This window comes from Azospirillum doebereinerae, from assembly GCF_003989665.1.
In the GTDB taxonomy this organism is placed as follows: domain Bacteria; phylum Pseudomonadota; class Alphaproteobacteria; order Azospirillales; family Azospirillaceae; genus Azospirillum; species Azospirillum doebereinerae.
The window spans coordinates 54,924-169,119 of sequence record NZ_RZIJ01000012.1; the positions used below are offsets into that span (position 1 = coordinate 54,924).

Sequence of the window (114,196 nt, forward strand, 5' to 3'; positions counted from 1 at the left end):
TGTAGGCGGCGCCGTTGGCGCAATCGATGACGATCTTCAACCCGTCCAGCCGCAACCCGCGCGGGAAGGTGTTCTTGACGTATTCGATGTAGCGGCCGGTCGCGTCCTCCATACGGCTGGCGCGGCCGAGATCGGCCGATCCGGCGAGGTCGGGGGCGAAGGGCTGGCCCATCCGCGCCTCGATGGTGGCCTCCACGTCGTCGGACAGCTTGTAGCCGTCCGGACCGAACAGCTTGATGCCGTTGTCCTGGTAGGGGTTGTGCGAGGCCGAGATGACGACGCCCATGTCGGCGCGCAAAGACCGCGTCAGCATGGCGACCGCCGGGGTCGGCAGCGGCCCGACCAGCACCACGTCCATCCCCATCGAGATGAAGCCGGCGGTCAGCGCCGGTTCCAGCAGATAGCCCGACAGGCGCGTGTCCTTGCCGATCACCACGCGGTGGCGGTGGGAGCCGCGCCGGAACTGGAGCGCCGTCGCCATCGCCACGCGCAACGCCGTCTCGGCGGTCATCGGGTCGATGTTGGCGGTCCCGCGGATGCCGTCGGTGCCGAACAGGTGTCGCGTCATGAGAACCTCGGTGATGGAACGTTGCTCGACGGCCCCGCGAAAGGCCAACAGGAAAACCTAAAGTGTTCCTTTTCACTCCTTAGCCCGTGCGCGGTCAAGACCCGCGTCCAGGCCCGGACGAAAGGGTTACAGGGGGTGCAGAGCCTCCCACAGGGCGCGGGCCTGCGCAGTCTCGGCGACGTCGTGGACGCGCAGGATCTGCGCGCCCTGGTTCAGCGTCTCCAGCCCGGCGGCGAGCGAGCCGGCAAGCCGCTCCTTGGGCGGTTCCCCACGCGACAGGCGGCCGATGAAGGCCTTGCGCGACAGCCCGATCAACACGGCGCAGCCCAGCGCGTGGTACAGCGCGGTGTGGCGCAGGATGGCGAGGTTGTGCTCGACCGTCTTGCCGAAACCGATGCCGGGATCGACCGCGATGCGCTCCAGCGGCACCCCGGCGGCGGCGCAAAGCGCCACCCGCTCCTCCAGCCAGTCGAACACGTCGAGCGCGGCGTCGGCGTAATGGGGATCGCGCTGCATGGTGCCGGGTTCCCCCAACATGTGCATCAGCACGACCGGCGTCCCGGATTTGGCGACCACCGGCAGGGCCAGCGGGTCGCTCAAGCCCGCGATGTCGTTGACGATGCGCGCTCCGGCGCCGATGGAGGACGCCATGACGCGGGCATGGCGCGTGTCCACCGACACCACGGCGCCCTTGGCCGCGAAATGGCGGATGACGGGAAGGACGCGCGCCTCCTCCTCCTCCGGGGCGACCGGGGCGGAGCCGGGGCGGGTGGACTCGCCGCCGATGTCGAGGATGTCGGCCCCGGCCGCCAGCAGAGCCTCGCCATGGGCGATGGCGGCGCCGGGGTCGAGGAAGTCGCCGCCGTCGGAAAAGCTGTCGGGCGTGACGTTGACGATGCCCATGATGGCGGGCCGTCCCGGATCCACCCCGCCGAAGGGCGCGCGGGCGCGGGTCAGCGCGCCGAGCCGCCGGTCGAGCGTCTCGGCGACGGCGCGGGAGCGCTCCCAACCCCAGGCGAGAATCTCCGACAACGGCGCGAAGGCGCGCTCGATGCGTTCGCCTTGCCGGCTCCCCTGCCGGACGATCAACTCCGCCGTGGCGAAGGAGAAGCGCCCGCCGGCCAGCGGAACGGCCGCTCCCTTGGCCCAGGCGGCGACCGGCATCAGCCCGACCGGCCGCAGATAGACCCGTACACCCTCCTCCGCCGCCCAGGGGCAGAAGGACGCCAGGGAGCCGGCGGCGGATTTCTGGGCGGGAGTCTTTGGGGCGGGCGGCATGATCGAACCCTGGATGGAAAGCGTCAGGCCCCGTTCGTGGCACGGCAGGGCGCTTGGTGCAAGGCCGTCGGGGGGGGCAGTGCGGGGTCAGAGCGCCGGGACGCTGGCCGGGGGCGCAGCGTCCTCCGCGTGCGTGGAGGCGGCATCCGGCCGGCGGCGGGAGGCGGCGACTTCCGTCAGGGTGCGAAACAGGGCGGCGGACACGATGGGCTTGCTCAGATAGGCGTTCATCCCGGCCGCCAGATACTCCGTCTCGTTGCCGGGCATGGCGTTGCCGGTCAGCGCGACGATGGGGATGCCGCAGGCGGGCTCCGGCATGGCGCGGATGTGGCGGGTCGCGGTGATGCCGTCCATCACCGGCATCTGCACGTCCATCAGCACGATGTCGAAGCTCTCCTCCTCCAGCGCCCGGACGGCCTGCAGGCCGTCCGGCACGGCGATGGGCCGATGGCCGGCCCGGCGCAGCATCGCCACCACGATGTCCCGGTTGATCTCGTTGTCCTCGGCGATCAGCACCCGCAGCCCGTTCACGGAGGGCGCGAGGATGCCGGGCGGGGACGGCGCCATCGACGGCACCTCCTCCGGCGCCGCCGCCGGGTGGCACAGCACGGTGAACCAGAAGGTGCTGCCCTTGCCCTCGATGCTGACGGCACCGATCCGCCCGTTCATCAGCGTGACCAGTTCGCGGCTGATCGCCAACCCCAGCCCGGTGCCGCCGAACTTGCGGGTTATGGAGCCGTCGGCCTGGGTAAAGCGGCGGAACAGGGTGGGCAGCACATCGCCCGGAATGCCGATGCCGGTGTCGACCACCTCGAAGCGCAGCAGGAAGCCGCCATCGGGTTTCGGCGCCTCGTCCAGCCCTGCGCGCAGGGTGACGGCGCCGCGGTGGGTGAACTTCAGCGCGTTGCCGATCAGGTTCACGAGAACCTGACGGATGCGCCGCACGTCGGCCCGCGCGCGCGCCGGCACCCCCGGCGCCACGTCGAGCGAGAAGCCCAGACCGCGCCCCGACGCCGAGGGCTGGAGCAGGGCGACGGTATGCTCCAGCATGGCGCGCAGGTCGAAATCGACCGGTTCGACCTCCACCTTGCCGGCCTCCAGCTTGGACAGGTCGAGGATGTCGTCGAGGATCGTCAGCAGGGCGTTGCCGGACCGCCGGGCGACCTCCAGCAAGCGGCGCTGCTCCTGGTCCAGGTTGGGTCCGTCCACCAGCGTCAGCGCTCCCAGCACGCCGTTCATGGGCGTGCGGATCTCGTGGCTCATGGTCGCCAGGAACTCGCCCTTCATGCGGTTGGCGTGGTCGGCGGCCTCCTTGGCACGTCGCAGGCTGGCCTCGATCTCGCGCTGGGCGGTGATGTCGCGCATCGCGCCGGTGAAATACTGCCGCTCGCCCTCGCGCCAGCCGGCCAGCGTGACCTCGACCGGGAATTCGCTGCCGTCCTTGCGCAAGCCCCGCATCTCGCGCACTCCGGATTTCGGCGGTTCGAGCTTGCCGGTCCGGTAGGCCTCCATGCGGCTGTCGTGGATGTCGGCCAGTTCGGCCGGCATCAGCCGCCGCAGCGTCCCGCCGACGACCTCGGCCGCGCCGAAGCCGAACAGCCGCTCCGCCGCCGGGTTGAAGGCGCCGACGACGCCGTGTTCGTCGATGGTGATGATCGGCTGGGCCACCGCCCCGAACATGGCGCGGTAGCGCGCCTCGCTGGCTTGCAGGCGCTGGGCGGACAGCTCACGCTCGGTGATGTCGGTGGCCGATCCGCGATAGCCGGTGAAGACGCCGTCCCCGTCGAACACCGCGCGGCCGCTGACGCTGACGTAGCGCAGGCCGTTGTCAGTCATCACCTGATAGCGGAAGTTCCGGAAGGGCTCACGACGGTCCAACTGGCGTTGATGCTCCGCCCATTTGGCTTCGTCGCCCGGCTCCCGGAACGCGACCTCGTCACGCCGCATGCCGAGCGGCACGGAGCCCCGGTCGGTCTGCGGCACCAGCGGCCCGATCAGACGCGAGAAGCGCAGATCCGCGTCCGTCTCCCAGAACCAGTCCGATGCCGTCTCCGCCTGATCGCGGAACCGCTGCTCGCTGTCCATCAGGCTGCGGCCGGCGGCGGCGAGTCGGGCGGACTGCCGTGTCGCCAGCAGCGCCAGGCCGAACAGCCCCAGCATGCTGGCCGCCGCGCTCATCATGTACAGCCGTTGATTGTGTTTGGTCTCGACCAGGAAGGCGCGTTCCCCATAGGCGGCGGTGACCAGCAGCGGATAATCCTCCAGCACGCGGAAGGATTGAAGGCGGACGACGCCGTCGATGGCGCTGGTGGTGCGCAGAAAGCCTTCGTTCTGCCGCCGCGACATGACCAGCGTCGCCGACGCGCTGAGGTCGCGGCCGATGATCTTGTCGGTCAGCCCGGAGCGCGCCCGCAGGATCCCGTCCTTGCCGGCGATCGACACCATGCCTTCGGTATCGCCGTCTAGAATATCCAGGGTCCGGCTGAGGTAGAAGGGATCCAGCAGGGCCATCATGACACCGGCGAAGCTTCCATCGGCGCGCGTCAGCCGCCGGGTCAGCGGGATCGCCCACTTGCCCGACATCCGCCCTTCCACCGGCTTGCCGATGAACAGACCGACGTTGGGGTGCTCCATGTGGATGCGGACATGCTCGCGGTCCGCCAGATTCACGATGCGAAAGGGCTCCTCCACCGTGGTGTGCGCCAGATCGCCGTTCTCGTTGACGATGGCGATCTGCATCAGGAGGTTGGAGCGATGGACCGCGCGGCGGAAAAGCCACTCCACATCCTCGCCCAGCATCGGGCCGTGGTCATGGAACTCGTCGGACAGGAACAGCATGATCTGGTCGGCTTCGGCGATGGCGCGCGTGGTGTGTTCGGCGACGACGCGCGCCAGATTGCCGGTGTCCCGCTCGGCCCGCTCCATCGCCTCCTCGCCGTCGTGATGGGCGAGCATCAGGGCGGCCATCCACAGCGCGGCGGTCATGACCAGCGTCGCCATCCAGACGGCGATGGAGAAGTTGCGGTGCTGGCGGCGGGGGATCATCGCGAGCGCTCCGCCGGGGCGAAGGTGGCGACCGCGCGTGTCAGGCCGGCGATGTTCAGCGGACGCGGAAGGAACAGATCGGCCGGCACGGCACCGACATGCGGCTCGCCCGCCGGCTCGCCGCACAGCACGCACGACAACTCGGGGCGCAGCGCCTTCAGCCGGACGATCAGCGCCGGGCCGGTCATCCCGCCGGCCGAGGGGCCGGCGACCACGACGTCGAAGGACTCCGGCTCGTCCATCACGATCTCCAGCGCCTCGCCGCCGCTTTCGCAGACCGCGACCTCGCAGCCCAGCCGCTCCAGGCTGATCGCCAGCCAATCGCCCATCGCCGGGTCGTCGTCGACGACCAGCACATGGCAACGCAGGGCGGCGGGGGGCGCCTCGGGCTTGGGTTCCGGCGGAACCCTGGGGGCCGGATCGGCGGCCAGCGGCACGAAAAGGCGGACCAGCGTGCCCTCGGCGGGGTGCGTCCAGACGACCAGTCCGCCGTCGTGCCAGCGCGCGACGGAGGTGAGCGCGGGCGGCGGCTCCGCGTCGGCCTGGCGAGCCTTGTTGCGGGTGGCGAGCAACGGGTCCAGGGTGGCGCGCAGCGCGGGGATCGGGCGCGGGGCCACGCCGATGCGCAGTTCGAACATCACGTGCGGGCGCCGCCGGGGCAGCAGCGGGGCATGGACCTGCCAACCGGCCGGAGCGACGGCGGGATTGACCGTCCCGTCCCACAGCATGGCCCGCAGCCCCAGCGCGGCGTCCCCCGTTCCCCGGAGTTCCGCACCGAGGAGCGCCAGACCGTGCGCCAGCACCGCCGCGTTGCCCGGAACGGCGGGCAGATCGGGAGCTTCGCGCAGCGACAGGGCGGCGTCCGGCGGCAGCGCGGCGCGCAACTCCGCCGCCGCGCTGCCCAGGACATGGTCGGCGGTGGTCGGCCTCATGTCCACCGGGGCGGCGCGGGATCCCGACAAAGCCCGGCGCAGCAGCGATTTGTTGTGGTCGATGGCGCGCAGGATGCGTGCGGCGTAATCGGCCTGGGGGCTTCCGTCCGGCAGGTCCGTCACCAGGAAGTCGGCGTAGCCGGCGATGGCCCCCAGCGTGTTGTTGACGTCGTGGACGATGGCGCCGGCCAGTTCGGCCATCGCGTCCATGTTTTCAAGCTGCATGGTCCGCAGCCGTTCCCGCAGCGGGTCGCGGCCGACGATCACCGCGCCGCCGCCCGGCAGGGAAAGCCGTTCGAGAACCAGGGCGGCCGGCCAGATTGTTTCGTCGTCCCACCGGATTTCCGGCGCGGCGGCGGCGCCGAGAGCGGCGACGGCGGCCGGGTTCGCGGCCAGCACCCAGCCGTCCGAATCGAGCAGGACCGCCGCATCCTCCAACGCGTGGAGCAGGACGCGCAGGTCGTCGAGGCTGGGAGCGTTCTCCGGCACCGTCTCGCCGCTGTCCAGCGACGCGTCGTCCAGAGAGTCGTCGAGCGACGCGTCGGCGCGCCATGCCGCCAGCGCTTGCGCGCGCCGCTGGTCGCGCTCGCGGCGGCGTAGCGCGCCATGGGCGGTCGCGGCGGCCAGCAGCCCGGCGGCGGCCAGCCCGATCGAAACGGCGACGATCCAGGACAGGGTCTCGCGCCCCACGGCCGCCGGCGCCAACCACAGCGTTCCGGCCCCGACGCCGAGCGCCAGAACCACCGGCGCCACGACGTTCCAGCCCCACAGGCGGACCGGCTTGTCTTCGAGAAGGTCGGGCGGCGGAGTTTGGATCATCGATCACTCGTGGAAGAGGGACAGCGGAAAACATCATCCGCGCCCGGTTCGCGCATCCTAGCGCGCCATGGAGCCGCCCCTTGCCTCAGGATCGACCCGTATGGTTCGTGCCCGTAACTTTTTTTCCCGTCAGGACGAGGCCGGGCTCAGGCCATGGCTCAGGGCGTGGGTCAGCAGGCCGGCCTCCTGCGCGCGGCGGACGGCGTCGGTCCGGTTGCGGGCGCCCAGCTTGCGCAGGATCCGGCGGGTGTGCAGCTTCACCGTCACCTCCTGGAGGCTGAGCTGCCGCCCGATCTCCTTGTTGGTGGAGCCGGTCGCCAGCATCCGCAGCACCTGCCCTTCCCGTTCCGTCAGCGGGGCCGACAGGGTGCCGTCGCCGTCGATGGCGCCATCCGGCGCGTCTTCCGCCTCGTCCGGATCGACCGGCACGTCGCCCAGCGCCAGCAGTTCCAGCACCACCTCGCGGGGCACGCAACTTCCCCCCTCGGCGACCAACCGCAGCGCCTGCGCCAGCGTCCGGCGCGGCGTGGTCTTGGGCAGGAAGGCCTGGGCGCCGCAGCGCAGGACCTCCAGCGCGGTTTCGGGATCCTCGTCGCCGGTGACGACGGCCACCGGCCCCTCGACACCCGCCCGCCGCACATGGGTCAGCGAATTGCCGCCGTCGAGGCCTGGCATCCGCCAGTCGAGCACGATCAGGTCGAAGCGTTCGGGCGTCAGCGTGTCCAGCGACCCGACGCAGACCACTTCCGCGTCGGGCCAAGCCTGACGCACGGACAGCTCGAGCGCGTCCCGGAACAGGGGGTGGTCGTCGGCCACCAGAATCTTCATCCACCGCCTCCGCCCACGGTCTCCGGCCCACCGTCTCCGTCGTGCCGGCATCCGACTTTCGGACCGGTTCGGATGATAGCATTAGACAGGGATACTCACCCTGAAACATTAAATTTCTACGACCACGGCGTTCCGGCCGGCGGGCTTCGTCCCGCATAGGGATAGCTCTCCCCTTATCCGATTTCCCGGCGGACCTATCCCTCGCCACTCCCGCACGCGGTACCACCACCCGCTATACTTACCCCATGGAACGAGGCGTTTCCGGCGGGTCCGGTGACGATGGAAGCATGCAGGTTCCCGGGACGGGGGCACTGCCCAACGTGAAAGACGCGGAGACCGGCGCCATGGAAATGACCCTGTACGAAGTGAGGCCCAAGGCCAAGGCGGGGCACATCCTTCTGGTCGACGACGATCCCGATTTCCGCAACATGGTCGCCACCGCCTTCACCCGCGCCGGCTTCAGCGTGCGGGAGGCGACGAACGGGAAGGCCGCCCTCGCCGCGCTTGGGGAACAACCGGTCGATCTGATCGTGACCGACATCATCATGCCGGAAGCCGATGGTTACGAAGTGATCGTGCGCCTGCAGGCGATGCCGTCGCGCCCGCCGCTGATCGCCATGTCCGGCGGCAGCATCCGGCTGCGCATGGAGCTGCCGAACATGGCCCGCCTGCTGGGGGCCGACGCCGCGTTCGAGAAGCCGCTGAACCTCGCGGCGCTGATCAAGGAAGCCGGGCGCCTGATCGACGAGCACCAGAAAAACAAGCTCGCGTCATGATGGCGTGAGCCCGGTCCCTGGATTCAGGTGACAATTCTCAATTGACGATACGCCACGTGCCGTCGGCCATCAGGCAGGCGGTGCCGAAGCTTGGCTGCGGCCGGCCGCCGATCAGGATCGTGCTCTGGTATTCGCGGCACTGCTGCCCGTTGGCGGATCGGTAGACCGGACCGGTGGGGTCGGCCGCGACGGATGGCGGCGGCGCGTAGACCACGGCGGGCGGCTGCCCGTAGACCACCACCGGCGGGGGCGGCGGCGCGTACATGACCACCGGCGGCGGGCCGTAATGGCGGTGCGGCTCGTAATAGCCATAGGACGGAAAGATCGGCCCTACCCCGATTCCGAACGACACCGACCCGCGCGCGGCGGCGCTGCCCGGAATCGCCAAGGCCATCGCCGCAACGGCCAACGCACCCAGGGCCAAGCCCCGACGCACCGCAGTCATGATCCGTCTCCCGATCGCATCCCGCGATCACACACGTGTACGGGCATCATACACCGGAGCGCGGGGGAGCGACAGGGGGCGGATTCACGTATCCCGGCTCTTCGAACCCGGATGGAGGCCGCTCAGATGTCGAGCGGCAGGTTGTCGGGATCGAAGCCCAACTGCTCGACGATGGCACGGGCCAGCGGCAGGCTGGTCTCGAACCGCCATTCGCGGCGACTGGGCAGGTATTCCGACACGTTGGGACGGCCGTTGGCGAAACGGCGCGGATTCATCTCGTACCAATAGATGTCGCTCAGCGGGACGCCCTGCTCCTGGGCGTAGGCTTCGGCGATGCGTGGCCAGTCGTTCACGGCGGCCTGCGGAGCACCCGGCGTCTTGGCGATGTCGGTCTGTTCCAGGAACGCGACGATGCGCTTTCCCTCACGCTCGAAATCGGCGACGCGGATGGCGGCGGGCGCCTTCCCCTCGCGCTGATAGCTCCATTCACGGTTCTTTTCGACCAAGGCCTTGTCCACGGCTGCTGCTCCAGTTTGCTCCTTCGAAGGCTAGCCGACCGACCGGCCCTCGCCAACTGTTCCGTTGCCCTATCCCGAAAAGTCCTTGAGGACTCGGCAATTTTACGCTTCCGGTATAGACCGGCGGTTACAAAAGCACGAGTGGGATTCTTTGTATACGGGAAATTCCCCCGGCTTGGGCGGGGCCGCTCAATAGCCGGCGGTCATGCCGTCCGGGTTGCGCGGGTCGGAAAAGCCGTACAGCCCGTCGTCGCGGAGCTGAATGGTCTGGGTTCGGCCCATGGTCGGTTTGACCGCGACCTTGTGTCCCTTCTGTTCCAGCAGCTTGACCGTGTCGGGGCTGAGACCCTTTTCCACCCGCAGTTCGTCGGGGGTCCATTGGTGGTGGACGCGCGGCAGGGCGGCGGCCTCGGCCGGGTTCATGGCGAAGTCGATGTGGTCGATCACCGTTTCCAGGGTCGTGGTGATGATCCGGCTGCCGCCGGGGCTGCCGGTGAGCAGCCAGGGCTTGCCGTCCTTCAGCACGATGGTCGGCGACATGGAGCTGAGCGGGCGCTTGAAGGGCTGGACCGCGTTGGCGTCGCCGCCGATCAGCCCGAAGGCGTTGGGGACGCCGGGCTTGGCGGAGAAGTCGTCCATCTCGTTGTTCAGCAGGATGCCGGTCCCCTCGGCGACGATGCCGCTGCCGAAGTTCAGGTTCAGCGTGTAGGTGGTGCTGACCACGTTGCCCTGGGAATCGGCGACCGAGAAATGGGTGGTCTGGTCGCTCTCGTAGGGCGCCGGCTTGCCGGGCTTGATGGTGCTGGCGGGGGTGGCCTTGTCGGGGTCGATCTTCGCCGCCAACTCGTCCGCGTAGGCGCGCGCGGTCAGGCCCTTCACCGGGACCTTGGTGAAGTCCGGGTCGCCCAGATATTCGGAGCGGTCGGCGAAGGCCAGCTTCATCGCCTCGGCCATCAGGTGGATGGTCTGGGCGCTGCCGGCTCCCAGTTCCTTCAACGGGTAGCGTTCCAGGATGTTCAGCATCTGCACGATGTGCACCCCGCCGGAACTGGGCGGCGGCATCGACTTCACCGTGTAGCCCCGGTAGGTCCCGCTGACCGGCTCGCGCTCCACCACCTTGTAGCTTTTGAGGTCGTCGGCGGTGATGAAGCCGTTGTTCTTCGCCATCTCCGCCGCGATCTTCTCGGCGATGGACCCCTCGTAAAAGGCCTTCGCCCCTTGCGCGGCGATCAGTTCCAGCGACTTGGCCAGATCCTCCTGCACCAGCGTCTCGCCGACGCGCAAGGGACGCTCGGCCTTGAAGAAGACCGCGCGGGTGGCGCCCCAGGCTGCCAAGTGGTCGCGCTCGACCTCCAGCAGTCCGGCAAGCTGCGGCGTCACGGCGTAGCCCTCGCGCGCCAGCTTGATCGCGGGGGCGATCACCTCGGCCAGCGGCAGGGTGCCGTATTTTTCCTGGGCGTGGGCTAGGCCGGCGACGGTGCCGGGGATGCCGACCGCCAGATGGGTGTAGAGCGAGCGGTCGGGCACGACCTTGCCCTGCCCGTCCAGATACATGTCGCGGAACGCCTTGGCCGGGGCCATCTCGCGGAAGTCGATGGCGACGTCCCGGCCGCTCTTGGCGTCGTGGACGATCATGAAGCCGCCGCCGCCGAGGTTTCCGGCGTTGGGCAGCACCACCGCCAGCGCGAAGCCGACCGCCACCGCCGCGTCCACCGCGTTGCCGCCGCGCTTGAGCGTGGCGACCCCGACCTCCGTCGCCAGCCGGTGCTCCGACGCGACCATCCCGTTCTGCGCGCGCACGGGATAGAAGATGTCGTAGCCGATGTCGTAGCGGACCGAAGGCTGGGCGGACGCCGTGGGCTGGGCCGGCGCGGACACGGCCTGCGCGAAGCATGGCGCGGACAGGCCGAGCGCCAGCAGGGAGGCCAGCGCGGCGACCGGCAGAAGCCGGGCGGTGGGGGGTGTCATGCCGGGGATCTCCTGAGCGGAACGGGGGACCGGAAACTCAGGATGATACACCCGGCATGGTTGCCGCGCGATTCAACTTCCGCAGAGGGGACACAAGCGCAAAGGGAGAACTCAGCGCAGTTCGGCCATCGGGGCGTAGGCCCTATCGCGCGAGTCCTCTTGGTCGTGATGATCCAGACGGTCCTGGTGGCCGCCGCCCTCCAGTCGTTCCTTCAGCGGGCAATGGCCGCTCATCCCGCGCGCGACCAGCGCCGCGCCGACGAGGCCCATGATCGCGCCGGAAATGCTGGCGCCCTTGCGCAGGCCCCCGGCCGCGACGGCCAGGCCGAGGCCGGTCGAGACGACCCGTTCGCCCATGCCGAGGTTCTGGTTCCCCTGGAAAACGCTGTCGTAGGTGTCACGGATGGTGGATTGGGCGCTCATGGCAACTCCGTTGGTGTGCGTTGCAAACTCGCCTGTTCCAACGGGCGGGCCGCCGTCCGGTTCCATGCCTCTTACGCGCCGAACAGGTCCAACTCCGGATCGGGGGCGCTGTCCGGGTGGGTCAGGTCGGTGCAGCCGATGCCGATCAGGCGAAAGGCACGGCCGTCCGCCTCGCGCTCCAGCAGAGCCATGCCGGCGGCCAGGATGGTCTCGGCCGAACGGGTCGGCTCGACCCGGCGGGAGCGGGTCAGCTGCTGGAAATCCCTGGTCTTCAGCTTCAGCACCACGCTGCGGCCGAGCAGCCCCTCGCGCTCCAGCCGGCGGGCGACCTTCTCGGCCAGCGGGCGGAGTTCCTGGGACAGCGCCGACAGGGTCGTCACGTCCCAGTCGAAGGTCTCCTCCGACGAGACGCTCTTGCTGACCGATTCCGGCTGGACCCGGCGGTTGTCCTCGCCGCGCGAGAAGTTGAACAGCACCCGGCCCATGGCGCCGTAGCGCTTGACCAGCCAATGCTCGTCCTTGTCCTGGAGGTCGCCGACACGGGTGATGCCATCGGTGAACAGCCGGCGTTCCAGCGCCGGGCCGACACCCCACAGGATGGTGACCCGCTTGGGCGCCAGGAAGGCCGCGCCGTCGGCCCGCCCCAGCACCGAGAAGCCGCGCGGCTTGTCGAGATCCGAGGCGATCTTCGCCAGCAGCTTGTTGTAACTGAGGCCGATGGAGGCGGTGATGCGCAGATCCCGCTCGAAACGGTGGACGATTTCGGCCAGGGCCTGGGCCGGGCTGATGCTCAATCGTTCCTCGACGCCGGTCAGGTCGAGATAGGCCTCGTCGATGCTGATCGGCTCGACCAGCGGGGTGAAGGCCTCCATGATGGCGCGGGCTTGGTGGCCGACCTCCTTGTATTTGGCGATGTTGGGCCGGATGATCGTCGCGTCGGGGCAACGGTCCAGCGCCTCGCGGATCGTCATGGCGGAGCGCACCCCCGACATCCGGGCGACGTAGCAGCAGGCGGCGACCACGCCCCGATGGTCGTCGCCGCCGACGATCACCGGCAGGCTCGCCAGTTCGGGCCGGTCGCGCTTCTCCACCGTGGCGTAGAAGCTGTCGCAGTCGATGTGCCCGATGGGCAGGGCGTGCAGTTCCGGATGGCGGAACAGCCGTCGGCTGTCGCATTTCGGGCAGCGCGGCGAATCGCCCCGCACGGCGGCGGCGCAGTCGCGGCAGAGCGCGGATCCGGTCATGACGTGCCGCGCTCCTTTCCCTCCGGCGTTCGGAGCGCAGCCTAGCAAAGCTTGGCTTGGCGGGCCAGCCTTCGGGTACGAAAACGGAACATGGCGGGGCGGTGATGCGGTGGAGGATGGCGTCGAAACAGTGCCCGGCGCTCGCCAGCGGCCCTGCCCCTACGAGGGCGAAAGGAGGGGCTTGGGCGATTTTCGTGGGAAAGCGTCGCGCGCGGCACAATCTGTGGCAAGATGGGGTGTCACGGTCGGCCCGCCAGAAGGGCCGATTCCGACGACGCCTGAAACGGAAGACGGACGCCCAACAGAATGCTGATCGACGCGTATTTGGGATTTCGGGTCGGAGACGTCGTTCTCGACCGCGCGGAGCTCGCGGCAGGATCCGCCACCATCAAGGAAATCCATGTCGTCCCCTGCGACTGGGCGCATGGGCTGACCGGGATCGCCGTGATGGAGAACGGCGCCGAACGCTTCGTGGTTCAGCTCAAGAAGGTCCGCCCGATGGAAGAGGCGGAAACCGAAAGCAACGTCCACCCCCTGCGCCACGGCGTGCGCTGAGGACCGAAATCAGGAGGTCGAAACAGGATTAGCGCCGCGCTCCCCTGTCCGAGGAGTGCGGCGCAAATCTTTGAGTGAGTGCTGAATTCGGTGCTGGATGTCGTCAGTGCGGGGCGGCCCGGCCGGTGTCGACGCGGGCGATGGCCGGCAGGGCGCGCAGGAACGCGGCCCCGGTGTCGGTCGCCTCGAACAACACGTGGCCGCAGCGGTCCTGGCCACGGAAGCGGGCTTCCTTGGCCATGCCGGCGGTGCGCACCGCCTCCGACAGTTCGGAGACGGCCTTCCACACGCGGGCGCGGTGTTCGGCGGCGCTGGCGCAACCCGATCGGTCGGCGACAGCCAGAGTGACGGTGAAGGAATGAAGTTCGATCGCCATGGCGGCACCACAAGAGGATATGTGGATGGGGGGAGTTCTAAGGACTCCCGGATGACTCCGGCCCCTGGGATCGAGAAACTCAGTCGTAACGGGGAAGCTTCGACAGGACAATGTCGCTGATGAGACCGCGCAGCTGGCTGACGGGCAGGTCCTCGACGGGGACCCTTACGGCGCGCGCGTAGGTTTCGCAAACGTGCCAGGCGATGTCCGGTTCCTTCATCATGGACAAGGCCAGATCGTGATCGTCGGCGCTCGCCCGTCCAGGGAGCGTCCTTTCGCAGGCCAGAGCGGTTCGCACCATATCGCTGGCCAGACCGTGCAGATTCATGGATGGCACCTTCCCCGCTGGAGGGGTGATCGTTGGTTACACGAACAACCTAGACGTAGGTGATAGGTTCGGCAACCGGCACCATGGTCGTGGATTGTGACAAAATCCGGAGCCATGGCAAATCTGCCGCACCACTCTGAACCGACCCCCAAGGTCTTTGCGGAAGTGAACATGGGCGCTGCGCGATTATTCCGCCTGTGATTTTTTCGCGGGGCCGGTCCGGCGAATTCGGGAGGACGCGGACGCCCGTCCCCCCTTGATTCACGATGCCGATTCATGACTTCGGCGGCTACGCCTCAGGTCTTGATCAGCCCGCCCGGTTCGGGCGTCGTCGTCGCGGGTGGGTTGGGTGTCGCGGGCGCCGTCGGACGCAAGCCCTCGACCGCGCGTTTCAGCGCGTCCCAACCGGCCCCGGCGGTGCTGCGCGCCTCGTTCGCCGCGCTGGTGATGGCGGCGCACAGCGCGGCGCGGCGCTTGGGATCGTCGCGGCTGGCCTCGACCTCGCGCGCCACGTCGTCGGTCGTCCTGCCGGCTTCGGCATCGGATTGGGACGGCGGCGTTTTGGGATCGATGCCCAGCAGCGGCAGCAGATACTCGCGCCCCTTCTCGCGGGCGACCGCCACGGCGCGGTCGCCGAGCCACGCCGCGGCGGCCATGCCGCTGTCCCAGGTGCCGAGCGCCGCCGACACCGTCGGGCTGCAGTTCCCGGCCGGATCGGCGGCGGTCCCCGGCCCGGCGCCTTGCGCCTTGGCGGCCATCGGCGCCAGGGCAAGCAGAGCGGCGATGGACAAGGCGGCGGTCGTGGTGGCGCGTGCGGTCTTCATGTCTGGCGATCCCTGTTCAACGGCCCCGCACATGTGGGATGGACCCCCGCCCCTGTCCATGGCCCGCCCCGCCCATGGGAAGCCCGCGCGAGACCGCGCCGCCGCGCCGGGCAGCTTTGTGACGAAACGATGACAGCCGCCGCTGCACCGCGGCGCGAAGCGTGCTATGAGCAGCCCGTTCGTTCACGCCCACACAATGAGAAATCGTCCCATGCTGCTCCGCGCATTCCGTTCGCTGATGCCGAAGGAGGAACGCTTCGTCGACCAGTTCGTCGAGCAGGCCCGCCACATCGTGGCCGCCGCCGCCGCGCTGGAAGCGGTCATGGACGCCCCGCCGGACGAGCGCCCGCAACGCGTCGCCGCGCTGAAGAAGGTCGAGAAGGACGCCGACCACATCGCCAAGGACGCCGGGCGCGACCTGCACCGCGCCTTCATCACGCCGTTCGACCGCTCCGACATCCTGTCGCTGATCAACGCGCTGGACGACGCCATCGACCTGATGGACGAGGTTCCGCGCCACGCCGGCCTCTACGGGATCACCGAATTCGACGCGCCGATGCGGAATTTCGTCACGTTGATCCGGCAGCAGGGCGACCTGCTGGTCGAGCTGATGCCGCTGCTGGGCGCCATCGCCCGCAACGCCGACCGCATCGGCCAGCTCTGCGACCGCTTGTCGGAGATCGAGGACCGGGCCGACGACATCCTGCGCAACGCGCTCCAGACGTTGATCGCCGAACGCCCGGACATGATCGCCTTCCTCGGCCGGCGCGAGCTGTACGAGATGCTGGAGGCCGTGACCGACCGCTGCGACGACGTCGGCGATCTGGTCGCGGGCATCACGCTCGATCAGGTCTGAGACCCGCCCGATGGACGCCCTGCAACTCGGCCTGCCGGCGCTCGCCTTCATCATCGTGGTGGCGCTGGCCTTCGACTTCATCAACGGCCTGCACGACGCGGCGAACTCCATCGCCACGGTGGTGTCGACCCGCGTGCTGTCCCCGAAACTGGCCGTCGCCTGGGCGGCCTTCTTCAACTTCATCGCCTTCCTGTTCTTCGGCCTGCACGTCGCCACCACCATCGGCACCGGGCTGGTCCAGCCCTCGGTGATCGACCCGGCGGTGATCCTGGGGGCGCTGACCGGCGCCATCGGTTGGAACGTGTTCACGTGGTGGCTGGGACTGCCGTCCTCCTCCTCCCACGCGCTGGTCGGCGGGCTGGCCGGGGCCGGCATCGCCAAGGCGGGGACCGGCGCCATCGTCGGCAGCGGCTTCTTCAAGACCGCCATCGCCATCGTGCTGTCGCCGACCATCGGCCTGGTGCTGGCGCTGCTGATGGTGCTCATCCTGTCCTGGGCGCTGCGCAAGGCGCCGCCCTTCGCGGTGGACCGCCAGTTCCGCCACTGGCAGTTGGTCTCCGCCGCGCTCTACAGCCTGGGCCATGGCGGCAACGACGCGCAGAAGACGATGGGCATCATCGCCGTTCTGCTGTTCAGCCAGGGCATGCTGGGCGAGACCTTCTACGTTCCCTTCTGGGTCATCCTGGCCTGTCAGGCGGCGATGGGGCTGGGCACGCTGATGGGCGGCTGGCGCATCGTCCGCACCATGGGGTCGCGCATCACCGACCTGAAACCCTATCAGGGCTTCTGCGCGGAGACGGCCGGCGCCATCACGCTGTTCGGCGCCACGTGGCTGGGAATCCCGGTCTCGACCACCCACACCATCACCGGCGCCATCGTCGGAGTCGGGTCCGCCCGCCGCACCTCGGCGGTGCGCTGGGGGCTGGCGGGCCGAATCGTCTGGGCTTGGGTGCTGACGATTCCGGCCTCGGGCGCGGTCGCCTACGTCGCCTACCTCGTCGCGGCGGCGATTCTGCTGTCCTAGAGGATTAAAAACAGGCGTGCGAACGGGTTGGACCGTTCGCACGCAAGCATGGCCTTGACCCGGAGCGGCGGGAACGGCAGAATCACCGGGGTCGAGATAGGACACCGGTCATGCCGCACATCGAGCGCACCGATCAAGGCGAGCAGTATGTTCTTCCGGGCACCGAGCGCCGGACGGCCCCCGGTTTGCCGTACGCCGCCGAGCCCAACGGTCAATTGACCCTGCATTTCTACGCCCCGCCCGGCGAGGAGGAGCGCCGCTCCCGTCCGGTCTCCGCGGCGCCCGCGACCGAAAAGGCGCGCGGCAAATCCGGCACCGCGTCGGCCGCCGGTCTGTTCGGCCGCCGTCTGGCCCATTTCCCGCACGTCTTCGATCCGGTCTGAGCGTCGCCCGCACCAAGGGCTTTGAAACACCGGCCCATGCGTCCTCGGGGATGACGGCCGGAAAGGCCGGCTTCAAAGCCGTCGTCATCGCTTCCGGCGCGACTTTCCAGACCCGAATCCTCAGGCCCCCGGCGCGTGCGCGCCCGCCATCGCCTTCGCCGTTTCCCGCAGCAGACGCTCCCGGTCATAGGGCTTGCCGATGTGGCCGTCCATGCCGGCGCGACGGCAGTCGTCGATCTCCTCCGGCATGTTGCCGGCGGTCAGCGCCAAAATCGGCACGCGGCCACGCGGCGACGGCATTGCCCGGATGATGCGGGTCGCTTCCAGCCCATCCATGCCCGGCATGTGGACGTCCATCAAAACGAGGTCGTAATCGGCCGCGCGCAACGCCTCCACCGCCGCCCGGCCGTCGGCGACGAGGTCCAGGCTGTAGCCGCTCGACCGGAAAATGGCGGCCAGAAGTTCGCGGTTCATGTCCAGATCCTCGGCGATCAGCAGGCGCGGCTTGCGGACCGAAGACGAAGCGGGGGGCGTGGATTCGGTCATCGGCGCGTCCATGATCGTTGCGGCGGGCGCGGTGGAGGATGGAGCGAAAGGCGTGTCGGACGGATGGCGTTCCGCCGCGATGCGGTCCAGATGCCGTTTCAGATCCGCGCTGGCGTAGGGTTTGGCGACCATGGCGATGTCCGCCGCCACATCGTCGCCGGCCCCCACCGCGTGGGCGGCGAAGCCGGAGGTGAGCAGGATCGGCAGGCCCGGACGCAGGCGCCTCGCGTGCTTGGCCAGTTCGGTGCCGGGCATTCCCGGCGGCATCACCACGTCGCTGAACAGCAGATCCAGCGGCTCGGTTCCGCTCAGCACGACCAGCGCCTCGTTGGCGTTGGCGGCGAGCGTCACCCGGTGCCCCCAGGATTGCAGCAGCATGGCCGCGCCTTCGCGGATCGACGGGTCGTCGTCCACCACCAGGATGCGCATCGGTGCGCGCCGCTCGGCGGCTGGCGGCGGGGCGGCCGGGATGTTGGGCGGCAGAACACGCGCGCCGGGCAGCCGGGCCGTCACCGTGGTGCCGACGCCCAGCGTGCTGCGCAGCGCCAGGGTTCCGCCATGCAGTTCGACCAGACGGCGCGTCAGCGGCAGGCCGAGTCCGGTCCCCTCGATCCGGCGGTTCGCCGCCGTGTCGGCCCGCCCGAACGGCTCCATCACCCGGTCGATGTCCTCGGCCGGAATGCCGAGTCCGGTGTCGGTGACGCGGATCTCCAGCGCCCCCGCCTCCATCCCGGCGGTCACGGTGACCGACCCGCCGGACGGCGTGTACTTCACCGCGTTGGCGATCAGGTTCAGCAGGATCTGGCGCAGCCGCCGCTCGTCGGCGCGCAGCGACCGCACGGACGGTGCGACCGACACCGCCAGCGTCACCCCCGCCCGCTCGGCGCGCGGGGTCAACATGCGGACGGCGAAGGTCGCGGCGGCGTCGAGATCGACGGTCGTCTCCTCGATCTTCAGACAGCCGGCCTCGGCCTGCGCGTGGTCGAGGATCTCGTTGATCAGCTCCAGCAAATGCTGCCCCGAATCGCGAACGTTCAAGGCGAAGCGCTTGTAGACCGGCGTGCCGACCGGCCCTTCCGCCTCGCGCGCGATGAGGTCGGAGAAGCCGATCACGGCGTTCAACGGCGTGCGCAACTCGTGGCTCAGCCCGGCGAGGAACTCTCCCTTGCCCCGGTTGGCCGATTCGGCCACCTCCTTGGCGCGTTTCAACTCGGCGGCCAAACGGGTGACCTGGTCGCGTTCGGCGCCAGCCTGCTCGGCCGAGGCCCGCGCCTCGGTCAGTTGGATCTGCGTCCGCCGTTCCCGGTCGAGGTATCGCAGCCCCCAGCCCATGGTCAGCAGGATCACGAGGCTGGCGAGCAGCGCCTCGGCCGCCATGTAGGCCGAGCGGGTGCGCCATTCGGCGAAGGCTTCGGCCTCGTCGATGCCGGTCAGCACGATCAGGCCGTAATCCCGCATCGTCCGGTAGGCGGCGATCCGCGAGGTTCCGTCGAGCACGGAGGGCGAGATGTACAGGCCCTCCGGCGCTTCCTTCAACTTGGTCTTGAACAGCAGCCCGTCGGCGACGCTGCGCCCGACCATCTCGCGCATGTTGGGCCGCCGGGCGACCACGTCGCCGTTGGGCCGGTAGACGCCGATCAGCGGGTTGTAGTCGAAGCCGAGCAGATCATAGAAGTCGGTCAGGTAATCGACGCTGATCCCCGCCGCGACGACGCCGATGAACGTTCCGTCCTGGTCACGCAAGGGGCGCGAGATGGTGAAGATCATCCGCTTCTCGGCGGTGCGGCCGATCACCGCCGGGCCGATGAACAGACGGTCGCTTTCCCGCGAGGCGCGGAAATAGTCGCGGTCGGCGACATCCGCCGAGCGTCCGGGGTAGCTGAGCGACTCCATGACCGAGCGGCCCTCGGCGTCGAAGATCCAGATCGTCTCGCCGCCGTCGACGTGGGCGGCGGCCTCGCGCAGGCGCATCCAATGGTCCATGTCGCGGATGGCGTCGATGCCGCCGGCCTCGGCCACCATCCCCGCCGTCTGGTCGAGCGAAATGGCAGCGCCACGGATCGCGCGGTGGACGTGTTCCTCCACCACTTTCGACATGTCGCGCACCAGGGAGTAGCGCCGCTGCAAGGTATCCTGGTAGTCACGATACGCCATGTGCGCCGCGTTCCCCGCCATCGCGGACAGCACGATCGTCACGACAAAAGCGCCTCGAACGAAGCGACTCACCGCGCCCCCATGTGGATGGTCAACCGGAAACGCGCCGGGATAATTCGGTTCCAAACTATCACAGACGGGCCGGAGGCGCTTGCGCCAAATCCACCGCACCGCAGCATGCAGCCCCTCGCCGGACGCGGCGCCGAACCGGTCGGCCGCTCAGCGGCGGGTTTCCTCGGCCAGCAGATCGAGGAACAGCGCGACCATCGGCTCGGCCTTCGACTCCGGGACCGTCGCCGCCTGGAACAGGGCCTTGGTGCCGAAGAGGTCGGGCCGGATCGCCCGCAGCCGTCCGGCTTGCGCGTCGGGGGCGGCGTAATGGTCGGGCAGATAGCCCAGATAGGCTCCCGACAGGATCAGCCGCGCCGTCGATTCCATGTCGCTGACCACCGCGCGCGGCGCGGCGATGGCGAAGACCTTCAGGTCGCGCAGGCCCCAATAGCTGCGGGCGACGATGCGGTGCTGGCGCACCAGCTCGATGGTGATGCCGGCATCCTCGGCCGCGAACAAGGGGTGTTCCCGCCCGCAATAGAGGTTCTGCTGCTCGGTGTAGAGATCGGTGTAGTCCAGCCCCAGCGCGACGCGCGGGAAGCTGCCGATGGCGATCTGCAACTGGCGGGACACCACGTCGCGCAGCAGCTCGCTGGGCGGCCGGGTGACGATGGAGACGACCACCTCCGGCGCCGCCTCGGCGAAGCGGGCGAAGACGCGCTCCAGCGGCAGGTGGGGGTCGGTGATGGTGTTGTCGACGATGCCCAGCGTCAGCGTCCCCGACATGCGGTTCTGCAAGGCCCGCGCCCGCTGCTCGAAGCGGTCGAGCGCCAGGAACAGGTGGCGCGCCTCCTCGTAGATGGCGTTGCCCTCGGCGGTCAGGGCGAAGCCGGCGCGGCCCCGGCGGCACAGCGTCAGCCCCAGCCGGCCTTCCAGCGCCGCCATGTGGCTGGAGATCGTCGGCAGCGACAGGTTCAGCTCGCTTTGGGCGGCGGCGAATCCGCCGGATTCGGCGATGGTCAGGAAGATGCGCAGCAGGCGCAGGTCGGTGGTGTCCACATGCATCGCGCCACTGTGACGACGCCGCCGGCCGGCTGCAAGCTTGGCCGCGAGGCTTCCGGTTCCTTCGCCCCGCGCCCGGCGCTATCCTGTGCGGCGGAGGATCGGGGATGGCGAAGGGCTTTCACGGGCGGATCGGCGACGTCGATTTGCGGCTGCTGCGGGTGTTCCGCGCGGTGGTGGCGAATGGCGGCTTCGCCGCTGCCCAGGTCGAGCTGAACGTCGGTCGCTCCACCATCAGCAAGCACATGGCCGACCTGGAGGACCGCCTCGGCCTGACCTTGTGCCGCCGGGGCCGCGCCGGTTTCGAACTGACCGAGCACGGCGCCGCCCTCCACGCCCACGCCGAGCAGCTCCTGAAGTCGCTGGACGATTTCCGCGCCCAGGTCAGCGGCCTGCACACCGATCTGGTGGGGGAACTGCGCATCGGGCTGATGGACCACATGGTCGGCGACCCGGCGACTCCGGTGGTGCCGGCCCTGACCCGGCTGGCCGCCCGCGCGCCGGCCGTGACGCTGAACCTGTCGATCCTGGCGCCCGACGCGGTGGAGGCGGCGCTGCTCGACAACCGCCTGCACGTCGGCGTCCTGCCCGAGCGCGAGCGGCGCCAGCCCGGCCTGACCTACCGCCCGCTCTACGCGGAGGATTGCTGCCTCTATTGCGGCCCCGGCCACCCGCTGTTCGAGCGCGCCGCCGACGCGCCGGTGGAGTCGCTGCTGGAGCACGCCTACGCCTCGCTCAGCTATTCGGAGAGCCAGCATCTGGCCGCGCTGTTCGGAACGGGCTGGGCGCCGGTGTCGATCACCGCGACCGCCCGCCAGATCGAGGCCATCGCCTTCCTGCTGCTGACCGGGCGTTATCTGGGGTTCCTGCCGCGCCATGTCGGCGCCGGCTGGGAGCGCGACGGGCGGTTGCGCGCGGTGCGGCCCGACGCGACGACGATCTCCACCGGCATGCTGGCGGCGACCCACGCGACCCGGCCCGACACCGCCGTGCTGCGCGCCTTCCTGGCCGAACTGGGCACCGCCTCCGCGCCGAAAGGTGCACCGGCCTTCACCTGAACGCCGACGAACCGACGTTTTTCCGCCGCGCCGCCCCGCCTACCCTTTGTTCAACGAAACAATCATCGAACAGGGGTCCGGGTCATGAGCATCTTCGGCGCGGTCGATTTCATGGAGCATGAGCAGGTCGTCTTCGTGAACGAACCCTCGGTCGGGCTGAAGGCGATCGTCGCGATCCACAACACCAGCCGTGGTCCCGCCTTCGGCGGCTGCCGCATGCACCCCTACGCCTCGGAGGAGGAGGCGGTGCGCGACGTGCTGCGGCTGTCGCGCGGCATGACCTACAAGGCGGCGATCACCCGCCTGCCCTACGGCGGCGGCAAGTCGGTCATCATCGGCGACCCGGCCCGCGACAAGACCCCGGAGCTGCTGCGCGCCATGGGCCGCGCCGTCGCGACGCTTCAGGGCCGTTACATCATGGCCGACGACGTCGGCACCACCGTGCGCGACATGGAGGTGATCCGCACCGTCACCCCCTACGCCGCCGGCCTGCCCGACGCGTCCGGCGAGCCCTGCCCGGCCACCGCCTATGGCGTGTTCCAGGGCCTCCTCGCCACCGCCGCGCACCGCTTCGGCCGCAGCGATCTTGAGGGGATGAGCGTCGCCGTGCAGGGGTTGGGCAGCGTCGGGTTCCGGCTCTGCCGCTACTTGCACGCGGCCGGCGCCGCGCTGACCGTCAGCGACGTGCGGGAGGACCGCATGGCGGAGGCCGCCGCGCGGTTCGGTGCCCGGACGGTCGCGGCGTCGGAGATCCTGTTCGCCGAGGCCGACGTCCTGTCGCCCAACGCGCTGGGCGCGGTGTTCGACGACGCGACGATCCCCCGCCTGCGCTGCAAGGCGGTGTGCGGCGCGGCGAACAACCAGCTCGCCGACGAGGGGCATGGGCTGGCGCTGCACCGGCGCGGGATTCTCTACGCTCCGGATTTCGTGGTCAGCGCCGGCGGGCTGATCGACGTGGCGCATGAGGGGCCGGGCTACGACCCCGCCACCGTGCTGGCCGATTGCGAGCGCATTCGCGGCATCGCCCTGGACATCTTCCAGCGCGCCGAGCGCGAGAACCAGCCGACCAGCCGCACCGCCCTGCGCATGGCGGAGGAGAACTTCACGGTGGGGGCGGCGCGGCGGGCGGCGTGAGAGGTGGAGGAGGCGTTTTGCCCCCTCCCTATCCCTCCCCCGCTGCGCGGGAGAGGGGACCGGACGCTTGTCGGCGTTCGGCGGAGTTCCCTCTCCCGCCAACGGCGGGGGAGGGTCAGGGAGGGGGCAAGCGCACCCTTGCCGTCAGGCCACCGACCGCAGCCGCACGGCGCTGAGGTCCTCGATGCTGACCACCGGCATGCCGTGCTCCAGCGCAAAGGCCACCAGCTCCGGCAGACGGGCCATGGTTCCGTCCGGATTCATCACCTCGCACAACACGCCGGCCGGCTTGCGCCCGGCCCGCCGCATCAGCTCGATGGTCGCCTCGCTGTGGCCCCGGCGGACCGCCAGCCCGCCCGGATGCGCCCGGATCGGGAAGACGTGGCCGGGACGGCTCAACTCCTCCGGACGGCAATCGTCGGCAATGGCCGTGCGGATGGTCGTAACCCGGTCGGCGGCGGACACCCCGGTCGTCACCCCGTCGCGCGCTTCGATCGACACGGTGAAGGCCGTGCCGAAGCGGGAGCTGTTCGACGCCGCCATCGGCGCCAGTTCCAGCCGCTTGGTCCGCTCGTCGGTCAGGATCAGGCAGACGATGCCCGAGCAGGCGCGGATGAGCAGGGCCATCTGCTCCACCGTGATCCCGTCGGCCGGGTAGATGATGTCGCCCTCGTTCTCGCGGTCCTCGTCATCGACGACGACGACACCTCCGCCTTGGCGGATGGAGTCCACCGCGCGGGCCACGCGCTCGTCCGGCGTGCCGAAACGGGCGAGAAGGCTGTCCTGATTGTGGACCGAAGGCTGGTCCTGGGTCTGGTTGATGATCTGATTCATGACACTCACTCCAGTTATGGGCGAGCCTGAATCAGGGCGCAAAGAGACGACGCGACGGAGACGGAATCCCGGCCGCGTCGGCGCAGGCCATCGCTCTCACCCCCGTGGAACGGGGGATCCCGCGCATGACCGGCTCATTCTCTTTCATCCGGACTGTAACCGTCGGCCCCGGCTTCGCACCGGATCTGCTGACCCCATGGCCGGTGGGCCATGGGCGCTCGCGGGCTCCCCTTCCGTGGAAGGATTACCGCCGGTCGGGATTTTCACCCTGCCCTGAGAACAAGCGATGTGCCGCCGCCCGGCATGGGCGGCGACACACGTCAGCTATCGACAGAAACGGGCGGTTGTCAATGGGCGGACGTGGGGTTTTCCACCGGTTGCCGCGTCAGATGATCACCCCGGCCAGCGCCGGGGTCTGCTCCAGCGCCTCGGCCACCACCGACAGGACCCAGCGGGTCTCGGCGACGTCGGCCGCCGCGCCCAGGCACAGCCGCAGCGCCTCCGGCACCGGATCGCCGACCGCGAAGGTGTCGCCGACCACGGCGGCGATGCCGCGCGTGCGCAGATGGGTGGCGAACTCGCCCCGCGTCCAACTCGGCGGCAGGCGCAGCCAGATGTGGAAGGACTCAGGACCGCCGGCGAAGGAGCCCGGCGGCAGCAATTCGGCGGCCAGGGCTTGGCGCTCCACCGCCTCCTCGCGCACGGCGGCGAGCAGCGCGGCGGCGGCGCCCCCGGCGATCCAGCGGGTGGCGATGGCGCAGGTGATCGGCGAGGCCATCAGCGTCGTCGCCCGCAGCGCACCGGTCACCCGCATGGCCTGCCGCGCGTCGGGTGCCGCCACATAGGCCAGCCGCAAGGCCGGGGAGAGGCATTTCGCCAGCCCGGCGATGTGGAACACCATGTCGGGCGCCAGGGCCGCCAGCGGTGGCGGGCCGTCCGTGACCAACCGGCCGTAGATGTCGTCCTCGACGATGCAGACGCCGAACTCGCGCGCCACGGCGATGACCGCCTCGCGGCGCTCCAGAGGCATGGTCGCCGTCGTCGGGTTGTGCAGGGTCGGCATGCAGTAGAGCAGCTTCGGCCGGTGCTTCTCGAACAGCGCACGCAACGCCAGCGGGTCGAGCCCGTCGCGGTCCATCGGCGCACCGACCACCGTCAGGCCGAGTTGCCGGGCCACCGCCTTGAAGCCGGGATAGGTCAAGGCCTCCGCGCACACCCTATCGCCGGGGCGGGCCAGCGTGGTCAGCAGGGCCAGCAGCGCGCCCTGGGTGCCGGGGCACAACGTCAAACGGTCCGCCGTGAGGCCGGGGATGCGGTCGCGCAGCCAGAGCAACCCCGCCGATTTGTCCGCCGCCGCGCTGTCGGTGCCGACGCTGTCGGGGTAGCGCAGCAGGCAGTGCGGATCCATGTCCGCCACCGCCTCGGCGGCGTCGCGGCGGAGCCGGTCCATCAACTCGGGCCGGTCGGGGATCGGCGGCTGGTTCATCGTCATGTCGACGAAGGCGGCACGCGCCCCCTCGCGCCGGACCGACGGGGCGGGACGCGCCACCGGGGCCGGATCCGCCGAACGCGCCGGGCCGCGTACGAAAGTCCCCTGCCCGACATGGGCATCGACCAGCCCCCGGCGGCGGGCTTCGCCGTAGCCCCGGCTGATCGTGGTGAAGTCCAGGCCGATCCGCGCCGCCAGCGCGCGTTGCGGCGGCAAACGCTGGCCGGGCGACAGACGGCCTTCCCGCACGTCGTCGGCGATGGCGTCGGCGATGGCGATGTAGGCCGGCTTGTCCCTGCCACCGAGGCGGGGCGCCCAATCCTCGTGCCCCGTCCTGTCCTGTTCCGCTTGCATGGAAGCCCCGATCCACCGGTCCATCGTCTTGAACCGGCGTTATTTGACGGCGCCCGACCCCGATGCGCAAGCACCGGAAGCGGGGATCGCCGTTGTTTCCGCTTCGACCAACCGGGCCTCGGCCGCCTTGTGGATGTATTGCGCGCAGACAATCCATCCTTTCAGCGGCCGCAGCAGGGCAAGGCACCCGATCAGCAGCAGGGGCAGCGAGGTGACGAAATGCACCCACAGCGCCGGCTCGAACGACACCTCCAGCCAGCCGGCGAAGGCGACTACCGGGAAGCTGACGATCGACATCACGAAGAAGGCCGGGCCGTCCGCCGGGTCGGCGAAGGAGAAGTCCAGCCCGCAGTCCCGGCAGCGTGGGGCCAGCGTCAGGTATCCCTGGAAGAGAGGCCCCCGACCGCAGCGCGGGCAGCGGCACCGGATGCCGGTTTCCATCGGCGAAAGGCCGGGGGTGGGCGTGGCGTCGGTCATCGGAGGCTTTCCTTCAGTCAGGGGGCCTTGTCGAAGGCCCTTCGGTCAGGGAGCGAGAAAGACGCTGTCGTGGCGGGCGCCGCCGCCCTCGGTCCGCACGTCGAAGGTCACCGGGGTCGAGGCCGGGGTCCGGTCGGTTTCCGGCAGGCGGGCGTAGACCCGGTAGGTGGCGACGGCGCTGGGCGGCGCGGTCAGGGTCAGGCCGTCGGCCTCCCCGGCTTCGCCGGCCACCGCCAGACGGGCGCCGTCCAGACCGCCGAGCGTCAGCCGGTAGCTCCGCTCCGTGCGGGTCATGTTGGAGATCTTCACCGTGTAGGCGTTCTGCACCCGACCGTCGGCCAGCCGGACATAGAGCGGCGCGCGGTCGCGCAGGATGGCGATGTCGGCGCTTGGCTTCATCAGGACGCCGATGGCCATCAGCCCGGTCACCACCACCATCAGCAGGATGTAGACGATGGTGCGGGGGCGCAGCCAGCTCGTGCGCGGCGGTTCGGCGCCCACCGCCTTGGCGGCCTGGGCGGCGCCGGTGTCGAACAGGATCAGGTCGGTTGGCTTGCCGATGCGGAGCATCACGTCGTTGCAGGCGTCCACGCAGAGGCCGCAGCCGATGCAGTCCATCTGCAAGCCGTCGCGGATGTCGATGCCGGTCGGGCAGACATGGACGCATTGGCCGCAGTCGATGCAGTCGCCCATCCCCGCCGCCTTGCGGTCGGCGTCGGACTGGCTCTTGCGCAGCGGCGCCCGGCCCTCGCCGCGCCATTCCTGGTAGGTGACGACCTTGCTGTCCTCGTCGATCATCGACGCCTGGATGCGCGGCCACGGGCAGGCGTGCAGGCACATCTGCTCGCGCATGAAGCCGGCCATCAGGTAGGTGGAGCCGGCGACGATCAGGATCGACCACACCGCCAGTTCCGGCGCCTCGAAGCGCAGCATCTCCGCCGTCAGCGTCGGCGCGTCGGCCAGATAGAAGATGCCGGACGCGCCGGTGACCAGCGCGATCAGAATCCAGGCGGCGTGCTTGACCGTCTTGCGGGCGATCTTGTTGGCGGTCCAGGGCTGGTGGTCGAGCCGGATGCGCTCGCCCCGGTCGCCTTCGGTCAGCTTCTCGACCCAGACGTAGAGGTCGGTCCAGACCGTCTGCGGGCAGGTGAAGCCGCACCAGACGCGCCCGGCCACCGAGGTCGCCAGGAACAGCCCGACCGCCGCCAGGATCATCGCCCCGGTCATGTAGTAGATGTGTTGCGGCCACAGCTCCAGCCCGAACAGGTAGAAGCGCTGCTCGCCCAGGTCGAACAGCACGGCCTGGTCGGCGATGCCCGGCCCCCGGTCCCAGCGCAGCCAGGGCAGCAGCACGAACAGGGCCAGCAGGGCGATGCCGAGCCACGTCTTGATGCGGCGGTAGCGGCCCTTCACCGATTTCGGGTGGATTTGACGGCGCGAGACAAAGAGCGGGGCCGGCTTGGCCTCGGCTGTGCCGTCCTGAAGGGGCAGCACGCGCGCGGGTCCGCCCAAGCGCGTCAGGGTGTTCGGCATGGCGATTCGATCCCGGAAAGGGCGGTGCGGTGAAGGGCGGTCCCGGCTTGGCCGGAGCCTTGCGCGGCGGCACCCGCACCGCGAGACCGCCGTCAATCATCGGGATTTGTTCTACGCCGATTGACTGCAATCATCAAGCGGATTGAATGCGTCAATGCGCCGCAATCCTATCGATTTATCCATACAATAACGGATTGATGGAGGGCTTGATGGTGGGGTTGTCTTGAGCGGGCCTACCCAGTGCGGGAAGGGTTGCCCCCTCCCTAACCCTCCCCCGCCTTCGGCGGGAGAGGGAACTCCGCCGAGCCTCGACAAGGATCCGGCCCCCTCTCCTGCCAAAGGCGGGGGAGGGATGGGGAGGGGGCAGGCGTGGCTGAACCTGCAGAGGTTCAGCGCGCGCGCAGGCCCAGACGCGCCAGCTTCTTGTAGAAGGCGGCGCGCGAGATGCCGAGCAGCCGCGCCGCCGCTTCCGCCCGCCCGTTGCTGGCCGCCAGCGCCCGGCCCAACAGGTCGCGTTCGAAAGCGTCGTAAGCCGCGTCGTAATCCAGAGGCAGCGTGGACGGCACCGGCAACGCCTCGGGGACCGGACGGGGAAGCGGCGTCGGGCGGGACGGCGTCTGACGCGCGGCCAGACGCACGGTGGGCAGCGCCTCGGCCAGATCCTCGACGGTCAGGCGCAGATTGTCGGTCAGCAGGCAGGCGCGCTCCAGCACGTTGCGCAGTTCGCGCACGTTGCCGGGCCAGGGGTGGCGGCTCAGCGCCTCCACCGCCTCCGGGGTCAGTCCGCGTCCGGGCAGCCCGGTGCGAGCGGCGATCTCCTGGAGGATCGATTCGGCGATGGCCTCCAGGCCGCCGCCAAGCTCCGACAGCGAGGGCAGCTGGATCGGCAGCACGTTCAGCCGGTAATACAAATCGGAGCGGAAGCGGCCGTCCTGGATGCGCTGCTCCAGATCGACGTTGGTCGCCGCGATCACCCGCACGTCCACCTTCACCGGCCGGTCGGAACCGAGCGGCTCGATTTCCTGCTCCTGGAGGGCGCGCAGCAGCTTGGCTTGCAGCCCCATCGGCATGTCGCCGATCTCGTCGAGGAACAGGGTGCCGCCGTCGGCGGTCTTGAAGCGCCCTTCCCGCCCCCGCCGGTCCAGCCCGGTGTAGGCGCCGGGCACCGCGCCGAAGAACTCGGCCTCCAGCAGCGTGTCGGGGATCGCCGCCACGTTGACGCCGACGAAGGGACGGCCGGTGCGCGCCGACAACCCGTGAATGGCCTGGGCGATCAGCTCCTTGCCGGTTCCGGTCTCGCCCAGAAGCAGGATCGGCGCGTCGGTGCGGGCGGCGAGCCGGGCCTTGCGCTTGACCTCCAGGCTGGGCGCGCAGTCGCCGACGTAGCTTTGCAGCGTGTAGCGGGGCTGCCGCCGCTCGTCGAGCCGGCGCTTGGTCGCCGCCAATTCGGCCTCCAGCCGCGACAGCTCGGCCAACAAGGGCTTCAGCCGGTGCAGACTGTCGTAGAGGACGAAACCGACCGCCCCGATCACCCCGCCCTCGTCGTCGGTCAGGGGAAAGCGCGAGACGATCAGGCGCTGCGACCCGAACAGCATCAGGTCCAGCAGGATCGGCTGGCCGGTGGAGATGACCTGACGCATCTGCGAGTTGGGGATGATCTCCTCCACCTCGCGGCCGATGGCTTGGGCGGGGTCGGGAATGCCCAGCATGCGGGCGTATTTGGCGTTGATCCAGATAACTCGGGCGTCGCGGTCCACCGCCACCGTGCCCTCGGACTGCTTGTCGAGCGCGTCGAACAGCGACGGCATCGCGCGTCCACGCAGCATGTCCGCGCCGCCCCGGAAAGCGCCGGTGAATCCACCCGTCTCGTCGCTCTCGAACACGCCCGTCCGCTCCCCGTCCGCCGCCCGGTGCCAATCCGCCCGCATCATGCCGGGTTTTCCCCGGAGCGCACGCCGATTCTGGAGATGCGGCCGGAGAGCGCAGCCTGGACGGCGGAGGTATCCCATGGGTCGGCCGCATGCCGATGACCGCCTGTGCTTCGGACCAGTGGAAAGAGGCCCCGCCGGGGACGCCGCTGTCCGTGTGGCAGAGGACCCGCGACGGGTCGGGATTCCCTGTGTTGTCGGCACCGTGGTTCACAAACACGGAGGAAAAAACCATGGCGAATCAGCACGAAGGACACGGCAAGAGCGGCCAGCAATCCGGCGGCAACTTCAAGAACGATCCGGAACGCGCGGCCGAGGCCGGGCACAAGGGCGGTCAGGCGTCGGGCGGGAATTTCAAGAACGACCCGCAGCGCGCCGCCGAGGCGGGCAGCAAGGGCGGTCACAACGTGGCGCCCGAGGACCGCAGCTTCTCCAAGGACCACGAACTGGCGGCGGAGGCCGGGCGGAAGGGCGGCCAGAACGTCGCGGCGGAGGATCGCAGCTTCTCCAAGGATCATGAACTCGCCGCCGAGGCCGGCCGGAAGGGCGGGCAACACAGCGGTGGTGGCAATCAGGGTGGCGGCGGCCACCAGGGTGGAAGCGGCGGCCAGGGTGGCGGCAACTTCGCCCAGGACCGCGACAAGGCGGCGGAAGCCGGCCGCAAGGGCGGTGAGCACAGCGGCGGCGGCAACCGCCGCTAAGATTTCTGACAGTCTCCGTTAAGGCAAGGCGCCGGCCTTTGCTTCCATGTTTCCTTGCGGGAAATGGGAAGGAGAGGCCGGCGTTTTCGCGTCCGAAGACTTTAAGTCGTCACAGCTTGAACCAAAGGGTGGGTCCGAACGTATAGGTCATGGCAAAAGACCAACGAACGCCAGGGAAACCGCCGCCGCCATGATCACCGTCCACCATCTGAACAATTCGCGCTCGCAGCGCGTCCTGTGGCTGCTGGAGGAGTTGGAGCTTCCCTACGAGGTCGTCCGATACGAACGCGACCCGGCCACCATGGCGGCGCCGGCCAGCCTGCGCGCCGTCCACCCGCTGGGGAAATCCCCGGTGGTCGTCGACGACGGGCTGACCATCGCCGAATCCGGCGCCATCCTGGAATACATCGTCGGACAGCACGGCCACGGCCGGCTGCGCCCGGCCCCCGGCACGGCCGAGCGGCTGCGCTGCACCTACTGGCTGCATTACGCCGAGGGGTCGCTGATGCCGCTTCTGCTGCTGAAGCTGGTGATGGACCGGATGGGGCGCCCGCCGATGCCCTTCCTGCTGCGCCCGCTGGCCCGGCAGATCGGCCGGGGAGTCACCGGCGTCATGGTGACCCCGCGCCTGACCCAGCACCTCGACTTCCTGGAGGAGAGCCTGAAGAACGCCCCCTGGTTCGCGGGCGAGGAGTTCAGCGTCGCCGACATCCAGATGAGCTTCCCCATCGAGGCCGCCGCGTCGCGCGCCGGACTGAACGGGTCGCGCCCCTGGCTGATGGCGTGGTTGGAGCGCATCCACGCGCGCCCGGCCTACCGCCGCGCGCTCGACCGGGGCGGCCCCTACGCCTACGCCTGACGGCCCGTCCGGGGTGGGCGTCTGCGGCGCGTCCGGCGATCCGCAGGACGTCTGCATTTGATACATTCCGATGCAGGGCCGTTCTTGCGCCCCCGCACCGACTCGGGCCATGCTGGCGGTCGATCCGTCGCGCGCTGCGCCGGACCGTGTCGTTTCGGAGCCGTCTTGACCCCTCGCCGACGCTTTCCATGCTGACCCTGCCGGCGGTGCTCCTTCTGGGGACGGTTCTGATCACGCTTCTGCTGGCCCGGCAGAGCTGGCGGCTCCCGCCCTTTCCGGGGCGGGTGAACTTCCTGGCGATGCAGCTCTCGGCGTCCTGGTGGGCGACCGCCGCTGCCGCCGAGACGCTGGCCCTGTCGCCGACGACCAAGCTGTTCTGGGCCAAGATGGCCTGGACCGGCATCGTCGGCGCCCCCAGCTTCTGGTTCCTGTTCATCTGGTCCTACATCCACGGCGAGGTGTCGGCCCGCTGGCGGCAGGTTCCCATGGTGATGGGGCTGGTGACCTGGGGCATGGCGATGACCAACGACTGGCACCGCCTGCTCTACGCCTCGGCCCAGCCCATCGGCGGCGAGCCGGGGGCGGCGCTGTCCTACGTCCACGGCCCGTGGTTCCTCGCCGTCACCATCTACCTCTACACCTTCATGGTACTGAGCTTCGCCGTGACCGCCAGCGGCATCGGCCGCGCGGCCCCGGCGCACCGGGCGCATTACGTCGGGTTCCTGCTCGCCGTGGCGGTGCCGTGGGTGGCCAACATCGGCTACGTCACCAGCAACGTCGTCCTGTTCGACATCGACCCGACACCCTTCAGCTTCCTGATCACGGGCATCGTCTTCTACTGGCTGATCGCCCGGCGGCGCCTGTTCGAGCTGCTGCCCATCGCGCGCGGCGCGCTGCTCGACGCGGTGCCCGACCCGGTGCTGGTGCTGGACGGCGACGGCACGGTGGTCCAGGCCAACCCGGCGGCGGAGTCCCTGGTCACCTCTCCCGGCCGGCTGATCGGCCGCCGCCTCGACGGCGTTCCCGAGATCGGTCCGGTGCTGGTGCCCCAAGCCCTGGCGGAGCCCTCGGACGGTCCCGCCCCCCGGCTGGTCCAGGTCGGCAACGGGCCGCAGGCGCGCGAGTTCGAAGTGACGCGGGTGCCGCTGAGCTACGACGGGCGCAGCGTCGGCCAACTGCTGCTGCTGCGCGACGTCACCCTGCGCCGCCGGATCGAGGCGCGGCTGCACGACACCGTGCGCACGCTCGACACCGCCCGGCAGGAGGCGGAAACCCTGCTGGCCGCCGAGCAGGAGGCCAAGCGCGCCCTGAACAGCTTCCTGTCGATGGCCGCGCACGAGTTCAAGACGCCGCTCGCCATCATCGACGGGTCGGCGCAGATGCTGCTGCTGGACGCCGAGGCCAAGGCCCCCGCCATGATCCCCCGGCTGGAGAAGATCCGCCGCGCGGTGCGCCGGCAGGTCGGCATCCTGGAGACCTGCCTCGCCGACGACCGCTTGAGCGACCCGTCCCTGACCCTGCGCCGGGACGACATCGACCTGCCCGCCCTGCTGCGCGGCGCCGCGAGCGCCCAGGCCGACGGGGCGACCGACCGCCATCTGGAACTGGAGCTGGAGGACTGCCCGCCGCGCCTGTCCGGCGACGCGTCGCTGCTGGAGCTGTGCGTCCACAACCTGCTGAACAACGGCCTGAAATACTCGCGCCCCGGCGGCCGCGTGGCCTTGCGCGTCTGGAGCGAGACCGGAGAACCCCGCCCGATGGTCCGGCTGTCGGTGACCGACCAGGGCATCGGCATTCCGCCGGAGGAGGTCGAGCGGGTGTTCGACCGTTTCTACCGCGCCTCCAACGTACGCGGCGCGGCGGGCAGCGGGGTCGGGCTGAACATGGTGCGGCGCATCGCCATTCTGCACGGCGGCGGGGTGCAGGTGGAAAGCCGGCTGGGCGAGGGCAGCCGCTTCACCCTGTCGCTGCCGCTGGGGACGGAGCCCCGCGCGGCGGTCATGGCGGTCTCGCATTCGGGGTAGTTCGTTCGGGCGATAGTTTCTTGCAAAGAAAACTGGGGCCGGGGAATATTCACGCTCCCGACACCAGGACCTCCGCAACATGAGTGCTGAACGAGACCCCACCGTCGCCCTGCCGGTGCCGAACCCCCGCGTGCCCCTGGCCGTCGAGGAGATCCTGGTCGCCGCGACCATGGCCGTCGTCGCGGCGATCACCTTCGCCAACGTGATGCTGCGCTACTTCACCGACATGTCCTTCGCCTTCACCGAGGAGTATTCGATCGCCCTGATGGTGGTCATGACCTTCCTCGGCGCCTCGGCCGCGACGGTGAAGGACCGCCACATGCGGATCACCTTCCTCACCTCCAAGATGACGCTGACCAACCGGCGCCGGGCGGAGATCTTCGCCATGCTCTGCATGGTCGCGATGTACGGGATCCTGGCCGTCTACGGCGCCTGGTCGACCTGGGACGACTACCGGTTCGAGGTGACCTCGCCGGCGCTGGGCCTGCCGCAGTGGATCTACACGATCTGGCTGCCGCTGCTGTCGGTGGTGGTCGCGCTGCGGGCGGGTGGGCGGGCGATCCGCGTCGGACGCGGAATCGACCGTCTGGAGGGCGAGGCGTGATCACGGCCCTGCTGTTCGGAAGCTTCGCGGTCATGCTGCTGCTGGGCGTGCCCATCGCGGTGGCGCTCGGCCTGTCGGGAACGGCGACCATCGCCTTCGCCCATCTCGGCGTCATCTCGGTGCCGACCAGCGTCTACACCGGCATCGCCAAATACCCGCTGCTGACCATCCCGATGTTCGTGCTGGCCGGCACCATCTTCGACCGCTCGGGCGTGGCGCAGAAGCTGGTGCGCTTCGCCACCGCCATCATCGGTCAGGGACGCGGGGCGCTGGCGGTGATCGCCGTGGTGGTCGCCATGATGATGGGCGGCATCTCCGGCTCCGGCCCCGCCATCGCGGCGGCGGTCTGCGGCGTGATGGCCCCCAGCATGATCCGCGCCGGCTACCCCCGGCCCTACATCGCCAGCGTCATCGCGGCGGCGGCGGCGACCGACATCCTGATCCCGCCCTCGGTCGCGCTGATCATCTACAGCGTGCTGGTGCCCCAAGCCCCGGTGACGGCGATGTTCGCGGCCGGCATCATTCCCGGCACGCTGGCCGGTCTGGCGCTGATCGTGCCGACCCTGTGGCTGGCCCGCCGCTACAACCTGGGCGGCGACCAGTCGCACGAGCCGCGCCCGCCCTTCTGGCGCAGCCTGTGGGACGCCTCGCTGGGGCTGTTCGCCAAGGTGCTGATCCTGGGGGGCCTGCGCTTCGGCATCTTCACGCCGACCGAGGCGGCGGTGATCGCCGTGGCCTACGGGCTGCTGCTGGGCATGGTGGTCTACCGCACGGTCAAGTTCCGCGACCTCTATTCGATGATGGTCGAGGCGGCGGAGATCTCCGCGATCATTCTGACCGTCATCGCGCTCGCCAGCGTCTTCGGCTGGGCGATGAGCACGCTGTCGATCATCGACCCCATCGCCAACGGCATCGTCAATCTGGAAATCGGCGAGTACGGCGTGATGGCGCTGCTGATGGTCATGCTGATCGTCATCGGCACCTTCCTGGACGGCGTGTCGACCTTCATCATCCTGCTGCCGCTGCTGATCCCGATCGCGATGAACTATCATTGGGATCTGGTGTGGTTCGGCGTGCTGCTGACGCTGAAGATCGCCATCGGCCAGTTCACCCCGCCGATGGCCGTCAACCTGATGGTGACCTGCCGGATCGCCGGCTGCACCATCGAAAGCACCTTCCGCTGGGTGCTGTGGCTGATCTTCACCATGTTCCTGACCCTGGCCGCCGTGGTGGTCTGGCCGGAACTGGCGCTGTGGCTGCCCCGGCGGATGGGGTTCTAACTGGGGGAACTGTGGGAGGTGAAGCGGCCGTTGCCCCCTCCCCATCCCTCCCCCGCCTTTGACGGGAGAGGGGGCCGGATGGCTTGTCGGCGCTCAGCGGCGGTTCCCTCTCCCGCGTTAGCGGGGGAGGATTGGGGAGGGGGCAACCGTGGCCTCCCTCCCCTCACAAACTCCCCAGCGCACGGGCGATGTCGCGGCTGGTGAGATGCAGGTTCACCGCGACGCCCAGCCCGCGTCGGGCGATCTTCGCCGCCGCCGCCCGATCGAAGGCCGAGCGGTGTTCGGCAAAATAAGCCAAGCAGTCGTCCGGCGTGCCATCCCGCCCAAGCAGCGTCCGGAAGGCCAGCCGGTGAACCGCACAGAACCCCTCATGCCCGGCGGGATGAAAGGCCAACGAGTCAATGGCCGGACGCCACAGGGCATCGTCGTCCGTCCCCCCGCCCACACTCACAGGTCGCCCAGCCCCGACAGCAGGAGGCTGATGGCCAGCGCGGTCATCACCACCCCGATCAGCGTGTCGAGCACCCGCCACGCCACCGGCTTGGCGAACAGCGGGGCCAGCAGCCGCGCGCCGTAGCCCAGCGACAGGAACCACGCGAAGGACGCCGTCATGGCGCCGCCCGCGAACCAGACCCGCTCGTCGACCGCGTAGCGCCCGGCGATGCCGCCCACCAGCACCACCGTGTCCAGATAGACGTGCGGGTTGAGGAAGGTGAAGGCCGCGACGGTGGCGAGCGCCCGCCCGAGCGGCAGGTTGGCGGCGCCCTCGGCGCTCAGGCTTTGCGGCTTGAAGGCGCTGCGGAACGCGCGCAGGCCGTAGATACCCAGGAAGACGGCTCCCCCGAAGGCGGCGCCCCGCAGCAGAAGCGGGCTGCTCGCCACCAGACTGCCGAAACCGGCCGAGCCGGCGGCGATCAGAGCCGCGTCGCTCAGCGCGCAGAACAGAACCAGCGGCAGCACGTGGCGCCGGACCAGCCCCTGGCGGAGAATGAAGGCGTTCTGCGCGCCGATGGCAATGATCAACCCACCCCCCAGGGAAAACCCCTGGACGGCGATCCAGAACAACGAGGACATGGACAAACCTCAAGCGGAGACCGCCCGCGTCGCGGGAACGGCCGGAGTCGGGAAAAGCGGAGAACGAAAGCGCCGTCAGGCTCGGCGGCGGCTGCGCTTTTCCAGATAAGCGGCGACGATGAGGGTCATCGAAAGGGACGTTCCTTTGGGTGTGCCCGTCGTTCTTAACGGGCGGACGCCGCAGCGTCAACGCCGCCGGTCCGGGCGTCGCATCGCCGCATCCGGCCCGCGATCTCCTTCCAACACTAACGATCGGAGTGGAATTGGTGTAGGCTTGCCGCGAATCCACCGGCAAACGGAGAGGCGGGCGTGAGCGGAGGTGGTCTATGTCGCGGGTGACGGACATCGTGCTCCGGATGGCCCGCAAGCTGACGGAGGACGTCGCGGCGCTCGGCCGTCTGCGCGCCGCCGGGAATCCGAAGACCTTTCCCCGGTTTCGCGAGATTCGCAGCGCCTATCTCGACATCCAGGGGCTGGTCTTCTCGATCCAGGACCGGCTGGACGCGGCGGGCAAGGAGCTGCCCTCCAACTTCCCGCAATGGGTGCTGCGGCAGAAGCTGACCGCCATCGCGATCTTCACCGACATCAGCTACGGCTTCATCAGCGAGCCGCCGCTGGCGCTGACCAGCTCGCTGGGCGCCTTCGACGTGCTGGAGGCCGAGCAGCGGGCGTTCAACGAGACCCTGCACACCTTCGACACCATGCTGATGGAGGCCGGGATCGACGACAAGACCGCCGACGAACTGGACGCCACCCGCACCAAGATCGAGCAGATTCTGGGCATGATCGAACGCCTTCTGGTCAACAGCCCGAAGATCCTGAAGGAGTTTTGATGGATCAGGCCCCCGAGGTGCTGGTCCCAGAAACATCGACCATAGAGCCTTCGTCCGACACGCCCGACCCGATTCCGTCGCCGCTGGCCCGGCGGATTCCCTGGCTGGTGCTCGCCGGTGGGCTGCTGCTCTCCGCCCTGGCGTGGGACCAGTCCGCGCGCTCCCTGCACGAGGAGGCCCAGCACCGCTTCTCCATCCGGGTGGAGGAAGTGCACAGCCAGCTCGGCGACCGGCTGAAGGTCTACGACCAGTTGGTGCGCGGGGCCGCCGCGCTGTTCACCGCCTTCCCCGCCGTCCACCGCGCGGAATGGAACCGCTTCGTCGAGGGGCTGTACATCCAGCAACGCTACCCCGGCATCACCAGCGTGGCCTACGCCCGCAGAATCGAGGCCATGCGAGGCGCCGAGCTGGTTGCCGCGATGCGCGCCGACGGCGTTCCGGATTTCCGCATCTGGCCGGAGAACGCCGGGGCCGAGCGGGCGATCAACATCTTCGCCGCCCCGGTCAACGACTCCAACATCCGGGCGCTCGGTTTCGACATGATGTCGGAGGGGCTGCGCCGCACCGCCATCGAGCAGGCGCGCGACAGCGGGCAGCCGATGGCGACGCGGGCCATCACGCTGAAGATCGACGAGGTCTCCGCGCCGCAGGCGGCCTTCATCCTCTATCAGGCGACCTACAACGGCGACCGGCCGCCGCCGACCGTGGAAACGCGCCGCGCCGCCTTCACCGGCGTGGTGTTGACTCCGGTCCGCATCGCGCCTCTGGTGGACGGGCTGTTCGGCGCCGGCCGCCACGACCTGGGCATCGAGGTCTTCGACACGCCCTCCGCCGACGCCGAGTTCCCCCTCTACCGCAACGACCGGCCGGTGGCGGGAACGCCGCTGTTCTCCGTCGCCCGCGAGATGCTGGTCGGCGGGCGGATCTGGACGGTGCATTACGAGACCCGCCCGGAGGCGGAGCACGGCGCCGAGGAGTGGGTGCCGGAAGCGGTGCTGGCCGCCGGGCTGACGATCAGCGCCGCGTTGTTCCTGCTGCTGCGGGCGATGAGCGCGACCCGCGCCCGCGCCCTGGTCCTGGCCGAGCGGATGACCGAATCGCTGATGCGGCGCGACGCGGAGCGCAAGCAGCTGTTCACGCAGGCGCCACTGGGCATCGCGCTCATCGACCGCGACGGGCGGATGATCGACGCCAACCCGGCCTTCGCCCGCGCCGCCGGGCTGGAGCGCGAGGCGCTGGCCGGGCTGGACCTGCGGCTGCGCGCCGCCGACCCGGCCGTGCTCGCGGCGCTCGACACCGCCATCCGGGGCGAGAGCGGCAAGCTGGAGACCGACCAGCCCCTGCTGGTCGGCGGGCGGCGCAACCATTTCAGCCTGCATTTCCAGCCGGTGACGGCGCATGGCGAATTGCTGTTCGTGCTGGTCTTCGCCGAGGACATCGGCGAGAAGCGGCGTGCCGAGCAGCACATCCAATACCTCGCCCATTTCGACGCGCTGACCGGCCTGCCCAACCGGGTCCTGCTGTTCGACCGCATCGCCCAGGCGTTGCGCGAGGCGCGCCGCGACGGCGGCAAGGTCGGCGTCCTGTTCATCGACCTCGACCGCTTCAAGGTGATCAACGACAGCCTGGGCCATTCCTTCGGCGACGAGGTGCTGCGCTCGGTCGCCAAGCGGCTCCAGTCCGGACTGCGGGAATCCGACACGGTCGGCCGGCTGGGCGGCGACGAGTTCCTGATCGTCGTCCGACGGATGAACGAGCCCGGCGACGCGGCGGCCATCGCGGAAAAGGTGGTGGCGCATCTCGCCAGCCCCTTCGCGGTCGGCGGCCAGAGCTTCGTCGTGACGCCCAGCGTCGGCATCAGCCTCTACCCCGACGACGCCGACGACGTGGAGGGGCTGATCCGCTGCGCCGACATCGCCATGTACAGCGCCAAGGAGCAGGGGCGGAACGGCTACCGCTTCGTCACCAAGGAGATGGGGGCGAAGTCGCGCGAGCGCATGGACCTGGAAGGCAGCCTGCGCCAGGCGATCCGCGATGGCGAGCTGTTCCTGGTCTATCAGCCGCAGGTCGACACCATCGACGGCCGGCTGGTCGGGCTGGAGGCGCTGGTCCGCTGGCGCCACCCGCAGGAGGGGCTGATCATGCCCGGCCGCTTCCTGCCGGTGGCCGAGGAGACCGGGCTGGTCGTCGCCATGGGCGACTGGGTGCTGTTCGAGGCCTGCGCGCAGATCCGCCGCTGGCGCGACCGCTTCGGGCTGGACGTTCCGGTGGCGGTCAACGTGTCGGGCGCGCAGTTCCGCGACGGGCAGCTTCCGGCCAAGGTCGCCCACGCGCTGGAGGCCAACGGCCTGTCCGGGCCGGAGTTGGAGATCGAGGTCACCGAGAGCACGCTGATCGAGGACGTGCCCGCCGCCGCCGAGACCCTGGCGGCGCTGAAGGCGCGTGGCGTGCTGATCGCGCTGGACGATTTCGGCACCGGCTATTCGTCGCTCAGCTACCTGCACCGCTTCCCGATCGACAAGCTGAAGATCGACCGGTCCTTCATCCACGACCTGTCCACCGGGGCCAGCAACGCGTCGGTCCCCCGCGCCATTGTCGGGCTGGGCCGCAGCCTGGGCCTGTCGGTCATCGCCGAGGGCGTCGAGACGGAGGAGCAGTTGCAGCTTCTGCGCGACCTGTCCTGCGAGAGCTACCAGGGCTTCCTGTTCAGCCGCCCGGTTCCGGTGGAGCAGGTGGACGCGCTGTTGGCCGCGCTGCCGGCTCGGTGATGAAGAGAGGGCCGTCGGCCATCATTAACGGATTTAATCTCCCCTGATCCGAACACCATCAATAATAAAACGATCAGGCGCCGGAAAAAATAGAGACAATCGCGCATTAACCATTGAAGAAAAAAGGTAAAGAGCATTCCAAAAGCGCAATTTTGACTTGCTGCTTGCGCCACCCTTGAAAACAATGGATCGTTTGATCGTGCCACACGGGCACTTATCGGGGGGATCATGATGCATATTCGGGTTTTGGCGCTCGCTTTGGCCACTGGCGTGATGATGGCGGGGATCGGCGGAGCGGTTGCCCAAACGAAGGGCGATTGGGTTCTCGGCCGCTACAAGGGTGGCGACTACTGGTTTCCCGGCGTGATCCAGAGCGTGACGGAGTCGAAGGCCGTCGTCGTGTACGACGACGGCGACAAGGAAACGGTGAGCCTCTCGAATCTGCGCCCCTACGACTGGAAGGTCGGCGGGAAGGTCGAGTGCAATTATAAGGGCGCCGGCAAGTGGTATTCGGGCGTGATCGCCTCGCTGGACGCCGAAAACATCGGCATCAACTACGATGACGGCGACAAGGAGAAGACCAAGACCGGGCGCTGCCGTTCGAAGTGATGCCTGAGGAGAGGAAAGGCTTTCATTGGCCGATCCTCGGCGGAGCCGCTTTGAAACCCATGTGGCCCACCGGCCAAAAGCTGGAAGGCCGCATCGGACCGCCGCAACGCCGGCTTTGGCCGTACGCCATAGACTGTCGCGACCGCGTGTTCACGGCGAAAGCCATGATGGTCGGCACCGGTGCTTCCGCGTTGACAAGCGAAACCAGCTCTTGCGGAACCGTGCACCGCCGGGGCGGCTCCGCCTGGACCGTCATCCGCGTTCTCATTGGCGGCCCCCTCGCCAATCGCTTGATCGGTCAGCGGTTGCCGGCTCGGTGAGCGAACATCCGGTTGGACGCAGGATCAAAAGAAATGGACACCAAGGCTAACAGGGGAAAAAGCGATCTGATAGATTTTTCCTTGAACCACAATGCGCAATCACCGAAGCAGTCGACAAATGATAGATCCCCAAACTGACGCCCTATCGTTTGCACGGTATAGGAAAGAGGCGAAAAGCCTGAACGATCGCCCGGTCTTTTTGATGTGGGGTGCCTTTGCCGGGGTGTCCGCTGAAACGGTTCTCATCACGTGTTCGGAGCAATTCCAACAGGCGCCCTCCAAAGCGAAGTCGCAAGTCATTTACGATTGGCTGGTCAACCAGGACAATAAAAAGGCGTCCAGATACGGTTGGGGAGCGATAAATCTTCAGGCCGATGGCATTCAGGACATTCCATCCGTCAATACTGCCGTGAATAAAATTTACGAAGATTCAAAATATTACGCAGCAAGAAAGACATGGATTGGAAAGTTAAGAAATCAGCTCGACAATACTCTGGGAAACATCCCAGCGCCCGATATGTACGATCCTATTTTAGAAATTGCGATCAAAGCTGCTTATTCATCGTCAACTGGGGATAATTCCTTCAGCATGTTCAAATTGGAAAAAATCAATCCACGAGAGCAGGCGGGCATGGTCAATCGTTTGAAAGCGATGGAACTGTTGGAAAAGGAGTTTCGGAAAGCCGGCTTCAACACGGCGAAAATGGGGTTTCGCTTGCCTTTCCGTTTCCGTTGACAGTGCGCCCAATTAGCGGAAATACCCAATAATTCTGAAAGAATGGGCGGGAAAAGACCATGCCCGTGCATAACCACTGCGGGCCTTCGCAGCCTCCACGCACACCCTGCCCTTATCTCATGGTAAAAATTCGCCCACCCCACCGAGGGGCCAAGGTTCATCTCCTCCCAGCCCAACGAGGCGAGAGCCCCCTCTTCACCCCCGCAGCAATTCCAGCGTCGCCAACGCCATGACCTTGGCCGACTGCTCCATGTCGTCGATGCCGACATATTCGTCGGGCTGGTGGGCCAGATCGAGGATTCCGGGACCGTAGGCGATGCAGTCCTTCAGGTGGCCGACCCGCACCACATGCTTCTGGTCGTAGGTGCCGGGCGACACCACCCGTTCGGCCGGGCGGCCCAGCACCGTCTCGATGGCGCCGGCCACCGCCCGCACCACCGGGGCGTCGGCGTCGGTCATCGTCGGCAGGAAGGCCAGCACCTCGCGCAGGTCGTAGTCGAAGCCGGGGCGCGAGGCCCGCAGCCCCTCCAGGATGCCGACGATCTCGCCGCGCACCGCCTCGGGGTCCTCCTCGATCAGGTAGCGGCGGTCGATCACCATGCGGCAGCGGTCCGGCACCATCGGGCTGGGCAGCCCGTCGTGGTCCTCGCGCTGGCCGCCATGGATGGCGTTGATGTTGATGGTGGATTGCCGGGCACCCTCCGGCACCACCGGCATGGCCGTGCGCTTCCCGGCGAGGCGGGGGATCAGATCCTCCTCGATCCGGTGCAGCACGGCGCCCATGTGGCGCACCGCGCAGTTGCCGAGAAACGGCATGGAGCCGTGGGCGACGCGGCCCTTGGTCTCGATCTCCGCCCACCAGACGCCGCGATGGCCGATGCAGACCCGGTCCACGTTCAGCGGCTCCGGGATGATGACGTGGTCGACGCGCGGCCTGGAGAAATAGCCCAGCGTCGCCAGATGCCCGACCCCGCCGTAGCCGCCGGACTCCTCGTCCACCGTGCCGGAGATCTCGAGGGCGCCGGCGGTCAGCAGCCCCTCGTCGAGCAGCGCCTCCACCGCGACGATCGACGCGGCGATGCCGCCCTTCATGTCGCAGGCGCCGCGCCCATACACCCGCCCGTCCCGCACCTCGCCGCCGAAGGGATCGACCGTCCATCCCTGCCCTGGCGGCACCACGTCGATGTGGCCGTTGAAATGCACGCAGGGACCCGGCCGTGCGCCCTCGATGCGGGCGACGACGTTGGTGCGCGGGTAGCGGTCGCTGTCCCCGGCGGCCCCCACCGCCCGCACATACTCCACCTGGAAGCCGCGCGCGGCGAGCCGCCGGCCGATCAGCTTGGCGCAGTCGGTGTAGACGTCACCCGGCGGGTTGACGGTGGGGATGCGGATGAGATCCTGCGTCAACGCCACCAGATCGTCGCGGCGCTCCTCGATGCGGCGGAACAGGGTGTCGGTGGGGGGAAGGGGCGGCATGGCGTCTCCCGGATTGTCTGTGTCGCCGAGTGTCCACCCTCCCCCGCCGTGCGTCCAGCCCTCCGTCGGAAACAGCTTTCGCCCGCCCGAGCCTTCCGTCCGGCGCCGGGCGCCGCTACAGTCCCCCGACGACACCACCGACCACTACGCTTTGGAGCACGCAGGATGACCGTCACGCACCCCGCCGGACTGGAGCGTCCGACGCTCGACGATTCGGCCATCGCCGACGCGGCCGCCCGCTTCGTCGCTGGACGCCGCTCGGCGGTCGGGTTCGACGCCTTCCCCGGCCCCGCGCCGGAGGATCTGGCGACCGCCTACGCCATCCAGTTGACGGCGGCCAGCGTCTGGGCCGACCCCATCGCCGGTTGGAAGATCGCGCTGGTCCCCCCGGCCAAGCAGGAGCAGTTGGGGAGCGGCCGCTTCCTGGGCCCGATCTTTACCGGCATGGTCGCCAAGGCCGGCGAGGGCGCGCTGTCCTTCCCGGTGATCCCGAGCGGATTCGGCGCGGTCGAGGCCGAGTTCGTCGTCCGCATCGCCGCCGACGCGCCCGCCGACAAGCTGGACTATTCCCCGGCCGAGGCAAGCGCCTTCATCGCCTCCATTCACGCCGGGATCGAGATCGTCGGCAGCCCACTGTCCACGATCACCACGCTGGGGCCGACCGTGGCCGCCGCCGCCTTCGGCAACAACATCGGGCTGGTCGTCGGCGCGGAGATCCCCGGCGGGCTGGAAGCGCTCGACACTCTGCGCTCGGAGGTCGTCATCGACAACCAGAGCGTCGGCGTCGGCAGCACCGCCAGCATCCCCGGCGGCATCGCCACGGCGGTGGCCTTCGCGCTGGGCATGGCGGCGCGGCTGGGGCATCCCCTGAGGGCCGGCCAGTGGCTGTCCACAGGCGCGCTCAGCGGGATGCACCCGATCAACGCCGGCCAGCAGGCCCGCATCAGCTTCACCGGCCTGGAGCCGATGACCGGCACCGCCGTCGCCGCCACGCCGGTGGTGTGAGGGGCGTAGAGTTCGGTATTAAGAAAGTTAGCCCCTCTCCCCTCGCGGGAGAGGGGCTCTGTCAGCACCTATGCGCCTTCGCAGAAATGGGCCGAAGTTCAGGCCCCCGCCAACTCGCGGATCTTGCTCTTCAGCAGCTTGCCGGTCGCGGTGTGGGGCAGCGTCTCGACGAAGCGCACGTCGTCGGGGATGCACCATTTGGCGACCTTGCCCTCGAACACCGCCAGCAGGTCCTCCTTGGTCAGGCTGGCGCCCTCCTTCACCACGACGACCAGCAGCGGGCGCTCGCCCCATTTCTCGTCGGGGATGGCGATGGCGGCGGCCTCGGCGACGGCGGGGTGGCCGACCGCGATGTTCTCCAAGTCGATGGAGCTGATCCACTCGCCGCCCGACTTGATGACGTCCTTGGTGCGGTCCACGATCTGGACGTAGCCGTCGGCGTCCATCGTCACCACGTCGCCGGTCTCGAACCAGCCGGGCATCGTCTCGTGCGCCGGGCTGGCCTCCACCCCGAAATAGCCGCCGCACACCCAAGCGCCGCGCACCAGCAGCCGGCCGAAGCTGGTGCCGTCGCGCGGCACGTCGACGCCGGCCGCATCGACGACTCGCAATTCGATGCCGCAGATCGGCCGCCCCTGCTTCGAGGCCAGCGCCAGCGACGAATCGGCGTCCATCCCGGCGTGCTTGCCCTTGGGCATGTTGGCGAGGCCGAGCGGGCTGGTCTCCGTCATGCCCCAGGCGTGCAGCACCTCGACGCCCAGCTCCCGGAAGCGCTGGATCATCATCGGCGGGCAGGCGGAGCCGCCGATGGCGACGCGGCGCAGCGTGCCCAACGTCTTGCCGTTGGCGTGCAGCCAGTTCAGCAGGGCGAGCCAGACGGTCGGCACCCCGGCGGTGTTGGTCACGCGCTCCGCCTCGAACAGCTCGTGCAGGCTGGCGCCGTCCAGCTTGGGGCCGGGGAAGACCAGCTTGGCGCCGACCATCGGCGCGGCGTAGGGGATGCCCCAGGCGTTGACGTGGAACATCGGCACCACCGGCAGCACCACGTCCGAGGCCGACAGGTCGAACACGTCGGGCAGGCAGGCCGCCATCGCGTGCAGCAGGGCGGAGCGGTGGCTGTACAGCACGCCTTTGGGGTTGCCGGTGGTGCCCGAGGTGTAGCACATGCCGCAGGCGGTGTTTTCGTCCAGCTCCGGCCAGTCGAAGCGGTCGGGCTGTTCGGCCAGCAGATCCTCGTAACACAGCAGGTTGGGCAGCGAGGACGCCGGCATGTTGGCGGCGTCGGTCATCACGACGATGGCCTTCACCCCCTTCAGGTGATCGGCGATGCCCTCCAGCAGCGGGATGAAGGTGAGGTCGGCGAACAGCACGCGGTCTTCGGCGTGGTTGACGATGTAGGCGATCTGTTCGGGGAACAGGCGGGGGTTGATGGTGTGACAGACCATCCCCGAGCCGCCGATGGCGTAATAGCATTCCAGATGCCGGTAGCCGTTCCAGGCCAGCGTGCCGACCCGGTCGCCCGGTTGCAATCCCAGCGCCGCCAGCGCGTTCGCCAGCCTCTGCGCCCGCGCCCAGGCGTCGGCGTAGCTGTGGCGGTGGATCGGCCCCTCGGTCGTGCGCGACACGATCTCGGTGTCGGCGTGGTAGAGCGCCGCGTGGCGCAGCACCGAGGTGACCAGCAGGGGCGTCCCCATCATCATTCCGCGCAGCATCGTTTCACTCCCGGTTCTTTGGTTTTGTCGTGGCGTCCGGTCCTATGCGGGCCGGCGCCCGTTCCACCATCCTAGAATCGGCGTGAAGCGGTTTCCAGACAAGCCCGCATCAGGAGCGCGGCGGGTCGCGCGGGGCGACGCGCGGGAAGCGCAGGGTGAAGGTGGCGCCCTCCCCCGGCCGGCTGTCGAGCCGGACATGGCCGCGCAAGGTTCGCGTCACCAGCGTGTGGACGATGTTCAGACCGAGCCCGCTGCCGCCGCTGTCCCGGCTGGTCGTGAAGAAGGGTTCGAACACCCGGCCGTGCAGGCTGGCCGGAATGCCGCGCCCGTCGTCGGCGTAGACCAGCGTCACCTCGCCGTCCTTCTCGGTCACGGCGATGCGCAGGGCGCCGCGCCGCTCGGCGCCGTAGCCATGGACGATCGAGTTCATCACCAGATTGGTCAGGATCTGCCCGAAGGCGCCGGGGTAGCTGTCGAGCGTCAGGGTGTCCGGACAGCTCACGCTCACCGCGTGGCCGGCGCGGCGAATCCGCATGCCCAGGCTGCGCAGGACCTCGTGGATGTAGTCGTTCAGTTCGAAGACCCGGCGCTCCTCGCTCGCCTGGTCGACGGCGACCCGCTTGAAGCTCTGGATCAGGCGGGCGGCGCGCTCGATGTTCAAAAGCATCAATTGCGTCGCCTCGTCGGCGGTGTCCATGAAGTCGGCGAAGTCGCCGCGCCGCAGGGTCCCCTCCTCGAACAGCCGGCGCAGGCCCCGCGCCTTGTCGGCCAGCAGCGAGGCGCCGGTCAGCGCGATACCGACCGGCGTGTTGATCTCATGCGTCACCCCGGCCACCAGCGAGCCCAGCGCCGCCATCTTCTCGGCCTGGATCAGATGGACCTGCGCCTCCTTCAGGTCCTGCAGGGCGCGCTCCGCCTCGTCCTTGGCGCTGCGCACGGCCTCGGCAGCGCGCACGCTCTCGGTCACGTCGGTGTGGGAGCCGACGATGCGGAAGGGCCGCCCGTCGTCGCCCGGAACGCCGATGCAGCGCGTGTCCAGGTAGACCGTGTGGCCCTGCTTGTGGCGGTAGCGCTGGAGCAGATGGCTTTCCATCGCCAGCCCGGCCGTCATCTCCGCGACCATCCGCAGCGCGTCGAGACGGTCGTCGGGGTGGATCAGTTCCTCCCAGCGCTGGCGGCGGTTGTCCATCTCCGCCTCGCCGTAGCCGAGCAGCCCCCACCATTGCGGCGAGAACCAGACACCGTCGCCGCCCAGCTCCCACTGCGAGATGCCCTCCCGCGCGGCGCGGATGGCCAATTCCAGCAACTCGCGGTTGGCGGCGAGTTCGCGCTCGGTCCGCTTACGCTCGGTGATGTCGGCGTAGGTGGTGACGAAGCCGCCGTCGGGCAGGGCCAGCGTCACCGTCTCGATGATCAGCCCGTCGGGCCGGACGCGCTCGTTGTAGAAGGGCCAGGAGGCGTTGCGGATGTAGTCGAGCCGCTGCGCCACCAAGTCCGCCACCGCGCCGCCGCCGTAGCCGCCCCGTTCGGCGATGTGGCGGACCACCTCCTCATAGGGCTGTTCGTAGCGCGGGAAGGCCGGGTCGATGAACAGCAACTCCAGCACCCGGTGGTTCCAGGCGACCAGCCGCAGATGGCGGTCGAAGGCCATGACGCCCTGGCTGAGGCATTCGAGGACGAGGCTGGTCTTGGCCCAGGGGCTCTCCCGGTCGGACGGCACGGGCGGGGACGTCGGGCAGGAGGCCGGGGCGAGACCGGTCGCCGACAGCAGCCAGCCGCCCGCCTCTCCCTGCCCCAGCGTCAGGATCGACGTGGCGCCGCCGGGCAACGGCCAATCCTCGGCCTTCCCCTTGCGCAGAGAATCCGCCGCCGGCCGGCCGAACAGATCGTCCAGCGTGGCACCGGACAGCTTGAGCGGCACGCCACCGGGAGCGGCGCCGAACAGACCGGCGAAAGCCACGTTCGACCACACCAGCCGACCGTCGGCGCCGAAGCGGGCAAATCCCCCGTCCGTCATGCGCGCGCTCCTCCTGCGCAGGAACAATCTCCCAAGGGCTGGCGCCCGGAATTCCCTACAAAGTGGCACAAATCACACTAAAACACGTTTTGAATTCATCCGTTCCATTCTTGTCCCTTCTGGGTTGCCGGACAAGCGACAAGCTGTAACAACGGCGGGACGCTTTCCGCTTGAAATCATTGCCCTTCGCCTCCTAATGCTGCGCTGACACGCGGAAGACCGCGTTGCAAACCGCTGGCCGGGAAGGATTATCAATGCCCGACATAGCGGCATATTCAGGGCTTTTTCTCGTCTCTTTCATTGCCGCGACAATTTTTCCCGCCCAGTCCGAACTGCTGCTGGCGAGCATGCACGCGTCTGGCCGCTACGACGACGGGCTGCTGATCCTGGTGGCGACCGTCGGCAACGTCGGGGGATCGGCCGCCAACTGGGCGCTCGGACGTTACCTGATGCATTTTCAGGACCGGCGCTGGTTCCCGGCCTCGCCCGCGCTGGTCGAGCGGGCGACGCGCTGGTACCAGCGTTTCGGCGTGTGGTCGCTGCTGCTGGCCTGGGTTCCGATCATCGGCGATCCGCTGACGCTGGTGGCCGGAATCCTGCGGGTGGACATCCGGCTGTTCCTGCTGCTGGTCACGCTGGGCAAGGCCGGACGCTACGCGATACTGATGGTTGCCATTTAGAATCATTGACTTAGCGACACGTATCGACGCAATAAGACTCTTGAGGGAAAGCGTCCGGCGCAGTATCACCGGGTCCTGAAACGCGGATCCACCGCGCCGCCGGGAAGCCGCGAGCTTCGCGAGATTTTCCAGAATCCCCTGTCCGTTTGACCGAGGTCAATGGAGACGGGACGGCGACCGCCTATGGTCCACGCGCACTCAGACCCGGAACCAGGCCCCTCGACATGCCAGACGGAAGCATCGTTCAGCCGGAGAAGGCCCTTCCCGCCCCGGTCACGCTGTTCGAAAGCCAGAAGAACATCCATCCCAAGGCGGTCAAGGGATACTACCGCCGTCTCAAGACGCTGACCTTCACGGTCCTGCTGGCGCTGTTCTTCATCGCCCCCTGGATCCGTTGGGAACGCGGCGGCGACGCGCCGGCCCAGGCGGTGCTGTTCGATCTGACGACGCCGCGCTTCTTCATCTTCTGGATCGAGATCTGGCCGCAGGAAATCTACTACCTGACCGGCGTGCTGATCTTCGCGGCGCTGGGGCTGTTCCTGGCGACCTCGCTGGCCGGGCGGGTGTGGTGCGGCTTCGGCTGCCCGCACACGGTGTGGACCGACCTGTTCGTGTGGATCGAGCGGATCTTCGAGGGCGACCGGGCGGAGCGCATCCGCAACGACAAGGCCCCCTGGAGCCCCCGCAAGGTGATGCGCAAGGCCGGCAAGCACGCCGGCTGGATCGCCCTCAGCCTCGTCACCGGCTTCGGCTTCGTCGCCTACTTCACCGACGCGCCGGCCCTGGCGCTCGATCTGGTGACCTTCCAGGCCTCCTACGAATCCTACAGCTTCTTCGCCCTGTTCGCCGGCATGACCTATCTGATGGCCGGCTGGACCCGCGAGCAGATGTGCAAGTACATGTGCCCGTGGCCGCGCATCCAGGGCGCCATGCTGGACGAGCACAGCCTCGTCGTCACCTACCGCGCCGACCGGGGCGACAACCGCGGCCCCAAGCGCAAGTCGCAGAGCTGGGACGAGCGCCGGGCCAAGGGCTTCGGCGACTGCATCGACTGCAAGGCCTGCGTCCAGGTCTGCCCGATCGGCATCGACGTGCGCAGCGGCGAGGAAGCCGCCGACTGCATCAACTGCGGCCTGTGCGTGGACGCCTGCGACAGCATCATGATCGCGCAGGGGCTGCCGACCAAGCTGATCGCCTTCGATTCGCTGGCAGCCCAGGAGACCCGCGCCCAGGGCAAGCCCTATGTCTGGACCCTGATCCGCCCGCGCACCATCCTGTACGGGCTGATGATGCTGGTCATCGGCGGCGCCATGGCCTGGAGCTTCGCGCTGCGCCCCCGTCTGGACATCACGGTGCTGCGCGACCGCGCGCCGCTGTTCGTCACCCTGTCGGACGGCAGCCTGCGCAACGCCTACACCTTCAAGGTCGCCAACAAGACCCGGCAGGCGCGGGCCTACACCCTCACCGTCGCCGGCGTGGCCGGGGCCGAGGTGAAGGTGATCGGCGAGGACGAGAGCACCGCGAACCAGACGCACGCCGCCCTGATCGCGGCCTCGCCCGACAGCGTCGCCACCTACCGTGTCTACGTGACGGCGCCGCGCTCCAGCCTGAAGGAGGCGTCGGTGCCGCTGACCTTCCAGCTGGTCGACAGCGCCAACGCCGACCAGGACAGCCACGACAGCGTCTTCATGGGACCGGCGCCCGGCCGGTAAAGGGACGCCGACCGAGACTTCGGGACCGGGCTCCCACCCGGATCGCGTGCAAAAAAGGCGGCGGGCCGCACTTCGGCCTACCGCCTTTTTGCCATGGATCGAATGGGGCCTCTCCGCATGGACAGTTTGCGGATTGCGTTCCGCGCCTCACCTGACTCATCGAACGAGGGATGGACAATCCCGGAACGAGGTGAGGCAGCCATGCTCTTCGATTTCGAGCCCTCGGGCATCAACGACACCTACCTGCGCCTGACGCGCAACGGCCTGTCCTGCATCGTCGCCCCGGCGGGCGTGTGGAATGGGCTGCTGCGGGTCAACTACATCGTCTCCGGCACGCCGGGAACGCCCGAACCGCACATGGTCTTCCGCTGCCTGGACGTGGGCTGGGACGACGGACGGTTCTGCTGGAAGGGCCGCTCGGCCCCGGTGATGACCGGGTCGGCGATGGTCGACATCCTGCTGGAGCGCGGCCTCGTCAACGAGGCGGAGGCCGAACGGCTGCTGTTCGGCATCAACGCGCCGGCCATGGGCGCCTCCTCGGACGAGGCGCTGATGCTGCGCGCCATGCTGGGCGGCTGCAGCTTCACTCCCATCTACGACGACGAGCCCCTGCGCACCGAAGCGCCGGTCGTGGTTGGCTTCGCCCTGCGGACCCTGTCGGACCCCGGCGCCTATGTGCTGGAGGCGCGCGGCGGGGTGCCGGTGCTGGATCCGGTGGCGCGCGACGCGCTCAAACGGCAGGTCGGCGCGCTTCTCTGATCCGCTCCCACGGCGCCTTCCTTTCGTCTTGAACCTTTGGGCGATGGAAACTGTCACGATCCGGGAGCATTCTGTCTCCACCGGACATGCCTTCGATCCTCGGAGCCTCGCCGACGCACGCTTACCGCACCGCCAATCTTTCTCAAGGACGAGCCGGACATGCGCACGACCATCACCGACCGCTGCACCGCCCTGATCGGCCGCGCCCGCGCCGTCCTGCGCCGCCGCTCCTTCCGCAAGCCCGACCTCCACGGCCTGCTGGGCATGGAACTGCTCGACATGGAACTGTTCCGCAACGACATCCGTGGCTGAGCCCCTTCGGATTTCCTCCGGACTTCCTAGCCCGTTCGCATCGCTTTCCTGACGGAACGAAGCCCGCTATGGTCCCGCGCCGGCCACGTCTCGGCTGTGGGAGCCGGCGGCCGAACCGACAGGACACCAAGACATGGACGCCGATTCCATCCGTGCCGCCTACCGCCGCTACGCCGGCTTCTACGACCGCGTGTTCGGGGTTCTGCTGGCCTCGGGCCGGCACGCGGCGGTCGCCTGGCTGAACCGCCGGGGCGGACTGCGCATCCTGGAGGTCGGCGTCGGCACCGGCCTGTCGCTCTCCGATTACCGCAAGGACAACCGCGTCGTCGGCATCGACCTGTCGACCGACATGCTGAAGGTCGCGCAGGAGCGGGTGGCGCGCGAGCGGCTCGACCATGTCGAAGGGCTGCTGGAGATGGACGCCGGCAAGCTGGCCTTCGCCGACGGCAGCTTCGACGTGGTGGTCGCCATGTACGTGATGACCGTCGTCCCCGACCCCCAGGGCACGATGGCGGAGCTGGAGCGCGTCTGCAAACCCGGCGGCGACATCGTCATCGTCAATCATTTCGCCGCCCCCCGCCCCGGCCTCCGGCGCGCGGTGGAAGGCTGGCTGGCGCCGCTGTCGAAGAAACTCGGCTGGCGGCCGGACTTCACCATGGACGCCATGATGAAGGGCTCGCGCCTAGCGGTGGAGAGCGTCCGGACGGTGCCGCCCTTCGGCCTCTTCAGCCTGCTGCACTGCCGCCGCCAGAACGCGTGACGAGTCACGCGTGACGCGCGGCGGCGGAGCCTGTTAGGCTCAAGCGGTTGGACAGCGCAATCGAGAGGGCGACCATGGGCGGCGATCTGGCGGGGCGGCGGATTCTGGTGCCGGAAAGCCGGGACCTCGACCTGTTCGCCGGCATGATGGAGCAGCATGGGGCGGAGACCATCCGCTGCCCGATGGTGAAGATCCTCGACCTCGACGATCCCGCCCCGGCGGTGGACTGGCTGAACCGGCTGCTCGACGGCCGCTTCGACGACATCGTGCTGCTGACCGGGGAAGGCCTGCGCCGCCTGATGACGGTCGCCCGCGCCATGGAGCGGGAAGCCGAGGTGATCGCCGCCTTCGGCCGCACCCGCATCTTCGTGCGCGGCCCCAAGCCGGTAAAGGCGTTGCGCGAGATCGGTCTCGCCCCCTACGCATCGGCCCCCGCCCCGACCACCGACGGCGTGATCCTGTCGCTGGCCGATGAGGATCTGACCGGGCGGCGGGTCGGCGTGCAACTTTATCCCGGCAACCCCAACGACATTCTGCTCGACGCGGTGCGGGCGCGCGGCGGCGAGCCGGATGCGGTCACGCCCTACCGCTACGCCTCGGATTCGGAGACCGGCGCCGTGGAGGCGGCGATCCGCGAGATGGCGGCCGGGCGCATCGATTTCGTCGCCTTCACCGCCTCGCCCCAGGTGCGCCGCCTGCACGAGGTGGCCGAATCCTGCGGGTTGTCGGACGCCTTCGGCGCGGCCTTCCGCAACACCCGCATCGCCGCCGTCGGCCCTGTGGTGGCGGAGGCGGTGGAGGCCGCCGGGGGCGTGGTCGCCGTGTCGCCGCAATCGACCTTCCACATGAAGCCGCTGGTCAACGCCATCCGCGACTTGCTGGCCAAGGGGTGACGGCCGGAGAGGCGGGACGGCGGCAATCTGTCTCACCGTGTTGATAGCGATTCTCATCGCCGGTTAATCAGGCGGGTCCATACTGGCAACCGGTCCGAAGTCGTCGGGACCGGTTCCGAAAGAGTCCGCCATGCGTCACATCCCATTCCCATTCAGCCGCGCCACCGTCGCGGGCGCCCTGTTCCTCGCCTTCGCCGGCCTGCCCGCCGCCGCGCAGGAGCTTCCGACCAAAGAGGCCCTCGGCGAGGCGCTGTTTTCCGACACCGCCCTGTCCTTCAACCGCAGCCAATCCTGCGCCGATTGCCACAACCCGATGTCGGGCTTCGCCGATCCGCGCGACGGGGGCGTCGTGGGCGCGGCGTCGCGCGGCGCCAACGGCACCTCCATCGGCGACCGCAACGCGCCGACCGTCGCCTACGCGCGGTTCAGCCCGGCCTTCTCGGTCAACGCCAAGGGCAAGCCGGTCGGTGGGCAGTTCCACGACGGCCGGGCCGCGACGTTGAAGGAGCAGGCCGGCGGCCCGCCGATGAACCCCGACGAGATGGGCATGACCTCCAAGGCGCAGATGCAGGAGCGCTTGAAGGAAAACCCGAACTACGCCCGCGCCTTCGTCGCGCTCTACGGCGCCGGGGTGCTGGACGATCCCGAGCGCGCCTACGACGCGATGAGCGACAGCCTGGCGCGCTTCGAGGAAACGGCCCAGGTTTCGCCCTTCGATTCGAAATACGACCGCTACCTGCGCGGCGAATACAAGATGACCGGCGAGGAGGATCTGGGGATGACCCTGTTCTTCTCGACCCAGTTCACCAACTGCAACCAGTGCCACAAGCTGAAGGCGATGCCGGCCTCGGCCGGGGAGACCTTCACCAACTACGAGTACCACAACATCGGCGTGCCGGCGAACGCGGCGCTGCGGGCGGCCAACGGCAAGGGCAAGGCCTTCGTCGATCACGGCCTGCGCGGAACCCCGGTTTCCACCGGCAGCGCGCAGGACGGCCAGTTCAAGACGCCCACCCTGCGCAACGTCGCCGTCACCGGCCCCTACATGCACAACGGCGTGTTCCAGGATCTGGAAACGGTGGTCCGCTTCTACAACAGCTACAACAGCCGGACCGAGAAGGCCAAGATCAACCCGGAAACCGGCAAGCCCTGGGGCAGGCCGGAGGTTGCCGGCACCCTGTCGATGACCGAGCTGGAAGCCAGCCCGGCGCTGGACGACCGCCGGGTCAAGGCGCTGGTCGCCTTCATGAAGACGCTGACCGATGCACGCTACGAGCATCTGGTGAAGTGAAGCGCTGACTTGGCCGGCGGCACCAGGCGTCGCCGGCCACCCGCTCACTCCGCGTATTGCGCGGCGATGTCCAGAAAACGCCCTTCGATCCGCAGGAAGGCATCGACCACATCGGGGTCGAAGTGCTGCCCACGCCCTTCCACGATGATGGCGGCGGCCTGCGCGTGGGGCATCGGCGCCTTGTAGACGCGTTTGGAGATCAGCGCGTCGTACACGTCGGCCAGCGCCATCAGCCGGGCGGACACCGGAATGTCGTCGCCCTTCAGCCCCTTTGGATAGCCCGACCCATCCCATTTCTCATGATGGGCCTCGGCGATCTCGCAGGCGAAGTGCAGGAAGGACGGGGTGCCCCCGGCCAATTGCCCCTCGGCGCGCATCAGCGAATCGCGGCCCAGCGCGGCGTGGGTCTTCATGATCTCCCACTCCTCCGGCGTCAGCTTGCCGGGCTTCAGCAGGATGGCGTCCGGGATGCCGACCTTGCCGATGTCGTGCAGCGGCGCCGATTTGTAGAGGAGGTCGATGGCCGCGTCGGTCAGCGTGCCGGAAAAACGCGGGTGGCCCTGCAACTCCACCGCCAGCGCGCGGACGTAGTGCTGGGTCCGGCGGATGTGGTTGCCGGTCTCGTTGTCGCGGGTTTCCGCCAGCGAGGCCAAGGCCATGATCGTGACGTCCTGGATGGATTGCACATCGGCGGTGCGGCGCTTCACCTCGGTTTCCAGAAAGGCGGCCTTGTCGCGGAGAAAGTCGGCCGCTTCCTTGAGGCGCAGGTGGTTGCGCACGCGGGCCAGCAGGATGGGCGCGCTGATCGGCTTGGTGATGTAGTCGACGGCGCCCAGCTCCAGCCCGGCCTGCTCGTCGGACTGATCGGACAGCGCGGTCAGGAAGACCACCGGGATGTCACGGGTCGCCGGATCGGCCTTGAGCCGGCGGCACACCGCGTGGCCGTCCATGTCCGGCATCATGATGTCCAGCAGGATCAGATCGGGCATCGGCACCGTCTGGGCGATGCGCAGCGCCTTCTCGCCGCCGCTGGCGACCTTCACCTTGTAGGTGTCCTTCAGCAGGCTGGCCATCAGCACCAGATTGTCCGGCGTGTCGTCCACGACGAGCACAACGGGGCGGCGGGGTTCGGCGTCGGTCATCTCGGGCAGCGTCTCGGTCGCAACGGATTGGGTCGGTGAATGGGGAGGGCGGGTCAGGACACCGGCTCGGCCAAGCGGCCGCGCGCGATGGTCAGGGCCGTGTCGAAGTCGAAGCGGTCCACCGCCTTCGCCAGCGTGTCGTAGGCACGGGATCCCAGCGCGGCGCGCAGGATCGAATTCTCGCCCTGCACCAACTCCTGGGCGTCGGGGTCGTCGTCCGCCAGCAGGGTGACCAGACGGTTCAGCGTTTCCGCGTCCCTGGCGCTGAGTGGCGGCAGCTCGGGCGCGGCCTGGGCCGCCGCCGGAGCGGGAGCCGGCGGCGGCCCAGGCTGGTCGTCGGGGATCGCGCGCCCGATGGCCGCCAGGGTCTGGCCGAGGGCGCTTTCGTAGACGCCGAGCCGTTGGGTCGTCTCGTCCGGAGCGGCGCCTTCGCGAATGGCGGTCTCCAGCGCGGAAGCCGCCGCCGCCAGCGGGCCGGCGCCGATCTGGCCCGACAACCCCTTGGCGGTGTGCGCGACGATCTCCGCCAGCCCCACATTCTTCGCCGCGATGGCCGTCGCGATGCGCGCCGCCGAATCCCGCTGCTCGCTCCGGAATCGGACCAGCAGGGAGCGGTAGAGATGCGGCTTGTTCAGCACCCGGTTCAGACCGGCCCGCGCGTCGATGTCCGGCGCGACAGCGGCGAAGGACGCCAGCGTGGCCGCCGTCGCCCCGGCGGGCGCGGCCCCCCCACCCTGCGCCGTCCGGCCCGCCCAGCGGGCCACCATGGCGTACAGCTCCTCCGGGTCGATCGGCTTGGGCAGATGGTCGTTCATGCCGGCGTCCAGGCAGTTCCGGCGGTCGCTCTCCATCGCGTTGGCGGTCATGGCGACCACCGGCATATCCTTCAGCTCGGGCCGTTCCCGGATCCGGCGGGCGGCGGTCAGCCCGTCCATCACCGGCATCTGCATGTCCATCAGGACGATGTCGTAGTGTTCGTGCTCCAGCCGCTCCAGCGCGATGGCGCCGTTGTCGACGATGTCCGGCAGGGCGCCGGCGCTGGTCAGCAACTCGCGCGCCACGTCCTGGTTGAGGGCGTTGTCCTCGGCGACCAGGATGCGCAGGCCCGCCAGCCGCTCCTCGATCGTGGCATCGGGAGCGGCGGATGGAATGGTGTCGTTCCCGGCGATTCCCAGGGCGCGCGACGCCGAATCGAGCAGGACGCTGGGGTTGACCGGCTTGACCAGGATCTCGTCGACGCTGGCGCGCTGGGCCCGGTGCATGATCTCCGCCCCCCCGTAGGCGGTGACGAGCACGAAGGCGGGCGCGGTTCCCTTGGCGTGCAGATCCCGGATCGCCGTCACCGTTTCGATCCCGTCCATGCCGGGCATGCGCCAGTCGGCGAAGACGATGTCGAAGGGCGCCCCGGCGGTCAACTCGGCGCGCGCGATCTCCACGGCCTCGGCCCCGCCGCTGGCCTCCTGGACCACGAAGGTCATCGAGCGCAGCATGTCGCAGATGACGGCGCGGGTGCTGTCGTTGTCCTCCACGACCAGCGCGCGGCGGCCGCGCAGACCGGCAGCCGGCGCGTTTTGCCGCCCGCCCGCCCCGGCGGCGACACCCAGGCTGGTCGTGAACCAGAAGGTGCTTCCCTGCCCCGGCTCGCTGTCCACCCCGACCGCGCCGCCCATCAGTTCGGCCAGACGCTTGCTGATGACCAGCCCCAGCCCGGTGCCGCCGAACCGGCGGGTGGTGGAGACGTCGGCCTGCTGGAAGGGCTGGAACAGCCGGGTCCTGGCCTCCTGCGACAGGCCGATGCCGGTGTCGCTGACGGAGAAGCGCAGGCGCACCCGGTCGGTTGCGGGGCCGTCGCAGCGGACGATCACCTTGATCTCGCCGCTTTCCGTGAACTTGATGGCGTTGTTGACGTAGTTCAGCAGGATCTGGCCCAGCCGCAGCGGGTCGCCGATCAGGCGCAGCGGCACGTCGGCGCCGATGTCGAGAACAAGTTCCAACCCCTTCGCCGCCGCTTTCTCACCGACCATGTCGGACATGTCCTGGAGCACGCGCTCCAGATCCAGCTCGATGGCCTCGATGGTCAGCTGCCCGGCCTCGACCTTGGAAAAGTCCAGGATGTCGTTGATGATCGACAGCAACGACCGGCCGGCGTTCAGGATCTTGCCCGCCTGGTCGCGCTGCGCCCGGCCCATCTCGGCGCGCATCAGGATGTGCGCCATGCCGATGATGGCGTTCAGCGGCGTGCGCACCTCGTGGCTGACGTTGGCGAGGAAGGCGGATTTGGTCCGGCTCGCCGCGTCGGCGCCGCGCACCGCCTCCTCCAGCGCCACCTGCACGCGCTTGCGCTCGGTCACGTCGCGGACGATGCCGGTGAACAGCCGCTCGTTGCCCAACAGCACTTGGCTGATCGAGAGTTCCAGCGGGAACTCCTCGCCGTTCTTGCGGCGCCCCACGGTCTCCCGCCCGATGCCGATGATCTTGGCCTCGCCTGTCTCTCGGAAATGGCGGAGATAGCCGTCATGCCCGGTCCGGTGCGGCTCCGGCATCAGCAGGGAGACGTTTTTACCCACCGTCTCCTCGCTGCTGTAGCCGAACATGCGGGCGGCGCTGGGGCTCCAGCGCTGGATGGTGCCGCGCTCGTCGATGGTGATGATCCCGTCCACCACCGTGTCGAAGATCGCCTGGAGCCGCGCCTCGCCGGCCTTGGCCTCGCGTTCCAGCTCGGCGCGCCGCGCGATCTCGTCGCGCAGGGCGCGGGAGGTTTCCAACTGCCGCCCCGCGAAGGAGGCGGCCATGGTGGTGGTCGCCAGCGACACCGCGAAGACGATGACCAGGATGGCGAGCGTGGTCGGCGGCAGCGACACGCCCAGCGCGTCCGGCTGGTCCAGCGGGAAGAAGACAGCGGCGTGCATGGCGGTGTAATGCATCCCGGTGATGGCGCCCCCCATCACCGCCGCCGCGACCAGCGTCGCCGCGACCCGCGAGTCTGTCCGCTCCGCCCGCAGCGTCAGGCCGCGAATGCTGAGCGACACGAAGGCCAGCACCACGGCGACCACGACGGACACCGCCACCATGCGCGCGTCGTAGCGCATCATGGCGTCCATATCCATGGCCGCCATTCCGGTGTAGTGCATGGCGCCGATCCCGGCCCCCATCAGGACGGCGCTGAGGGCCAGCCGCCTCGGCCCGATCCGGCCGTTCTGCCCGAACACGGTCAGCGCCACACCGCTGGCCATCATCCCCGGGAGCAGGGACAGGATCGTGAGATCGATCTCGTAGGTGATGCCGCAGGGCAGCTCGAAGGCCAGCATGCCGATGAAATGCATGGCCCAGATGCCGCCGCCCATGCTGGCCGACCCCGCCGCCAGCCATAGGCCCCGTGTCAGCCCATGGGCCGCCGCCATCCGTTGGGCGGTCATCAGCGCCGCCAGCGACGCCAGCGCGGCGGTCAGGAAGGACAGGGCGACCAGCCATGGGTCGTAGCGGCCGACCAGCACGGCGTCCATGAGACCGGGGACGGCGGGGCGGAACAGGGAATCGAGCCAGAACGTCATGCCGATGTCACTTTTCGTTACACGCGCGCCGGTCTCGCAGCCTGACGACGCCCTTTACACAGCACTTGTACGAATAAGACCATTAAGATGAACAGAATCCAATTGTCGCGATTGCGGCCGTCACCAGTCCGGGACTTGAGCGTTCAGTAACCATACATTGGCGATGGATGAAGATGTCAGTGGACCGGCGCGCTTGATTGTTCCGTCATCCCGGCGTCCGGCTCGGCCGCCGGTTCCCTGTCGCGGTCCAGCGGGACCGTCAGGGTGAACACCGACCCGCCGCCGTCGCGCGGAGCGTAGGCGACCGTTCCTCCATGGAGTTCGGCGATGGTCTTGACGAGGTTGAGGCCGATCCCGGTGCCCGGCGTCGAACGGTTGTCCATTCCCCGGTAGTACTTCTCGAAGATCCGCAGGGATTCGTCCTCGGGCACGCCCGGTCCCCGATCGGCGACCGACAGCACCAGCGCGTTGCCGTTCCACCACGCCGCGACCTCGATGGCGCCGCCCTTCGCCGTCCCGTAGCGCCGGGCGTTGTCCAGCAGCGCGTCCAGGGCGATGGCGAGCAGGTCGGGATCGGCGATGGCGGTGGGCGGCAGGGCGGCGGTGTCGCCGACGAGGATGATGGCACCGTGCCCGCGCTGCCGCTCGACCACCGTGCCGACCAGCGCGGCCGGCGCGAAGGTCACGGGCTTGAGCGGAATCTCCTCGTCCACCCGTTCCCCGGCGAGGCAGGTCTCGACCAGATCGACGACCCGCCGCACCGACCGGCGGATCAGCGACAAACGGCTCCCCACCCCGGCCTGCTCGGCGTCCACCAGCCGCTCGAGCATCTGCGCCGAGCTGTCGATGACCGCCAACGGGGTCTTGAATTCGTGCGTGGCCATGTCGAGGAAGGTGCGCAGGCGCAGGCGCGCCGCCTGTTCGCCCATCAGGGCGCGCTCGATGTCGCGCGTCCGCGCCGTGACGCGCTCCTCCAGCCGGGTGTTGGCGTCGCGCAGGGCGCGGGCGAGGCGCCCCCGCTGCACGTAGAGCACCGAGATGAGGAGAAGCGCCGCGCTCAGCACGCCGATGAAGCCGAGCGCCGCCAGCGCTTCCAACAGATACTCCTCGAGCAAGGAGGGTTGGCGGAAGCGGATCTCGGTGTCGGGCGGCAGCGTCTGCTCGCGAATCCCCCAGCGGCGCAGTTGGCGCCAGTCGACGACGGCCCCGGACGAATAGTGGGTCTCGCCCGGCGCCGGGGGCCGCCACGTCCCGTCGGCCAGGGCCAGCGCGGCCCGGATCGCGACCCGGCCGGCGACCCGCGAATTGTTGACGAAGCCGCCGACGGCCCCGCTGCCGATGTCGGAATCGAACAGGACGTAGAAGGGCGCCGCGGACACCCTGGCGAGCCTTCCCGCCACCTCCTCCGGCCGGAAATGCCGTCCGAGCGCGTCCACCGACAGATGCGTGTAGAGGACGACGCTGTCGCGGGGAAGAGCGGCCAGCGTGTTTTCGAGATCCTCGATCCGGTAGTCGGACAGATGCTCGACCGCGATGCGGCGGTCGGTCCGCGCCGCCACGGCAGCACGGATGATTCTGGCCAGATGATGGGACGGGCCGCCGTTGTCGGACACGATGACCAACCTCCGGGCGTCCGGCCACTGGTCGAGGGCCATGTCCACGGTGCGGTCGATGTGCGGGCCGGTGGTGACCGGCACGATCGCCGCCTTCCCAGCCTCCCCCAGATCCTCGAATCGCGGGAAGACGCCGACCATCGGGACGCCGCCGAACAGGCCGGGGCCGAAGGCCGCCATCAACTCGATGGCGGGCGCGCCGTCGGCGATGATCACGCCGGGCCGCACGTCGCGGTATTTCGACGCGAGGAACGCCACCCATTCCGCCGAATCGGGTGTCGCGGGCAGCCGGGAGCGGTCGAGGAATTCGACGTACAGGTTGATCGGGCGGTCGCGCGCCGCCAGTTCCTCGTTGACGGCGGCGAGCATCGCCTCGGTCCAGCGGACGGTTGGGCTGAAGGAGGACACGAACAGGATTCCCCCCGACTCCACCGCCACCACGGGCCGCGCCGCGCCGAGAAGGGTGACGAGGACAAGAATCAGCGCCGCTCCCGCAACAGCCATCCGCCCCCTTGGAAATCCAAGGTTGTTTTTTAAAAATTCGAATGCGCGTTTGGCAAAGGCAACGAAGAAACGGCTGAAACCTGCCGGCGACTGTTCTGGACTTTGCAACTTTTTGGACCCACGCACAGCCCGATGTCTCTCATCCAGTGGCGCCGTCGGTCGGCCTTCCCTTCATATACCGGCAGCAAGGGCTCGTAAACCGGGAGCCACTTCTGACGAACGCCATTCGCTCTGCTATCCGGCGGTTGTCGTAGCCGCGCCTTTCCTTGGTGCCACACGCTCGTGCTTTCGTCTCGGTCAGGTGGGGTCCGGCTCCGTGGTCTCCACCGGCTTCAGGCACACATGGCAGCCTTCCGGCCCGGCGGAGGAAAAGGTGATTCCCGCCTCGCGGAACGTCTCGACGATTCGGGTTTCCGACGCCGCCTGGAGATCGTGGTGGCACTTCTCGAACGCCCGGATGGTGCTGCGGGACAGGCCGGTCCGCTCGGCCAGTTCGTCCTGGGTCCAGTCGAGGAACCCCCGCGCCGCCCGGCACTGGCCGGGCGTGAGACATTTGTGTGCTGGCATGGTCACAGCCCGGAAAAAATCAACCAAATTGGTTGAACTATGGGGTCTATGCCCCAAACTTCAAGCGCGCCCCCCTTCCCCGCCGTTTTCAGCCCACCGCAGGACGCCATGCATTCCGGTCCCTTGATCGCCATCCTTGTCGCGGGGCTTGGCCTCGCCTTCGTTTTCGGTGCCCTCGCCCACCGCCTGCGCGTCTCTCCCCTCGTCGGTTACCTGCTGGCCGGCGTGGTCGCCGGGCCGTTCACGCCGGGCTTCGTCGCCGACCAGGGGCTTGCCAACGAATTGGCGGAGGTCGGCGTCATCCTGCTGATGTTCGGCGTCGGTCTTCACTTCTCGCTCAAGGATCTGCTGTCGGTGAAGGCCATCGCCGTGCCGGGCGCGGTGGCGCAGATCGGCGTGGCGACGCTGATGGGCACCGGGTTGGGCGTGGCGCTGGGCTGGCATTGGGTGTCGGGCGTGGTCTTCGGTCTGGCGCTGTCGGTCGCCAGCACGGTCGTGCTGCTGCGCGCGCTTCAGGAGCGCCGCCTCGTGCAGACCGAACGCGGGCGCATCGCGGTGGGCTGGCTGATCGTCGAGGATCTGGCGATGGTGCTGGCGCTGGTGCTGATCCCGGCGGTGGCCGGGGCCGTCACCGGCGACGGCGGAGGTGAGGGTCCCTTCGGCCTTGGCCTGACCGGGGTCCTGCTGGTGACGTTCGGCAAGGTCGCCGCCTTCATCGCGTTCATGCTGATCGTCGGGCGCCGGGTCATCCCCTGGGTGCTGCACTGGGTCGCCCACACCGGCTCCCGCGAGCTGTTCCGGCTGGCGGTGCTGGCCATCGCGCTCGGCGTGGCGTTCGGGGCGGCCGCGCTTTTCGGCGTGTCCTTCGCGCTGGGCGCCTTCTTCGCCGGCATGATTCTCAGCGAGTCCGCGCTGAGCCAGCGCGCGGCGGAGGAGACGCTGCCGCTGCGCGACGCCTTCGCGGTGCTGTTCTTCGTGTCGGTCGGCATGCTGTTCGACCCGTCCATCGTGGTGCGCGCGCCGCTGGAACTGGCGGCGACCTTGCTGATCATCCTGGTCGGCAAGTCGCTGGCCGCCTTCCTGATCGTCCGCGCCTTCGGGCGCAAGACCGCGACGGCGCTGACCATCTCCGCCAGCCTCGCGCAGATCGGCGAGTTCTCCTTCATCCTCGCGGGGCTGGGCGTCAGCCTTAGAATCCTGCCGGAGGTCGGCCAGGATCTGATTCTCGCGGGCGCGATCCTGTCGATCTTCATCAACCCGCTGCTGTTCGTCCTGGTGTCCCGCTTCACCGCAGCCGAGGAGGCCGCGAAGAAGCCCGCCGCTCCCAAGCCGGCGGCGCCCGCCGTGACAACCACGCCCACGGCAATGGCGGAAGCCGCCGTGGAGGCGTTGATCCCTCCGCCCACCGCCGTGGAACCCGTCAAGCCGGCCGAGCCATCCGCGCCCGAAGCGGCGCCCCCCATTCCCCCCCCCCTGCCGGTGGACATCACCGAGCCTGACGAGCCCGAGCACGACCTCCAAGCCACCGCCTTGCACGGCCACACGGTGGTGGTCGGCTATGGCCGGGTCGGCTCCTTCGTCGGCGCCGGGCTCAAGGAGAGCGGAGCGCCCTTCCTCGTCATCGAGGACCGCACCGACCCGTCGAAGGCGGCGCGCCGGGACGGGGCGGAGGTTCTGTTCGGCAACGCCGCCGACCCGCTGGTCCTTCAGGCGGCCAACCTCACGACCGCCCGGCGGCTGATCGTCGTCATCCCGGACGTGTTCGAATGCGGACAGGTGGTCGAGCAGGCCCGCGTCGCCAACCCGACCTTGGAGATCCTGGCGCGCGCCCATTCCGACGCCGAGGTCGAGCATCTCCAGAAATGCGGCGCGACCCACACGATCATGGGCGAGCGCGAGATCGCCCGCGCCATGCTCCGTCTGGTCTCCGCCGAGGACGAGCCGGCCGAGGACGCGCCCGCCACCCCCGCCTGAGCCGAAAGCCTGGGCCGAAAAGCAGCGGACGCGCCGGTCACCCCACCGGCTCGTCCGCCAGCGGCAGGCCGGGCTGGGGCATGCCGGGCCGGATCACGCTGCGGATGGCGAAGCTGGACTGGATCCGCACCACCCCCGGCAGGCGCGACAGCGACTCCTTGTAGACCCGGTCGTAATCCGCCGCGTCCTGGGCCACCACCCGCAACAGGTAATCCGAACTGCCCGACAGCAGGTAGCATTCCCGCACCTCCGGGCAGCGGCGCACGGCGGCGTCGAATCGGCGCAGATACTCGTCGGTCTGCCGCTCCAGCGTGATCTGCACGATCACGATGACGGAACGCTCCTCGTCCGCCGTCTCCACGATGGCGGTGTAGCCTCGGATGACGCCGGAATGCTCCAGCATGTGCAGCCGCCGCAGGCAGGCCGAGGGCGACAGCCCCACTTCCGCCGCCAGCTTGGCGTTGCTCATGCGGCCGTCCTTGCGAAGCAGACGGAGAATCTTGTGATCGAGGGCGTCCAGGGCGTGCATGCAACTTTGTTCGAAAACGTGGCGGATCGTGCGAACCCACCATCGCATTATCGTGGATTCATGCAAGGCTTTGCAGAGATCCACCTCCTCCGTCCGGCGTATAGTGACAATACGAAGACAATCCGTCCGACCGAAAGTTTCGGGAGCAACCTATGGTCACCCGCATCGGCGTTCCGAAGGAAATCAAGGATCACGAGTACCGCGTCGGCCTGACTCCGGCCTCGGTTCGTGAACTGGCGGCGGACGGTCACGAATTGCTCGTCGAGACCGGCGCGGGGGCGGATATCGGCTTCTCCGACGCGGATTACCAAGCCGCCGGGGCCACCATCGCGAGCAGCGCCGAGGATGTCTTCGCCAACGCCGATCTCATTGTCAAGGTCAAGGAGCCGCAGACGGCGGAATGCCGCAGGCTGCGCCCCGGACAGCTCCTGTTCACCTACCTGCACCTCGCCCCCGATCCGGAACAGGCCCGGCTGCTGATGGAGAGCGGCTGCACCGCCATCGCCTATGAAACCGTCACCGACCGCGACGGCCGTCTGCCCTTGCTGGCGCCGATGTCGGAAATCGCCGGGCGCATGGCCGTCCAGGTCGGCGCGGTGGCCCTGCACAAGACCACCGGCGGATCGGGCGTGCTGCTGGGCGGCGTGCCGGGCGTGCTGCCGGGCAAGGTGCTGGTCATCGGCGGCGGGGTGGTCGGCGCCAACGCGGCGCGCATGGCGATGGGGCTGGGGGCCGACGTGGTCGTCGCCGACCGTTCGGTGGCTCGCCTCGCCCAACTCGACGATCTGTTCGGCCCCCGGCTGAAGACCGCCTACGCCTCCACCGACGCGCTCGACCGGCTGGTCGCCGACGCCGATCTGGTGGTCGGCGCCGTGCTGGTGGTGGGGGCCGCCGCGCCCAAGCTGGTGAAGCGCGCGCAGCTGGCCGGGATGCGCCGGGGCTCGGTGCTGGTGGACGTCGCCATCGACCAGGGCGGCTGTTTCGAAACGAGCCACGCGACCACCCATTCCGACCCGACCTATCTGGTCGACGGCATCGTCCATTACTGCGTCGCCAACATGCCGGGGGCGGTCGCCCGCACCTCCACCCAGGCGCTGAACCACGCCACCCTGCCCTTCGTCCAGGCGCTGGCCGGCAAGGGCTGGCGGCGGGCGCTGGCCGAGGATCCGCATCTGCGAAACGGGCTGAACGTCCACGACGGCCGCATCGCCCATCCGGCGGTGGCGGCGGCGCTCGGCCATCCCTTCCACGATCCGCAAACGTTGCTGGGCGCATGACCCCCTCAAACTGAATGAAATTCACTTCCTCGTCGGTCTGTCGAAATTTTCATTGGATGAGAGGTAAAATTTCCAGATGTTTGTTGTTTTTCTCGTGCATTTGAAGGACAGTGTTGCGTCTACGGATCAAACTGATTTACGTGTCTGTGACAAGAAAAAGGTCAGCATACGCCACCGGCACCTAAGTGCCGGGGCCAAAGATCAAGAACAGATTTGAACAGGGTAAGGCTCGGCGTGTAACGCCGACTGTGCCGGGGCGGACGGAAACACCGTCAGCCCCGGCCGTTGCATCGTCAAAAACGCAAACCCGGCAGCGATGCCGGCGGAAACGCCGTGGCCAAGGGCCGCGCCGCGTATGGGGGACGTGTTCGTATGATCGTTTACCGCGCTTTCGTCCGGGGCTACCGGGTGCCGCATCGCACCGCCCCGACACCACAGGCAATCACATTGCGCGCGCCGCTTTCCGGCCTGCTCGCATAACCGTCGCCGACGGACACTCCGCCGGGCCTTGAGGCCTTGCGGAGCTGTCGTCGCAACCGGGTGCGCGGCGGGGTTCCAAGCGTCCCCTGCCTCGGGCATGAGCGTGCTCCCCCGTTCGCTCTGCCCGGAACCCCGCCGCCACACACCCGCCGCCACACAACGGCTCCACCGACGCAGCCGTCGTTCCATTCCGCATTGCCTGTCAACGAAAGCCGGTCCTTCGCGAGACTGGGTACTGGAAGACCGGGAGAAGCCAGCCTGATGGATTATTTCATACAGCAGTTGATCAACGGATTGTCGTTGGGGGCGATCTACGGTTTGATCGCGATCGGGTACACGATGGTGTACGGCATCATCGGGATGATCAACTTCGCGCATGGCGAGATCTACATGATCGGCGCCTTCGTGGCCTTGATCACCTTTTTGGCGATGGGGGCGCTTGGCATCACCTGGGTGCCGCTGGCGCTGGTGGTGATGCTGGCGGCCTCGATGCTGTTCACCAGCGTCTATGGCTGGGCGGTCGAGCGCATCGCCTACCGGCCGCTGCGCAGCTCGCCGCGCCTGGCCCCGCTGATCTCGGCCATCGGCATGTCGATCTTCCTGCAGAACTACATGCAGCTGCTCCAGGGCGCCCGCTCCAAGCCGCTCCAGCCCATCCTGCCCGGCAACCTCACCCTGATGGACGGCGCCGTCTCGGTCAGCTACGTCCGGCTGGCCACCATTCTGATCACCCTGGTGCTGATGGTCGGCTTCACGATGCTGATCAGCCGCACCTCGCTCGGCCGGGCGCAACGCGCCTGCGAGCAGGACAAGAAGATGGCCGGCCTGCTCGGCGTCAACGTCGACCGCATCATCTCGCTGACCTTCGTCATGGGCGCCGCGCTGGCCGCCGTCGCCGGCATGATGGTGCTGCTGATCTACGGCGTCATCGACTTCTACATCGGCTTCCTGGCCGGCGTGAAGAGCTTCACCGCCGCCGTGCTCGGCGGGGTCGGCTCGCTGCCCGGCGCCATGCTCGGCGGCGTCGTCATCGGCCTGATCGAGGCCTTCTGGTCGGGCTACGTCGGCTCCGAATGGAAGGACGTCGCCACCTTCACCCTGCTCGTCCTGGTGCTGATCTTCCGCCCCACCGGCCTGCTCGGGCGTCCTGAAATCGAGAAGGTGTGAGCGCCATGACCATGCCCTCCCACACCGCCCCCACTCCGGCCCCCGCCGCCGTCCCCGCCCGCCCCGCCGTCGACTGGCCGGGCAGCCTCAAGGACGCCGCCACCGCCGCCTTCGTCGCCCTGCTGCTCACCGTCCCGCTGGTGGGGTTGCGCACCGTCGACCGCCCGACCGGCCTGAGCATCGAGGCGCGCCCCGACGAGGTGATCGCCTCCATCGTCCTGGTCTTCCTCGGCCGGCTCGGCCTCGGGCTGATCCGCCAGGGGCTGGCCCTGCCGGTGCTGGTGCTGGCCTTGGCCGCCGCCGCCGTCGGGCTGGCCCTGCCGATGCCGACCCAGGTGCTGCGCCTGGTGCTGGTCGCCGGCGGCGGCATCATCGCGCTGCGCGCCGCCATCACGCTGACCACCGGGCGTTCCAAGCTGTCCCAGGCCGAGCGCGACCGCCGCATGGACCGCGTCGCCGCCAAGGTGCAGCACGCCACCAAGTACATCGCCCCGGTCGCCATCGCGTTTGCCGTCGCCCTGCCGCTGACCCCGCTGGCCGACCGCCAACTGCTCGACATCGGCATCCTGCTGCTGACCTACATCATGCTCGGCTGGGGGCTGAACATCGTGGTGGGCCTGGCCGGGCTGCTCGATCTGGGCTACGTCGCCTTCTACGCGGTGGGCGCCTACAGCTACGCGCTGCTGGCCCATTACTTCGGGCTGAGCTTCTGGGTCTGCCTGCCGCTGGCCGGGGTGCTGGCGGCCTGTTCGGGCGTGCTGCTCGGCTTCCCGGTGCTGCGGCTGCGCGGCGACTACTTCGCCATCGTCACGCTCGGCTTCGGCGAGATCATCCGCATCATCCTGGTCAACTGGTACCAGTTCACCGGCGGCCCCAACGGCATCTCGGGCATCCCGCGCCCGAGCTTCTTCGGCATCGCCGACTTCACCCGCACGCCCCCCGAGGGCATGGCCGCCTTCCACGAGCTGTTCGGGCTGGAGTTCTCGCCGCTCCACCGCATCGTCTTCATGTACTACCTGATCCTGGCGCTGGCCCTGGTGGTCAACGTCTTCACCCTGCGGGTGCGCAAGCTGCCGCTGGGCCGCGCCTGGGAGGCCTTGCGCGAGGACGAGATCGCCAGCGCCTCGCTGGGGATCAACCGCACCAACATGAAGCTGGCGGCCTTCGCCATCGCGGCGATGTTCGGCGGCTTCGCCGGCTCGTTCTTCGCCACGCGCCAGGGCTTCATCAGCCCGGAGAGCTTCACCTTCATCGAATCGGCGATCATCCTGGCCATCGTGGTGCTGGGCGGCATGGGCTCGCAGATCGGCGTGGTGGTGGCGACGCTGCTGGTGATCGGGCTGCCCGAGGCCTTCCGCGAGCTGGCCGACTACCGCATGCTGGCCTTCGGCATGGGCATGGTGGTGATCATGCTGTGGCGTCCGCGCGGGCTGCTGGCCCACCGCGACCCGACCATCCTCCTGCACGGCGGCAAGACGCCGCGGGTGAACGCGGGAGCCGCGCGATGAGTGTGACCGAGATGACCGAGACGCCGCTTTTGACGGTGGAACACCTGACGATGCGCTTTGGCGGTCTGGTGGCGAACAACGACGTGTCCTTCGTGGCGCGGACCGGCGAGATCACCGCGCTGATCGGGCCGAACGGGGCGGGCAAGACGACGCTGTTCAACTGCGTCACCGGCTTCTACACGCCCACCGTGGGCCGCTTGAGCCTGCGCCACCCCGACGGGCGCGAGTTCCTGCTGGAGCGGATGCCGGGCTACCGCATCGCCCAGAGCGGGGTGGCGCGGACCTTCCAGAACATCCGGCTGTTCGGCGGCATGAGCGTGCTGGAGAACCTGATCGTCGCCCAGCACAACAAGCTGATGGACGCGTCGGGCTTCGCGATCGCCGGGCTGTTCGGGCTGCCGACCTACGCCAAGGCGGAGAAGGCGGCGCTGGAGCTGGCGAAATACTGGCTGGAGCGGGTGCGGCTGACCGAGTTCGCCGACTGGGAGGCGGGCAACCTGCCCTACGGCGCCCAGCGGCGTCTGGAGATCGCGCGCGCCATGTGCACCGAGCCGGTGCTGCTCTGCCTGGACGAGCCGGCGGCCGGCCTGAACCCGCGCGAGTCGGGCGAGCTGGCGGAGATCCTGACCTTCATCCGCGACGCGCGCAACCCCAACGGGCACCGCACGGGCGTGCTGCTGATCGAGCACGACATGAGCGTGGTGATGCGGATTTCCGACCATGTGGTGGTGCTGGACTACGGGCGGAAGATCTCCGACGGCGATCCGACCTCGGTGAAGAACGATCCGGCGGTGATCCGCGCCTATCTGGGCGAGGACGAGGACGCCGAGCTGCCGCCGGAGGTGGCGGGCGACCTGCCGGCCTCGGTCGTGCATCCGGCGCCCAAGGAGATCTGAGGAATGGAACCGATGCTGAAGGTTTCCGGCGTGCACACCTTCTACGGCGCCATCGAGGCGCTGAAGGGGATCGACCTGGAGATCGCGTCCGGCGAGATCGTCTCGCTGATCGGGGCGAACGGGGCGGGCAAGTCGACGCTGCTGATGACGCTGTGCGGCAGCCCGCGCGCCCGCCAGGGCCGGGTGGTCTTCGAGGGCGAGGACATCACTGAGTTGCCCACCCACGAGATCGTGCGGCGCGGCATCGCGCAGAGCCCCGAGGGGCGGCGGATCTTCCCGCGGATGAGCGTGCTGGAGAACCTCCAGATGGGCTCGATCGTGGCGAAACCGGGCAGCTTCGAGACGGAGCTGGAGCGGGTGCTGACGCTGTTCCCACGGCTGAAGGAACGCATCCACCAGCGGGCCGGGACGATGTCGGGGGGCGAGCAGCAGATGCTGGCGATCGGGCGGGCGCTGATGAGCCAGCCGCGCCTGCTGCTGCTCGACGAGCCGAGCCTGGGTCTGGCGCCGCTGATCGTGAAGCAGATCTTCCAGGTGATCCAGGCGATCAACCGGGAGCAGAAGATGACGGTGTTCATGGTGGAGCAGAACGCGTTCCACGCGCTCAAGCTGGCCCATCGCGGCTACGTGATGGTGAACGGCAGGATCACGATGACGGGGTCGGGGGCGGCGCTGCTGGCCGATCCGGAGGTCCGCGCGGCCTATCTGGAAGGGGGGCACTGAGATGGAGCACCTTCTGGGCGCGTCGCTTCCGGTGTTCCTCGGGCTGACGGTGGTGGTGTTCGGCGGCTTCGCGGTGCTGACCGGGCAGACGCTGGCGGAGGGCTGGAAGCCGGTCTCCAGCGTGCTGGCCTATTCGCTGCTGCTGGGTCTGGGCGACCGCTTCCTCGCCTGGGGTCTGTTCGGCGAGCCGCTGCTGTCGGTTTGGGGCTTTGCGGTGCACACGGTGGTGATCGGGGCGATCACCCTGACCACCCACCGCATCGCCATCGCCCGCCGCATGGTCAACCAGTACCCTTGGCTCTACGAGCGCAATGGGCCCTTCGCTTGGCGCGAACGGTCCCCGGCGCGGGGCTGACAGTATTTTCAGCAAATAGCTTAATGTTTGGGCTGCGGAAGACAACAACCGTCAATCCTAGGATCGGCGGTTGTTTCCGAAGAACAAGCACCACTTTTTCAAAGTCACAAGACGGCTCAAGCCGCGTCGGAATACGGTAAACACTCCGTAAACGCTGAAATTTTCTTGCACCCGCCGGCTTTTAAGCGGAATGCGATAGATTTCATGCAGAGTCGCCGATACCATACGGCGATCACTGTTCTTTACACATGAAAACGACGGAACGCGGCACCGGACAACCCCGGTTCCGCGATCGGCAGCGTGCAGGCGGGCGCCGGGCAGGCGGCGCCTTGATCCATCGGCAGGGGGAAGGGACAGTCTCATGGCAGCGGACATCGGCACCGGGTCTCGGCCCCGTCATTTCTGGACCATCGGCCGCAAGGTGACGGCGGCCTTCGTCGTCGCCATCGTCGGCGGCTTCGTCGTCATCATGGGCCTCCAGGCCAAGATGCAGTACGACGACACGGTGCGGCTCGCCACCCACGACGCCCGCGTCAAGACCGACATGCTGGCGAACGCCACCAAGACCAGCTTCGTCGCCAACGACGGCGCCTCCATCGAGACGGAGTTCATGCCGCTGGCCGACAGCACGGAGGTGCAACTGGCCTCCCTGAAGGCGGCGGCGCCCGGCGGCGTGCTGGCCGATTACTCCAACACGCGCTTCCTGAAATACGATCTGTCCGCCGACCAGGACCTGATCGACGCCGTGCTGGCCGGCAAGGGCGCGCAGACCCGCTCGGCCAAGGGCCACATCGTGGTGACGGTGCCGGTGGTGACCGGCAAGAGCAACCGCTTGGTCGGCGCCCTCCAGATCGCCTGGAGCTTGGAGCAGCAGATCGACGCCATCATGAACCAGATGCGCAACCAGATCGCCATCTGCCTGATCGCGCTGGTGGTGCAGATCGTCCTGCTGAACCTCGTGCTCGGCGGCATGCTGGTCCGGCCGCTGCGCGCCATGACGGCGGCGATGGCCGATCTGGCCGGCGGCAACACGAGGGTCGACGTGCCGGGCGCCGGGCGCCGCGACGAGATCGGCGCCATGGCCGGCTCGGTCACCGTCTTCCGCGACAACGCCCAGGCCATCGAGCGTATGCACGCCGTCCAGGCCGACGCCGACGCCAAGGCCGAACAGGCCAAGCGCGCCGCGCTGATCGACCTCGCCGACCGCTTCCAGGGCACGGTGATGCGGCTGGTCGAGGGCATCGCGGCCTCCGCCTCGGGGATGACCGACAGCGCCGGCAGGATGGCGGCGGTCGCCAGCGAGGCGTCCGACCAGTCGCGCAACGTGGCGCGGGAATCCGACGACATCCAGGCCAACGTCCGCTCGGCGGCGGCGGCGGCGACGCAGCTCGCCGGTTCCATCGGCGGCATCACCGAACAGGTCGGCCACTCCGCCCAGATCGCCGGGGAGGCGGTGTCGCACACCGACCGCACCAACGCGACCGTGCAGGGGCTGATCGCCAACGCCGAGCGCATCGGTCAGGTGGTCGGGCTGATCCACGCCATCGCCAAGCAGACCAACCTGCTGGCGCTGAACGCCACCATCGAGGCCGCCCGCGCGGGCGAGGCCGGCAAGGGCTTCGCCGTGGTGGCGACGGAGGTCAAGGGGTTGGCCGACCAGACCGCCAAGGCCACCGACGAGATCGCCGCCCAGGTCAACGCCATGCAGAGCGTCACGCGGGAAGCCGCGACCGCCATCGGCTCCATCGGCACGACGATCACCGAGATCGACAGCATCGCCGGCGCCATCACCCAGTCGGTGCGCGAACAGAACGCCGCCACCCAGGACATCGCGCGGGCGGTGGAGATGGCGGCGCTGGGCACCCAGGGCGTTTCGACGACCATCGCCTCGCTGGCCCACACCGCCGAGAGCGCCGGCGCCACCGCCGGCAGCGTGCTGTCCGCCGCGCGCGGCCTGTCGGACCAGGCCCGCACGCTGGCCGCCGAGGTCGACCGCTTCCTGACCGAGGTGCGGTCGCAGGCCAACGCCGGGGCGCGGGCGGCGTAGCGGGGCACGCCACAGTTTCGCCATCCCCCAATGCTCTCCTCTACCATCGCGCCGCTGGGCAAAACCCGTCCCGGCGCCCTATATGGGTGAAGGCGCGAGTCTGCAACGCCGGGATCTGGATGCCGAAACGGGGGACGGGATGAAGCAGGACGCACAGCGGCCCGATCCGGCAAGGACAGCTCCGGCCGGCGCCCCGCCCTCCGAACCGCGCGCCCGGCTGTGGCAGGCCCGCTCGGCGCTGGTCTGGGAGCGGCTGGGGCCGGCGGTCTGGGCGCCGCTGAGCATCCTGGGCGTCTTCGCGGCGCTCGCCCTGTTCAACCTGCTGCCGCATCTGCCGGGCTGGCTGCACGCCGCCGTGTTGGTCCTGCTGGTCGGCGCCTTCCTGCTGGCGGCGATCGCCGGATTCCGCCGGCTTCGCTTGCCCGACGAAGCGGAGGCCCGGCGCCGGCTGGAGCGCGACAGCGGACTGCCCCACCGCCCGCTGAACACCCTGCGCGACCGCTCGGCCGGCGGCGACCCGATGGCCGAGGCCCTGTGGCGTCTGCACCAGGAGCGCACGCGGGCGGCGATGCGCCGGCTGCGGGTGGCGTGGCCGGACTCGACGGTGCCGAGCCACGACCGCTTCGCCCTGCGCGCGCTGGTCGTGCTTCTGATCGTGGTGGCCGGCGCGAGCGGCTGGGGCGATTGGCGGCCGCGCCTGATGGCGGCGGTCTCGCCCCGCTTCGACGGCGGGGCGGTCGCCGCCACCGCGACTCTCGATTTGTGGGTGACGCCCCCCGAGTACACCGGCCTGCCCCCGGTCTTCCTCAAGGCCGGCAACACGGTCGCCGCCCCGACCGACCAGCCGATCGCGGTGCCGAAGGGCAGCCAAGTGATGGCGCGGGTCAGCGGCGGCGGCGGCACCCCGACGCTGGAGGCCGGCGAGCGCTCCGCCCCCTTCGAGACGGTCGATCCCACCACCTTCCAAATCCAGCATCCCATCGAGGCCGGCACCCGCATCGCGGTGACGCAAGGAGGCCGCACGCTGGGCTCCTGGCCGGTCCGCGTCGTGCCCGACAGCGCCCCCATCGTCGCCCACGCCAACCCGCCGGCGGCGGGCGAGCGCGGCGCCCTGCGCCTGGACTACACCGCCCGCGACGATTACGGCCTGACCGAGGTGAAGGCGCAGGTCCGCCCCGCCGCTCCCTCCCCGGCGCCCGGTCCCAACCCCGCCCCGGCCCCACTCCTGGCCGCCGCCCTGCGCGACGCCCCGCCGCTGGAACTGCCGCTGGCCCTCCCCGGCCTGCGGCCCAAGGAGGCGCGCAACAGCGCCTTCCACGACCTGACCGCCCATCCCTGGGCCGGGCTGCCGGTGACGGTCCGTCTGATCGCCACCGACGGCGCCGGCCAGACCGGCCAGTCGGAGGACGCCGCGATCACCCTGCCCGAGCGGGTCTTCAACCATCCCGTCGCCCGTGCCATCGTCGCGCAGCGCAAGATCCTGACGCAGCGCCCGGTGGAATCGCGGGTCGACGTCGCCCGCGCGCTGGCCGAGCTGTCGACCCGGCCGGGGCAGTTCGGACAGGATCTGGTCGTCTTCCTGGCGCTGCGCACGTCGGTCGCCCGGCTGATGCTGGACGACAGCGAGGCGTCGATCCCGGCCTTGCAGCAGTTGCTGTGGGAGACCGCGCTGCGCATCGAGGACGGCGGGCTGTCGCTGGCCGAGCGCGATCTGCGCGACGCCGAGCGCCGGCTGTCCGAGGCCCTCGACAAGGGCGCCACCGACGCCGAGCTGAACCAGTTGATGGACGAGTTGCAGGCGGCGCTCGACAAGTTCATGGACGCCATGGAACAGCGGATGATGGAGGCCCTGCAGCGCGGCGAGCAGATCCCGACCGTCCCGCCCGAGATGGCCGACCAGATGACCGACCGCAACGACCTCCAGCAGATGATGGACCGCATGCGCGAGATGGCGCAGACGGGGTCGCGCGACGCCGCCCGCCAGATGCTGTCCCAGATGCAGCAGATGCTGGAGAACATGCGCTCCGGCGCCATGGCCCAGCAGGGGCAGCAGGGCAACCAGCAGAACGAAGCCTGGCAGATGATGCAGGAGTTGCAGAAACTCGGCCAGCAGCAGCAGCAGCTTCTCGACCAGAGCTTCCGCCAGTCCCAGGACCAGATGAACCAGCAGGGCCAGCAGGGACAACCCGGCCAGCAGGGACCTCGCGGGCGCCAACAACCGGGACAGCAGGGGCAGCAAGGCCGCAACAGCCCCGGCAACATGGCCGGCAGCCCGACGTTGCAGAAGCAGGCCGAGCAGCAGGAGGCGCTGCGCCGCCAGTTGGGTGACCTGATGCGGCGGATGGGCGAGCAGTCCGGCGGCGACATCCCCCGTCCGCTGGGCCGCGCCGAGCGCGCCATGCGCGACGCCGCCCAGGCCTTGCAGCAAGGCTCGCCCGGCGCCGCCGTGCCGTCGCAGACCCAGGCGATGGACGAGCTGCAACAGGGCATGCAGAGCATGGCCGAACAGCTCGCCCAGCAGATGATGATGGGGCAAGGCCCGGCGATGATGGGGCAGCAGGGCCAGCAGCCCGGCCGCCAGCAGGGCAAGGGCCGCGACCCGCTGGGCCGCCGCCCGTCGGGCTACGGCATGCAGGACTCCAACGACGTGAAGATCCCCGAGCAGTCGGAACTCCAGCGCGCCCGCGAGATCCTGGACGAGCTGCGCCGCCGCTCCGGCCAGTACGGCCGCCCGCAGCCGGAACGCGAGTACATCGACCGGCTGTTGAAGCAGTTCTGAGGCGGATGGTTCTTACAAGAGTTACTGACAGAACCGGGTGAGTGTCGGCTTCGATGCCCCCACCCTAACCCTCCCCCGCTTCGCAGGGGAAGGGACTGCCGCTGGACACCGACAAGCGTCCTGCCTCCTCCCCCGCCCAGCGGGGGAGGAAAGAAGTGGGGGCAACCGTGATCGCACCCACCCGCTCAAGCCAAACGACCGTTCTCACATCCCGCCCGGATAGTTCGGCCCCCCGCCGCCTTCCGGGACGACCCAGTTGATGTTCTGGGTGGGGTCCTTGATGTCGCAGGTCTTGCAGTGGACGCAGTTCTGCGCGTTGATCTGGAGGCGCGGATCGCCGCCGTTCTCGTTGCGCACGATCTCGTACACCCCGGCCGGGCAGTAACGGGTTTCCGGCGCGTCGTAGAGCGCGAGATTCACGCTGATCGGGATCGTCGGATCCTTCAGCGTCAGATGCGCCGGCTGGTCTTCCTCGTGGTTGGTGTTCGACAAATAGACCGAGGACAGGCGATCGAAGGTGATCTTGCCGTCCGGCTTGGGGTAGGCGATCTTCGGTGCCTCGCTGGCCTTGACCAGCGTGGTGTTGTCGGCGTGGTGCTTGAGGGTCCAGGGCGACTTGCCCTTGGTCGCCGTCTCGTAGGCGGCGTTGGCCAGACCGGCCCACAGGCCCTTCTGGAAGCCGGGGCGGATGTTGCGCACCGCCTCCAGCTCCGGCCACACCCAGGACGCCTTCAGACGCTCCGGATACGCCGTCACCTCGCGGGACTCCGAGCCGCCGGTCAGGTGGTCGAAGACGGATTCCGCCGCGACCATGCCCGACTTCATGGCGGTGTGGTTGCCCTTGATCTTCGGCACGTTCAGGAAGCCCGCCGCGTCGCCGATGATGACGCCGCCGGGGAAGGTCAGCTTCGGGATGGACTGGAGCCCGCCCTCGCTCAGCGCACGGGCGCCGTAGGACAGACGCCGGCCGCCCTCGAAGGTCGGGCGGATCGCCGGGTGGGTCTTGTAGCGCTGGAACTCCTCGAACGGGCTCATGTGCGGGTTCCAGTAGTCGAGGCCGACGACGAAGCCGACCGACACCAGATTCCCTTCCATGTGGTAGAGCCACGACCCGCCATAGGTCTTCGGGTCCATCGGCCAGCCGATGGTGTGGACGATCAGGCCGGGCTTGGACTGGGAAGGATCGACCTCCCACAGCTCCTTGATGCCGAGGCCGTAGGTCTGCGGCTGGCAGTCGCGGCGCAGGTCGAAGCGCTCGAACAGCGTCTTGGTCAGCGAGCCGCGGCAGCCCTCGGCGAAGATCGTCTGCTTGGCGTGCAGTTCCATGCCCGGCGTGTAGTTGCCGGTCGGCTCGCCGTCCTTGCCGATGCCCATGTCGCCGGTGGCGACGCCCTTGACGACGCCGTCCTCGTCGTAGAGCACCTCGGCGGCGGCGAAGCCGGGGTAAATCTCGACGCCAAGCTCCTCGGCCTGCGTCGCCAGCCAGCGGGCGAGGTTGCCCAGGCTGATGATGTAGTTGCCGTGGTTGTGCATCTGCGGCGGGGCGAAGGGCGACTTCATCGCCTTCGTCTCGGTCAGGAACAGGAAATGGTCTTCCCGCGCCGGGGTGGTCAGGGGCGCGCCCTTCTCCTTCCAGTCCGGGATCAGCTCGGTCAAGGCGTGCGGCTCGAAGACGGCGCCGGACAGCAGGTGGGCGCCCACCTCCGACCCCTTCTCGATCACGCAGACGCTGACGTCCTGCCCGGTCTCGGCCGCGCGTTGCCTCAGACGGATCGCCGCACTGAGACCTGCTGGGCCGGCGCCGACGATCAGAACATCGTACTCCATTACCTCGCGCGGTTCGCGTTCCATAACCTACTCCCCCACCTTCTTGATTCTGGTGCTTTTGCTCTCTCGGTCTCGCCGCCTCTCCCGCGGGTGGGTGCTTTTAGCATAGGATGCGCCGCACCCAAATCGGGTATCCGCTGCATGTAAGACCACACGCTTTGTGGTAAGGTCAAACAATGATTGACGTAAGCGACATGCTCGACGCGCTGCGCTGGCACGCGGACATCGGCTGTGACGAGGCCATCGGCGACACCCCCACGGACTGGGCCAACCTGACCGTGCGGACCGCCGCCCGCGCCCCATCGGCCGGCACCGCGCCGCCGACGCGCGGCCCACTTCCCGCCGCGCCGCGTCCGGCGGCGGCACGCCCGGCCGCCATGGCCGCGTCCACGCCCTACGCCAACCCCGATCAACCCCTGGGCGCCAGCGAGGCCGGCATCAGCGCGCGGGCGCGGGCCGGGGAAGCCCGGACGTTGGCCGAGCTGGAAAGCGCTTTGCGCGCCTTCGACGGCTGCCCGCTGAAGGCGACGGCGATGAACACGGTGTTCGCCGACGGCAACCCAGAGGCCCCGGTCATGCTGATCGGCGAGGCGCCGGGCGAGGACGAGGACCGGCAGGGCAAGCCCTTCGTCGGGGTCAGCGGCCGACTGCTGGACCGCATGCTGGCGCAGATCGGGCTGGACCGCACCCAGGTCTACATCGCCAACATCCTGCCCTGGCGCCCGCCCGGCAACCGCAGCCCGACCCCGGCGGAGACCGCCGCCTGCCTGCCTTTCCTCGAGCGGCACGTTGCGCTGGTGAACCCGAAACTGATGGTTGCGCTCGGCGGCGTCTCGGCCAAGACCCTGCTGAACCGCAGCGAGGGGATCACCCGGCTGCGCGGCCAGTGGCGCGACTACGACTCGCCGGCCGGACCGGTGCCGCTGCTGCCGATGCTCCACCCCGCCTATCTGCTGCGCAACCCCATCGCCAAGCGCGAGGCGTGGCGCGACATGCTGGCTTTGCGGCAAAGAATGGACGAAGTCATTGCCAAGTCCTCATAAATATTCGAAATCATTTTCGCGGAGGTCAAAATCGTTTGGATGATTCGGTGCCGAGCCGGGCGAAACCGGCCGTAAGCTAGCACCAAACGCATCTTGCGACCGGGCTAAGGCCTTTTTCCCAGAGCCATTAACCCGTTGTTAGCGCTCGCGATTACCGAGAACGACACGGAATGTGCGAATCCGTTGCTTGCGGTTCGTCCCGGCGTGGGTTATTCCGTGAGAATGCTCCGGATATTTTGCAATGCAGCACACCGGGCCGCGATCGCGGCTCCGCTGCGGCGGAACCTTCTGGGGGCCTTGGGTTTCGCGGTGGTTTCCACCGTGCTGCCCGACGGGATGGGCGCTGTGCGCCCGGCCCTTGCCTCCCTCGTCATCCACGCGCCGGACGGCCAGCCCGTCGTCCCGCCCGGCACCGAATCCGCGTCCGAACCGCTGCTTTTGGCGGCCGACGACCAGGCCCGTGCCGTCCAACTCACCGAAGAGGACGCCGACCGTTACCGCCGCATCTTCGCCTTCCAGGACCGCGCCGACTGGGGCGCCGCCGACGAGGAAATCGCCCGGCTGACCGACAAGCGGCTGATCGGCTACGTGCTGCGCCACCGCTACCTCCACCCCGACCGCAAGGCCAGCTACGACGAACTGGCGCTGTGGATGCAGCAGTACGGCGACCTCGCCGGGGCGGAGCGGGTCCACAACCTCGCCCAGCGCCGACAGCCGGCGGGGCAGCGCGCTCCCAAGGCGCCGCGCGGGGACGAGACGGTGCGGCTCAACGGCTCGCTGGAACGGCTGGGCGGCCTGCGCACCGTGTCGGCCAAGACGGAACCCGAGGACGACGCCCCCGCCGACGCGACCGCCGCCGACAGCACCCCCGCCGAGGGTGCCGACACCGTCACCGTGGCGCCGCGCAGCCGCACGGTCAGCCGCGCCCGCGCCGACCGCGTCGCCGTGGCCCGCGTGGACGATTTGCTGCGCGGTGGACGGGCCGGCGCCGCGCTGTCCCTGCTGGGCCAGGACGAGTTCTCCCGCACGCTCGACCCGGTGCAGTACGACGCCGCCCGCGCCCGCATCGCCGCCTCGCTCTACTACGCGGGCGAGACGACCCAGGCCCTGGCGCTCGCCTCGGCCAGCGCGGCGCGGTCGGGCGACGCCCTGCCGGAGGCGCATTGGATCGCCGGGCTGTCGGCATGGCGCCTCAAGCAGATCGACCGGGCTTCGCGCCATTTCGACGGCATGGCCGCCGCGTCGCCGCGCTCCCCCTGGATGGCCGCCGCCGCCGACTATTGGGCCGCCCGCGCCCACGCCAAGCGCGGCCGCAACCGCGAGGCGACGGCGCATCTGACCGCCGCCGCCCGTTACCCGCACACCTTCTATGGGCTGGTCGCCCTGCGCAGCCTGGGCCGCATGGATCCGGTGCAGTGGCAGGCGCCGGAACTGACCGGCGTTCAACTGGAGGCGCTGGCCCGCAAGCCCGCCGGGCTGCGCGCCATCGCCCTGCTCCAGACCGGCCAGCGCGCCCTGGCGGAACTGGAGCTGCAACGCATCCATCCGCAGGGCGACCCGCTGGTCGAGCAGGCGCTGGTCAGCCTCGCCGACCGGGCCGGGCTGCCGACGCTGTCGCTGCGGCTGGGCAACGCGGTGGCCGGGCCGGGCGGTGCCCCCTACGCGGCGGCGCTCTACCCCCTTCCCTACTGGAAGCCGCGCGACGGCTTCGCGCTGGACCGCGCGCTGGTCTTCGCGGTGATGCGGCAGGAATCGCGCTTCGACCCCCGGCTGGTCAGTTCGGCCGGCGCCACCGGGCTGATGCAGATCCTCCCCAGCACCGCCCAGCACGTGCAGGAGCGCAACGCCGACATCAACAGCGCCGACACCGACCGCGCCGCGCTGTTCGATCCGGCCCGCAACATGGAGCTGGGGCAGCGCTACCTGAACGAGCTGCTGGGCATGCCCGACATCGGCGGCAACCTGTTCCTGGCCGCCGCCGCCTACAACGCGGGTCCCGGCACGCTGGCGCGCTGGCGCCGCGAGCTGAACGAGGTCGCCGACCCGCTGCTCTTCATCGAGAGCCTGCCCTTCGGCGAAACCCGCGACTATGTGGAGAAGGTGCTGGCGAATTTCTGGATCTACCGGCTGCGGCTGGGCCAGGAAACCGCCTCGCTGGACGCCGTCGCCGCCGGCAAATGGCCGGTCTACACTTCGGCGGACACCCACCCGACGCAGGTCGCCACCCAGCCGGAGCCCCCGGTCGAGACCGTGGCGGAGCGGGAGACGGACGCGCCAACGCCCTGAGAAAAGGCTAGCCCCCTCCCTAACCCTCCCCCGCCTTTGGCGGGAGAGGGAACCCCGCCGAACGCCGACAAAAGTCCAGCCCCCTGTCCCGCTGCCAAGCGGGGGAGGGATGGGGAGGGGGCTAGCAGGGCAGAACCCGCTCAGACAGTAACCAGACCCTTTACTCCCAGCTCACCTGCTTGCCGGTGCGCCGTGCCGGGCGGGACGGCATGCCCTGGTCGAGGTTCGACAGGCTCGCGGACGGCTTCCCGAACAGGTAGCCTTGCCCGTAGCGGACGCCGAGCTGCCGCAGATGGTGGAGTTGCGCGTCCGTCTCGACCTGCTCGGCGATCAACTCGATGTTGATGTGACGGGCGATCTCGACGATGGAGTGCAGGATGGCGCGGTCGCGGCTGTTGGTCAGGGCGCCCCGCACGATCCGGCCGTCCAGCTTGGCATAATCGACTCGCAGCTCGTTGAGCGACAGGAACGAGGTCGTGCCGCTGCCCACGTCGTCCAGGCAGACCCGCAGCCCCATCCGCCGCAGCCGGTCGAGCGTCTGGTTCAAACCACGGAAGTCATGGACGGCGGCGGTCTCCGTCACCTCGATCAGCAGCTTGCGGGCGATGATGCCGTAAGGGCGCAGCACGGTCTGCAACTGCTCCACCATCAGCGGGCTGTTCAGCGTCACCGCCGACAGGTTGATGGCGATGTCGGGGATCGCGCGCTTCTGGTCGTGGGCGGCCTTCAGCGCGTCGAGCGCGGTCTGGAGGACCAGCAGGTCGAGATCGCAGATCAGCCCGACCCGCTCGGCGAAGGCGATGAACTCGGCCGGGGACGCGCTGTCGCCGACCCGCATCAGGGCCTCGACGTGGTGCAGCTTGCCGGTCACCAGATTGACGATGGGTTGGTAGGCCAGATGGAAGTCCCGCTGCTCCAGGATGCGCCGGACCTGCCCGACGCGGCCGATGGTGCTTTGCAGCATGTCCACCACCGCGCTGTTGACGTCGGCGATGCCGAGCGCGCCGGGCCGGCCGGCGGCGAAGGTCTGCAACGTGTAGGATAGGGCGCGGGCCACGTCGGACAGCGGCATGTCGCCGCCCTGGACCGGAAGCTGCCAGACGTGGAGAGCGTCGCACAGATCGTCCGCGCCATGGCGAACCAACAGCCGGCCGATGTCCGACGCGATCTCCTCGCGCGTCAGGTCGGCGTTGTGGAGGACCGCGTAGCGTTCGTCGTTCAGGCGGACCGCCGCGTCGCCGTTGGACGAGACCGACAGCAGATACGCCTCGACGTCGCCCCGTATCGCGTCGCTCGCGGGCATGCCCGCCAAGCCCTCGACCGCCAGCAGCGACAGCCGCTGGTCGTGCTCGGCGACGCCGGCCACGGAAAGACGGCGTTCCAGGCTCTCGACGAAAATCTTCAGTTCCGGCAGGCATCGGCCCGCCATGCGCTCCGTCAGGCCCGAGGCGATGGTGAAGCCCAGAAAGCAGCGGTTCGGGTGGTTCGGCAACCGGCAGCCGCCCATCATCATGGCCGAGCGTTGGCCGGCGACGGTCCTCATCACCACATGGGTCAGGTCGAGTTTGCCGCCTTCGATCAGGCGCGCCAGCAGCATGCGGATGAAGGCGTGCTCCTCGGCGGGCAGCAGATCGAACAGGGACTGGCCGACCAGATCCTCGGTGGTGCGGTCGGTCAGACCGCAGCGCGCGCCGGCCGCGAAGGCGATGCGCCCATCGTCGTCGGTTTCCAGAAGAAGATGCGCCGACGCGAAGGCGAAGGCCACGAAGCGGTCATGGCGCAGCGTCGCCGGAATGGCCGGGTGGCGGCCGGGATTTTTGCCGGTGCTCATGGATTCGTTCTTCTTCGCGGACAGAAGTCATGATGGACGCGCCGTCGGCGTTCCACCCCGTCAAGCCGGTGAGCGCGTCCGTGCGGGCCGCTTGCGCGCCGGGTGCCGGGCCTTCCTCATGCCGGAGGCGGGAAACCGGTGCAGCCTCCGGCTTTCGGGCAAGGACACGACAGGCCATGAACGCTTCGTCGAGCCATGATGACGCTTCACTCCCCCCAAGGTGTTCGACGTCCGGGGAGAAGCACAGACACCATACAATTAAAATGCCCGCCCTATCCCCAGGAATGGTGGATAGATTGAATTTGTTAAAAAATATTTAGCCTGAATAAATCCAGTGGAATAATGGCCATTAACCAACATCGAACATTATGATGGTTAACGTAATTAATGAGCTTATTGACATATAAGATCCTGAAATGTTGATTTGAAAAAGGCAGGGGCGGGTGGTCGACGGGGATGCGTCCCCCTCCATGATCGTACCCTTGAACTATCCCAGGAACGGCGCCTTCTGCTAAGCAGAACCCAACTGCACGCGCACCATACCGCCCAGCGTGGCCGCCACTCCACGGACGATCCGATGACGCCCCTCCACGCCGCGCTGACGCGCCTGCCCGGCCTCGCCGCCCTTTCCGCCGACGCGCTGGAACCGATGCCGCTCAAGGGCGTCGCCCACGACCATGTCCGGCTGCGCGGCCACGGCCTCGTCGCCCGCGTTCCGCGCTGGAGCCAGATGGGCCTCGACCCGCTGGCGGCGCTCGACCATCAGGCCACCGCCTTCCGCCGCGCCGAGCCGTCCGGCCACACCCCGCGCCTCGTGGCGCTGTTGCCGCCGGGCGAGGGACTGCCGATGGGCGCCCTGCTGGTGACGGAGATTCTCGGTCGCACGCCGCGCCTGCCGTCGGACATGCCGGCCATCGCCCGCGCCCTGGCGGCCCTGCACCGCCTGCCGGTTCCCGCCGACCCCGCCCCCCTGCCCGCCCCCGCCGACCCGGTCGCGGCGTTGCTGGCGCAGGTCGAACGCCAGGCCGCGTGGTTCGCCGGCGCCGCGCTCTCCCCGGACGCCCGCCGCCTGATCGACGCGGAGCTGGACGCCGCCCGCGCGGCCCAACCCGCCGGCCCACATCCCGTCACGCCGGTCGGGGTGGACACGCACCCCGGAAATTTCCTGATCGACGCCGACGGCAAGGCGTGGTTCACCGATCTGGAGAAGCTGCAATACGGCCACCCCGCCATGGATCTGGCGCATGCCAGCCTCTACACCTCGACCAAATGGGATCCGGCGGTGGACACCGTGCTGACCGACGCCGAGGTCGCGGCCTTTCACGCCGCCTGGGTGGACGCGGTGCCCGCCGCGTTGGCCGAGGCGGTGCGGCCGGGGCTGAAACCCTTGCGGCGCCTTACCTGGCTGCGCACGTTGTCGTGGATGGCCCGCTGGTCGCGCGAGGGCACCGCCCTGTCGCCCGGCATGCCCGAGCCTCTGCGCGCGCACATGGACGCCCACGCCGCCGACATCCTGCGCGCCGAACGGATCGAACGGGTCCGCCGCGATTGGCAGTAGATCTTTTCCCCCGATTGCGTGGTTAATGGAGGACGCAAGCGACTCCGGTCCCAGGGGCCGGGGGCGCGAATCCGATGGCGAACCTCATGGCGCGCAAGGTGGACAGGGCATGAAGACTTTCCGGATTGGGTCGCGGCTGGGAGCCGCTTTGGTGCTTTCCGCGCTCGCCCTGTCGGCCGAGGCGGCGGGGCCGCCGGACCAGGCGTCCACCGCCACCGGCAGCTATCTGGCAGGACGCTTCGCCCAGCACCAGGACGACTGGACCGCCGCGGCGGTCTACACGGGCCACGCGCTGTCGGCCGATCCCGATGACCTTCCCCTGCTGCGCCGCTCCTTCCTGCTGAAGCTGGGCGAGGGGCGGATCGACGAGGCGCTGGCGCTCGCCACCCGCACGCTCGGCCAGGACGGCGACCCGCAGATGGCGCTGGCGCTGCTCGCCGCCGACCATCTCGTCGCCGGCCGGCTGGACGAGGCCGAGGCGACCACCGCGAAGATGCCGCCCGACGGGCTCGGCAAATTCGTCGGCCCGCTGATGAGGGGATGGCTGGCGGCCGGGCGCGGCCAAACCGACCGCGCGCTTGAAGCGCTGAACCCCTTGTCCGCCATCGGCGGGTTCGGGGCGCTGTACAACCTGCACGCCGGCCTGATCCTCGACCTCGCCGGCCGCAACGAGGACGCGGCGGCCCGCTACGCCAAGGTGACGGAGACCGAGGCGCCGCTGCGCGTCGTGCAGATCGTCGGGAACTTCCTGGAGCGCACCGGCCGCGCGGCCGAGGCGCGCAAGCTGTACGAAGCGTTCCAGTCCGGAAGCCCCGACAGCCAACTGGTCGAGCCGGCCCTGAAGTCCCTGTCCGCCGGCGCCGTTCCCGCCCGCATGGTCGGCGACGCCCGGCAGGGCATGGCGGAGGCCCTGTTCGACCTGGGCAGCGCCCTGCACCACGAGGGGGCTGCGGAAACCGCCCTGCTGTTCGGCCGCATCGCCCTGCATCTGCGCCAGGACATGCCGCTGGCCCGGCTGATGATCGGCGACATCATGGAGGAGCGCGACCACCACGAGGACGCGCTGGCCGAATACAAGCCGCTGCTGGACAACCCGGTGCTCGGCTGGACGGCGCGGATGCGGTCGGTCGACGCGCTCGCCCGCATGGAGCGCAACGACGAGGCCATCGCCGCGTTGAAGGCGCTGACCGCCGAGCGGCCGGAACGCACCGACGCGATGATCCGGCTGGGGGACCTCTACCGCTACGCCAAGCGCTTCGGGGAGGCCGCCGACACCTACGGCGCCGCGCTATCCCGGCTGGGCACCCCGCAGGAGCGGCATTGGCCGGTGCTGTACGCCCGCGCCATGGCCCTCGAAAAGGTCAACCGCTGGCCGGAGGCCGAGGCCGACCTGAAGACGGCGCTGTCCCTGAAGCCGGAGGAGGCGTCGCTTCTGAACTTCCTCGGCTACAGCTGGATCGACCGGGGGCTCAACCTCGACAAGGCCAAGGCGATGGTCGAGCGGGCGGTGGAGCTGAAGCCGCGCGACGGCTACATCGTCGACAGCCTCGGCTGGGCGCTGTTCAGCCTGGGCGACTACGCGGGCGCCGTGACCAAGCTGGAACGCGCGGTGGAGTTGAAGCCGCTCGATCCCACCATCAACGACCATCTCGGCGACGCCTATTGGCGCGTCGGCCGCCGCAACGAGGCGCGTTTCCAGTGGACCCGCGCGCTGCGCAACGCCGACGCCGACACGCCCAAGGACGCGATCCAGGAGAAGCTGGACAAGGGCCTGCCCGACAAGCAGGCGGCGGCGGTGAAGCCGTAGGGTCGCGCGGCCCCGTTTGCCCCCTCCCCGTCCCTCCCCCGCTTCGCGGGAGAGGGGGCAGGACCCTTGCCAGCGTTCGGCGGAGTTCCCTCTCCCGCGAAGCGGGGGAGGTTTAGGGAGGGGGCAAGCGCAAGCTCACTCCACCGACGCCACGGCGCTTTCGCCCGCCAGGAAGGGCTTGTAGAGGGCGTCGGTTTCCTGGATGTGCTCGATGAACCATTCCTTCAGCAGCAGGATCAGATCCATCCGCAGCATGGTGGTGTTGTCGCCCTCGAAGTCGTGCTGGAGCTTCTCCACCTCGCCGGCGAAATAGCGGTGGGCGGCGAGATGGGCGTCCAGATCGGGATAGCGGCGGCGCAGCATCAGCGTCTCCTCCCGCGCGAAGTGAACGGCGACATAAGCGCGCAGGCTGGTCAACAGAGCGCTCAGCTCCTCCCGGTTGGCCGGGGTGATGCCGCCGTCCAGCAGACCGTTGAACAAATCCAGCAGAGTCTTGTGTTCGTCGTCGAGCACGGCGACGCCGACGCTCATCGATTCGTCCCAGGCGACCTGCGTCATGACTCCATCCTCCCCTTGGGCGCGCTCCTTTTCCGGGGCGGCGTCCGGCTGAACAAACGGGTTGTGGACAATCTTGACAGGGATCCTAAAACCCGCAACGGTGCCGGCTCAAGCGGCAAATCCCCGCAGGGGGCGGCGCGCCTCCCCCTTCCATGACGGCTCCGACACGGGAGACACGGCGCATGCCGCTGCTCGACGAGATCGCCGACAAGAAGCACGCGCTGGACGGTGCCCGTCCACTGCCCCAGGACACCGTCCACGACCTCGCCGACTGGTTCGAAATGGAGCTGACGGTCGCGGCGGTCGGCGTCGAGGGCGTGCCCCTGAAACGCGCCGACGTGAAGGCGGTGCTGGAGCGCGGAACCGTGCTGCGCCACCGCGCGGCCGACGAGCAGCGCTTCGTCCTGAACCATCGCGGCGCGCTGGAGTTGATGGCCCGGCTGTCCTACGAGCCGAACGGAGTGGTCGGGGAGCGCACCGTCGCCGCGTTCCACAGCGTTCTGCGGCAGGGCATCGACGAGGAGGCCGGCAAGTACCGCGACGGCCCGCCCAAGGATGACGCCACGGGAAGCGCCCCCGATCCGGCCAAGCTGCGGGTGTCGATGTCGGCGCTGTCGGGCTGGCTGCGCCGCGCCGAACCGGCGCCCGACACGGCGTTCGAGGCGCACCACCGGCTGATGGCGATCCGCCCCTTCCACGCCGGCAACGCGGCGACGGCGCTTTTGCTGTGCAACCTGATGCTCAACCGCGCCGGTTACCCGCCGGTGGTGGTGCGGGGCGAGGATCGCGCCCTCTACGCCGATCTGGTCGAGCGCGCCTGGGCGGTCGGCGACAAGACGCCCTTCCGCGACCTGATGATGCGCTTTCTCGATCAGAGCCTGGACGTCTGCCTCGTCGCGGCGGCGAAGGGACTGGTCGAGCCCGCCCGTGTGTCGAAAGACCGCGCGTCCGACGAGAACTCCTGACCGAAGGACGCTCCGGCTCCGCCCGGCGGCAGCGGCGCGCGCAGCCGCGACGGGCGCTCAGGCCCGCTGTGGATCAGCAGGGTGATCGGCTGGGCGTCCACCCGCCGGGTCTCGCCCGGCTCGGCGCCGGTGCCCGGATTGACCGGATAGGCCGGGAAGCAGGCCCCGGCAACGCTCAGCCGCAGCGCCGTTCCCGGCGCCAGCGTGGCGCAGGCCCCGCGCATGGCGATGGTCAGCGGGCGCGTCGGATCGCCCGGCTCCACCCGCGCGTGCCCCTGGGTCAGCGGCAGGACGCGCCCGTCGGGGTGCAGCACCGACAGCACGGCGCTGACGTCGAAGGACGGCGCGTCGGCCTCGATCCACAGATCCAGCGCCACCCGGCCGGCGAGCGTCAGCGGCTCGGTCAGGGCCGGCGTCGTGTAGACCGCCACGTCGGGCCGCCGGTCCACCACGGAGCGGTCGAAACGGCCGGCGTCCGGCACGGCGTGCCCGCCCACCGCCGGCACCGGGCCGCGCGGGTCGTGCACCACCACGTCGAGCGCCGCCGCCTCCGCCAGATCCAAGCCGAGCCGCCCGCCCTGCCGGGTCGCCAAGCCGTCGCTGGACAGATGGAAGGCGGTGTCCGCCGCCGGGACGCCGGGCAAATCGTGCCAGCGCCCGGCCTCCACATCGTGCAGCCGCACCGGCTCGCCACGGTCGGCGCCCTCCCCCTTCAGCACCCGGTCGAACCACGCCAGTTGCAGCGCGTCGAGCGACGGCGCCTCCTGCGGTCCCGCCGCCGTCCAGGGGCCGACGACCAGCCGCAGCGGCGCGCGCGACCGTCCGGCGAGCGCCTCGTGCGCGTCGAGCGTCCCGGCAAGGCGGGGGTCGAACCAGCCGCCGATCTGCATCACGGCGACGTCGGCCGGCATCTCCGTCAGCTTGGCGCGCGGCGACAGCGCGTCCCAATGCGCGCCGGGGGCCGGCATGGTCAGCCAGTCGTCGTAATGGGTGTAGCGCGCGTAGTCCCGCAGGGCCTGGGGCCGCGACGGGATCTCGTCGTCCAACGGCAGCCGCCGGGCGGCGTCGGACAGGATGCGGTGGGCCGTGCCGTCCTCGACCCGGCGCGCCGATTCGGCGGCGGCGCGCAAGGCCCAGCCCATCGCGTCGGCCAGCCGGAAGGCCCCGCCCTCATAGGCCCAGTCGCAGAACACGTCCCAACCGGCGAAGGCCGGCACCACCGCGCGCAACGCCTTGGGCGCCGCCGCCAAGGCCAGCCATTGCGCCATTCCGGCGTAGCCGCAGCCGTACAGCGCCACCGCACCCGACGATCCGGGCAGCGAGGCCGCCCAGGCGACGGCGTCGGCGCCGTCCTCGCTCTCGTTCTCGAAGGGGCGGAACCGGCCGTCCGAGGTCCCGCAGCCCCGCATGTCCTGCACCACCACCACATAGCCGCGCGCCGCGTACCAGCGCGGGTGGGCGTAATGGCTGGTCAGCGCCGTCCGCCGCCCGCAGGCTAGCCGCAGCAGCAGGACCGGCCACGCCCCCGCCGCGTCGGGCCGGTAGAGGTCGGCCTCCAGCCGCACGCCGTCGCGGGTGCGCATCGACACGGTTTCGGGCGGCCGGACCGGCAGCAGGGGCGAGGTTTCGATGAGCAACGGAGCCAGATGGGTCATGCGGGGACGGCGTTCCTGTATCGGCTGTATGACTCCATGGCAAGGCGCGTGCCAGACTAGCGAACGGCATAGAACGCGGTGGGGTTGCCCAGGAAGAGAGACGCGCGCGGGCTTTGCGCGCGCTGGGAGAGGTCTGAGAAGGCTGTAGGGTTTGGAATTTCTCTTTCCGACAATGACAAAGGCGTCCCAAGGAAAGAGGCTTGGACGTTGGCCGAGCTCCTCCCCCGCAAGGGGAGAGAGGCTTTGCCAGTTCCCAAACGCCCAACAACACGGCTCATGCCCAAAAATCAGGCCATCAGCCCAATCAGGCGGCAATCAATTCGAAGCGGTCCACGTCCACCATACCACGGTCGGTGATCTTCAGATGCGGGATGACCGGCAGCGGCAGGAAGGCCAGTTGCAGGAAGGGTTCGGCCAGCGGGCAGCCCATCGCGCGGACGGCGGCGCGCAGGGAGCGCAGCTTCGCCTCCACCGCTTCGAACGGCTCCAGGCTCATCAGCCCGGCCAGCGGCAGGGCGAGTTCGCCGACGACTTTCCCGTTGCGCACCGCGACGAAGCCGCCCTGAAGCTCGATCAGCCGGTTGACCGCCACGGCCATGTCGGCGTCGGACGCCCCCACCACGCAGATGTTGTGGCTGTCATGCCCGACCGAGGAGGCCAGCGCGCCCTCCGCGAAGCCGAAGCCCTGGACGAAGCCGCGCCCGACGTTGCGGTTGCTGCCGTGGCGGGCGAACACGCAGATTTTCAGCAGGTCGCGCGCCGGATCGGCGACCATACGGCCGCCGACGACGGGAACCTCGATCCGTCGGTGCTCGGTGAGGATCTTCCCCGGTTCCAGCCCGATCACCGACTGCACCGACACGCCGGCGGGAACCGCGAAATCCGCGACCTCCACCGGGTCGAGCCGCACCGAATCCACCCCGACCGGCGTCACCGACGGGCGTCCCGCGAAGCTCTCCGGCGTCACCACGCGCCCGCCCCGGATCACGCGGTTGACCGCGCAGTCCTCCAGATCGTCGAGCAGCACCAGGTCGGCCCGGTGCCCCGGCGCCACCAAGCCCCGGTCGTACAGGCGGAAACCGCGCGCCGCCGACCACGTCGCCGCCCGGTAGACATGGGCGACCGGCGCGCCCAGCCGGATGGCGCTGCGGATGAGGTGGTCCATGTGCCCCTCCTCCGCGATGTCCAGCGGGTTGCGGTCGTCGGTGCAGAAGCCCAGGAAGGGCGAGGTCTCCGGGGAGATCACCCCGGCCAGGGCGTGGACGTCCTTCGACACCGACCCGTCGCGGATCAGCACCTGCATGCCCTTGCGCAGCTTCTCCATCGCCTCGGCGGCGCTGGTGGTCTCGTGGCAGTTGCGGATGCCGCAGGACAGGTAGGCGTTCAGCTCCTTCCCCGAGACCAGCGGCGCGTGGCCGTCGATGTGGCGGCCGTCGAAGGCGGCCAGCTTGTCCAGCACCCCGTCCACCTTGTGGAAGACGCCGGGGAAGTTCATGAACTCGGCCAGCCCGATGACCTTGGGGTGGTCCTTGTGGCGGATCAGGTCGGCCGCCTCCAGCCGCGCGCCCGAGGTCTCCAACTCCGTCGCCGGCACGCAGGAGGAGAGCTGCACGAACAGGTCGATGACCGTACCCTCGGCGCTGTCGAGGAAGTAGCGCAGTCCCTCCTCGCCCAGCACGTTGCAGATCTCGTGCGGGTCGCAGATCGCCGTGGTGGTCCCGCGCGGCAGGACGCAGCGGTCGAACTCCTGCGGGGTGACGCAGGTGGATTCGCAATGCAGGTGGGTGTCGATGAAGCCGGGAACCACGGTCAGCCCGCGCCCGTCGATCTCCTCCACCCCGTCGTAGGATTCGTAGGTGCCGACGATCACGTCGCCGCAGACGGCGATGTCGCCTTGCGCGATCTCGCCGGTGACGACGTTGAGGAAGCGCGTGTCCTTGATGACCAGATCGGCCCTGCTTTCGCCCAACGCCTGCCCGATGCGCGTCTTCAACGCGTCCCGACCGATCGCCATGCCCGCCCTCTTTCCATATGTACGCTTAAAGGCTGAAAGTGGCGCGGCCGGCGGGAATGCGCAAGCGGGGGCTACTCCCCATCGTAGGGATGCGCCACGGGCAGCCGGACGCTGACCGTCGTGCCCTCTCCCTCGCGGCTGCGGACGTCGAGCGAGCCGTTCAGCAGCTCCACGAAGGACCGCACCAGCGGCAGCCCCAGCCCGGTGCCGCCCGACCGTCGCGACAGCTGGCTGTCCACCTGCCCGAAGGGTTGCAGGGCGATGGCGATGCCCTCGGCGCTCATGCCGATGCCGGTGTCGGCGACCTCGATCAGCACGCGGTCGCGGTCGGGCCGGACGCGCAGCGCCACCCGGCCGCCCGGATTGGTGAACTTCACCGCGTTCGACAGCAGGTTCAGCAGAATCTGCTTCACCCGCACCGGGTCGCCCAGCATCGGCGGCGTGTCGTCCGCCACCGACTCCTCCAGGGTCAGCCCACCCTCCTCCGCCCGCTCGGCGATCAGCAGCAGCGAGCTTTCCACCGCGTCGCGCACGTCCATCGGCTGCGGGTGGAGGTCGAGCTTCCCGGCTTCGATCTTCGACACGTCGAGGATGTCGCTGATGACCGCCAGCAGATGCTGGCCGGACTTGCCGATCACCTGCGCGTAGTCGAGGTATTTCGGGTGGCCGAGCGGGCCGACGATCTCGCCCTCCATCATCGAGGAAAAGCCGATGATGGCGTTCAGCGGCGTGCGCAGCTCGTGGCTCATGTTCGCCAGGAACTCGCTCTTGGCCCGGTTGGCCAGTTCGGCCTGCTCCTTGGCCTGGATCAGCGCCTGTTCGGCGCGGCGGCGTTCCTGCACCTCCTGCATCAAGGCGCGGGTGCGTTCGGCGACGCGCATCTCCAGCTCGTCGCGGGCTTGGCGCAGGGCCAGTTCCGCCCGCTTGCGCCGGCTGATGTCCTGCCCGACGCAGATGATGCCGGGCGCCACGCCGTCGGCCTCCGGCATGCGGTTCATGTTCCACAGCAGCACCCGCTCCTCCGCCCCGGAACGGCCGCGCTGCACATGCTCGAAGTTGCGGATCTCCTGCCCTTCCGCCGCGATGGCGAGCTGGGCCGCGAAGGCGCTGGTCGGGCGCTCGCCGACCACCTCCATCCAGGGGCGGCCGATGGCGGTGCCGGGCTCCAGCCCAAAGGCGCGCTCGGCCTCGCGGTTGGCCTCCTGCACGCAGCCGTCCTCGCCCAGCACCAGGATGATGCTGGCCGCCGTCTGCACCAGGGAGCGGAACCGCGCCTCGCTGACGCGCAGGCCCGCCTCGCGTCGTTTCAGGTCGTCGATGCCGGCGACGATGCCGACGATGCGGTCGGGTCGCAGGGCCGTGCCGCGCTGGAGCGCCTCCAGCTCCGCCACGCGGCGTTGCAGGCGAAGGATCGTGTCCGCCGGCGTTTCCGCCGGTGGAGCCTGCTGAGGCGGGGCCAGGGTCGGCGTCGCCACGGTCATCCACACTCCTCGCCAAACCACTGGGCCAGACGGCTGGTATCGCTTCCGTACTATGCGGTCAAATGCCGCAGTTGCGCAACAGCCGCTTCGTCCCGCCAAGCTCTTGCGCAGGGCCGCTCCACGGCTATTGGGGCAAACCGCGACAGCACGCCGCACGCAAAGTTAAGTTTGCTGAAATATTACAGGACCAACCCTTGCTCGGTTGCGGGTGATCATACAAGAACACGGTCAAAGAAAAAGGCGGAAACGATGCTGTCAGCGCTTCGCAATCTAAGGATCGGTCCCAAGATTTATTCGGTGGTCGGCATCCAGGCGGTGATCGCCGCCGTGCTCGGCCTGCTGGCGCTGACCGCCATGGAGGATTTGTCCGGCCGCGCGGCGCGGATCGAGAACGCCGCCCAGCGGCAGACGCTTGGCGAGCGGCTGAACGGGCTTGTCCTGGGCGCGGTGATGGACAGCCGGGGCGTTTACATGGCGCGCGACGCCGCCGAGAGCGACAAGTTCGGCAAGCCGCTGCTTGCCACGCTGGCGGCGCTCGGCACCCAGATGGCCGCCCTGGACGCCCTCACCCCGCCGGCCGAGCGTGCGCTGGCGCAGGCCGCCTCCGCCAAACTGGCCGAATTCGTGACCTTCCGCACCGAACTGGCGCGGATCGGCCACGAGAAGGGCTCCGCCGAGGCGCGGCTCTACGGCGACAACGACGCCAACCGTCGGAACCGGCAGGCGCTCAACGCCGAGCTGGGCCGGCTGGTCGCCGCCATCGACGTCGAGGCCGAGCGGCTGCGTCGGGAGCAGGGCGCCGCCCAGACGCACTGGACCGTCATCGTCGCGCTGACCGCCGCCCTCGGCATCGCCGCCGCGCTGTTGCTGTCGGTGTCGATCGCGCGCGGCCAGATCGCCCGGCCGCTGCAACGGATGACCGCCGCCATGACCGGAATCGCCGCCGGGGACACCGCCGCCGCGGTGCCCGGCACCGGGTCCGCCGACGAGATCGGCGACATGGCCCGCGCGGTGCTGGTGTTCCGCGACGCCCTGCGCCGCAACCAGGAACTCGCCGCGCAGGAGCGCGACGCCGTCGCCGCCCGCCAGCGGCGCCAGGACGCGCTGGAATCGCTGACCCACGACTTCACCGCGAAGATCGCCGGGCTTTGCCGTACCTTGAACGGCGAGGCCGACCAGATTCGTGGCAACGCCGAGGGGCTGTCGGATTCGGCCCGCGACGCCTCGCACCGCTCCGCGACCGTCGCGGCGGCGGCGGAGCAGGCGACCGGCAACGTCCACACCGTCGCCGCCGCGACCGAACAGATGGTCTCCTCCATCGCCGACATCAGCCAACGCATGACCGAGGCCGCCCGCATCGCCAGCGAGGCCGAGGGCGAGGCCCAGCGCACCAACGCCACCGTCCAGGGGCTGGCCGGCGCCGCCGAGCGGATCGGCGCGGTGGTGAAGATGATCAACGACATCGCCAGCCAGACCAATTTGCTGGCACTGAACGCGACCATCGAGGCGGCGCGTGCGGGCGAGGCCGGCAAGGGTTTCGCGGTGGTGGCGACGGAGGTGAAGAACCTCGCCAACCAGACCGCCAAGGCGACGGAGGACATCTCCGCCCAGATCGTCGCGATCCAGGGCGAGAGCCACAACGCCGTCACCGCCATCAGCGGCATCGTCGGCACCATCGAGCGGATCAACGGCATCAGCGCCAGCGTGTCCGCCGCCGTGGAGCAGCAGGGCGCCGCGACCCGCGAGATCACCCGCAACGTGCGAGAGGCGGCCAGCGGCACCCACGACGTGTCGCAGACCATCGCCGGGGTGTCCAACGCCGCCGACCGCACCGGCGCCGCCGCCGGCCGCATGCTCGACGCCGCGCAGGGACTGACCACCCACGCCCGCACCCTCCAGGCGGACGTGGACGATTTCGCGGCGCGGATGAAGGCGGCGTGAAGGGAGGGGCTTGAAGAGGGCGCCTCTTCCCATAGGCACAAACTCAAACCCTCTCCCCCTGGGGGAGAGGGTCGACCGATCCTTAAAATCTCTCAAGCCACCCGGTCTTCCGGAACCATCAGATCGCCCAGCTTCGCCAAGAGGAATTCCAGATCCTCCGGCGCCAGATCCTCGTACTGGGTCAGGATGCGTTCGATCAAGCGGCGGCGGTGGCGGGCGAGGTCGCCCGGTTCGCCGTCGTAGGGCGTTTCCTTCAAAACGTCGATGGCGATGCGGCAGGCCGGCAGCAGGGCCGAGGGCAGCTTCGCCTTGTCGTAGAGGGATTTCAGCCCCAACCGCCCGGCGTCGTGAATCAGCAGCCGCGTGTTGGTCATCGGCACGTTCGCCAGCAGCGACATCGCCGTCTCGAAGAAGGCGATGTCCCCGGTGCACAGCGAGCGCACCAGCAATGAGGGCGTCAGCCGGCCGGTCTGCGCCAATTGCGCCACCAGCCGCTCCAGAGCGCCCTCGTCGCTCTCGCCGCTGAACAGGGCGACGGTCGCCCGCTCGCGGCTTTGCAGGATCAGGTCGGACGCCACCTGGGCCGGCAGCTCGTGGTACGAGACCAGATGCTGGCGCAGCTTTTCCGACACCACGGCAACCAGCCGCTCGGCGATGGTGATCGGCAGCTTGGAGCGATGGACCAGCGGATCCTGCACCGCCTCGCTGTCGCCGAAACGGTCGATGACCTTGCCGAGGCTGCGTTCACCCAGCTCCGCGCCCTCGTTGGCGACCAGCGCCGCCACGGCCTTTTCCGAGGCGGTCTCGATCAGCGCGTCGGCGACGGCGGCCGGCACGGTCGGGCGCTGGGCGATGGCGGTCTGCTTGGAATCGGTGCCCGAACGCACGATCTCCACCAGATCGGCGCTGGTCAGCACCGTGGAGACGCTGAGCAGCGGGATCGCCACCGCCTCCACGTCGCGGGCGAGGCTCAACGCAATGTCGCGCGGCAGCGACGGGCTGGCCTTCAGATTGTCGGCCAGGGTCTGGCGCACGCGCACGACGGTGTCCCGCACCATCACGCGGATGATGTCCTCGGCCAGCTTGCGCTCGCTGTCGGACAGCGCGGTGCTGTCGAACTGGTGCGCGATCTTGGCGGCGAGGTCGTTGCGGCTGTTCGGCGACGGGTCCGACAGCAGCCGGGCGACGTCGTCCTTGGTCAGATGTTCGCTCATGGGTCGCGGACCCTTCCTACCCGAAGCGCCCCCTTGTCGTCGGAGACTGTGTTCCAAAGGTCTCGTCGGAGACGATGTTCCAAAGGAAAGGATGTGACGAAACGATTTAACCTTCATTAACACCGGAGACATCACGGACCATCCGTGCCGTCCAGCACTGGCCGATGCTCAGGAAACCTCCACGAAGCTCGGCGGTTCCGGAAGGATCGAACGCCGCCGCCGGGCGCCGCGCAACCGCAACTCCAACTCGGCCATCTGCTCCTCCACCGCGATGAAACACTGGGAGGGCACCTCCAGCCCCCGGTCCTCGTACACATAGGCGTCGGGGTGCGCCTTCGCCCAGCGACCGATGGCCGCGTCGCGCTCGCGCAGCAACTCCACGATCTGGGGGCGGAACAGCCGGACCAAGCCGGTGATCCAGCGGTTTGCCGGCCAGGATGGGCGGGCGTGGTCGACCACGAAGGAATCGAGCATGGCGATCACGTCGTCGGCCTTGTACCACGTTTCCCCAGTGACCCAGCGGTTGGTGGTGAACAGCCGCACCGGCTGCCCGGCGACGTCCATGGCGATGCCGATCAGGTGCGACAGGGCGTCGTTGTCGTTCTCCGGCGGCTCCAGATCGGGCAGAGCCACCGGCCGCACGCCGTCGGGCATGCCGTGGGGCCGCAGGAAGGTGTGGAAATGGCCGTGCTCGCCATTGGGCCGCTCGCCCTCCGGGTGGCAGTGGTAATAATACTGCGCGTGGTATTCCGCGTCGTAGACGTCGCCCGGCGGGTAATGGCGCCATTCGTAGAGCGTGCCGTGGCCGCGCAGCAGTTCGCCGACCACGGTGTCGCCGGTCTTGGCAAGAACGCGCTGGCAGACCCGGACCTCCCGTCCGGCCTCGGCCATCACCTCCAACTCCTCGCGGGAAAGTCCCGAAAGATCCGTCATCCGCCTGTCCGTCGGTGCGTCAATACCCCTATTACGTACGCGGAGAGCGGATGGTGGCAAGGGTTTTCCGGGATAGCTCCCCCGTAGGAGGAGGGGTCAGGAGGCGGGCTGCACCCCGCTGCGCAGAGCCCAGCCGACCATTGCGCCGGTGACCTGTCCCAGCGCCGCGTCGAAGGCGGCGATCACGTCGGTGAAATCGCGTCCGCGCACCGGCACCGTCGCCTCGAAGGTCTCGCCGGCCTCGATGGTCCGGCGCGGCATGGCGACCAGCTTGGCCGACAGGCGCACGTGCACGCGGTCGGGGCTGGCGGCGCCGGGAGTGGCGTATTCGGCCTGGAAGTCGCGCAGCTCCGATTTCAGGACGAAATCCGAGCGTAGCCCCACCGTGTCGCGTCCGACCGAGACGATCCGCCCGCTGTCCTCGAAGGACTGGACGATCAGCCCCTGCACCATCGTCGGCGCCCGGTCGGCCCAGGACACGTCGGCGAAATAATCCAGCGAGGTCGGTGTCCGGGCCAACGCGATGCGCGGCGTGTCGATGCCGGCGGCGGCGGCCGGCGCCTCGACCAGCAACTGCCACTCGACCTTGGGCGCCGCCGCATCCGCCACCGCGCCCGACGTCAGCGTGTAGAGCTTGGGCGCCGTCGGGTTGAGGGTGGAGCAGGCGGCGACGCCGAGCAGAACAGCGGCGCTCCACGCCGCGCGAAACCGACCGTTCATTTCCCACGCACCTCCACGCCCTGCCGTGTTCCGCCGAACAGGAAGTTCGACGGATCGTTCTCGATCCGCGTGATCACCCGCGTCAGCTGGCCCGACAGGTCGCGCAGCTGGGAGATCAGCAGGCTCAAGTCATACAGCCCCGTCGCCGCGAAGTCGCGCACCGGCTCGCGGTTTTCCGACAGGAGCGAGGCCAGCTCGTTGGAGGTCTTCTTCAAAGACTGGATCAGCTCGCGGCTGTCGCCGCCCAACTGCTTGGCGGTGCCGCTGATGGTGGCCAGCGTGCCCTGCGCCCGGATCAGCGTGTCGTCGAAACGCGGACCGGCCGGCTCGAACCCGGCCAGCGTGCGGTTGGCCTGCGCCATCGTCTCTTCCAGCCCCGAGGTGGCGCGGGCGAGGTCGGCGCTCATGTCGCGGACGTTGGCGAGGATCTCGGTAACGGCCTTCTGGTTGTCGCCGTTCATCAGCTCGCCCAGCCGGGTGATGACCTCCAACGCCCGGTTGACCAGCTGCGGCGCGGTGTCCACCACCGCCGTCAGCGAGGAGGGGCGCGACGGGATCACCAGAACCCCGTCGGGATCGGCGGCCTTCAGCCGCTCGCCCCCTGCCGTGCCGCCGGCGATCTGCACATAGGCGCCGCCGGTGATGCCCTGCAACTCCAGCGAGGCGATGGAATCGGCCATGATCGGCGTGCCGTTCTGCACCTGCACCGTCACCCGCACCCGCGTGACGTTGTCGGGGTCGAGCCGGATGTCGCCCACCGTGCCGACCGGAACGCCCCGGTAGCGCACCGGGCTGCCCTGCTGGAGGCCGGTGACCGAGCCGGTGAAGTAGATGCGGTAGGGCTGGCGGGTCTCCTCCAACTGGACCTTGGCGATCCAGACGGTGAAGACCAGCAGGCCGGCGAGGAGCGACAGCACGAAGCTGCCGACCAGGATGTAGCTGGCGCGCGTTTCCATCGCTTGCCCTCAGTCCTTCGCATGGCGCGCGGCGCGGCCGCGCGGTCCGTGAAAGTAATCGTGAATCCAGGGGTGCGGGTCCGCCAGATGCTCCTCCAGCGTCGCCACTTTGATCTTTTTATCCACCAGCACCGCGATGCGGTCGCAGATCGAGGTCAGGCTGTCGAGATCGTGCGTCACCATGAACACGGTCAGCCCCAGGCTGCGCTGCAACCCCCGGATCAGCGCGTCAAAGGCGGCGGCGCCGATCGGGTCCAGCCCGGCGGTCGGCTCGTCGAGGAACAGGATCGCCGGATCCAGCGCCAGCGCGCGCGCCAGCCCAGCGCGCTTGATCATGCCGCCGGAGAGCTGCGCCGGGTGCTTGGCCCCGGCGTCGGGCGGCAGCCCGGCCATGGCGATCTTCACCCGCGCGATCTCGGCGATCAGGTCGGGGTGAAGGGCCGTGTGCTCCTTCAGCGGCAGCATGACGTTCTCGGCCACGGTCATCGAGCTGAACAATGCGCCGTTCTGGAACAGCACGCCGGTGCGCGCCTGCAAGGCGGTCCGCTCGCGCTGCGACAGGCCGTCGGTGTCGTGGCCGAGCAGTTCGATGGTGCCTTCCGTGGGACGGATCAGGCCGAGGATCTCCTTCAGCAGCACCGACTTGCCGGTGCCCGAGCCGCCGACCACGCCCAGCACCTCCCCCGCCCGCACGTCGAGGTCGAGGCCGTCGTGCACCGTCTGCGTCCCGAAGCGGGTGACGAGGCCGCGCACCCGGATGACCGGTTCGGCGTCGGCGACCGGCCGGGTGCTCGCCATTGCGCTGCTGTCCATCGTGTCTCCGGCCATCAGATCCCCAGGAACGAGAAGAGGACGGAGAAGATCGCGTCGATGACGATCACCAGGAAGATGCCCTCCACCACCGCCTTGGTGGTCAGGGTGCCGACGCTTTCGGCGCTGCCGGCGACCTTCAACCCCTCGTAGCAGCCGACCATGGCGATGACCAGCGCGAAGACCGGCGCCTTGACCAGACCGGCCAGCACCGTGTTGATCCCGACCGCGACGTGGAGCTGGCGGATGAACTGCCCGAAGGTGATGTCCAGCGTCGCATAGCTCATCACCGCGCCGCCGAACAGCCCCATCACGTCGGCGTAGAAGACCAGCAACGGCAGGCTGATCATCAGCGCGATGGCGCGCGGCACGACCAGAAGCTCGATGGGATCGAGGCCCATGGTGCCGATGGCGTCGACCTCCTGGTTGACCTTCATGGTGCCGATCTGCGCGGTGAAGGCCGAGCCCGACCGCCCGGCGACGATGATCGCCGTCATCAGCACGCCGATCTCGCGCAGCACCGAGATGCCCAGCAGATTGACCACGAACAGTTCCGCCCCGAAGCGCTTGAGCTGGTCGGCGCCCTGGAAGGCCAGCACCACGCCGATCAGGAAGGACAGCAGCCCCAGGATCGGCAACGCGTTCAGCCCGGTCTGCTCGACGTGGAACAGCACCGAGGTCAGGCGGATGCGCGATGGCTTCAGGATCAGCCGGCCGAAGGTGACGGTGACGAGGCCGAGGAAGCCGACCAGATCCAGCGCCTCCTTGGCGCCCTCCACCGTGGTGCGGCCGGTGCGGACCACCATGTCGATGATGGGGTGGTGCGAGCGCGCGGACGGTTCCGGCGGGGCCTGCCCAGCGTCGCGCACGGCCTCCAGCAGGGCGGTGTGTTCGGGCCTCACGCCCTCGACGGTGACGGCGTGACCGTCGGCCTCCAGCCGGGCGGCCAGCCGGGTCAGCAGATAGGCGCCCACCGTGTCGAGCGCGTCGAGCCGGCCGAGGTCGAGACGCACGGGGTCGAGCCGCACCGCGCCGCCGGTCGGTTTCGACCGCAAGCCCTCCAGCGCGTCGGACGCCGGTTCGGCGGCGTCCAGCGTCCAGCGCCCGCCGGGACCGATGTTCCACACGCCGTCGCCGTGCCGCGATTCGATCCAGACCGTTTCACCCGCCACGCCCGGCACCCGCCTTCGCCATTCGATCGGAGAGGTTGGAACGTGGCGGCGCGAGCGCGGCCGGTCAACCCCCTGTGACAACGGCCATGCCTCCGCTGCGGCGCAACGTCCGTTTGCGCAGCCCCTCCCACCCCGATAAACTGACCCGCTTCGCGTTTGGCCCCGATGGACACCATGGACTTGAAAGACCACATCCGCGGCATTCCGGATTTTCCGAAGCCCGGCATCCTGTTCTACGACGTCTCGCCCCTGCTGGCTCACGGACCGGCCTGGAAGACCGCCATCGACCGTCTGGCCGATGCCGTGCGCCCGCACCGACCCGACGTGCTGGTCGGCATCGAATCGCGCGGTTTCCTGGTGGCCGCCCCGCTGGCGCTGGCGCTCGGCATCGGATTCGTGATGGTGCGCAAGCGCGGCAAGCTTCCCGGCGACACGGTCGCCCATTCCTACGATTTGGAATACGGCACCGACACCATCGAGGTGCAATCCGACGCGGTGAAGCCAGGACAGCGGGTGGTGGTGCTGGACGATCTGCTGGCCACCGGCGGCACCATGGCGGCGGCCGTCACCCTGCTGCGCCGGATCGGCGCCGACGTGCGCGCCGCCGCCTTCCTGGTGGAGCTGACCTTCCTGAACGGCCGCGACAAGCTGGACGTGCCGAGCCTGTCGCTGATGGCCTACGATTCCTGAACCGATCCGGGTGTCACGCCCGCATCTCCCTCTCCTCCGCCCCCGGCACCGCGACGGGCGGAGATGGGCAACAGGCGGCGGTCCACCCCGGAAGATTTTGCCGGGACTTCGCGGAAATTGCCGCCCCGCCCAAGCTGGAAAACCGCCAAGCCATTGATACCGTTCGAATGACCATGTGGCCCGCTTTCTGCAAACCTTGGCTTAAGCCGTTCCGATGGAACGCACAAGAAAAGGGCGCGGGTCATGGTCAGCTTGTCCAGTTTCAGCGATGTCGGCAGCATGGCGCAGAGCCTGCAACAATCCATCGATGCGGCGGTCAAACGCGTCCAGCAGCAGGCCACCTCCGACACCGGCGCCAACACCAAAGCCCAGGAATACGAGCAGACCGTCAAGAAATCGTCCTACAACACCGCACCCTTCGCCAGCAACATCGGCACCCTGATCAAGGACACCAGCCGGCTGAACGTGTTCAGTTCGCTGGCGGCGAACGACCCGGCAGACTTCTACAAATTCTCGGTCACGACCAAGGGCGAGGCCACCATCGGGACCGTCGGCGATGCCGGGGTCCGGGTGCAGCTGATGGACAAGCAGGGCAAGGTGATCGCCGACAGCAACAAGGACGCCGGCTCGACCTACGACGCCTACAAGAAGCTGCAGGGCGGCACCCTGTCGCTGGACAAGGGCGACTACACCCTGCGGCTGGCCCGCGACAAGGACGTTCCGCTGAAGGACGCGCAGAACTACGGCGTCCAGCTTCGCATGGGCAGCTACACCAAGGATTACGACACCGTCGCCAAGCAGCCGGCCCAGGGCGACAACCCGTTCGGAAGCAATTACCGGCTGCAAAACCTGGCGACCTTGCTGAACGGCGGCTCGACCTCCACCAACAGCGCGGCGACGATCCTGGGCAGCACCGGCACCTACACCGGGCGCGGATCGCTGCTGAACGCGCTGTTCTGAAAAGCCGAGGGGCGCGGGATCACACCAGCCGGTCGCGCCCCGATTCCTTGACCAGAAGCACGGCCTGCGTCCGGCTGCCGACGCCCAGCGCCTTGAGCACGCCGGTGACGTGGGTCTTAACGGTGGACAGGTTCAGCCCCAGCCGCTCGCCGATGTCCTGGTTCGACAGCCCCTGCGCCAGCAGGTCGAGGACCTCCAGCTGCCGCCGCGTCAACCCGTCGAACACGCTGGGCGGGGCCGTTCGGCCGGACGACGCCGCGACCGGGCCGGAGCCCGGCATGCCCAGCACCGGCGGCACATAGGATCCCCCGGCCATCACCAGCCGCAGGATGTTGACCACCAGCACGTCGTCGGTCGATTTCGGAATGAAGGCCCGCACGCCGCGCGACAGCACCGCGCGCATCTCGTCCGGCGACTCGATCATCGAGAAGACCGCCACCGGCACCGGCGCCACCCGCTTGACGACCGCCTCGACGTCGTCGAGACCGCTCAATCCCGGCATCCGCAGATCCATCACGATCAGGTCGAAGACGCTTCCCTGGTCGAGAATGGCGTTCAACTGGCCGAAGCTGGTGGCGGCGACCACCGTGGCCTGTTCGTCCAATTCCCCAACGAGGTGGGTCAAGCCGCTGCGGACGATGGAATGATCGTCGGCGATCAGAACCTGCATGAAACGTCCCGGACCGATAATGCGAGTGATTGCCGCACCGTCATACGCCGACGCAAGGCACGGCGCTACCTCATTAGCGCGGTGGAGCGCCGCAAATGGAAAAAGGGCGCCGCCAAAGCGACGCCCCTTCCGAACACCGGAAGTCCGGTTACTGCACGCGGATCAGGATCTGCGCGCGGCGGTTCGACGGCTCGCGCACGTTCGGACCGGTGGAGACCATCAGCTGCTGCTCGCCCTTGCCCTCGATCGACACCAGATTGGCCGGCGTGCCCTTGGCGATCAGGGCGCGCTTGACCGCCTCGGCGCGGCGCAGCGACAGGCGCTGGTTGTAGGTCGGCGTACCCGAGGTGTCGGTGTGGCCGATGACGTGGATGCTCACCGCGCGGACGCGGCCGGCAGCGGCCGACGCGTCGCCGATGATCTTGTCGGAGACCGGCGTGATCGTCGCCTTGTCCCAGTCGAAGAACACCTGATACTCGGTCTGCGGCTGGGCCTGGGTCGCCGGGGCCATCGGGGCGGGCGAGGCCGCCGGGGCCGGACGCGACGGACCGCCGAAGGTGTAGCGCAGACCGGCCAGGATGGTGTGGTTGCGGTATTCGCCCTTCGAGGTCACCGGACCCAGATCGAATTCCGGATCCTGCGTGGCGAAGTAACGGTAGTCGAGCGTCACCGCCACGTTGTCGGTCACCGCGTAGGACGCGCCGACGATGCCTTGGTAGGCGAACACCCAATCCTTGTCGCTGACGCCGCGCAGGGACTGGCGGACCTCCGCGACACCGGCGCCGAGGCCGATGTAGGGGGTGAAGGGCGTGCCGGTGTTGATGTCGTACAGCGCGTTGCCCATGAAGGCGATCGAGCTGGTCTTGCCGCCCAGGTTGCGCAACGCCGGAGTGGCGCTTTCCGTCCCGTCGACCGAGTTGCGCCAGCGCCACGCGAACTCCAGCTCGGCGCGCACGCCGATGGCGGTGGCGTAGCCGGCCGACACGTCGCCGATGCCGCCGATCTTGAAGGATTCTTCAAGGCCGAAGCCGCTGCTGGGGTAGTTGCGCACATCGGCGTCGCGGGTCCAGTTCACGCCGGCGCCGGCGCCGACGTAGAATCCCTCGGTCGCGGCCATGGCGGCGGTCGGCAGGGCAAGGGCGAGGGCCGTGCCCAACAGAACTCCACGCATCTTCATTTTCTTTTTTCCCATGGTTGACGGCGTTGGCCAAACGGAACGCTTGGAACCTGTTACGGATGACCTGGGGAAACCCGTCGCGGCGGCGCGCTTCCCTTGGTGCCTACCCCCGACATAAAAGCCCTTGTGCGTTCCCTCAATCCCCACCCTTGCAACGGCCCGCTCCCTGTCTCATATTTGCCACTCTGCCGTCGCGCTCCTTTTCCCTTTCAAAAACAGACAATTGGCATCGGACCACCATGGCCCCTACCCCGAACGGGAGTGTCGATTACCCCTTTTGCGCCGCCCCTGACGACGGCGGAGCGCTGGCCGTGGCGCCGGGGGTCCTGTGGATCCGCCTGACCCTGCCCTTTCAGCTTGACCACATCAACGTCTGGGCGCTGGACGGCGGGGACTCGGGCTGGACCCTGGTCGACACCGGGCTGGGCGACCGCCGCACCCGCGAGGTGTGGGACGGGCTGCTGGCGACGGTGCTGGCGGGCAAGCCGGTCGAGCGTGTCGTCGTCACCCATTTCCACCCCGACCACATCGGCGCGGCGGATTGGTTGGTGGAGCGGACCGGGGCCGATTTCGCCACCTCGCTGACGGAATGGCTGGTCGCGCGGATGCTGTGCGGCGGCAACACCCCGGCGATGGAGGCGGCGGCCGAGCGCTTCTACCGCCGCAGCGGCTTGGACGCGGAGACGCAGGCCGCCGTGCGCGACCGCGCGGGTTCCTACGCGCGCGGTGTCCCCGGCGTACCGGCCACGTTGACCCGCCTGCGGGCTGGCGACCTTTTGAACGTGGGCTCCACAAGCTGGCGGGTGATCGGTGGCGCCGGCCACACGGCCGAGCCGGTCAGCCTCTACGACGCGGCGAACGGGGTGCTGATCCCCGGCGACCAGATCCTGCCGCGCATCAGCCCAAACATCAGCGTCTGGCCGGCCGAGCCGGACGCCGACCCGCTGGCCGACTACCTCGCCAGCCTGGACGCGTGGTCGGAGCTGCCTGCCGATACGTTGGTGCTGCCCTCGCACGGGCTGCCGTTCCGAGGGCTGCATGGACGGGCGGCCGATCTGACCGACCACCACGCGGCGCGCTTGGAGGAAATCGTGCCGTTCTGCGCCATGCCGCAGACCGCCGCCGCGGTGATGCGGCGCCTGTTCGACCGTCCGCTCGACACGCACCAGACGGTGTTTGCGATGGGCGAAGCCATCGCCCATCTGAATCACCTGATCAGGCGCGGCGCGCTGCTGCGGAACACCGGGCCGGACGGGATTGACCTTTACCGGCGCGGCGCCGGACAGGGTGCCGTCACGACTCGGTGACGATCTCGAACTGCTGGGTGTCGAGCAGGGCGGACACCGAGAGCGTCTTCAGAGTCTTGGGGTCGTCCGCCCGTTTCAGCTGGGCGTGCTGGGTGCCCATGCCGTCCTTGCGGATGGCGATCACCTCCCAGAAACCACCGCTGGGTCCCAGCTTGCGGTACACTTGGCCTTCGACGACCTCGCGCTTCCTGCGCATGTCCACCTCTCCACCACTCGTCCTTGGGGACCCTCCCGTCATGGACGGTCCCGAGGGCGCATTGAAGCACAAAAAGCCTTGCCCGTGGCGACTGTCCATTCGATAGCCGGCGGCAACGCTCATGCTGCAATGCAATATCGCTTGAGGCACCCCCGATGCCCGAGGACGCACCCCGCCACAAAGCTGGAACAAAAGCCGCGAGCGTGGGTTCATGACGGGTATGAACACCGACCTCGACGTGCTTGTTTTCGCGACTCGCCTGGTGGATGAACTGGGAGAGACCGCGGTCCGTATCAGCCGGGTTCGCCTTGTCGAACTCACGGCTGCGAACCACACCCGAGCCGCCGCCTTCTGGCGTGACGTGATGCGAGCATCGCAACGGCTGCTGGACGAAAAATCCGGCACCCGAATGCCGCCTTCCATCGCGGCGGCGCAGGCCGGCATCCCGTCCGGCGTCGTGCGCGTCGACCGCCCGATTCCTTAAAGTCTGACGGGAAAAGACTCAATTGACTTCAAAGTCTCATGATTCGTGCATGGTTACGGGTTACGAAGGTTCCCCAAGATGCCCTGGACTGAAATCATCCGTTTGAAGTACCGCTCGTGAAAAGCTTCGGTATTCAAGCGAAAGGACTGATACGGAATGGGCAGGTGTCGAGCCCTTTCTTTTCCGCGCCTGCCGGCTCGATCGCCCCCGGCCGGCCGATGCGCATCATGAAATCCATCGGCACCATAAAACCCGGGCGGGTTCAAGCGGTCACAGTGCTGGGACAAAACGTGTGCGTCCGGCAAATCCGGTTGACCGGTTCCGGTGATGCGGTAGAACAAGGCCGCGAGGCGGGCGAGGCTTATCCGTATCACCCGCGAGCTTTCCTTTCGACGAACCGCGCCACCGGAGCACCTTGATGAGTCGCCAGCGCGCCGCCCTCTGCCTTTCGTTCCCGTCCCTCACCCGCGCCGCCTTGCTGGGCGCGCTGATGGCGGCTCCGCTCGCCCTGTCCGCGCCGGCCGCCGCCGCGCCCGCGAAGCAGCCCGCCGCTGCCGCCAAGCCGGCCAAGCCGGCCGCCGCGAAGACCACCGCCGCCAAGCCCGGCGCCTGCTACAGCCGCAGCGAGCACGCGGCCGAACAGCTGATGCGCATGCACACCGAAATGATGGTGGTCGGCCTGACCTGCAAATCGGTGGTGCCGGAAAAGAACCCCTTCGGCCTGTACCAGGATTTCTCGGTCAAGAACCGCGCGATGCTGTCCAGCTCGGAAGCCACGCTGATCGGTTACTACAAGAAGACCGGCGGCAATGGCACGCAGAAGTTCGACACCTTCCGCACGGAGCTGGCGAACGAGGTCAGCCGCCGCGCCGCGACCATCGGCATCCCACAATATTGCCAAACCTTCGTCGACCGCTCCATCGCGGCGAAGGAGCTCAACGCCGATGACCTGCGCATCCTGACCTCGGACGAAAAGAACGCCGGCCTGATGCACCTCGCCAGCAAGCCGCTGTGCGATGTGCAGGTGGTCAGCGTTCCGGACGCCCCCATCGCCGTCGCCCAAGCGTCGACCGGCCGCGCTCCGGCCAAGGCGACCGCCGCCAAGGCCAAGGCTCCGGCGAAGGCCCCCGCCAAGGCGGCCGCCGCCAAGCCCAAGGTCGTCGCCGCTCCGGCCAAGCAGACCGTCGCCGCGCGCTGACCGCCGTCACGGTTTGAACGCTTCGATCGAAGGCCCCATCCGCCAACCGGCGGATGGGGCCTTCGTCGTTTCCGACGTCTGCATCGTCGCCCCACTCATGCGAACAACACAAATCTGTCTTGCAAAAATCCACCGGGCTGGTACTACCGAAACAGTCGAAGGGCTTATCCCCCCACCCTGTCCGGAGCGGAGGGGATAGGCCGTTCAGGGTGACAAAAAGCATGGTTCGTCAAGCCAATAGACGAACCGGATCAGACAGGGGGCCGCTGTTGCGTGACCGGTGTGCCGTGTGTGCCCGTACCGCCGCGCCCTGCCTCTGCGCCGCGCTGAAGGTGGGGTGACTTCATGGAATATTTCATACAGCAGTTGATCAACGGATTGTCGTTGGGGGCGATCTACGGTTTGATCGCGATCGGGTACACGATGGTGTACGGCATCATCGGGATGATCAACTTCGCGCATGGCGAGATCTACATGATCGGCGCCTTCGTGGCCTTGATCACCTTTTTGGCGATGGGGGCGCTTGGCATCACCTGGGTGCCGCTGGCGCTGGTGGTGATGCTGGCGGCCTCGATGCTGTTCACCAGCGTCTATGGCTGGGCGGTCGAGCGCATCGCCTACCGGCCGCTGCGCAGCTCGCCGCGCCTGGCCCCGCTGATCTCGGCCATCGGCATGTCGATCTTCCTGCAGAACTACATGCAGCTGCTCCAGGGCGCCCGCTCCAAGCCGCTCCAGCCCATCCTGCCCGGCAACCTCACCCTGATGGACGGCGCCGTCTCGGTCAGCTACGTCCGGCTGGCCACCATTCTGATCACCCTGGTGCTGATGGTCGGCTTCACGATGCTGATCAGCCGCACCTCGCTCGGCCGGGCGCAACGCGCCTGCGAGCAGGACAAGAAGATGGCCGGCCTGCTCGGCGTCAACGTCGACCGCATCATCTCGCTGACCTTCGTCATGGGCGCCGCGCTGGCCGCCGTCGCCGGCATGATGGTGCTGCTGATCTACGGCGTCATCGACTTCTACATCGGCTTCCTGGCCGGCGTGAAGAGCTTCACCGCCGCCGTGCTCGGCGGGGTCGGCTCGCTGCCCGGCGCCATGCTCGGCGGCGTCGTCATCGGCCTGATCGAGGCCTTCTGGTCGGGCTACGTCGGCTCCGAATGGAAGGACGTCGCCACCTTCACCCTGCTCGTCCTGGTGCTGATCTTCCGCCCCACCGGCCTGCTCGGGCGTCCTGAAATCGAGAAGGTGTGAGCGCCATGACCATGCCCTCCCACACCGCCCCCACTCCGGCCCCCGCCGCCGTCCCCGCCCGCCCCGCCGTCGACTGGCCGGGCAGCCTCAAGGACGCCGCCACCGCCGCCTTCGTCGCCCTGCTGCTCACCGTCCCGCTGGTGGGGTTGCGCACCGTCGACCGCCCGACCGGCCTGAGCATCGAGGCGCGCCCCGACGAGGTGATCGCCTCCATCGTCCTGGTCTTCCTCGGCCGGCTCGGCCTCGGGCTGATCCGCCAGGGGCTGGCCCTGCCGGTGCTGGTGCTGGCCTTGGCCGCCGCCGCCGTCGGGCTGGCCCTGCCGATGCCGACCCAGGTGCTGCGCCTGGTGCTGGTCGCCGGCGGCGGCATCATCGCGCTGCGCGCCGCCATCACGCTGACCACCGGGCGTTCCAAGCTGTCCCAGGCCGAGCGCGACCGCCGCATGGACCGCGTCGCCGCCAAGGTGCAGCACGCCACCAAGTACATCGCCCCGGTCGCCATCGCGTTTGCCGTCGCCCTGCCGCTGACCCCGCTGGCCGACCGCCAACTGCTCGACATCGGCATCCTGCTGCTGACCTACATCATGCTCGGCTGGGGGCTGAACATCGTGGTGGGCCTGGCCGGGCTGCTCGATCTGGGCTACGTCGCCTTCTACGCGGTGGGCGCCTACAGCTACGCGCTGCTGGCCCATTACTTCGGGCTGAGCTTCTGGGTCTGCCTGCCGCTGGCCGGGGTGCTGGCGGCCTGTTCGGGCGTGCTGCTCGGCTTCCCGGTGCTGCGGCTGCGCGGCGACTACTTCGCCATCGTCACGCTCGGCTTCGGCGAGATCATCCGCATCATCCTGGTCAACTGGTACCAGTTCACCGGCGGCCCCAACGGCATCTCGGGCATCCCGCGCCCGAGCTTCTTCGGCATCGCCGACTTCACCCGCACGCCCCCCGAGGGCATGGCCGCCTTCCACGAGCTGTTCGGGCTGGAGTTCTCGCCGCTCCACCGCATCGTCTTCATGTACTACCTGATCCTGGCGCTGGCCCTGGTGGTCAACGTCTTCACCCTGCGGGTGCGCAAGCTGCCGCTGGGCCGCGCCTGGGAGGCCTTGCGCGAGGACGAGATCGCCAGCGCCTCGCTGGGGATCAACCGCACCAACATGAAGCTGGCGGCCTTCGCCATCGCGGCGATGTTCGGCGGCTTCGCCGGCTCGTTCTTCGCCACGCGCCAGGGCTTCATCAGCCCGGAGAGCTTCACCTTCATCGAATCGGCGATCATCCTGGCCATCGTGGTGCTGGGCGGCATGGGCTCGCAGATCGGCGTGGTGGTGGCGACGCTGCTGGTGATCGGGCTGCCCGAGGCCTTCCGCGAGCTGGCCGACTACCGCATGCTGGCCTTCGGCATGGGCATGGTGGTGATCATGCTGTGGCGTCCGCGCGGGCTGCTGGCCCACCGCGACCCGACCATCCTCCTGCACGGCGGCAAGACGCCGCGGGTGAACGCGGGAGCCGCGCGATGAGTGTGACCGAGATGACCGAGACGCCGCTTTTGACGGTGGAACACCTGACGATGCGCTTTGGCGGTCTGGTGGCGAACAACGACGTGTCCTTCGTGGCGCGGACCGGCGAGATCACCGCGCTGATCGGGCCGAACGGGGCGGGCAAGACGACGCTGTTCAACTGCGTCACCGGCTTCTACACGCCCACCGTGGGCCGCTTGAGCCTGCGCCACCCCGACGGGCGCGAGTTCCTGCTGGAGCGGATGCCGGGCTACCGCATCGCCCAGAGCGGGGTGGCGCGGACCTTCCAGAACATCCGGCTGTTCGGCGGCATGAGCGTGCTGGAGAACCTGATCGTCGCCCAGCACAACAAGCTGATGGACGCGTCGGGCTTCGCGATCGCCGGGCTGTTCGGGCTGCCGACCTACGCCAAGGCGGAGAAGGCGGCGCTGGAGCTGGCGAAATACTGGCTGGAGCGGGTGCGGCTGACCGAGTTCGCCGACTGGGAGGCGGGCAACCTGCCCTACGGCGCCCAGCGGCGTCTGGAGATCGCGCGCGCCATGTGCACCGAGCCGGTGCTGCTCTGCCTGGACGAGCCGGCGGCCGGCCTGAACCCGCGCGAGTCGGGCGAGCTGGCGGAGATCCTGACCTTCATCCGCGACGCGCGCAACCCCAACGGGCACCGCACGGGCGTGCTGCTGATCGAGCACGACATGAGCGTGGTGATGCGGATTTCCGACCATGTGGTGGTGCTGGACTACGGGCGGAAGATCTCCGACGGCGATCCGACCTCGGTGAAGAACGATCCGGCGGTGATCCGCGCCTATCTGGGCGAGGACGAGGACGCCGAGCTGCCGCCGGAGGTGGCGGGCGACCTGCCGGCCTCGGTCGTGCATCCGGCGCCCAAGGAGATCTGAGGAATGGAACCGATGCTGAAGGTTTCCGGCGTGCACACCTTCTACGGCGCCATCGAGGCGCTGAAGGGGATCGACCTGGAGATCGCGTCCGGCGAGATCGTCTCGCTGATCGGGGCGAACGGGGCGGGCAAGTCGACGCTGCTGATGACGCTGTGCGGCAGCCCGCGCGCCCGCCAGGGCCGGGTGGTCTTCGAGGGCGAGGACATCACTGAGTTGCCCACCCACGAGATCGTGCGGCGCGGCATCGCGCAGAGCCCCGAGGGGCGGCGGATCTTCCCGCGGATGAGCGTGCTGGAGAACCTCCAGATGGGCTCGATCGTGGCGAAACCGGGCAGCTTCGAGACGGAGCTGGAGCGGGTGCTGACGCTGTTCCCACGGCTGAAGGAACGCATCCACCAGCGGGCCGGGACGATGTCGGGGGGCGAGCAGCAGATGCTGGCGATCGGGCGGGCGCTGATGAGCCAGCCGCGCCTGCTGCTGCTCGACGAGCCGAGCCTGGGTCTGGCGCCGCTGATCGTGAAGCAGATCTTCCAGGTGATCCAGGCGATCAACCGGGAGCAGAAGATGACGGTGTTCATGGTGGAGCAGAACGCGTTCCACGCGCTCAAGCTGGCCCATCGCGGCTACGTGATGGTGAACGGCAGGATCACGATGACGGGGTCGGGGGCGGCGCTGCTGGCCGATCCGGAGGTCCGCGCGGCCTATCTGGAAGGGGGGCACTGAGATGGAGCACCTTCTGGGCGCGTCGCTTCCGGTGTTCCTCGGGCTGACGGTGGTGGTGTTCGGCGGCTTCGCGGTGCTGACCGGGCAGACGCTGGCGGAGGGCTGGAAGCCGGTCTCCAGCGTGCTGGCCTATTCGCTGCTGCTGGGTCTGGGCGACCGCTTCCTCGCCTGGGGTCTGTTCGGCGAGCCGCTGCTGTCGGTTTGGGGCTTTGCGGTGCACACGGTGGTGATCGGGGCGATCACCCTGACCACCCACCGCATCGCCATCGCCCGCCGCATGGTCAACCAGTACCCTTGGCTCTACGAACGCAATGGGCCGTTTGCTTGGCGCGAACGCGTGGGCGCCGGCTCCGGGGAATAGGATAGGCCGAACGGCTGGGTGCCCTAGCAAAACTGTCGCATGGGGCCCAAGCCGGAGTATGGTAAAATGGACACCGCCGGAGGGGACCCGGCGGCCTAGGCCCGACAAGGGCCGGGGGAATGTTGCAACAGGGACCACTCTTCGAACAGGGAGTAAGAAAACCCATGAAACTCAAGCTGTCCCTTCTGGCCGCCGTTGCGGCCACCGCGCTCTCCGCGACGGTCGCCAAGGCCGACATCGCGGTGGCGACCGCCGGTCCGATCACCGGTCAGTACGCCACCTTCGGCGAGCAGATGAAGAAGGGCATGGAGCAGGCCGTCGCGGACATCAACGCCGCCGGCGGTGTTCTGGGTCAGAAGCTGAAGCTCGAAGTCGGCGACGACGCCTGCGATCCCAAGCAGGCCGTGGCCGTCGCCAACCAGTTGGCCAAGGCCGGCGTGAAGCTGGTGGCCGGTCACTTCTGCTCGGGGTCCTCGATCCCGGCCAGCCAGGTCTACGCCGAAGAGGGGATGCTCCAGATCTCCCCGGCTTCGACCAACCCGAAGCTGACCGAGCAGGGACTGAAGAACGTCTTCCGCGTCTGCGGCCGCGACGACCAGCAGGGCCTGATCGCCGGCAAGTATCTGCTGGACAAGTACAAGGGCAAGAACATCGCCATCCTGCACGACAAGTCGGCCTACGGTAAGGGTCTGGCCGACGAGACGCAGAAGGCGCTGAACGCCGGCGGCCAGAAGGAAACCATCTACGAAGCCTACACGGCCGGTGAGAAGGACTACTCGGCCCTGGTGTCGAAGCTGAAGCAGGCGGCGGTCGAGGCGATCTACGTCGGCGGCTACCACACCGAGGCCGGGCTGATCGCCCGCCAGATGAAGGACCAGGGCCTGAACGCGGTCATCATCTCGGGCGACGCCCTGGTGACGAACGAGTACTGGGCCATCACCGGCGCCGCCGGCGAGAACACCATGATGACCTTCGGCCCGGATCCCCGTGAGAAGCCGGACGCCAAGGTCGTCGTCGAGAAGTTCCGCAAGGCCGGCTACGAGCCGGAAGGCTACACGCTGTACACCTACGCCGCCCTGCAGATCTGGGCGGAAGCGGTGAAGGCGGCCGGCTCGACCGACGCGGCCAAGGTCGCGGACGTGATGCGCAAGACCTCCTACGACACCGTCATCGGCAAGCTCGGTTTCGACGCCAAGGGCGACGTCACCTCGCCGGCCTATGTCTGGTACAAGTGGAGCAACGGCCAGTACGCCGAAGTGAAGTGATCGTCCTTCGACGCTTCGCTTGAAAAAGGAAGGGTCCGGCGAGCAATCGCCGGACCCTTTTTCTTGGGGGATGCGTGGTTGGGAAGTGGTCTCGTCTGCCCATATTGGGCGTGGACTGCCGACGGTGTACTGTGAGCCTTCATCGATCGGCTGGACACGCCAATAAGCCGCGCCGGACACGGCGATTCGAGCGGCGTGTCCGGCGTGGCTGCGGCCTCCGGAAGATCCTCCGGACGCCGGTTAGCGGTTTCCCATCAATCGCGCCGGACGGTGCGCGGGGCCGCCGGCGGATCGGCGCTGCGCGGGGCGGCGGTAACCCGCTTGGTCACGTCCACCTTGGGCGGCGTCAGCGAGTTGGTCGCCGAATAGCCTTTGTTGGTCGTCTTCACGTCGGTGCCGTAATGGGACATGCCGGCACGGAACTGACCGGATTTGCCCATCGATCCCCAATGCGAGGGCCGGGCGCCGGGAATCGGCTGGGCCTGCTCCATGTTGCGCATGTGGGGGCCGGTCGGCACCATCTCGTCGAAGGTCCAGGAGTTGTACTCCTGCTTCTGCGCATGGGCGGGGCCGGTGGCGGCGAGAGCCGCGAGGGCCAGGACAGTGGCGGCGAGGGTACGATGCATCGAACGGGCGCCTTCCGTTGTGATCCGGACGCCGCGTCGCCAAGCCTCAAGGGCCGGCGCGCGACGGGTCGGGACCGACATTGCGCCTCAAGCGCGCCCCACCGTCCAGGGCGGAGGCGCGTTACCCAGCCTGGGGGACACCGTTCGCGCGGGCGGCGTGACCTTACGGGGCGGAATGGCCGTAGAGCGTCAGATGCAGCCGCTTGCCGGTGTTGTAGTTGAACCCGGACAGTTCGGCCAGCCGGTTGAGTGCGGCGGCCGGGTCCAGAGCGGCCTTGAACGCCGCCTCCTCACGGTCCTCGACCAGGGCCAGCGCGCAAGAGCCCCCGTCGGCCAGATGCCGGGCGGCCTCGGCGCCGTGCACCAGCCGCGTCGGCGTGCCGAGCAGGAAGACGAGGCTCGGCTCCGAATAGCCGGCCGAGGCGATGACGCTGTCCGGGCAGGGCCGAACCTCCGCGACGGCGCGCGCCGCTTGGCGGCTGATCCACACCCCGTCGATGGCCGGCAGCACCGCGCCGTAGGTTCCGGCGTAGAGGATCGCCGCCGCCGCGACGCCGGCCGCCATACCGGCGCGAAGCCGCCTCTGGAGCGTCAGTCGGACGAACAGGGCAAAGAGCCCGAGGACCGCCGGCACCAACGCCAGCCCGACCGGATCGATCCGCCCGTCCACAAGGTAGGGGATCACCGCCACCGCCAGCGTCAGCGCTCCGAATCCCAGCACGCCCAGCGCCACCGCCGCGACGGTGAGGACGCGGCGCGGCTGCGC

General features: G+C 68.9%; 98 protein-coding genes and 1 riboswitch (2 of these 99 only partly in view). Of the genes, 51 read left to right on the plus strand and 47 right to left on the minus strand.

Features of this window, described 5'->3' with window-relative positions; genetic code table 11:
* The 5 genes from glmM to EJ913_RS15930 form a co-directional block, all read right to left on the minus strand.
* A protein-coding gene (glmM, locus tag EJ913_RS15910; RefSeq protein WP_126999576.1) for a phosphoglucosamine mutase crosses the window boundary here: on the minus strand, positions 1–568 show its 5' portion. 797 nt of this gene lie to the left of the window's left edge; the window shows 568 of its 1,365 coding nt (coding positions 1–568); it begins with the start codon at positions 566–568; the stop codon falls past the left edge of the window.
* Between the two features lie 126 nt (positions 569–694).
* Positions 695–1,846 (minus strand): dihydropteroate synthase, encoded by a 1,152-nt coding sequence (gene folP, locus EJ913_RS15915; protein WP_126999578.1) that lies wholly within the window; start codon positions 1,844–1,846, stop codon positions 695–697.
* 87 nt (positions 1,847–1,933) lie between these two features.
* Positions 1,934–4,891 (minus strand): PAS domain S-box protein, encoded by a 2,958-nt coding sequence (locus tag EJ913_RS15920; protein WP_126999580.1) that lies wholly within the window; start codon positions 4,889–4,891, stop codon positions 1,934–1,936.
* The gene (locus EJ913_RS15925; RefSeq protein WP_126999582.1) at positions 4,888–6,642 is read right to left on the minus strand and encodes a response regulator; all 1,755 of its coding nucleotides are present in this window, start codon (positions 6,640–6,642) and stop codon (positions 4,888–4,890) included. Before EJ913_RS15925 ends, EJ913_RS15920 begins: the two co-directional genes overlap by 4 nt.
* Before the next feature lie 129 nt (positions 6,643–6,771).
* Positions 6,772–7,470 (minus strand): LuxR C-terminal-related transcriptional regulator, encoded by a 699-nt coding sequence (locus EJ913_RS15930; protein ID WP_126999584.1) that lies wholly within the window; start codon positions 7,468–7,470, stop codon positions 6,772–6,774.
* A gap of 344 nt (positions 7,471–7,814) precedes the next feature.
* Here EJ913_RS15930 and EJ913_RS15935 point away from each other — a divergent pair, with 344 nt between their 5' ends.
* A complete protein-coding gene (locus tag EJ913_RS15935) occupies positions 7,815–8,246 on the plus strand; it encodes a response regulator (protein WP_126999586.1) in 432 nt (143 codons plus the stop codon).
* A gap of 37 nt (positions 8,247–8,283) precedes the next feature.
* On the opposite strand, the gene EJ913_RS15940 is transcribed toward EJ913_RS15935, so the two are convergent.
* From EJ913_RS15940 to EJ913_RS15960, 5 genes are all read right to left on the minus strand, one after another.
* Entirely contained in the window at positions 8,284–8,691 is a 408-nt protein-coding gene (locus EJ913_RS15940; protein ID WP_126999588.1) for an RT0821/Lpp0805 family surface protein, read from the minus strand.
* Between the two features lie 122 nt (positions 8,692–8,813).
* Positions 8,814–9,209, minus strand: coding sequence for a hypothetical protein (locus tag EJ913_RS15945; protein WP_126999590.1), 396 nt, complete (start codon positions 9,207–9,209; stop codon positions 8,814–8,816).
* Between the two features lie 189 nt (positions 9,210–9,398).
* Positions 9,399–11,177 (minus strand): gamma-glutamyltransferase, encoded by a 1,779-nt coding sequence (ggt, locus tag EJ913_RS15950; RefSeq protein WP_126999592.1) that lies wholly within the window; start codon positions 11,175–11,177, stop codon positions 9,399–9,401.
* A 111-nt stretch (positions 11,178–11,288) separates the two neighbouring features.
* Positions 11,289–11,600, minus strand: a complete 312-nt coding sequence (locus tag EJ913_RS15955; RefSeq protein WP_126999594.1) for a YgaP family membrane protein — start codon at positions 11,598–11,600, stop codon at positions 11,289–11,291.
* 71 nt (positions 11,601–11,671) lie between these two features.
* Positions 11,672–12,844, minus strand: a complete 1,173-nt coding sequence (locus tag EJ913_RS15960) for a DNA polymerase IV (RefSeq protein WP_126999596.1) — start codon at positions 12,842–12,844, stop codon at positions 11,672–11,674.
* Positions 12,845–13,150: 306 nt separating this feature from the next.
* Here EJ913_RS15960 and EJ913_RS15965 point away from each other — a divergent pair, with 306 nt between their 5' ends.
* The gene (locus tag EJ913_RS15965; protein WP_126999598.1) at positions 13,151–13,399 is read left to right on the plus strand and encodes a hypothetical protein; all 249 of its coding nucleotides are present in this window, start codon (positions 13,151–13,153) and stop codon (positions 13,397–13,399) included.
* Positions 13,400–13,502: 103 nt separating this feature from the next.
* Here EJ913_RS15965 and EJ913_RS15970 read toward each other — a convergent pair whose 3' ends face one another.
* The 3 genes from EJ913_RS15970 to EJ913_RS15980 form a co-directional block, all read right to left on the minus strand.
* Positions 13,503–13,775: a hypothetical protein gene (locus tag EJ913_RS15970; protein WP_126999600.1), complete on the minus strand. Its 273-nt coding sequence runs from the start codon at positions 13,773–13,775 to the stop codon at positions 13,503–13,505.
* Between the two features lie 79 nt (positions 13,776–13,854).
* Complete coding sequence (locus EJ913_RS15975) at positions 13,855–14,103, minus strand: hypothetical protein (protein ID WP_126999602.1); 249 nt, start codon at positions 14,101–14,103, stop codon at positions 13,855–13,857.
* A 296-nt stretch (positions 14,104–14,399) separates the two neighbouring features.
* The gene (locus EJ913_RS15980; protein WP_126999604.1) at positions 14,400–14,927 is read right to left on the minus strand and encodes a hypothetical protein; all 528 of its coding nucleotides are present in this window, start codon (positions 14,925–14,927) and stop codon (positions 14,400–14,402) included.
* A 211-nt stretch (positions 14,928–15,138) separates the two neighbouring features.
* Here EJ913_RS15980 and EJ913_RS15985 point away from each other — a divergent pair, with 211 nt between their 5' ends.
* The 3 genes from EJ913_RS15985 to EJ913_RS15995 all read left to right on the plus strand — a co-directional run bounded on the left by EJ913_RS15985 (position 15,139) and on the right by EJ913_RS15995 (position 17,190).
* Positions 15,139–15,783 (plus strand): DUF47 domain-containing protein, encoded by a 645-nt coding sequence (locus EJ913_RS15985; protein ID WP_126999606.1) that lies wholly within the window; start codon positions 15,139–15,141, stop codon positions 15,781–15,783.
* A 10-nt stretch (positions 15,784–15,793) separates the two neighbouring features.
* On the plus strand, positions 15,794–16,807 hold the full coding sequence (locus EJ913_RS15990; RefSeq protein WP_126999608.1) for an inorganic phosphate transporter: 1,014 nt from the start codon (positions 15,794–15,796) through the stop codon (positions 16,805–16,807).
* Positions 16,808–16,917: 110 nt separating this feature from the next.
* Entirely contained in the window at positions 16,918–17,190 is a 273-nt protein-coding gene (locus EJ913_RS15995) for a hypothetical protein (RefSeq protein WP_126999610.1), read from the plus strand.
* A 120-nt stretch (positions 17,191–17,310) separates the two neighbouring features.
* Here the strand turns inward: EJ913_RS15995 and EJ913_RS16000 are convergent, their stop codons facing one another.
* Positions 17,311–19,932, minus strand: a complete 2,622-nt coding sequence (locus EJ913_RS16000) for a response regulator (RefSeq protein ID WP_244939375.1) — start codon at positions 19,930–19,932, stop codon at positions 17,311–17,313.
* A 177-nt stretch (positions 19,933–20,109) separates the two neighbouring features.
* A complete protein-coding gene (locus tag EJ913_RS16005) occupies positions 20,110–21,006 on the minus strand; it encodes a LysR family transcriptional regulator (RefSeq protein ID WP_126999614.1) in 897 nt (298 codons plus the stop codon).
* Positions 21,007–21,110: 104 nt separating this feature from the next.
* Between EJ913_RS16005 and EJ913_RS16010 the strand changes: the two genes are divergently transcribed.
* Together EJ913_RS16010 and EJ913_RS16015 are read left to right on the plus strand one after the other, a co-directional pair.
* Positions 21,111–22,061, plus strand: coding sequence for a LysR family transcriptional regulator (locus tag EJ913_RS16010; RefSeq protein ID WP_126999616.1), 951 nt, complete (start codon positions 21,111–21,113; stop codon positions 22,059–22,061).
* 84 nt (positions 22,062–22,145) lie between these two features.
* On the plus strand, positions 22,146–23,195 hold the full coding sequence (locus EJ913_RS16015; RefSeq protein WP_126999618.1) for a Leu/Phe/Val dehydrogenase: 1,050 nt from the start codon (positions 22,146–22,148) through the stop codon (positions 23,193–23,195).
* Positions 23,196–23,339: 144 nt separating this feature from the next.
* Here the strand turns inward: EJ913_RS16015 and ribB are convergent, their stop codons facing one another.
* The 5 genes from ribB to EJ913_RS16040 form a co-directional block, all read right to left on the minus strand.
* Complete coding sequence (ribB, locus tag EJ913_RS16020) at positions 23,340–24,029, minus strand: 3,4-dihydroxy-2-butanone-4-phosphate synthase (RefSeq protein WP_126999620.1); 690 nt, start codon at positions 24,027–24,029, stop codon at positions 23,340–23,342.
* A 132-nt stretch (positions 24,030–24,161) separates the two neighbouring features.
* A riboswitch (FMN riboswitch) is annotated at positions 24,162–24,314 on the minus strand.
* A 100-nt stretch (positions 24,315–24,414) separates the two neighbouring features.
* Positions 24,415–25,872 carry an aminotransferase-like domain-containing protein gene (locus EJ913_RS16025; RefSeq protein WP_126999622.1) on the minus strand — a complete coding sequence of 486 codons (1,458 nt, stop codon included), beginning with the start codon at positions 25,870–25,872 and terminating at the stop codon, positions 24,415–24,417.
* A 39-nt stretch (positions 25,873–25,911) separates the two neighbouring features.
* On the minus strand, positions 25,912–26,349 hold the full coding sequence (locus EJ913_RS16030; protein ID WP_126999624.1) for a DUF983 domain-containing protein: 438 nt from the start codon (positions 26,347–26,349) through the stop codon (positions 25,912–25,914).
* 45 nt (positions 26,350–26,394) lie between these two features.
* Positions 26,395–27,882 (minus strand): cytochrome c oxidase accessory protein CcoG, encoded by a 1,488-nt coding sequence (gene ccoG, locus EJ913_RS16035; RefSeq protein ID WP_126999626.1) that lies wholly within the window; start codon positions 27,880–27,882, stop codon positions 26,395–26,397.
* 389 nt (positions 27,883–28,271) lie between these two features.
* Positions 28,272–29,813: a sigma-54 interaction domain-containing protein gene (locus tag EJ913_RS16040; RefSeq protein WP_238520333.1), complete on the minus strand. Its 1,542-nt coding sequence runs from the start codon at positions 29,811–29,813 to the stop codon at positions 28,272–28,274.
* Between the two features lie 230 nt (positions 29,814–30,043).
* Here EJ913_RS16040 and EJ913_RS33025 point away from each other — a divergent pair, with 230 nt between their 5' ends.
* The 5 genes from EJ913_RS33025 (at position 30,044) to EJ913_RS16065 (ending at position 35,278) form a co-directional block, all read left to right on the plus strand.
* Complete coding sequence (locus EJ913_RS33025) at positions 30,044–30,511, plus strand: con-10 family general stress protein (RefSeq protein WP_126999628.1); 468 nt, start codon at positions 30,044–30,046, stop codon at positions 30,509–30,511.
* Between the two features lie 190 nt (positions 30,512–30,701).
* Complete coding sequence (locus EJ913_RS16050) at positions 30,702–31,370, plus strand: glutathione S-transferase (RefSeq protein WP_126999630.1); 669 nt, start codon at positions 30,702–30,704, stop codon at positions 31,368–31,370.
* 188 nt (positions 31,371–31,558) lie between these two features.
* On the plus strand, positions 31,559–33,394 hold the full coding sequence (locus tag EJ913_RS16055; RefSeq protein ID WP_126999632.1) for a sensor histidine kinase: 1,836 nt from the start codon (positions 31,559–31,561) through the stop codon (positions 33,392–33,394).
* A 79-nt stretch (positions 33,395–33,473) separates the two neighbouring features.
* On the plus strand, positions 33,474–33,998 hold the full coding sequence (locus EJ913_RS16060; RefSeq protein WP_126999634.1) for a TRAP transporter small permease: 525 nt from the start codon (positions 33,474–33,476) through the stop codon (positions 33,996–33,998).
* Complete coding sequence (locus EJ913_RS16065) at positions 33,995–35,278, plus strand: TRAP transporter large permease (protein WP_126999636.1); 1,284 nt, start codon at positions 33,995–33,997, stop codon at positions 35,276–35,278. Before EJ913_RS16060 ends, EJ913_RS16065 begins: the two co-directional genes overlap by 4 nt.
* A gap of 163 nt (positions 35,279–35,441) precedes the next feature.
* On the opposite strand, the gene EJ913_RS33030 is transcribed toward EJ913_RS16065, so the two are convergent.
* Both EJ913_RS33030 and EJ913_RS16075 read right to left on the minus strand, forming a co-directional pair.
* Positions 35,442–35,576 carry a hypothetical protein gene (locus EJ913_RS33030; protein ID WP_280531379.1) on the minus strand — a complete coding sequence of 45 codons (135 nt, stop codon included), beginning with the start codon at positions 35,574–35,576 and terminating at the stop codon, positions 35,442–35,444.
* A 149-nt stretch (positions 35,577–35,725) separates the two neighbouring features.
* Positions 35,726–36,352 (minus strand): LysE/ArgO family amino acid transporter, encoded by a 627-nt coding sequence (locus EJ913_RS16075; protein WP_126999638.1) that lies wholly within the window; start codon positions 36,350–36,352, stop codon positions 35,726–35,728.
* A 326-nt stretch (positions 36,353–36,678) separates the two neighbouring features.
* Between EJ913_RS16075 and EJ913_RS16080 the strand changes: the two genes are divergently transcribed.
* The 4 genes from EJ913_RS16080 to EJ913_RS16095 all read left to right on the plus strand — a co-directional run bounded on the left by EJ913_RS16080 (position 36,679) and on the right by EJ913_RS16095 (position 41,618).
* The gene (locus EJ913_RS16080) at positions 36,679–37,185 is read left to right on the plus strand and encodes a hypothetical protein (protein WP_126999640.1); all 507 of its coding nucleotides are present in this window, start codon (positions 36,679–36,681) and stop codon (positions 37,183–37,185) included.
* Positions 37,185–39,953 carry a bifunctional diguanylate cyclase/phosphodiesterase gene (locus EJ913_RS16085; protein ID WP_126999642.1) on the plus strand — a complete coding sequence of 923 codons (2,769 nt, stop codon included), beginning with the start codon at positions 37,185–37,187 and terminating at the stop codon, positions 39,951–39,953. Before EJ913_RS16080 ends, EJ913_RS16085 begins: the two co-directional genes overlap by 1 nt.
* A gap of 228 nt (positions 39,954–40,181) precedes the next feature.
* A complete protein-coding gene (locus tag EJ913_RS16090; RefSeq protein WP_211098969.1) occupies positions 40,182–40,562 on the plus strand; it encodes a tudor domain-containing protein in 381 nt (126 codons plus the stop codon).
* A 438-nt stretch (positions 40,563–41,000) separates the two neighbouring features.
* The gene (locus EJ913_RS16095; RefSeq protein WP_126999644.1) at positions 41,001–41,618 is read left to right on the plus strand and encodes a hypothetical protein; all 618 of its coding nucleotides are present in this window, start codon (positions 41,001–41,003) and stop codon (positions 41,616–41,618) included.
* 195 nt (positions 41,619–41,813) lie between these two features.
* Here the strand turns inward: EJ913_RS16095 and EJ913_RS16100 are convergent, their stop codons facing one another.
* Positions 41,814–43,094, minus strand: coding sequence for an acetylornithine deacetylase/succinyl-diaminopimelate desuccinylase family protein (locus EJ913_RS16100; RefSeq protein WP_126999646.1), 1,281 nt, complete (start codon positions 43,092–43,094; stop codon positions 41,814–41,816).
* A gap of 165 nt (positions 43,095–43,259) precedes the next feature.
* Here EJ913_RS16100 and EJ913_RS16105 point away from each other — a divergent pair, with 165 nt between their 5' ends.
* Entirely contained in the window at positions 43,260–44,099 is an 840-nt protein-coding gene (locus EJ913_RS16105; protein ID WP_126999648.1) for a 2-keto-4-pentenoate hydratase, read from the plus strand.
* A 98-nt stretch (positions 44,100–44,197) separates the two neighbouring features.
* On the opposite strand, the gene EJ913_RS16110 is transcribed toward EJ913_RS16105, so the two are convergent.
* Together EJ913_RS16110 and EJ913_RS16115 are read right to left on the minus strand one after the other, a co-directional pair.
* The gene (locus tag EJ913_RS16110) at positions 44,198–45,811 is read right to left on the minus strand and encodes a 3-(methylthio)propionyl-CoA ligase (RefSeq protein ID WP_126999650.1); all 1,614 of its coding nucleotides are present in this window, start codon (positions 45,809–45,811) and stop codon (positions 44,198–44,200) included.
* Between the two features lie 109 nt (positions 45,812–45,920).
* A complete protein-coding gene (locus EJ913_RS16115; protein WP_126999652.1) occupies positions 45,921–47,828 on the minus strand; it encodes a PAS-domain containing protein in 1,908 nt (635 codons plus the stop codon).
* 347 nt (positions 47,829–48,175) lie between these two features.
* Between EJ913_RS16115 and EJ913_RS16120 the strand changes: the two genes are divergently transcribed.
* The 7 genes from EJ913_RS16120 (at position 48,176) to EJ913_RS16145 (ending at position 54,235) form a co-directional block, all read left to right on the plus strand.
* Positions 48,176–48,508, plus strand: a complete 333-nt coding sequence (locus tag EJ913_RS16120) for a YqaA family protein (protein WP_338019053.1) — start codon at positions 48,176–48,178, stop codon at positions 48,506–48,508.
* A 224-nt stretch (positions 48,509–48,732) separates the two neighbouring features.
* A complete protein-coding gene (gene ccoG, locus EJ913_RS16125; RefSeq protein ID WP_126999656.1) occupies positions 48,733–50,220 on the plus strand; it encodes a cytochrome c oxidase accessory protein CcoG in 1,488 nt (495 codons plus the stop codon).
* 201 nt (positions 50,221–50,421) lie between these two features.
* Complete coding sequence (locus tag EJ913_RS16130; protein WP_126999658.1) at positions 50,422–50,979, plus strand: hypothetical protein; 558 nt, start codon at positions 50,422–50,424, stop codon at positions 50,977–50,979.
* Between the two features lie 159 nt (positions 50,980–51,138).
* Complete coding sequence (locus EJ913_RS31660; protein WP_185909797.1) at positions 51,139–51,291, plus strand: hypothetical protein; 153 nt, start codon at positions 51,139–51,141, stop codon at positions 51,289–51,291.
* Positions 51,292–51,424: 133 nt separating this feature from the next.
* Positions 51,425–52,051, plus strand: coding sequence for a class I SAM-dependent methyltransferase (locus EJ913_RS16135; protein ID WP_126999660.1), 627 nt, complete (start codon positions 51,425–51,427; stop codon positions 52,049–52,051).
* Between the two features lie 47 nt (positions 52,052–52,098).
* On the plus strand, positions 52,099–52,944 hold the full coding sequence (locus tag EJ913_RS16140; protein ID WP_244939376.1) for a uroporphyrinogen-III synthase: 846 nt from the start codon (positions 52,099–52,101) through the stop codon (positions 52,942–52,944).
* A gap of 130 nt (positions 52,945–53,074) precedes the next feature.
* Positions 53,075–54,235: a cytochrome-c peroxidase gene (locus tag EJ913_RS16145; protein ID WP_126999662.1), complete on the plus strand. Its 1,161-nt coding sequence runs from the start codon at positions 53,075–53,077 to the stop codon at positions 54,233–54,235.
* Positions 54,236–54,279: 44 nt separating this feature from the next.
* Here EJ913_RS16145 and EJ913_RS16150 read toward each other — a convergent pair whose 3' ends face one another.
* The 4 genes from EJ913_RS16150 to EJ913_RS16165 all read right to left on the minus strand — a co-directional run bounded on the left by EJ913_RS16150 (position 54,280) and on the right by EJ913_RS16165 (position 61,612).
* Entirely contained in the window at positions 54,280–55,377 is a 1,098-nt protein-coding gene (locus EJ913_RS16150) for a response regulator (RefSeq protein WP_126999664.1), read from the minus strand.
* Positions 55,378–55,430: 53 nt separating this feature from the next.
* A complete protein-coding gene (locus EJ913_RS16155; RefSeq protein ID WP_126999666.1) occupies positions 55,431–58,928 on the minus strand; it encodes a response regulator in 3,498 nt (1,165 codons plus the stop codon).
* Between the two features lie 176 nt (positions 58,929–59,104).
* Positions 59,105–61,045 (minus strand): sensor histidine kinase, encoded by a 1,941-nt coding sequence (locus tag EJ913_RS16160; RefSeq protein WP_126999668.1) that lies wholly within the window; start codon positions 61,043–61,045, stop codon positions 59,105–59,107.
* Between the two features lie 297 nt (positions 61,046–61,342).
* Positions 61,343–61,612, minus strand: coding sequence for a helix-turn-helix transcriptional regulator (locus tag EJ913_RS16165; RefSeq protein ID WP_126999670.1), 270 nt, complete (start codon positions 61,610–61,612; stop codon positions 61,343–61,345).
* A 108-nt stretch (positions 61,613–61,720) separates the two neighbouring features.
* Here EJ913_RS16165 and EJ913_RS16170 point away from each other — a divergent pair, with 108 nt between their 5' ends.
* A complete protein-coding gene (locus EJ913_RS16170) occupies positions 61,721–63,586 on the plus strand; it encodes a cation:proton antiporter domain-containing protein (RefSeq protein WP_126999672.1) in 1,866 nt (621 codons plus the stop codon).
* 37 nt (positions 63,587–63,623) lie between these two features.
* Here the strand turns inward: EJ913_RS16170 and EJ913_RS16175 are convergent, their stop codons facing one another.
* A complete protein-coding gene (locus tag EJ913_RS16175) occupies positions 63,624–64,163 on the minus strand; it encodes an Lrp/AsnC family transcriptional regulator (protein ID WP_425321116.1) in 540 nt (179 codons plus the stop codon).
* 104 nt (positions 64,164–64,267) lie between these two features.
* Between EJ913_RS16175 and ald the strand changes: the two genes are divergently transcribed.
* From ald to EJ913_RS16215, 8 genes are all read left to right on the plus strand, one after another.
* A complete protein-coding gene (ald, locus tag EJ913_RS16180; protein WP_126999676.1) occupies positions 64,268–65,392 on the plus strand; it encodes an alanine dehydrogenase in 1,125 nt (374 codons plus the stop codon).
* A 741-nt stretch (positions 65,393–66,133) separates the two neighbouring features.
* Complete coding sequence (locus EJ913_RS16185; RefSeq protein ID WP_126999678.1) at positions 66,134–67,039, plus strand: ABC transporter permease subunit; 906 nt, start codon at positions 66,134–66,136, stop codon at positions 67,037–67,039.
* Between the two features lie 5 nt (positions 67,040–67,044).
* Positions 67,045–68,547 (plus strand): high-affinity branched-chain amino acid ABC transporter permease LivM, encoded by a 1,503-nt coding sequence (gene livM / locus EJ913_RS16190; RefSeq protein ID WP_126999680.1) that lies wholly within the window; start codon positions 67,045–67,047, stop codon positions 68,545–68,547.
* The gene (locus tag EJ913_RS16195) at positions 68,544–69,443 is read left to right on the plus strand and encodes an ABC transporter ATP-binding protein (protein ID WP_126999682.1); all 900 of its coding nucleotides are present in this window, start codon (positions 68,544–68,546) and stop codon (positions 69,441–69,443) included. The genes livM (EJ913_RS16190) and EJ913_RS16195 overlap by 4 nt, the downstream gene beginning before the upstream one ends.
* 12 nt (positions 69,444–69,455) lie before the next feature.
* Positions 69,456–70,166, plus strand: coding sequence for an ABC transporter ATP-binding protein (locus EJ913_RS16200; RefSeq protein ID WP_126999684.1), 711 nt, complete (start codon positions 69,456–69,458; stop codon positions 70,164–70,166).
* A 1-nt stretch (position 70,167) separates the two neighbouring features.
* Positions 70,168–70,521, plus strand: coding sequence for a DUF6867 family protein (locus EJ913_RS16205; protein WP_126999686.1), 354 nt, complete (start codon positions 70,168–70,170; stop codon positions 70,519–70,521).
* 361 nt (positions 70,522–70,882) lie between these two features.
* Positions 70,883–72,568: a methyl-accepting chemotaxis protein gene (locus EJ913_RS16210; protein WP_126999688.1), complete on the plus strand. Its 1,686-nt coding sequence runs from the start codon at positions 70,883–70,885 to the stop codon at positions 72,566–72,568.
* 139 nt (positions 72,569–72,707) lie between these two features.
* Positions 72,708–75,347 carry a TIGR02302 family protein gene (locus EJ913_RS16215; RefSeq protein WP_126999690.1) on the plus strand — a complete coding sequence of 880 codons (2,640 nt, stop codon included), beginning with the start codon at positions 72,708–72,710 and terminating at the stop codon, positions 75,345–75,347.
* Positions 75,348–75,551: 204 nt separating this feature from the next.
* Here EJ913_RS16215 and EJ913_RS16220 read toward each other — a convergent pair whose 3' ends face one another.
* Positions 75,552–77,198 (minus strand): electron transfer flavoprotein-ubiquinone oxidoreductase, encoded by a 1,647-nt coding sequence (locus EJ913_RS16220; protein WP_126999692.1) that lies wholly within the window; start codon positions 77,196–77,198, stop codon positions 75,552–75,554.
* Between the two features lie 152 nt (positions 77,199–77,350).
* On the opposite strand from EJ913_RS16220, the gene EJ913_RS16225 reads away from it, so the two are divergent.
* A complete protein-coding gene (locus EJ913_RS16225) occupies positions 77,351–78,217 on the plus strand; it encodes a uracil-DNA glycosylase (RefSeq protein WP_126999694.1) in 867 nt (288 codons plus the stop codon).
* A gap of 309 nt (positions 78,218–78,526) precedes the next feature.
* Positions 78,527–80,503, plus strand: coding sequence for a lytic transglycosylase domain-containing protein (locus tag EJ913_RS16230; RefSeq protein ID WP_238521725.1), 1,977 nt, complete (start codon positions 78,527–78,529; stop codon positions 80,501–80,503).
* A 160-nt stretch (positions 80,504–80,663) separates the two neighbouring features.
* Here the strand turns inward: EJ913_RS16230 and EJ913_RS16235 are convergent, their stop codons facing one another.
* Positions 80,664–82,334 carry an EAL domain-containing protein gene (locus tag EJ913_RS16235; protein WP_126999698.1) on the minus strand — a complete coding sequence of 557 codons (1,671 nt, stop codon included), beginning with the start codon at positions 82,332–82,334 and terminating at the stop codon, positions 80,664–80,666.
* 577 nt (positions 82,335–82,911) lie between these two features.
* On the opposite strand from EJ913_RS16235, the gene EJ913_RS16240 reads away from it, so the two are divergent.
* Positions 82,912–83,892, plus strand: coding sequence for an aminoglycoside phosphotransferase family protein (locus EJ913_RS16240; RefSeq protein WP_126999700.1), 981 nt, complete (start codon positions 82,912–82,914; stop codon positions 83,890–83,892).
* A gap of 151 nt (positions 83,893–84,043) precedes the next feature.
* Positions 84,044–85,699, plus strand: coding sequence for a tetratricopeptide repeat protein (locus EJ913_RS16245; RefSeq protein ID WP_244939377.1), 1,656 nt, complete (start codon positions 84,044–84,046; stop codon positions 85,697–85,699).
* Between the two features lie 135 nt (positions 85,700–85,834).
* Here EJ913_RS16245 and EJ913_RS16250 read toward each other — a convergent pair whose 3' ends face one another.
* Positions 85,835–86,257 carry a bacteriohemerythrin gene (locus tag EJ913_RS16250; protein ID WP_126999704.1) on the minus strand — a complete coding sequence of 141 codons (423 nt, stop codon included), beginning with the start codon at positions 86,255–86,257 and terminating at the stop codon, positions 85,835–85,837.
* A 182-nt stretch (positions 86,258–86,439) separates the two neighbouring features.
* Between EJ913_RS16250 and EJ913_RS16255 the strand changes: the two genes are divergently transcribed.
* Complete coding sequence (locus EJ913_RS16255) at positions 86,440–87,222, plus strand: Fic family protein (RefSeq protein WP_126999706.1); 783 nt, start codon at positions 86,440–86,442, stop codon at positions 87,220–87,222.
* Here the strand turns inward: EJ913_RS16255 and EJ913_RS16260 are convergent.
* From EJ913_RS16260 to EJ913_RS16270, 3 genes are all read right to left on the minus strand, one after another.
* Positions 87,129–88,877 (minus strand): CocE/NonD family hydrolase, encoded by a 1,749-nt coding sequence (locus tag EJ913_RS16260; protein ID WP_126999708.1) that lies wholly within the window; start codon positions 88,875–88,877, stop codon positions 87,129–87,131. The two genes, EJ913_RS16255 and EJ913_RS16260, sit on opposite strands and share 94 nt — an antisense overlap.
* Before the next feature lie 304 nt (positions 88,878–89,181).
* On the minus strand, positions 89,182–90,891 hold the full coding sequence (ade, locus tag EJ913_RS16265) for an adenine deaminase (protein WP_126999710.1): 1,710 nt from the start codon (positions 90,889–90,891) through the stop codon (positions 89,182–89,184).
* Between the two features lie 71 nt (positions 90,892–90,962).
* Positions 90,963–92,372, minus strand: a complete 1,410-nt coding sequence (locus tag EJ913_RS16270; protein ID WP_126999712.1) for an ATP-binding protein — start codon at positions 92,370–92,372, stop codon at positions 90,963–90,965.
* A gap of 249 nt (positions 92,373–92,621) precedes the next feature.
* Here EJ913_RS16270 and EJ913_RS16275 point away from each other — a divergent pair, with 249 nt between their 5' ends.
* Positions 92,622–94,313 carry a methyl-accepting chemotaxis protein gene (locus EJ913_RS16275; protein ID WP_126999714.1) on the plus strand — a complete coding sequence of 564 codons (1,692 nt, stop codon included), beginning with the start codon at positions 92,622–92,624 and terminating at the stop codon, positions 94,311–94,313.
* 92 nt (positions 94,314–94,405) lie between these two features.
* On the opposite strand, the gene spbR is transcribed toward EJ913_RS16275, so the two are convergent.
* From spbR to EJ913_RS16305, 6 genes are all read right to left on the minus strand, one after another.
* Positions 94,406–95,527 (minus strand): SpbR family protein, encoded by a 1,122-nt coding sequence (gene spbR, locus EJ913_RS16280; protein ID WP_126999716.1) that lies wholly within the window; start codon positions 95,525–95,527, stop codon positions 94,406–94,408.
* Positions 95,528–95,695: 168 nt separating this feature from the next.
* Positions 95,696–96,460 carry a DUF6969 family protein gene (locus tag EJ913_RS16285; RefSeq protein ID WP_126999718.1) on the minus strand — a complete coding sequence of 255 codons (765 nt, stop codon included), beginning with the start codon at positions 96,458–96,460 and terminating at the stop codon, positions 95,696–95,698.
* 96 nt (positions 96,461–96,556) lie between these two features.
* Positions 96,557–97,180 carry an ABC-type transport auxiliary lipoprotein family protein gene (locus tag EJ913_RS16290; RefSeq protein WP_126999720.1) on the minus strand — a complete coding sequence of 208 codons (624 nt, stop codon included), beginning with the start codon at positions 97,178–97,180 and terminating at the stop codon, positions 96,557–96,559.
* Positions 97,177–98,136, minus strand: a complete 960-nt coding sequence (locus tag EJ913_RS16295) for an MlaD family protein (RefSeq protein ID WP_126999722.1) — start codon at positions 98,134–98,136, stop codon at positions 97,177–97,179. The genes EJ913_RS16290 and EJ913_RS16295 overlap by 4 nt, the downstream gene beginning before the upstream one ends.
* Before the next feature lie 9 nt (positions 98,137–98,145).
* Positions 98,146–98,949, minus strand: coding sequence for an ABC transporter ATP-binding protein (locus EJ913_RS16300; RefSeq protein WP_244939378.1), 804 nt, complete (start codon positions 98,947–98,949; stop codon positions 98,146–98,148).
* A gap of 14 nt (positions 98,950–98,963) precedes the next feature.
* Entirely contained in the window at positions 98,964–100,118 is a 1,155-nt protein-coding gene (locus EJ913_RS16305) for an ABC transporter permease (protein ID WP_126999724.1), read from the minus strand.
* A 174-nt stretch (positions 100,119–100,292) separates the two neighbouring features.
* Here EJ913_RS16305 and EJ913_RS16310 point away from each other — a divergent pair, with 174 nt between their 5' ends.
* Positions 100,293–100,808, plus strand: a complete 516-nt coding sequence (locus tag EJ913_RS16310; protein WP_126999726.1) for an adenine phosphoribosyltransferase — start codon at positions 100,293–100,295, stop codon at positions 100,806–100,808.
* 243 nt (positions 100,809–101,051) lie between these two features.
* Entirely contained in the window at positions 101,052–101,768 is a 717-nt protein-coding gene (locus EJ913_RS16315; protein WP_126999728.1) for a hypothetical protein, read from the plus strand.
* Positions 101,769–101,787: 19 nt separating this feature from the next.
* On the opposite strand, the gene EJ913_RS16320 is transcribed toward EJ913_RS16315, so the two are convergent.
* Entirely contained in the window at positions 101,788–102,438 is a 651-nt protein-coding gene (locus EJ913_RS16320) for a response regulator (protein WP_126999730.1), read from the minus strand.
* Between the two features lie 148 nt (positions 102,439–102,586).
* Positions 102,587–103,615 (minus strand): OmpA family protein, encoded by a 1,029-nt coding sequence (locus EJ913_RS16325; RefSeq protein WP_126999732.1) that lies wholly within the window; start codon positions 103,613–103,615, stop codon positions 102,587–102,589.
* A gap of 311 nt (positions 103,616–103,926) precedes the next feature.
* On the opposite strand from EJ913_RS16325, the gene EJ913_RS16330 reads away from it, so the two are divergent.
* Entirely contained in the window at positions 103,927–104,922 is a 996-nt protein-coding gene (locus EJ913_RS16330) for an MBL fold metallo-hydrolase (RefSeq protein WP_244939379.1), read from the plus strand.
* Here the strand turns inward: EJ913_RS16330 and EJ913_RS16335 are convergent.
* Positions 104,909–105,118 (minus strand): hypothetical protein, encoded by a 210-nt coding sequence (locus tag EJ913_RS16335; RefSeq protein ID WP_126999736.1) that lies wholly within the window; start codon positions 105,116–105,118, stop codon positions 104,909–104,911. The two genes, EJ913_RS16330 and EJ913_RS16335, sit on opposite strands and share 14 nt — an antisense overlap.
* A gap of 211 nt (positions 105,119–105,329) precedes the next feature.
* Here EJ913_RS16335 and EJ913_RS16340 point away from each other — a divergent pair, with 211 nt between their 5' ends.
* The 9 genes from EJ913_RS16340 to EJ913_RS16380 all read left to right on the plus strand — a co-directional run bounded on the left by EJ913_RS16340 (position 105,330) and on the right by EJ913_RS16380 (position 112,804).
* The gene (locus EJ913_RS16340) at positions 105,330–105,602 is read left to right on the plus strand and encodes a hypothetical protein (RefSeq protein WP_244939380.1); all 273 of its coding nucleotides are present in this window, start codon (positions 105,330–105,332) and stop codon (positions 105,600–105,602) included.
* 116 nt (positions 105,603–105,718) lie between these two features.
* Positions 105,719–106,021: a hypothetical protein gene (locus tag EJ913_RS33230; protein ID WP_126999740.1), complete on the plus strand. Its 303-nt coding sequence runs from the start codon at positions 105,719–105,721 to the stop codon at positions 106,019–106,021.
* On the plus strand, positions 106,021–106,800 hold the full coding sequence (locus tag EJ913_RS16350) for a hypothetical protein (RefSeq protein WP_126999742.1): 780 nt from the start codon (positions 106,021–106,023) through the stop codon (positions 106,798–106,800). The genes EJ913_RS33230 and EJ913_RS16350 overlap by 1 nt, the downstream gene beginning before the upstream one ends.
* A gap of 345 nt (positions 106,801–107,145) precedes the next feature.
* Positions 107,146–108,051, plus strand: a complete 906-nt coding sequence (locus EJ913_RS16355) for an ABC transporter permease subunit (protein WP_126999744.1) — start codon at positions 107,146–107,148, stop codon at positions 108,049–108,051.
* A 5-nt stretch (positions 108,052–108,056) separates the two neighbouring features.
* On the plus strand, positions 108,057–109,559 hold the full coding sequence (gene livM, locus EJ913_RS16360; RefSeq protein WP_126999680.1) for a high-affinity branched-chain amino acid ABC transporter permease LivM: 1,503 nt from the start codon (positions 108,057–108,059) through the stop codon (positions 109,557–109,559).
* Positions 109,556–110,455 (plus strand): ABC transporter ATP-binding protein, encoded by a 900-nt coding sequence (locus EJ913_RS16365; RefSeq protein WP_126999682.1) that lies wholly within the window; start codon positions 109,556–109,558, stop codon positions 110,453–110,455. The genes livM (EJ913_RS16360) and EJ913_RS16365 overlap by 4 nt, the downstream gene beginning before the upstream one ends.
* Before the next feature lie 12 nt (positions 110,456–110,467).
* Complete coding sequence (locus EJ913_RS16370) at positions 110,468–111,178, plus strand: ABC transporter ATP-binding protein (RefSeq protein ID WP_126999684.1); 711 nt, start codon at positions 110,468–110,470, stop codon at positions 111,176–111,178.
* A gap of 1 nt (position 111,179) precedes the next feature.
* Positions 111,180–111,539, plus strand: a complete 360-nt coding sequence (locus tag EJ913_RS16375; protein WP_126999746.1) for a DUF6867 family protein — start codon at positions 111,180–111,182, stop codon at positions 111,537–111,539.
* 164 nt (positions 111,540–111,703) lie between these two features.
* The gene (locus EJ913_RS16380) at positions 111,704–112,804 is read left to right on the plus strand and encodes a branched-chain amino acid ABC transporter substrate-binding protein (protein ID WP_126999748.1); all 1,101 of its coding nucleotides are present in this window, start codon (positions 111,704–111,706) and stop codon (positions 112,802–112,804) included.
* Positions 112,805–113,058: 254 nt separating this feature from the next.
* Here EJ913_RS16380 and EJ913_RS16390 read toward each other — a convergent pair whose 3' ends face one another.
* Positions 113,059–113,430 (minus strand): hypothetical protein, encoded by a 372-nt coding sequence (locus EJ913_RS16390; protein ID WP_126999750.1) that lies wholly within the window; start codon positions 113,428–113,430, stop codon positions 113,059–113,061.
* Between the two features lie 163 nt (positions 113,431–113,593).
* Positions 113,594–114,196, minus strand: the 3' end of a protein-coding gene (locus tag EJ913_RS16395) for an ArnT family glycosyltransferase (protein ID WP_126999752.1). 1,095 nt of this gene lie beyond the right edge of the window; only the last 603 of its 1,698 coding nucleotides appear in the window; its start codon lies beyond the right edge, outside the window; it ends in the stop codon at positions 113,594–113,596.

Bases quoted from the DNA above. Each gene is read 5' to 3' on its own strand.
- folP (WP_126999578.1), bottom strand. From the start codon at position 1,846: ATGCCGCCCGCCCCAAAGACTCCCGCCCAGAAATCCGCCGCCGGCTCC.
- EJ913_RS15920 (WP_126999580.1), bottom strand. From the start codon at position 4,891: ATGATCCCCCGCCGCCAGCACCGCAACTTCTCCATCGCCGTCTGGATG.
- EJ913_RS15925 (WP_126999582.1), bottom strand. From the start codon at position 6,642: ATGATCCAAACTCCGCCGCCCGACCTTCTCGAAGACAAGCCGGTCCGC.
- EJ913_RS15930 (WP_126999584.1), bottom strand. From the start codon at position 7,470: ATGAAGATTCTGGTGGCCGACGACCACCCCCTGTTCCGGGACGCGCTC.
- EJ913_RS15935 (WP_126999586.1), top strand. From the start codon at position 7,815: ATGGAAATGACCCTGTACGAAGTGAGGCCCAAGGCCAAGGCGGGGCAC.
- EJ913_RS15940 (WP_126999588.1), bottom strand. From the start codon at position 8,691: ATGACTGCGGTGCGTCGGGGCTTGGCCCTGGGTGCGTTGGCCGTTGCG.
- ggt (WP_126999592.1), bottom strand. From the start codon at position 11,177: ATGACACCCCCCACCGCCCGGCTTCTGCCGGTCGCCGCGCTGGCCTCC.
- EJ913_RS15955 (WP_126999594.1), bottom strand. From the start codon at position 11,600: ATGAGCGCCCAATCCACCATCCGTGACACCTACGACAGCGTTTTCCAG.
- EJ913_RS15960 (WP_126999596.1), bottom strand. From the start codon at position 12,844: ATGACCGGATCCGCGCTCTGCCGCGACTGCGCCGCCGCCGTGCGGGGC.
- EJ913_RS15965 (WP_126999598.1), top strand. From the start codon at position 13,151: ATGCTGATCGACGCGTATTTGGGATTTCGGGTCGGAGACGTCGTTCTC.
- EJ913_RS15970 (WP_126999600.1), bottom strand. From the start codon at position 13,775: ATGGCGATCGAACTTCATTCCTTCACCGTCACTCTGGCTGTCGCCGAC.
- EJ913_RS15975 (WP_126999602.1), bottom strand. From the start codon at position 14,103: ATGAATCTGCACGGTCTGGCCAGCGATATGGTGCGAACCGCTCTGGCC.
- EJ913_RS15980 (WP_126999604.1), bottom strand. From the start codon at position 14,927: ATGAAGACCGCACGCGCCACCACGACCGCCGCCTTGTCCATCGCCGCT.
- EJ913_RS15985 (WP_126999606.1), top strand. From the start codon at position 15,139: ATGCTGCTCCGCGCATTCCGTTCGCTGATGCCGAAGGAGGAACGCTTC.
- EJ913_RS15990 (WP_126999608.1), top strand. From the start codon at position 15,794: ATGGACGCCCTGCAACTCGGCCTGCCGGCGCTCGCCTTCATCATCGTG.
- EJ913_RS15995 (WP_126999610.1), top strand. From the start codon at position 16,918: ATGCCGCACATCGAGCGCACCGATCAAGGCGAGCAGTATGTTCTTCCG.
- EJ913_RS16005 (WP_126999614.1), bottom strand. From the start codon at position 21,006: ATGCATGTGGACACCACCGACCTGCGCCTGCTGCGCATCTTCCTGACC.
- EJ913_RS16010 (WP_126999616.1), top strand. From the start codon at position 21,111: ATGGCGAAGGGCTTTCACGGGCGGATCGGCGACGTCGATTTGCGGCTG.
- EJ913_RS16015 (WP_126999618.1), top strand. From the start codon at position 22,146: ATGAGCATCTTCGGCGCGGTCGATTTCATGGAGCATGAGCAGGTCGTC.
- ribB (WP_126999620.1), bottom strand. From the start codon at position 24,029: ATGAATCAGATCATCAACCAGACCCAGGACCAGCCTTCGGTCCACAAT.
- EJ913_RS16025 (WP_126999622.1), bottom strand. From the start codon at position 25,872: ATGCAAGCGGAACAGGACAGGACGGGGCACGAGGATTGGGCGCCCCGC.
- EJ913_RS16030 (WP_126999624.1), bottom strand. From the start codon at position 26,349: ATGACCGACGCCACGCCCACCCCCGGCCTTTCGCCGATGGAAACCGGC.
- ccoG (WP_126999626.1), bottom strand. From the start codon at position 27,882: ATGCCGAACACCCTGACGCGCTTGGGCGGACCCGCGCGCGTGCTGCCC.
- EJ913_RS16040 (WP_238520333.1), bottom strand. From the start codon at position 29,813: ATGATGCGGGCGGATTGGCACCGGGCGGCGGACGGGGAGCGGACGGGC.
- EJ913_RS33025 (WP_126999628.1), top strand. From the start codon at position 30,044: ATGGCGAATCAGCACGAAGGACACGGCAAGAGCGGCCAGCAATCCGGC.
- EJ913_RS16050 (WP_126999630.1), top strand. From the start codon at position 30,702: ATGATCACCGTCCACCATCTGAACAATTCGCGCTCGCAGCGCGTCCTG.
- EJ913_RS16055 (WP_126999632.1), top strand. From the start codon at position 31,559: ATGCTGACCCTGCCGGCGGTGCTCCTTCTGGGGACGGTTCTGATCACG.
- EJ913_RS16060 (WP_126999634.1), top strand. From the start codon at position 33,474: ATGAGTGCTGAACGAGACCCCACCGTCGCCCTGCCGGTGCCGAACCCC.
- EJ913_RS16075 (WP_126999638.1), bottom strand. From the start codon at position 36,352: ATGTCCTCGTTGTTCTGGATCGCCGTCCAGGGGTTTTCCCTGGGGGGT.
- EJ913_RS16080 (WP_126999640.1), top strand. From the start codon at position 36,679: ATGTCGCGGGTGACGGACATCGTGCTCCGGATGGCCCGCAAGCTGACG.
- EJ913_RS16085 (WP_126999642.1), top strand. From the start codon at position 37,185: ATGGATCAGGCCCCCGAGGTGCTGGTCCCAGAAACATCGACCATAGAG.
- EJ913_RS16090 (WP_211098969.1), top strand. From the start codon at position 40,182: ATGATGCATATTCGGGTTTTGGCGCTCGCTTTGGCCACTGGCGTGATG.
- EJ913_RS16095 (WP_126999644.1), top strand. From the start codon at position 41,001: ATGATAGATCCCCAAACTGACGCCCTATCGTTTGCACGGTATAGGAAA.
- EJ913_RS16100 (WP_126999646.1), bottom strand. From the start codon at position 43,094: ATGCCGCCCCTTCCCCCCACCGACACCCTGTTCCGCCGCATCGAGGAG.
- EJ913_RS16105 (WP_126999648.1), top strand. From the start codon at position 43,260: ATGACCGTCACGCACCCCGCCGGACTGGAGCGTCCGACGCTCGACGAT.
- EJ913_RS16110 (WP_126999650.1), bottom strand. From the start codon at position 45,811: ATGCTGCGCGGAATGATGATGGGGACGCCCCTGCTGGTCACCTCGGTG.
- EJ913_RS16115 (WP_126999652.1), bottom strand. From the start codon at position 47,828: ATGACGGACGGGGGATTTGCCCGCTTCGGCGCCGACGGTCGGCTGGTG.
- EJ913_RS16120 (WP_338019053.1), top strand. From the start codon at position 48,176: ATGCACGCGTCTGGCCGCTACGACGACGGGCTGCTGATCCTGGTGGCG.
- ccoG (WP_126999656.1), top strand. From the start codon at position 48,733: ATGCCAGACGGAAGCATCGTTCAGCCGGAGAAGGCCCTTCCCGCCCCG.
- EJ913_RS16130 (WP_126999658.1), top strand. From the start codon at position 50,422: ATGCTCTTCGATTTCGAGCCCTCGGGCATCAACGACACCTACCTGCGC.
- EJ913_RS31660 (WP_185909797.1), top strand. From the start codon at position 51,139: ATGCGCACGACCATCACCGACCGCTGCACCGCCCTGATCGGCCGCGCC.
- EJ913_RS16135 (WP_126999660.1), top strand. From the start codon at position 51,425: ATGGACGCCGATTCCATCCGTGCCGCCTACCGCCGCTACGCCGGCTTC.
- EJ913_RS16145 (WP_126999662.1), top strand. From the start codon at position 53,075: ATGCGTCACATCCCATTCCCATTCAGCCGCGCCACCGTCGCGGGCGCC.
- EJ913_RS16150 (WP_126999664.1), bottom strand. From the start codon at position 55,377: ATGACCGACGCCGAACCCCGCCGCCCCGTTGTGCTCGTCGTGGACGAC.
- EJ913_RS16155 (WP_126999666.1), bottom strand. From the start codon at position 58,928: ATGACGTTCTGGCTCGATTCCCTGTTCCGCCCCGCCGTCCCCGGTCTC.
- EJ913_RS16160 (WP_126999668.1), bottom strand. From the start codon at position 61,045: ATGGCTGTTGCGGGAGCGGCGCTGATTCTTGTCCTCGTCACCCTTCTC.
- EJ913_RS16165 (WP_126999670.1), bottom strand. From the start codon at position 61,612: ATGCCAGCACACAAATGTCTCACGCCCGGCCAGTGCCGGGCGGCGCGG.
- EJ913_RS16170 (WP_126999672.1), top strand. From the start codon at position 61,721: ATGCATTCCGGTCCCTTGATCGCCATCCTTGTCGCGGGGCTTGGCCTC.
- EJ913_RS16175 (WP_425321116.1), bottom strand. From the start codon at position 64,163: ATGCGATGGTGGGTTCGCACGATCCGCCACGTTTTCGAACAAAGTTGC.
- ald (WP_126999676.1), top strand. From the start codon at position 64,268: ATGGTCACCCGCATCGGCGTTCCGAAGGAAATCAAGGATCACGAGTAC.
- EJ913_RS16185 (WP_126999678.1), top strand. From the start codon at position 66,134: ATGGATTATTTCATACAGCAGTTGATCAACGGATTGTCGTTGGGGGCG.
- livM (WP_126999680.1), top strand. From the start codon at position 67,045: ATGACCATGCCCTCCCACACCGCCCCCACTCCGGCCCCCGCCGCCGTC.
- EJ913_RS16195 (WP_126999682.1), top strand. From the start codon at position 68,544: ATGAGTGTGACCGAGATGACCGAGACGCCGCTTTTGACGGTGGAACAC.
- EJ913_RS16200 (WP_126999684.1), top strand. From the start codon at position 69,456: ATGCTGAAGGTTTCCGGCGTGCACACCTTCTACGGCGCCATCGAGGCG.
- EJ913_RS16205 (WP_126999686.1), top strand. From the start codon at position 70,168: ATGGAGCACCTTCTGGGCGCGTCGCTTCCGGTGTTCCTCGGGCTGACG.
- EJ913_RS16210 (WP_126999688.1), top strand. From the start codon at position 70,883: ATGGCAGCGGACATCGGCACCGGGTCTCGGCCCCGTCATTTCTGGACC.
- EJ913_RS16215 (WP_126999690.1), top strand. From the start codon at position 72,708: ATGAAGCAGGACGCACAGCGGCCCGATCCGGCAAGGACAGCTCCGGCC.
- EJ913_RS16220 (WP_126999692.1), bottom strand. From the start codon at position 77,198: ATGGAACGCGAACCGCGCGAGGTAATGGAGTACGATGTTCTGATCGTC.
- EJ913_RS16225 (WP_126999694.1), top strand. From the start codon at position 77,351: ATGATTGACGTAAGCGACATGCTCGACGCGCTGCGCTGGCACGCGGAC.
- EJ913_RS16235 (WP_126999698.1), bottom strand. From the start codon at position 82,334: ATGAGCACCGGCAAAAATCCCGGCCGCCACCCGGCCATTCCGGCGACG.
- EJ913_RS16240 (WP_126999700.1), top strand. From the start codon at position 82,912: ATGACGCCCCTCCACGCCGCGCTGACGCGCCTGCCCGGCCTCGCCGCC.
- EJ913_RS16250 (WP_126999704.1), bottom strand. From the start codon at position 86,257: ATGACGCAGGTCGCCTGGGACGAATCGATGAGCGTCGGCGTCGCCGTG.
- EJ913_RS16255 (WP_126999706.1), top strand. From the start codon at position 86,440: ATGCCGCTGCTCGACGAGATCGCCGACAAGAAGCACGCGCTGGACGGT.
- EJ913_RS16260 (WP_126999708.1), bottom strand. From the start codon at position 88,877: ATGACCCATCTGGCTCCGTTGCTCATCGAAACCTCGCCCCTGCTGCCG.
- ade (WP_126999710.1), bottom strand. From the start codon at position 90,891: ATGGCGATCGGTCGGGACGCGTTGAAGACGCGCATCGGGCAGGCGTTG.
- EJ913_RS16270 (WP_126999712.1), bottom strand. From the start codon at position 92,372: ATGACCGTGGCGACGCCGACCCTGGCCCCGCCTCAGCAGGCTCCACCG.
- EJ913_RS16275 (WP_126999714.1), top strand. From the start codon at position 92,622: ATGCTGTCAGCGCTTCGCAATCTAAGGATCGGTCCCAAGATTTATTCG.
- spbR (WP_126999716.1), bottom strand. From the start codon at position 95,527: ATGAGCGAACATCTGACCAAGGACGACGTCGCCCGGCTGCTGTCGGAC.
- EJ913_RS16285 (WP_126999718.1), bottom strand. From the start codon at position 96,460: ATGACGGATCTTTCGGGACTTTCCCGCGAGGAGTTGGAGGTGATGGCC.
- EJ913_RS16290 (WP_126999720.1), bottom strand. From the start codon at position 97,180: ATGAACGGTCGGTTTCGCGCGGCGTGGAGCGCCGCTGTTCTGCTCGGC.
- EJ913_RS16295 (WP_126999722.1), bottom strand. From the start codon at position 98,136: ATGGAAACGCGCGCCAGCTACATCCTGGTCGGCAGCTTCGTGCTGTCG.
- EJ913_RS16300 (WP_244939378.1), bottom strand. From the start codon at position 98,949: ATGGACAGCAGCGCAATGGCGAGCACCCGGCCGGTCGCCGACGCCGAA.
- EJ913_RS16310 (WP_126999726.1), top strand. From the start codon at position 100,293: ATGGACTTGAAAGACCACATCCGCGGCATTCCGGATTTTCCGAAGCCC.
- EJ913_RS16315 (WP_126999728.1), top strand. From the start codon at position 101,052: ATGGTCAGCTTGTCCAGTTTCAGCGATGTCGGCAGCATGGCGCAGAGC.
- EJ913_RS16320 (WP_126999730.1), bottom strand. From the start codon at position 102,438: ATGCAGGTTCTGATCGCCGACGATCATTCCATCGTCCGCAGCGGCTTG.
- EJ913_RS16325 (WP_126999732.1), bottom strand. From the start codon at position 103,615: ATGAAGATGCGTGGAGTTCTGTTGGGCACGGCCCTCGCCCTTGCCCTG.
- EJ913_RS16335 (WP_126999736.1), bottom strand. From the start codon at position 105,118: ATGCGCAGGAAGCGCGAGGTCGTCGAAGGCCAAGTGTACCGCAAGCTG.
- EJ913_RS16340 (WP_244939380.1), top strand. From the start codon at position 105,330: ATGACGGGTATGAACACCGACCTCGACGTGCTTGTTTTCGCGACTCGC.
- EJ913_RS16350 (WP_126999742.1), top strand. From the start codon at position 106,021: ATGAGTCGCCAGCGCGCCGCCCTCTGCCTTTCGTTCCCGTCCCTCACC.
- EJ913_RS16355 (WP_126999744.1), top strand. From the start codon at position 107,146: ATGGAATATTTCATACAGCAGTTGATCAACGGATTGTCGTTGGGGGCG.
- livM (WP_126999680.1), top strand. From the start codon at position 108,057: ATGACCATGCCCTCCCACACCGCCCCCACTCCGGCCCCCGCCGCCGTC.
- EJ913_RS16365 (WP_126999682.1), top strand. From the start codon at position 109,556: ATGAGTGTGACCGAGATGACCGAGACGCCGCTTTTGACGGTGGAACAC.
- EJ913_RS16370 (WP_126999684.1), top strand. From the start codon at position 110,468: ATGCTGAAGGTTTCCGGCGTGCACACCTTCTACGGCGCCATCGAGGCG.
- EJ913_RS16375 (WP_126999746.1), top strand. From the start codon at position 111,180: ATGGAGCACCTTCTGGGCGCGTCGCTTCCGGTGTTCCTCGGGCTGACG.
- EJ913_RS16380 (WP_126999748.1), top strand. From the start codon at position 111,704: ATGAAACTCAAGCTGTCCCTTCTGGCCGCCGTTGCGGCCACCGCGCTC.
- EJ913_RS16390 (WP_126999750.1), bottom strand. From the start codon at position 113,430: ATGCATCGTACCCTCGCCGCCACTGTCCTGGCCCTCGCGGCTCTCGCC.